The sequence below is a fragment of the Streptosporangium sp. NPDC049078 genome (genome assembly GCF_040648855.1).
In the GTDB taxonomy this organism is placed as follows: domain Bacteria; phylum Actinomycetota; class Actinomycetes; order Streptosporangiales; family Streptosporangiaceae; genus Streptosporangium.
This window is the reverse complement of the sequence record NZ_JBEZEL010000005.1, coordinates 349,009-462,487: the sequence shown is the minus strand read 5'-3', so window position 1 is coordinate 462,487 and position 113,479 is coordinate 349,009. Positions and strand designations below refer to the sequence as shown.

The following is a 113,479-nucleotide window of genomic DNA, read 5'->3' as shown; positions in this document are numbered from 1 at the left end:
GCGCGCGGAGCCGTCAGGGGTGCGAGGGGTTCTGGGGCGAGACGACGGGGAAGACCGGAGGTTCGAAGCCGGCCCCGGTGAGCGGATCCCCGGTCGACTGGGTCAGCAGCAGGCGCGTGGTCTCCAGCAGATGATCGTGCATGGCCTGTGCGGCCCCCTGGTTGTCACGGGCCTGAATGCGCTCCAGGATGCGCTCGTGAACTCGCCAGATGTCGGCGAGCGTCCTGGTCTGGGTCGTGGACAGACCTCGGGCGGACATCTGGGCGCGTGTCGTCGCGACGCTCTGGGTCACCCGCTCGTTGCCCGCTCCTTCCAGGATCAGCTGATGGAACTTCACATCCTCCTCCTGGAAGAGGCGCTCGTCCCCGATCTCGACCGCCTTGCCCATCTTCTCCAGTGCCTCCGAGACCGATGCGATCTGGTCGTCGTTCATCGTGGTCGCGGCGCGATAGACCGAGGGGACCTCGAGCAGGAAACGGATCGAGTAGATCTCCTCGATGTCACGCGTCGTCATCTGGAGGATCCTGACACCGCGGCTGCGTTCGAAACTGACGACCCCATGGGTGGCGAGCTGGAGGAGAGCCTCCCGGACCGGCGTCCGGGACACTCCCAACTGGGCGGCGATCCCCACCACGGAGTGCAACGTGCCAGGTGCCAGCTCGCCCGTGAGGATGGCCCGGCGGATGACTTCGAACGTCTGAGTCGTCAGCGTTGTCTTATCCGTCGAAATCTGTTCCATCCGGCATGGCTCCTGGTGTTTTTGATCTACAGCGTCTGACGTGACGCTCAATGATGCCCCTGCTGATTCAGGGACGCATCCAGAGAGCGACATGCGGCGTGTGGCATGGCAACCGTTTCAGAGAAATGATAGATCGGCTCCCTCGGTGGCCGGGAGCACCGTCTGCGCGTACAGTCGCCGCCAGCCGCGTGCCGGCAGCTCGGGCGGGACGAAGTCCGCACGGCGCCGCTCCAGTTCGTCCTCGTCCACGAGCAGGTCGAGTCGCCGGGCCGCGACGTCCAGTCTGATGAGATCACCGTCACGGACCAGCGCGATCGGTCCCCCTGCCGCGCCCTCCGGGGTGCAGTGCAGCACCACGGTGCCGTAGGAGGTGCCGCTCATCCGCGCGTCGGAGACCCTGACCATGTCCCGGATCCCGGCGCGGGCCAGCTTGGCCGGGATGGGCAGGGCACCGGCCTCCGGCATCCCCGCGGCGACGGGTCCCGCGTTGCGCAGCACCAGCACGTGATCCGGCGTGACGTCCAGATCCGGGTCGTCCAGGATCCGGGCCGCGTCCTCCGCCGAGTCGACGACCAGCGCGGGTCCGGTGTGGTCCATCAGGTGAGGGCTCGCGGCGGCGGTCTTGATGACCGCGCCGCCCGGGGCCAGCGTGCCGTGCAGCACCGCCAGACTCCCCGCCGCTCCCAGGGGGTCCTTCAGCGGGCGGATCGTGGTCTGCCAGTCCTGCCGGGCGGGGGTCCGCTCGATCAGCGATCCCAGGGTGTTCCCCGAGACCCCGACCGTCTCCGGTTCGAGCATGGGCTCCAGGACCTTCAGCAGCGCCGGCAGTCCTCCGGAACGGTGGAAGTCCTCCAGGTAACCCGATCCGGCGGGCTTGCAGTCGACCAGGAGCGGCACCTCGGCGCCGATCGCGTCGAAGTCCCCGAGGTCGAGCGGCACCCCGGCCCTTCGTGCCACGGCGGTCAGGTGGATCAGCGCGTTCGTCGATCCGCTCAACGCCGAGAGCACGCGGATGGCGTTGCGGAACGCCGCGGGGGTCATGATCTCCCTCGGCAGCGGACCTCCCGACCGGCCGAGTTCGACGGCGCGGCGGCCGGTCTCGACACCGTGCCGGAGGCGGGCGCCGGTGGCGGCGGGCGGCGTCGCGCCTCCCGGCAGCATCATGCCGAGGGTCTCGGTGAGGCAGGCCATGGTGGAGGCGGTTCCCATGACCGCGCATGTTCCCGCGGTCGACACCAGTTCGTCGCGGACACCGGTGATCTCCGCCTCGTCGAGTTCACCACCGCGGTGCCTGCCCCAGAAACGCCGGCAGTCGGTACAGGCCCCGAGCCGCTCGCCCTGCCAGCTGCCCGTCATCATCGGCCCGACGACCTCGAGGAGCACCGGCTTGTCCGACGAGGCCGCGGCCATCAGCTGGGCCGGCACGGTCTTGTCGCATCCGCCGAGCAGGACCGCGGCGTCCATCGGAAGCGCGCGGATCATCTCCTCGGTGTCCATCGCGAGCAGGTTGCGGAACAGCATCGTCGTCGGGGAGGTCAGGATCTCCCCGAGCGAGATGGTGGGGAACTCCATGGGAAGGCCGCCGGCCTCCAGGACCCCGCGCCTGACCGCCGCCAGCAGGGCGGGCATGTCGCGGTGGCAGGTGTTGTAGTCGGACTTCGTCACCGCGATCCCGACGATCGGCCGGTCCAGCGCCACGTCGTCGTACCCGCTGGAGGCCAGGAAGGCACGCCGGAGGTACTTGCTGAAACCGTCGTCACCGTATGACGTGCGAGCCCGGTCGATGACCGATTCGGTCGGGGGCGTCGTATTCATGGTGGGTGGACCTCCGGGGGTCAAACCGATCGGGGGGAAGGAAAAAGGGGGCGTCAGTGTCGGAGAGGCATGGCGAGCGGACGTGTGGGAGCACCGGTCGCGCCACGGAGCTTCAGGGAGGCGGCGACGAAGGCGAATTCGTGGAGCCCGTCCGCCGAGAGCCGCTCGCAGTCGACCACCTCCATGATGGGGACGCCCGCCTCTCCCATGAGATAGGTGTGGACGACCTGCCAGTTCTCCTCGTCCGCGGCCGGCATCTGCTCCAGGGCGAGGGTGTCGCCGCCGATGACCGAGGCGCCGAGCCGGGCGAGGAACCGGGCCCCCTCCAGGTTCAGGCCGGGACTGTTGTCGATGTAGGCGTCGATCTTCGGCCAGGCACGCATCCGGCCCGTGCGCACCAGCGCCACGTCACCGGGCCGGAACTCGACGTTCTGACGTCGCAGCGCCTGGCGGAGGTCCTCCTCGCCGATCCCGTGGTTGTCGGGAAGCATGTCGACGTCGTACAGCGCGGCGACGTCGAAGAGCACGCCGCGGGCGATGATGGGAGGGATCTTGTCCGCACCACACCTGGTCCAGTGCCGGGAGCTGATGTGGTCCTGCGCGGAGAAGCCGTTCCAGATCCGGCCGTTGTACCCGAAGTGGTTCAACGTGTCGATGTGGGTTCCGCAGTGCGTGTACATCGAGATGGCGTCGCCGGAGTAGGAGACCAGTTCGTTCTGCTCGCGCCCCATTCCGGTGATGTCGTCCAGGACCGTACCGGCCGGGGTGTGCGTCATCCACTGCTGGAAGCCGGGGTCGCCCGCCTTCGTCCACGAGGGCATTCCGACGAAGTAGTCCACCGACAGGTCGATGGCACCGCCGCCGTCCGCCCGTCGCAGCACCTCGCGCGAGGCCTCGGGGGTGAGCAGGTTCAGCATGCCGATCTCGTCGTCGGGGCCGAATGGGCTACGGGTGACCTCTCGGAACGTGGCACAGTACGCCGCGATCTTGTCCCTGGTCGCCTCACTGATGAGCGCGGGCCCGCACATGGTGGTGTCCGCCTTCCTGTTCGCTTCGCTTACCGGCCCGGGGGCACCGGGCGGGTGATCTCGCCGTACATCTCGGGGCGGCGTCCGGAGAACACCGGGAGTTCGAACCGGCCGGGCTCGATGATCAGTCTCTTCGTCCGGGCGTCCCGCACGTCGATCTCCGCTCCGAACAACCCCTCCTCCTGCCCGGCGTCCACCAGCACCGCTCCGGAGGGCGCGATGATCTGGCTCCTGCCGATGAAGGGGGTGCCGGCCTCGGAGTCGGGGCGGTCGGCCACCGCGAGATAGGTGAGGTTCTCCAGCGCGCGCACCCGTGTCACGTGGTCGGCGAGGAAGTCCGACCCCGCGGGCCAGTTGGTGGGCATCGCGATGACGTCGGCGCCCTGGAGCGCGAGCTCGCGAGCGGACTCGGGGAACCTCAGGTCGAAGCAGATCATCACACCGACCCTGCCGAAGGGGGTGTCGACCACCCGGGGCTCGGTGCCGTCGCCCTGTTCGACGAAACGGTCCGCACCGAGGTAGGGCAGGTGTTGTTTACGGTAACGGCCGATGATCCCGGAGGGCCCGATCACCAGGGCCGAGTTGTGGACCACCCCGTCCGTCTCCTCCAGGAGACCGACCACCGCGTGGATGGAGTTCGCGCGGCAGGCGTCCACCACGCGGCCGATCCGCGGATCCGCGACGTTGAGCGCGGCGGCGTAGGTGTCGGCACGGGAGTCGAACAGGTAGCCGGTGAGCACGCATTCGGGGAAGACCACCAGCCGGTGCCCGGCCGTGGCGCCTGCCCGCAGGATCTCAACGACTCGATCGACGTTCGCCGCCGCATCCGTTCGGTCGACGCTCATCTGAGCCACGCCGATCGGGATGCCGGACCCCGTATCCAAACCGGGCAATGTGCACCTCTGATGTCCATGAGGGAGTGAACACGGCTCAGAGTTGCATGCAGCATGCTGCACGTCAAGCGCAGCATTCACCATTGACATGCAAAGTGCTGCATGCAATGGTGGCCCGACCTGATTCGGACATTGCACCTGAGAGGTAACGGTCATGCCAGAAGTAGTTGTCCTCGCCGGTGCCGTGGGCGGGATCGGCGCCGCGACGGCCCGCGAATGCGCGGCGGCCGGCATGTCCGTCCTACTGACGGATCAACGGGCCGAGCTCGCGGAGCGGCTCGCCGCCGAACTCCGCTCGAACGGCGCGGACGCGGTGGCACACGGACTGGACGTCACCGACGAGGAGGCCGTCGCCGGGACCGTGCGGATCGCTCTCGACCGGTGGGGCCGGATCGACGGCCTGGTGAACTGCGCCGCCACCATCGTGGCGAAACCGCTGGTCGACACCACACTCGCCGACTGGGAGCGGGTCATCACGATCAACGCGACCGGCACCTTCCTGCTGAACAAGCACGTGGTGCGCGCGATGCTCGCCCAGGGGTCACCGGGCTCCATCGTCAACCTCTCCTCGATCTCGGGGACCGTCGGCCTGGCCAACCAGGCCGCGTACTGCGCCTCCAAGGGTGCGGTGACGCAGCTGTCCCGCCAGATCGCCGTCGACTACGCCGCCGCCGGGATCCGGTGCAACGTGGTCAGCCCCGGGTCCGTGGTCACCGAGCAGCTGGAGACCTACCTCGGCTCCCAGCCCGATCCCGAATCGGCTCGGCGGCGCCTCATCGAAGGCCATCCGATCGCGCGTCTCGCGGAACCGCGGGAGGTGGCCAAGGTGATCCTTTTTCTGCTGAGCCCCGCCGCCGGCTTCATGACCGGGGCGGACGTGGCCGTAGACGGCGGCTACACCGCCGTCTGAGAGCACCGGCGTACCTCCCCCATCCCCGGCTCGCGCAGTTTCCAGAAAGGGAATCGGAAATGTCCCGGCATACGACCTTGCCGCCGACGAGGCGCACCGCTCCCGGTGGACCGATCGACCCGCGCCGCCTCCTGACAGGCCGGTTCTCCTCGATCTGGCTGATCACGCTGCTGCTCTTCGCCGCCAGCCCGCTGATCTCCCCCGGCAGCCTGTCCGGCTCCGCCGTCCTGTCGATGCTCCCGTTCGCCGCCGTGATGGCGATCGCCGCGCTCGGCCAGACCCTCGTCGTCTCCCAGGGCGGCATCGATCTGTCGGTGCCGGGGGTGATGGCGCTGGCCGCGGTCCTGGCGACCAAACTGCCGACGGTCACGAGTGTGCCGGTCTGGGCGGCGGTCGCGATGGGGATCGCGGTGGGCGCGGTGAGCGGTCTGGTCATCGGCATCGCCGTGGTGCGGCTGTCCATCGCCGCGTTCGTCGCCTCCCTCGCGGTGAACTCCATCCTCATCGGCGTCGTCCTGCAGGTCTCCAAGGGGTTCCCCGCCTCCGCCGCACCCGGCCTGAGCGCCTTCGCCGTCGGATCCGTGTGGGGCGTCCCCAACCTGCTGCTGGTCGCCGTCGTGGTGGTCACCTTCGCGCACTGGGGGGTCCGGCACACGGTGCTCGGCCGTCGCTTCGTCGCGGTCGGCGCCGGGCGGCCCGCGGCGCGGCTGCTCGGTCTGCCCACCGGCTCCTACGAGGCGGGTGCCTACGTGACGGCGGGTATCTGCTACTCGCTGGCCGGCGTCCTGCTCGCGGGTTACCTGCGGACTCCGGACATCCTGCTCGGGAACACCTACCTGCTCCCCACGATCGCGGCCGTCGTCCTGGGCGGAAGCCTGCTGTCCGGCGGCATCACCAGCCTGGCCGCCACCGCCGTCGCCGCCCTGTTCCTCACCCAGCTGGACCAGGTGGTCCTCGCCGCCGGCGCCTCCACCGCCACCCAGCTGCTCGTCCAGGCAGGCGTGCTCGCGCTGAGCGTGGTGTTCCGCGGAGTGCCCTGGGGCACCGTCCGCACGCGGCTGAGAACCCGTTCCCCCGCTACCCGATCCATGCCGTCATCACCGTGAACGGCGAGCTTCCTCCCTCCCCAAGAAGTGTCACCCCCGACAGGAGATCGCAATGCCTCCCACCAAACCTCGATTCCGGGCCCGCCACTCGGCCGCCGTTCTGGCACTCGCGATCCTCGGCGCGGCGGGCTGCGCCGGCGGCCCGGGCGAGACGAAGGCCGCCGGCGGTGTCCAGGACGTCTACAGCGACGTGGCCCGGACCGGAGACGTCTCCCAGCTCCGCCCCATGACGGACTTCTGCGGCACCAAACCGGTGAAGGTCGCGCTCGCCGACGGTACCGGCGACAACGCCTTCAGGAAGACGGCCCGCGCCGAGTTCGAGGACGAGGCGAGCAAGTGTCCCAACATCACCGTGCTGCCGTACGCCGACGGTCAGAACAACCCGCAGAAGGCGATCAGTGACATCAAGGCCCTGGTCGCCCAGGGTGTCGAGGCCCTGGTCGTCTTCCCCGACGCGGGCGAGGCACTGCTGCCGACCCTGCGCGAGGCCTACAAGGCGGGCGTGCAGGTGGTGCCGTGGACGGCGAACCCGGGAGGCAAACCGGGCCAGGACTACACCACGTTCGTCGGCCACAACACGGTCAACGACGGCGTGACGTGGACGCGCTGGATGTGCGAGAACCTCGGGAGCAAGGGCGGAAACGTCGTCTTCCTCGGCGGTACCCCGGGCAACACCCAGAGCATCACCGAGATGGTCGGCATCGAGAAGGAACTCAAGGAGAACACCGCCTGCGCGAGCGTCAAGCTGCTGAACGAGCCCGGCAAGCCGATCGACACGAACTGGAACCCGGCCCAGCTGCAGAAGGTCGTGTCCGGACTGCTCACCAAGTACCCGACGATCGACGGTGTGATCACCGACTCCGGTGACGCGTCGCTGGGTGGCATCCGCGCCTTCCTCCAGGCCGGTCGGCCCCTGCCGTTGTGGACCGCCAACGACCTCAACGGCTTCGCCTGCGCCTGGAAGGAGAACTCGGCCAAGCAACCGACCTTCCAGACCGTGACCGTGTCCTCGCGTACCTGGATCATCCGCCTCGCACTGCGCAAGGCCGTCGCCGCTCACCAGGGCATCAAGAACGACGAGCCCGAGATCATCAACATCCCGATCTTCGAGAACACCCTGGACGAGACGAAGCCCCCCAAGTGCGACCCCGATCTTCCCGCCAGCGCGATCCTGTCCTCCGAGCTCACGCCGGAGCAGCTCAAGCAGGCCTACAACTGATCACTCGTTGTGTTCCGCCGGGCGCGCGCCCGGCGGAGCGCATTGAGCCTGAGTGAGGAGTGATCCTTCGCATGGCCGATTCGAACGCGGGACTGGTTCTCCGCGGGGTGACCAAACGCTTCCCCGGCGTCGTCGCGCTCGACGGCGTCGAGTTCCAGGCCCGTCCGGGCGAGGTGCACGCCCTGGTCGGAGGGAACGGCGCCGGGAAGTCCACGCTCATGGCCGTGGCCTCCGGCGCACTGGCACCCGACGCGGGCACCGTCGAGATCGCGGGCTCGCCGATGCGGCAGCGGTCCCCGATCGCCGCCCGGGAGCAGGGCCTGGCCATCGCCTTCCAGCATCCGGCGCTTCTCCCCGACCTCACGGTCACCGAGAACCTCCTGCTGAGCGTGCCGAAGCGGCTGCGGCCGTCGTTCGGCGACGCCCAGGACTGGGCTCGGAAACAGCTGCTCGTCATGGGGATGGACATCGACCCGGCCGTCGCGGCCGGGCGGTTGACCCTGGCCGAGAAGCAGGCGGTCGAGATCTGCGGTGCCTTCGCCTGCGAGCCCGGCGTCCTGATTCTCGACGAACCGACCGAGCCCTTCATGGCGGCCGAGATCGAGAGACTCTTCGAGCAGGTCAGGCTCGCCGCGGCCCGCGGCATGACGGTGATCTACATCAGTCATCGGCTGCCCGACGTGATGGCACTGTCCGACCGGCTCACGGTACTGCGCGACGGGCAGGTGCGCGGAACCTTCCTCTCCTCCGAGGTGTCCGAGCAGGAGGTCATCACCCGCATCGCGGGACGCGAGATCGAGGCGCTGTTCCCACCGCGCCCCTCGTCCGTCGGCGACGTCGTGATGGAGGTCAGGGACCTGCGCTCGGACCGGCTCCGGGGGATCAGCACCACGCTGGCCCGCAACGAGGTTCTCGGCCTCGCCGGCGTGGAGGGCAACGGACAGCGCGACTTCATCCGGTCACTCGGCGGCGCCGACCCGGTGACCGGCGGCGACGTCATCGTCTCCGGTCGCCGGGTCGATCTCGGCAGCCCACGTCGTGCCCGGCGTGCCGGCGTCGTGCTCATGCCCCAGGAACGGCACGTCGAGGGCGTCGCGACCGTACTGTCGGTCAAGGAGAACCTGGGCGTCGCCGCCACGGGTGAGACGGCGGTCGCCGGTGTGGTGCGAGGCTCGGCGGAGAACTCGATCGTGGCCGAGGAGATCAGCCGGCTCGGCATCAAGGTGGCCTCGCCCGACTCCGCCGTGGAGCACCTGTCTGGAGGAAACCAGCAGAAGGTCGTGCTCGGCCGGGCCCTGCTCTCCGCGCCCAAGGTGCTGCTCTGCGACGAGCCCACCCAGGGCATCGACGTCGGTGTCCGCTCCGACATCTACCACCGGCTCCGCTCCACCGCCGAGTCTGGAACACCCGTCGTGGTGCTCAGCTCGGACAACGTCGAACTGGCCGGGTTGTGCGACCGGGTACTGGTCTTCTCCCAGGGGCGGGTCGTCCGCGAACTGACCGGCGACGAGATCTCCGACCACTCCCTCACCGAGGCGTCCCTGACGGCCGCGACCTCGGCGCGGACGGCGGAGTCCTCGGTACGGACACGAGGCACGGGCCTGTTCGGCGGAGTGCGGCGCCTGCTCTCCAGCGAGCAGGCACCCAGCGCGTTCCTCGCGATCGCGATCGTGCTGCTCGCCGCGGTGAGCGCGACCCGTAGCGACCGCTTCCTGTCCGAGTTCAACATCGCGAGCATGCTGGGACTGCTGGCACCGGTACTCTTCCTCGCCGCCGGCCAGCTCGTCGTCATCCTCACCGGGGGGATCGACCTCTCCGTCGGCCCCCTGAGCGGGGCCCTCGTGGTCATCGCGTCGTTCTACGTCCTCGACGGGTACGGGGCAGGCTGGTGGATCCTGGGCTTCCTGCTGATGATCCTCATGGCGACCGGTGTGGGTCTGGCCAACGGAGCGATGGTCAGATTCGCCAGGGTGACACCGGTGGTCGCCACTTTGGTCACCTACACCGCGCTCCAGGGATTCTCCCTGTTCATGCGGGACTCGCCCGGAGGCTCCATCGCCACCTCCGTCACCGAGGCGCTCAGCGCGCGCATCGGCCCGATTCCCTGGGCTGTGATCGTCGGTGCCGCTCTCCTCGTCCTGCTGGAAGTGATGTCCAGGCGCTCCATGACGGGGCTCAGGTTGCGGGGGACCGGCTCGTCGGAACACGCGGCACGGAACCGGGGCATCCCGGTGGAACGCGTTCACCTGGTCGTCTATCTGGCCAGCGCGCTCTTCACCGTGTGCGGTGCCCTGCTGCTGATGGCGCAGATCGGCGTGGGCGACCCGACGGCGGGGATCAGTTACACGATGGCCGCCATCACCGCGGTCGTCCTCGGTGGGGCCTCGATCTTCGGGGGCAGGGGCAGCTTCGTCGGCGTCCTGTTCGGAGTCGTGCTCCTGCAGCTCATCCAGAACACCACGGTGTTCCTCGGTCTGTCGCAGTCGTGGCAGTACTGGATGCTGGGTCTCATGGCACTGGGCGCGACGGCGATCTACTCACAGGTCCGCACCGCGCGAGCGTGACAGGCGGACGGCCACGCGCCTCCCGGCGGGCAGCCCGGATCACGGGTGCCCGACATCGCGACCGGCTGCCACCGGGACCACCGGGGCCCTCTTCGGCTTCCGGTCACGCTGTCGGGCACACCTTGACCGTTCAGAACGGACGTGTCATCAGACCGTTCTCTCCCTCACCCCCGGCTACACACGATCCCGTTGATCTGGAAGGCCGCCGGGGTGGGGTTGGCTCCGCCATGGGTTCCCTGGAAGCCGATGAGCCGGGACTGCCCGGGAGACAGGTCCTTGTTCCAGGCCAGGCTCTTGGCCGTCACCGCGGTCCCGGTCTGCGACCAGGTGGCCTCCCAGCCCGAGGTCACCCGCTGACCTGAGTCGGCGAAGGTGAACGTGAGCCGCCAGTCGGTGAGGGGGGTGGAGCCGGTGTTGGAGATCTTGATGTGCGTGCTCATTCCGGTGCTCCACGGCCAGGAGGTGTACTCCACCTCGCAGCTGCCGGTCGGCGTCGGCGTGGGGGGCATGGGGAGGTCGTTGTAGATCTTGACGGCCACCGTTCCGGACGGAGGGCTCACCTCGTTCAGGGGGTCGACGGCCACGACGTACAGGTGGTACGTCACCGACTCGACGCCGCGCGGGGGAAACGGAAGGTAGACCGTCCCCTCGGTCGCCGCGGACTGGAAGGTGGCCACCCTGACGGCCGTGCCGTTCCTGTCCTCGTACACGTAGTAGCAGGCGATGCCCTGCGGGTCGCTGGAGGCGGCCCAGCTCAGGCGTGCCGAGTTGAGCACGACGCTCAGGACCGTCGGCGTTCCCGGCGCGGTCGGCGGGCTGCTGGAGGGCGCCGGGGTCACCGGGCCCGTATGGCACGGAGGGGCACCGGACGGAGCGGGCGACGGCGCCGGTGCCGGTGCGGCCGTGGCGCTCCCTGCCGCCATGAGGACGAGAGCCGCGGCCGTCAATCCTCCGGTGACCCAACCGGCCAACCATGTCCTTACTCGCATCGACCTACCTCCCCGTACCGATCAGTCTTTTCCACGAAAATCACCCTCAGGATGGGAATGGTCAACGCCGCGCGACCACCACGCCCGGCTGTCCCTGATGAACGAGGTCGGCCGATGAAACGTTCAGCGAAGACGGGTGCCGACGGAGAGCCGGAGAAGGTCCTCGGCCCGCGGTGAGGACACGGGAGCTACCAGGGCAAGGCCACCACTCCGGGTGGACCGCTCTTCCGAAAGACCCCGGGTGGTTCCTGCGGGTGATGCCGGGATCTCGCCCCACGGTGGCCGAGTGGCTCCTGCGGGTGATGCCGAGGTCTCACCCCACGGTGGGACGCGGAGTGGGCCCCACCCTGCCTAGGCTGTTCCGGTGATCTCCAGCTCCGCCCGGCGGTTCCTCTCGCGACGTACGTGGCGGGTGCGGGAGATCGCCGTACCGCTGGTCCGGCCGCTCACCGAGGCGCTGGTGACCGGGGTGTCCGACCCGGCCCGTCCTCGGTCGCGCCGCCTCGCTCCCCGGATGCCGGGAGTGCTGGGACTGCTGCCCTTCCGCAGGGTGGACCTGGTCCTGCTGGGTGACCTGCTGCTCGCCTTCCTGTTGTTCAATCTGGCCCTGTCCGACCTCCAGGACCGGGTGGTCGCGACGCGCTCTCCCCTCGATCCCCAGGGGATCGTGTTCGCGGCCCTCGCCTTCTCCCTGCCGCTCGCGCTGCGCGACCGGTGGCCGCTGGCGGCCTGGAGGTCGGCCTTCCTTCTCATCCCGCTGGGAACGGTCGTCTCGCGGCAACTCCTCATCGGCATCCCCTACACCACGTCCACCACGTTCATGTACACGCTCGTGGTCTACGCGGTCGCGGTCCGCTGCGAGCGGCACATCACCATCGGTGTGTGGATCGCCTCGGTCCTGGGCTCCTGGATGATCCATCCCGACTCGGTGACCGTCATCACCGGCATGGTCACGGTGACCGTCCTGTTCGGCCACAACGTGCGCGCCCGGCGGCTGGCCGCCGGACTGCTGGCCAGGGAGGAACGACGCAGCGAGCGCGCCCTCGCGGCCCAGGCCGCCCTTGAGGAACGGGCCAGGATCGCCAGGGAGCTCCACGACGTCGTCGCCCACCACATGTCGGTGATCGCCATCCAGGCCGAGGCCGTCCCGATGCAGGCTGCCGGGGACGCGCGGCGCCTGGAGGACGGGCTGAGGGAGATCCGGGCGCTGTCCCTCTCGGCGATGACCGAGATGCGCCGCGTGCTCGGCGTCCTACGGGAGGGGGACGAGCACGCCGACACCGCGCCGCAGCCGGGCCTCGGCCGCCTGGAGGAACTCGTCGACACCGCGCGCTCCGCCGGGCTCGACGTGACGCTCAAACTGGCCGGCAACCTGATCGAGCTGCCCACGGCGGTGAGTCTGTCCGCCTACCGGATCGCCCAGGAGTCTCTCAGCAACGCCATGCGGCACGCCCCCGGCTCCGCCGTCTCGCTGCGCATCGCCCGATACCGTTCCGAGCTGCACATCCACGTGACGAACAACACCGGATACCGCTCCCCCAGGCAGCGAGGGGCCAAGGGGCATATGGGACACGGCCTGATCGGGATGCGCGAACGGGTGTCCATGCTCGGCGGGAAACTCTGGGCCGGTCCGACCGGGACGGGCTTCGCGGTCACCGCCATACTGCCGATCACCGAGGACGTATGAACCCTTCCCTCAAAGGCTCCCCGCTCAAGGAGATGCGATGACGATCCGGGTGCTCATCGCCGACGACCAGGGCATGGTGCGGACCGGTTTCACGGTGTTCCTGAGCTCGCAGCCCGACATCGAGGTCGTCGGCGAGGCCGCCAACGGCGCCGAGGCCGTGGCACGGGTGGCCGAGTTGCGGCCCGACGTGGTGCTGATGGACGTGCGGATGCCGGTGATGGACGGCCTGACCGCCACCCGCCACATCCTCACCCCCGGAACCTCTTCTCCTCCCGCCCCTTCCTTACGGGCGAGCTCCGGGCTCGCCGCACCCACGCACTCCTCCGTACGGCCGGACTCCCCCGCCTCCCCCGGCCCGCCCGACGATCCCGGCGCGCGTCCTTCCCTGCCGAAGGTGCTGATCCTGACCACGTTCGACCTCGACGACTACGTGTACGAGGCGCTGCGCGCGGGGGCGAGTGGCTTCCTGCTCAAGGACGCCTCCGCGCAACAACTCGCCGAGGCGGTCCGGGTGGTGGCGGCCGGGGAGGCGCTGCTGGCACCTTCGGTGACCCGGCGGCTGATCGCGGAGTTCGCCCGCGTCGGCCCGAGCCGCCCGCGCGGGCGACTGGACGACATCACCGAGCGGGAAACGGAGGTGCTCGCGCTCATCGCGCGCGGCAGGTCCAACCAGGAGATCGCCGAGCAGCTCATGCTCTCGGAACAGACGGTCAAGACCCACGTGGGCCGGATCCTCGCGAAGCTGAACCTGCGCGACCGCGCCCAGGCGATCGTCCACGCCTACGAGACAGGCCTGGTCCGCCCCGGCGAGTGACCCCGGGATCGGTCCCTTCGTGCCCGAGGGGGACGGGGAAGGTGACCGCCTCGGGGTGACGCGGGTTAGGGGCTGTGATTCCTAGCGTTCTGTCTGGTTCTTCAGACCGGACAGGAGGCTCGCATGTTCCGCCGTACGCTCGCCGTGGTCGCCGCCGCGGCGTTCGCCTACGTGACGGTTCCGCCGCCGGCGGGCGACCGGGTGGTGCGGGTCTACGGCGACCTCGGCACGGCCGAGCTCGTCGCGGTCATCGTTCCCGGCACCGACACCACGGCCGCCACCTTCGACGGCGGCCGGGCGAGGCCGTACAGCACGCCGGGGGGCGGGGCGCGGGCGTTGCTGGCCGAGGCGCGGGCGCTGGATCCGGGGGCGCGGCTCGCGGTGGTCGCCTGGCTCGGCTACGACAGCCCGGCGATGCTCAGCCTGCGCGCGGTGACCGGCGAGGCCGCGGAGCGGGGCGCGGTGGAGTTGCGGCGGTACGTCACCGGGGCACTCGGCGGGAAACGGGTCAGCCTGCTGTGTCACAGTTACGGATCGGTGGTGTGCGCCGGGGCCGTGCCCGGTTCCGGGGTCGCGGACACGGTCGTGTTCGGCAGCCCTGGGCTGGGCGTCTCGTCGGCCGCCGAGCTGGGCGGCACCCGGTTGTGGGCGGGCAGCGGCACCCGCGACTGGATACGTGAGGCGCCCAAGCTCAGGATCGGGCCGCTCGGATTCGGCCCCGACCCCGCCGGCCCGGCCTTCGGCGCCCGCCTGTTCGGTACCGGTTCCGCAGATCACAGCGAGTATCTCCGGCCGGGTGGCGAGTCTCTGCGCAACCTGGCCCTGATCGCGCTCGGCCGGGTCGGCGAGGTGTCCCGTGGCTAGCCTCGCGGCCCGGATCGGGGCGACCACCCCCGAGGGCAGGGATCGTGGGGTGGACGCGCTTCGGGCGCTCGCGATCGTGGGTGTGGTGCTGGGGCACTGGCTGGTGACGGCGTGGGATCGGGGCGCGGCGGGGGCCGTTCACCTGTCCAGTCCGCTCGCCCACCTGCCGGAGTTCACGCCGATGTCCTGGGTGTTGCAGACGCTGGCGGTGTTCTTCCTCGTCGGCGGCTACGCGGCGGCCCGCGGCCTCCGCTCGGCGGCCCGCGTCCCGGGGAGCCGCCCCCGAAAGGTGCATGGACCGGTGCCCCACGAACCGGAGATCCACAGACCGGAGACCCGCGGACCGGACTCCCCGTCGCACGCTGCGGGTCCCGTGGCGGCGCGCGGTCCGCGTCGGGGGACGGCGAGCGGTGCGTACCCGTCGGGGAGCTGGGTGCGGGCCAGGATGGGGAGACTGCTGGGGCCGGTGGTGCCGCTGGTCCTGGTCTGGGCGGGGATCTCGGTGGGGATGGCGCTGCGCGGGTCCTCGGCGGGAACGATCAGGGTGATGGTGCTCCCGGCGATCGGGCCGCTGTGGTTCCTCGCCGTCTTCGCCCTGCTGACCGCGGCCACCCCGCTTCTCCTGCGCGCGCATCCGGTCTTCGTCGCCGCCGTGGCGTTCGCGGTCGTGCTCGGGGTGGACCTGGCCAGGTTCCGGTTCGGCGCCCCGGCCTGGACGGGATGGGCGAACCTGACGGCCGGGTGGCTGGTGCCGTACGCGCTGGGGATCGCCTGGGCGGGCGGGCGGCTCGCCTCGCGGCGGGTGGCCGCGGCGCTGCTGATCGGCGGCGTGGCCGGGGCCGCGCTGCTGGTCGGCGCGTTCGGGTATCCGGCGAGCATGGTGGGCGTGACCGGGGACGCGGCCTCCAACCTCAGCCCGCCCAGCCTGGCCGTGGTCTGCTTCGGACTCGCCCAGGTGGGGGTGGCGCTGCTCGTACGCGCGCCGCTGGCCCGGTTGATGCGGCGCCCCCGGTTGTGGGCGGTGGTCGCGCTGGCGAACCTGTCGGCGATGACGCTCTTCCTGTGGCATCAGAGCGCGGTGAGCGCGATCGCCGTCGCCGCCCTGCGTTTCGGCGACGTACCCGGCCTGCTGGCCACACCCGACGAGCCTGTCTGGTTGCTGCACCGGCTGGCCTGGATACCGGTGTTCGCGGCCGTTCTCGCGCTCGCCTGCCTTCCCGGATCAACTCGGGGGCGATTTAATGACAGGGTGTCGTCATCGGCTTGACGATGTGGCGCGATTTTTGTGACACTGTGTCATGAAAGTGTCCCTCGTCGCGGAGTGATCATGAGCGATTCGCCCTTCTCCGAAGTCCTCAGGAACGCCACCTGGGGTGACCACGAATCCGCCGAGGACGAGAGCTACCTCAAGGCCCTGATGGCGGGCCGCCTCAGCCCCGAGGCGTACGGCGAGATGGTCGCCCAGCACTACTTCGCCTACGTCGCCCTGGACGGCGCCTCGCGTTCGCTCGCCGAGGACCCCGTCGCGGCACCGTTCGTCCTCCCCGAGCTCTACCGGGAGGAGGCCCTGGTCCGCGATCTGGAGACGATCTACGGCTCCGGCTGGCGCTCCAGGATCGAGCCCTCCAAGCCGACCCTTACCCTGGTCGCCCGGATCAACCAGGTCGCCACCTGGCCCGCCGGCTACATCGCCCACCACTACACCCGCTACATGGGCGACCTGTCCGGCGGCCAGTTCATCCGGATGGAGCTGCAGAAGATCTACGGCTACCAGCCGGGGGGCGGCGTCGACTTCTACCTGTTCGACGAGATCGGCAGCCTGCCCCGGTTCAAGAACGAGTATCGGGCCCGGCTGGACGCGCTGCCCCTGGACGAGGCGGAGAAGCAGCGCCTGATCCGCGAGACCAAGCTCGCCTACCTGCTCAACACCGAGGTCCTGGGCGAGCTCGGCCGGGTGGCGAGGGCCGAGGTCGCCGCCTGAACCCGGCCCCTCCACGCCATCGGTGGACGCTCCGGCACGCATGTACCCGTGCCGGAGCGTTTCGCGGGTCGATGACCGGCTGATACCCGCTCTTGCTGGAGTACGGATGTCCCCGCGCCGGAGCGTTCACCCGTCCGGCGTCAATCCTCCGGTCCCGGAGAAAGTCCCGAGAGGCGTACGGCACTCAGAAGGCGTACGGCCCGAAACGCCCCCAGGCCACGAAGGCGGCCAGCAGGAGAAGGATCACGTTCATCACAAGCGCCGAATACTCGTTGCGCCTGACGTGCACGACGATGGCACCGATCATCGTGATCACCAGGCCGGCGGCGGCGAGCGGGGTCAGCACGGGCAGGATGCCGGAGACGGCGGGCAGAACCAGCCCGATCCCGGCCAGCACCTCAAGCACACCGATGCCCTTGATCTGAGCGGCGGAGAAATCCTCCACCCATCCCCCCAGTTTGGGGATGAGCTCCTCGCGCGGCTGGGTGGCCTTGGTGAGACCCGCGATGAGAAACATCCCGGCGAGCAGGATCTGCACGGCCCAGAGGGCAATATTCATCAGGAACTCCGAAAACAGGTAAAGGCACGGCTTCGTTCGCCGCCACCGTAGCGCGGGCGCTGAAGGCGCCCGACCGGGGATCGGCCCAACCCTCGACGCCCGCCGCGCCTACCACGCCGGACCCACGTTCCCGCCCACTCCCGCCCTGCTCCACGGGGTTCCGATTCCGCCCCTGCCAGAAGGCGGGGTCTCCTCGGAGATATTCGATGACCCGCGTCTCGCCATGGACCCGGGCAACGCCCGACCCCGAAACGACCTGACAGCCGGGGACGGCATTGTGCGACCATGGGGCCATGCCCCGGATTTCGGCCGCGACCATCGGCGAGCACCGCGCCCAGACTCAGGATCGCATCCTGCGGGCCGTCTCGCGTCTCTCGCGTGACCAGGGCATCGACGCCATCTCCATGACCGACGTGGCGAGCGAGGCCGAGATCACCCGCACCGTGCTGTACAACTACTTCCCGGACAAGGCCGCGCTACTGCTCGCCTTCACCGAGCGGGTGACGCACTACTTCATAGACAGCTACGAGCGGGAGCTGCCCGACCGGGCATCGCCCGCCGAGCGCCTGCGGGTCTTCGTCAGGCTCCAGCTCGACGGGTTGCTCGCCCACCCGCACCCCGGCCCCGCCGACCTGTCCGCGGCGCTCGGCCCCGACGCCTACCAGCGCCTGGCCGACCACGTCGAGCCGATGCAGCGCATCCTGACGGGCATCATCGAGAGCGGTGTGTCATCGGGTGACTTCCAGACCCCCGACGTGGCCGCCGCCGCCCGGATCATCCTCGCCGTCATCGGCGCCGAACGGGTCCCGCTGCTCAGCGGTGAGGTGACGCCCGAGGAGGCCGAGAGGATCGTCTCGGGTTTCGTGCTCCGCGGCCTCGGTTGCCCGAGCGCCCCCGCCCCCGCCCCCGCCCCCGAGCCCGAGCCCGAGGACGGTATCTGAGCCGCAGAGTCCTCGTATCTCTCCGGGCTCTCCGGGCTCCCCGGGCTCCCCGGGCTCCCCGGGCTCCCCGGGCTCCCCGGAACGGTATCCGACCTTCCCGGAGACCGCCGGACCCTCCGCTCAGCCCGGCGGCAGGAGGGCGGGAATGCGCTCAAGGACTCCCCCGGCGAAGACGTCGTACAGGCCGGTCGTCTCCAGGTGCACGTAGCCGATGTGGCAGTCGCACACCGCCACCGGGCACGCCGCGGCCCTCGGGGCGAACGTGCCGTCGTAGAGGTTGCCGAGCACGGCCGGGACGAAGTGGCAGCGCCGCACGGTGCCGTCGCCGTCGACGGAGATCACGCTGTCTCCGGTACGGCAGGGCAGGCCAGCGCTCCGGTGCGGGGTCCTGCTGTGCTGGAACAGCGGGTCGATCTCCGTCCAGGCGTCCACCTCGTCGTCGGTGTAGACGGTGCCCTCCGCGGCGTTCACCCAGAGGTACACCTCCGGCGGCAGGTCGGCCCGGAGACGGCGAGCCTGGCCGAGGTGCTCGGGCAGGCCGACGACGCCGACGCTGAAGCGGACCCCCCGCTCGAGGAGGTCACGGCAGCGGCCGAGGAAACGCTGGTAGGTGACCTGTCCGGGGTGGTAGGTGACCCAGAGGGCGAGCGTGTCCAGGTCGGCCTCGGCCAGCCAGCCGGACCGGCAGCTGAAGTTGGTCTGGATGGCGACCCGCCGCACGTGGGGCAGGTGGCTCAGCTCGACCATCGCCCGGCGGTACCACGAGCGGACCAGGCCCTCGCCCCAGGGGGTGAACAGCACCGAGACCGGATGGTCTCGCCCGGCCACCCACGCGGTGAAGCGCTCCAGCGCCACCCGGTCCCGGCTCAGCTGCTCCGGGTTGTCACGCCGCTTGGCGAACGGGCAGTAGGGGCAGTCGTAGTCGCAACTCGCCAGCGGCCCCCGGTAGAGGATCGTCAACTCACCGTGCTCCCTGCCGGGCATCGCCGGACGGTCGCGCTCCCGGTCGAGGATCGTCAGATGATCGCGCTTCCGGCCGCCGGTGCGTGTCTCCCCCGCGCCTTCCCCATGCGGTGCGCTCGGTCCGCCCGGCTGTGTCCTCATCAGTCATCACCGATTCTCGTATCGGGCCATCAGCGCGCGGACCCTGCCGGAGAACAGGGCGGGGCCGATCGCGTCGGAGTGGGCCAGGCCCTCCGCGGTGAGCCGGAGCCATCCGGGCCCGGCACCCCCGGGCGGCGGGGCGTCGCGCTCCAGCAGGCCCCGCTCCGCCAGACGCTCCAACTCCTCGCCGAAGTGGGTCTCCACCTCGGCACCGAAGCGGTCTCGGTAGACGGCGCGATCGAGACCCTCCGCCTGGAGGAGCGACTGGATGAGGTGGCGGCGACGGCGATCGTCGTCGTCCAGCCGGAATCCCACGTTGGCGACCGCGAACTCCTCCGGGGCGAGACGCACGTAGTCGTCGATGATCGCACGCACCTGACCGGCGCCGACCGCGTACTCGTAGGAGTAGTGCAGGCCGGAGGTGTAGGAGCGGGCGCCGCAGCCGAGGCCGACCATGCCGTCGCTCTGGCAGGTGTATTCGGCCGGGCCGGCTCGTCCCGGCAGCCGGAACATCCGCATCGAGACCTGCTCGTACCCGGCGGCGAGCAGATGGTCGCGGCCCTGGCGGTAGAGGGTGAGGCGGTGGTCGTCCCAGTCGCGGGCGCGGCGCCCGAGGCCGGTGAGCGGGCGGACGTACAGGGGGTAGAGGTAGATCTCCTCCGGCTTCCAGGCGAGCGCGGCGTCCAGCGAGTAACGCCAGGACTCCTCCGTCTGCCCGTCGATGCCGTAGATCAGGTCGATGTTGAGCGCCTCGAACCCGGCCTCGCGGATCCGGCCGAGCGCCGTCTCGACCTCCCGCCGCCGCTGCGGCCGCACCGCCGCGCGCGCCTCGGCGTCGATGAAGCTCTGCACGCCGATCGAGACGCGGGTCGCACCCCGCTCGGCGAGGACGGCGAGCCGCTCGGCCGTCGCGGTCGCCGGGGAGGTCTCCACCGACATCGGGACGGCCCGCAGGTCGGCGCCCATGATCCGCTCGGTGAGGTCGAACATCCGGGTGAGCTCGGCGGCGCTCAGGTAGGTCGGTGTCCCGCCGCCGACGGCGGCCGCCGTGAAGCGGGGATCGTCCAGCGCGTCCCGTACGGCGCCCGCCTGGCGTTCCAGCGCGTCGAGGTAGGCGGCGACGAGCTCCTCGGGGGCGCCGGTCCTGGTGAACAGGTTGCAGAATCCGCAACGCATCTCGCAGAACGGGATGTGCAGGTAGAGGAAGAGGCGCCCGGTGGGCTCACCCGCCCACACCTCCGCCAGCGACGGCCGCGGGTCCAGCGGCCGGTAGGCCGTCTTGTGCGGGTACGCGTAGACGTAGCCCTGGTACGGTCCCGCGCCGGTGGACGGGGACGAGGGCCGGGACGACGCCGAGGGCACGGGAAGCAAAGGGAGCAGGGGGAGCGCGGGAAGCGCAACCCGTCCGCCGTCCGCCGTCTCCGGCACCCGGCCGGAATCCGGAGTCACCGCCATCGCCCCCGCTCCATCGTGAACTCCCCGTAGGGCACGGTCCAGACGACCTCGTGGCCGATCCTGTGCCCGATGTATCCGTCTTCACCGTAAGCGGTGCCGTGATCGGAACAGACGATCGCGAACCCCGGCCGCCGCTCGCTCATCAGCGCGAACAGCCTGCCGATGTGCCGGTCGACGTATTCGAGGGCGGCGGCGTGGCTTTCGCGGCTGTCGCCGTGCTCGCGGGTGCCTTCCGGCAGGTGGAACCAGTTGGGCTGGTGCAGCGCCGAGACGTTGACGAACAGGAAGACCGGCCGGTCGGCTCCCGCCACCGCCCGCTCCGCGCGGGCGATCTGCGCCTCGAACGAGGCGGGCGCGGTGACCCCGAACCCCGGCTCCCAGTGGCTCTCGGCGAACATCCCCGGCAGCGCGGACCCGAGCGGGGTCAGCTTGTTGAAGAACCCGACTCCCCCGACGCAGACCGTGTGGTAACCCGCCTTCGCCAGTCCCGAGGGCAGGTCGGGGGCGTCGAACACCCAGGTGCCGGGGGCCGTGGTCTCGCTGCCGGGGAACGCGGCGGCGAACGGGCGCGGATGCGGTCCCGGCTCGGCGGGGGTCGGCAGGAAACCGGCGAGGATCGCGGCGTGCGCGGCGTAGGTGAAGCTGCCGGGGCTGTGCCGGCGCTCCCAGCGCCCGCCGGGAAGCGCCCGCGCCAGGGTGGGCAGCCGCCCGGCCGCCATCAGCTCCTCCGCCACGTCGTATCGGAGGGTGTCGAGCGTGACCAGCAGCAGGTCGTGGCTGCCCACGATCTCGTTCATGTCACGCACCGGCTCTCCTCCCTCCGCTCCCCCTTCGAGGTTTCCGCTCTCCGGCCGAGACTCCGCGCTCCCGTCGAGACCTCTGTCCTCCCGCCCAGGGCGTGACGGGCGAGAATCGCGCGGACCTGGGCGCCGTAGGTGTCGAGCCCCTCGGCTCCGCCACCCGGCAGCCCCTCCAGCCCGGGAAGCAGGTCTCCAAACGCGTTCACCTCGGCCACCGCGAACTCCCGCCAGTCGACCCCGATCATCAGGTCGACCCCGACGGCGAGGCTCCCGGGGAAACGGGCCGCCGTCCGCGCGCATATCTCCAGGACCGTCTCCCACCCCCGAGGGCCGAGAGCGGCCTCGACGGCACCCAGATCACCCCGTACGCCACCGAGGTGGAGGTTCGTCATCGGGCTACGGCTCGCGCGGACGACCGCGTGGGTGGGCGTGCCGTCCACGACGACCACCCTCAGGTCGATCGCGCACCCTTCGAGGCTAGCCTTGGGGAACCAACGCTCGACGTGCAGGCCGTCCGCGGCCAGCAGGTCGACGATCGCCGCCACCTCGGTCTCGTCCTCGTAACACCTGACCCGCAGCGAGTTACGCAGCCCGCCGGAGACCCGCTCCGCCGAGGTCACCGCCCTCACCCGGCGCCCCCACGCGTGCAGGGCGACGACGCCGGAGGCCGACGAGCCGTGGGCCGGTTTGACGAACACCCGGCCCCAGCGGGCCTCACCCATCCGCTCGCGCAACTCGGCGTAGCCACCGATGGGCCCGGCGAGTGCCGGAGGCACCGGCACCCCGGCCGCCGACAGCCTGGCGTGACAGCGCCGCTTGTCGAACATCACCGAGACGTCCTCGACGTCGGCGAGCAGCGCGGCCCCCGGCGTCGCGGCCGCCGCCCGAAGGACCCTGGTGATCCCGGCGACGAACCCGGCGTACCAGCGGGCGCCCCCGCCGACCCTGGACGGCTCGCCGGGGCCGCGCAGCAGTGCGTCCGCCTCGGCGTCCTCCCCCGGCGAGTCGATCCTCACGAGCGTCCCCGGCGCGATCCGGATCTCCCCGCCGCGCAGCACGGACGTCCACGGCACGACGACGGGCTCGTCCAGCCCCTGCCGGACGCAGGCGTCGGCGAACATGGTCACCCGCCGGTCGCCCGGCGTGCCGACGACGGCGAGCGCCCTCACTCGGCGACCGCGACGTAGCGCCACTCGTCGTCGGGCTCCTGCTGGTCGGACACGTCGAGCCAGATGCCGGAGAACGTCGCGGTGAGGCGCTCGACCATGGCGTCGGTGAGGTAGTGGTGGTGCAGGTCCAGGCGCTTGAGATGGGTGAGGGACACCCCGGAGAGCAGGGCCTCGGCCCCCTCGTCGGTGAGCACCCCCATCGACAGGGAGAGCGACTCCAGCCGGGCCACGACGGGGGCGGAGGCGACGAGAGCCGCGACCTGATCCTGGATCTCGCTGTCCTGCAGCCCCAGGTGCCTGAGGGCGGGCAGCCGCTCACCGGACAGGATGTTCTCCAGGTCGGCCCCGGTGGTCTCACCGCCGTACTCACTCGTGCCGAGCCAGAGCTCCAGGTATTCGAGCGCGGGGAACTCGCTCATGCCGACCGCCCTGACCACGGAGGCGGGCAGCCCGCCCGTCTCGAAGCGCAGTATCCTGAGGTGCTCGTGCCTGACCGGCCGCAACTCCAGCCCCGTCCCGCCCCGGACCTCCAGCCGCTCCAGCAGCGGGAAGGACTCCAGCAGCGGGGTGACGTCGCTCTGCTGGATCCAGGAGATCTCGCACTCCTCCTGCGGCATCGCGGCGAAGAAGAGCGAGCGCAGGGCGGGGAAACGCTCCGCGTTCTCCGCCAGCAGCCGGATGGGCCCCGAGGCGTCCTTGTCGTAGGCGTCGGCCCAGCCACCGATGATGAGCGCCCTCACCTCGGTGGTGTCGACGGTCTCGGTGAAGCGCGCGAAGTGCTCCTCGAAGGTCTCCTTGGCGTCGTAGACGCGGACCGAGACACGCCACGCGGCCTCCCCCGCGCCGGGCATGGGGGCGCCCGGGGGGCGCAGGCCCACGATGGGCAGGCCCGCGTATTCTCCTCGGTAAAGACCGTCGACGTCGTCGTTGAACTCGCTGTAGTCCATCGGAGGCTCCCCGTCAGGCTCGACTGTGACAAGGACCGTCCTATCAGAGGCACGCGACACTTCGGGCCCCGCTCCCGGGGTCGCGGACGCGGTCGGACAGGTGCGGGAGGTCGGCGATGATGAGCGGCATGGACAACGGTCACATTCGCTTCACCTCAGCGACGGGTCGCTGGGTCCTCCTGACCACCGTACTCGGCTCCGGCATGGCCATGCTGGACGGCACGGTCGTCAACGTGGCCCTGCCCGCCCTCGGCGCCGATCTCGGCGCCGACATGGCGGGCCTGCAGTGGACGGTCAACGCCTACACCCTCACACTGGCGGGCCTGATCCTGCTGGGCGGATCGCTCGGCGACCGGTACGGCAGGCGCAAGGTCTTCCTGATCGGCGTCGTCTGGTTCGCCCTCGCCTCCGCCCTGTGCGGCCTCGCGCCCAACGTGGAGACGCTGATCGCCGCCCGTGCCCTGCAGGGCGCCGGCGGGGCGCTGCTCACCCCGGGATCCCTCGCCATCATCCAGGCGTCCTTCGACCGCGACGACCGGCCCAGGGCGATCGGGGCGTGGTCGGGCCTGGGCGGGGTGGCCGCGGCCATCGGCCCGCTGCTGGGCGGCTGGCTGGTGGAGACGGCCGGGTGGCGCTGGGTGTTCCTGATCAACCTGCCGCTCGCGGTCCTCGTCGTGGCGGTCGCCCTACGGCACGTCCCCGAGAGCAGGAACCCCTCTGCCACCGGAAGGTTCGACGTCCTGGGCGCGGCGCTCGCGGCGTTCGCGCTCGCCGGGATCACCTACGGCCTGATCGACCTCGCGATCGTCCCGATCGCGGTGGGCGTGCTGCTGGGCGCGGCGTTCGTCTGGCTGGAGATCAGGCGCTCGCCCGAGGCGCTCGTACCGGTCGAGGTCTTCTCATCGAGGGTGTTCAGCGCGGTCAACGTCGTCACCTTCATCATGTACGCCGCGATGGGCGTGGTGTTCTTCCTCCTCGTCGTCCAGTTGCAGGTCTCTGCGGGCTTCTCCCCGCTGGTGGCCGGGACCGCGATGATCCCGGTGACGATCCTGATGCTGCTGCTGTCGGCGCGGGCGGGTGAGCTGGCCAGGCGCCTGGGGCCCCGGCTGCCGATGACGGCCGGCATCCTGGTCTGCGCCGGCGCCCTGCTGCTGATGTCGCGGATCGGCCCCGGCTCGTCGTACGTGGTGGACGTGCTGCTTCCGGCGACCCTGTTCGGGCTGGGCCTGTCGGCCGCGGTCGCGCCGCTCACCGCGACGGTGCTCGCCACCGCCGCCGAACGCCACGCGGGGGTGGCGAGCGGGGTGAACAACGCCGTCGCCAGGACCGGCGGGCTGCTCGCGGTGGCCGCGATCCCCCCGCTCGCCGGGCTGACCGGCGACGCCTTCGCCTCCCCCGTGATCTTCACCGCGGGATTCCACACCACGATGCTGGTGAGCGCGGTGATGATGGGATTCGCGGCGCTGATCACCTTCCTCACCATCAGGGAGAACGTCCTCGTCCCGGACGAGCCGAAGCTGAGCTGCCCGGTGACGACTCCCCAGCCCGGCAAGTGACCGTGGCTCAGGAGCGCCTCAGAAGGTGAACGCCTGGCTGCGGACGCTGTTGTCGAAGTTGGACACCAGCAGCTCGGGCTCGCCGACCGAGCGGATCTCCGGCAGCCGGGTGAACAGCTCGCGGAACATCGCCCTGATCTCCTGCCTGGCGAGGTTCGCGCCCAGGCAGAAGTGCGGCCCCGGACCGCCGAAGCCCACGTGGGGCTTGGTGTCACGGGTGATGTCGAACCGGCCGGCGTCGGGGAAGACCGTCTCGTCGCGGTTCGCCGAACCGTAGAAGAGCACGACCTTGTCACCGGCCTTCAGGTGCAGGCCGCGCAGGTCGTAGTCCTCGGTGACGGTGCGGCGGAACTGCATGATGGGTGAGACGTAACGGACCATCTCCTCGATCGCGCCGCCGATGTGGGCGTCGAAGTCGTCCGCCAGCAGGCGTCGCTGCTCGGGATTGTCGGTCAGCAGCTTGATGCCGTGCGCCATGGTGTTGCGGGCCGTCTCGTTGCCCGCCACGAGCAGCAGCGTGAAGAACGATCCCAGCTCACGGTCGGTCAGTCTCTCGCCGTCGACGTTCGCGGTGACGAGCGCCGAGACGAGGTCGCCGCGCGGCGCCTGGGCACGTTCCTTGCCCAGGTTGATCACCAGCCGCTGCAGGGCGAGCAGCGCGAGCGTGTTCTGGGCGGCCATCCTCACGGTGTGCGCCAGGCTGGGCCGCACGCCGGAGTAGGCGGTGGAGATGTCGACGTGCTGGTGGACCTTGGCCCGCACGTCGTCGGGGACGCCCATCATGTCGCAGATGACGTGGATGGGAAGCTTGGCGGCCACCTGGCCGACGAAGTCACCGGGTCCTGCGGCCGTCACGTCGTCGACGATGCGCGCGCACGCGGCGTCGATGTCGCCCTGCAGACCGGCCAGCATCTTCGGGCTGAACGCGCGGGAGACGATGCGGCGCAGCCTGGCGTGCCGGGGGTCGTCCATGTTGACCATGGACTCGCCGAACACGTGCTTGACCCAGCCGGGCGGCTCGGGGCTGGTCACGCCGGGCTCGCTGGAGAACACCTTGGCGTTGCGGCTCGCCTCCACCACGTCGGCGTGGCGGACCAGTGCGTAGAAACCCTTGCCCGAGCGGAGCAGCGGGACCCGCTTCTCCTCGAAGAACACCGGCTTGTCGAGATCCCGAAGCCGCGCGAACGCCTCATGCCGCTCCTTGAGCGGCCGCCGCCAGAATCCCAGGTCGGCCAGGTCGATTTCCATGGCGTCAATCCTGGCATGTTCTTTACGCGTACCGGCCACGTGAATTTCATGTCCCGGTGGGCCGCGTGTCCGAATCACCGGAAACCATCACAGGTATGAGAGCCGCGCTCCTCACCTCCGCAGTCCTCACCTCCCTGCTGGTCCCCCTGTTGGTCTCCGCCTCCCCTCCCGCCGTCCACGCCTCGGCCGCCGCCTGCTCCGGCGTACCCTCCGACTTCGACGGCGACGGACGGGCCGATCTCGCGGTCGCCGCGCCCTACACCCGCTCCGGCGGCCACGCCCGCGCGGGATCGGTCACCGTCCTGTACGACCTGCGCGACCCCGTGGAACTCACCCAGGACACGCCCGGGGTGCCCGGCGAGAGCGAGACCGGGGACTCGTTCGGCTCGGCGCTCGCGACCGGTGACTTCGACGGCGACGGCTGCGCCGACCTCGCCGTGGGCGTCTCCGAGAAGAACCGTTCCCGGCCGGGAGAGGACGGCCACGGTGTCGTGCAACTGTTCCACGGCTCGCCTGACGGCCTGCGGCCCGGCAAGGCGATCGACGCCGGGGATCTGGGCCGCGAAGGTGATCCCGGCCGGTTCGGTGCCGCGCTCGCGGCGGGGGACCTGGACGGCGACGGCGACGACGAACTGGTGATCGGCGCCCCCGGGCTGGGCGGCGGCGCGGTCGGGGTGTACGGCCTCAAGGGCCGCAAACCGTACATGATCACGCAGGAGACCCGCTGGGTGGGGCAGCGCGAGCGGGAGACCGACCAGTTCGGCGCGGCGCTCGCCACCGGCGACTTCGACGGCGACGGCCGGGCCGAGATCGCCGTGGGCGCGCCCGCGGACACGGTGCTGAAGAACGGCCAGGGCTCGGTCACCGTCCTCGACGTCCGGCGCCGGAAGGCGACCATGCTCACCCAGGACAGTCCCTGGATCAGCGGCCTCGCCGAGGCCTGGGACTTCTTCGGCAGCGCCCTCGCCGCCGGTGACTTCAACGCCGACGGACGCGACGACCTGGCGATCGGGGTGCCCGGCGAGGGACTGAGTGAGAACCAGCGGGCGATGGACTACGGCGACGGCACCGTCCACGTCGTCTACGGCTCCCGTTCAGGACTGCGGACGGCGGTCTCCGAGGCCTGGTCGCAGCGCTCCCTGAAGGGCGAGCCGCGCTACTTCGACCGCTTCGGCGCCGCCCTCGCCGCCGGGGACCTCAACGGCGACGGCGACGACGAGCTGGTGATCGGGGCGCCGGGTGAGAACGCCGTCCACGTGCTCGCGGGAACCCGTTCAGGCGGCCTCACCAGAAACCACAACCTGCTGATCACCGGCGCGGGCGGCGACTTCGGCGCGGCCCTCGCCACGGTCGCCGGGCGCCGCCTCGTCGTCGCCGCCCCGGGCAGCGGCAGGCTCACCCTGCTGCGCGGAAGCGTGCGGAAGGGCTCCTACCCGGGCATCCGCCCGTCGACGGCGAAACCCCTCGTCGGCGCTCCCAAGGACACCCTGTTCGGCTACACCTTCGCGAGCCCGTCCTCCCCGCGGTAGCGGCCTGCGAGGGAGCGGGCCGCACCGGTGGTGGCGGGCCCCCGATCGTCGGCGAGGTCGTCACCCACCTGGGTGGCGGACCGGCCGGTCTGACGGCCGGGACCGATCGTGGGGCCGAAAGGGGTCCGCGCGCGTCTTCTGCGCCGGACCGGGGGTGCCCCCGCGCCCGGCGCCGGAAAGAGGACGCGGGTTCAGCGGATGCGCGTGCTGGCCTTGATCTTGCGGCCGATCTCCTTGCGGAGCTTGCGGATGTCGGCGTCCGCGTTGGATGTGGCGATCACGCCGAACGCGGCGGTGGCGACGCCCCGGCGTGAGCCGGCCCAGGCGCGGATCCGCACGGTCGTCGAGTCGCCCTTGTCCAGGGAGGTGATCCAGCACGACAGGCTACGGCCCTTGACGGAGCATTTGACGCTGCGCGGTTTGGAGGCCACCCGGATCTTGCGGAAACGTTTGGAGAAGTCTCCGGTGAGTGCCACGTAGTGCTGGCCCTTGGCCTTCCTGTTGCGGACCTTGACGGAGTAGACGAGGGATCCGCCCCGTTTGACGTGCTTGGGGAAGGTGATCACGTACCCGAAGGCGGAGGGCGCCGCGGCGGCGGGCGCGACCGCGGGAGCGGCCGGTAACGCGGGTAACGCTGACAGGGCTGATGAGGCTGTGGCGGGGGTCGGGGACAGGAGGGCGCCGCCCACCGCTGCGGCGAGAGCCGCGGCGGTGAGCCTCGTGGTGAGGGGACTCATAAGCGGCATCATCCAATAAATCAGTCCGAATTCCTCTCACGTTTCAGGTTAGTGCCGACTGTCCTGACGGCACGGTGAACCGTGCGCCGGTCTTCGCGGGGGCGCCACGCCTGCTGATGTAGTCGAGCGTGCGGAAGTCCGCCTGCAGCTCCTCCGGGGTGAGTCGGCAGACGATGTAGCCGCGCCGCTGGTCAAGGTAGGAGATATGCGGATTCTCCGCGATCGTCCCGGAGATCCGGCCCTCGTCGCGGTAGCCGTCGCCGTCACTCGCGATCGAGGAGGTGACGAGCTCCACCGCCACCCGGGGAGAGTCGGGGTCGTCGAAGTCGAGCTTCAGGTCCGCCGCGTGGTGCATGTGCGCGTCGCCGGTCAGCACGACCGGGTTGGACGCGCCCGAGTCGCGGAAACCGGTGAGCAGGCGGGTGCGCTCTGCGGCGTAGCCGTCCCAGGAGTCCATGTTGACCTCGACTCCCGGCCCGACCTTGGAGTCGCGCTGGGCCATCAGGATCTGCTGGCCGACCAGGTTCCAGCGGGCGCCGGAACTCGCGAGACCGTCCAGCAGCCAGCGCCGCTGGTCCTCGCCGAGCAGGGTGCGTCCGGTCGCGAGCCGCTCGTCGCAGCCGGACCTGAGCCCGTCCTCGCACGCCTGGTCGTCGCGGAACTGCCGGGTGTCGAGCAGGTGGAAACGGGCGAGCGGCCCCCAGTCCACCCGGCGGTGGACCCGCATCGACGCGCCTCCCGGCACGCTCGTCCTGCGCAGCGGCATGTTCTCGTAGTACGCCTGGAAGGCGTTCGCCCTGCGCCGGGCGAAGGCCGGGGCGCCGGTGCTGGAGACGTCCCCCGCCCAGTTGTTCTCGATCTCGTGATCGTCGAAGGCGACCAGCCACGGCGCGACCGCGTGCGCCGCCTGCAGGTCGGTGTCGCTCTTGTACTGCGCGTGGCGCATCCGGTAGTCGGCCAGCGTGGCGCACTTGCCCCAGGTGTGCTGCCGGACGCTCCCGCCCAGCGCCGTGTACCCCCGGGGGGCGTACTCGTACATGTAGTCGCCCAGATGCACGACCAGCTCGGGGTCCTGCTCGGCCAGCCTTCTGTACGCCGTGTAGAAGCCGTGCTCGTAGTGGGCGCAGGCGGCGACGGCGAAGGTGAGCGGGGACGACGAGGACGACGAGGGCACCGCGGACGGTGCCGTACGGGTGCGGCCGGTCGGCGACAGGTGGCCCTCGGCGCGGAAGCGGTAGAAATACTCCCGCCCCGGCTCCAGGCCGTCGACCTCGACGTGGACGCTGTGCGCCTGCTTCCAGCGCGCGGTCTCGGTGCCCTCGCGGACCACCTTGGAGAACCGCTCGTCGGTGGCGAGCTGCCATTCGACGTCCACGTCCCTCACCGGCATGCCGCCCCGGCCGTTCAGGCCGAGCGGGTCGAGGGCGAGCCTGGTCCACAGCACGATCCCGTCCTTGGACGGGTCGCCGGAGGCGATGCCGAGGGTGAAGGGATCACCGGCGAGGGTCCGGGAGGGGCCGAGCCCCGCCCCGGTCAGCAACAGGCCGCCCGCACCCGCGGCGGCGAAGGAAAGGAACACTCTGCGTGACGGCTTCTGCTCCACCCCATCAGTGCAGCCTTTTCAGCTTTCCCTGCCGTGACCTGCGAATCAAGGCGAGATGAACAGCCGTCGCACAGACAGGCGCCTTACCCACCGTGATTGAACGACGGCCGACCTTGCGACGACATCACGGCGAAGGGCCGGCCTCGCGCCGGTGGCCGCGCGGCACGGACGGCGACGACGGCCCGTGACCGCGAAGGATCGGAACCCACGGTGACCGACACGTCCGGTGGGCGCGGGCGAACGCCTTCAGGACGGAGCCGACAGATCCCGTCAAAGACACCGCGGCCGGTCAGAGCGGGGGTGCCCGCCGTCAGCGCAGGTAGGGCTTGAGATGGGGGGTGAGGGCACCGCAGCCCAGGTATTTCTCCACGGTGTGGAAGTCGATCCAGTCGAGGTTGACGATGACCTCCTGGTCGACCCCGGTGAAGCAGGTCCGCAGCGCCGGAGGGATCGCCGCGATGTCGTCCTTGTCGGCGATGTTGACCCACCGCTTGACCTTGCGGGGTCGCTCGCCCCAGTTGTTGACCGGGGCGGGCACCAGGCGCTCGAAGATCACGTTGCGCATGCCGAGCGGGCTGCCGAGGGTGATGAGCAGGTCGACCTCCAGGTCGGGGTTGGCCCAGAGCGTCTCGTACGTCACCACGCTGCCCAGCGAGTGGGCGATCACCACCTTGGGGCGGTTGCGCCTGATCACCTCGGCCACGGCCGCCCGGGCCTTCGCCCTGGCCTCGCCCCCGGCGGCCATGTAGGCGGCGACCTCGGGGCAGAACAGCCTGGCGAACTCGGCGGCGTTGACCTCCAGCCGGTCCAGCAGCCAGCCGGTCATCCGGTACAGGGCGCCGGTCAGCCCCTCCCCCACCGCGTCGATCTGCCTGGCCCAGGCGACGAAGACCTCCTGGGCACCGACGTCCATGGTCCGCACCGCGCGTACGGACTCGTCCTTGCTCTCGCCCAGCAGGTGGGCATAGTAGGCGATCTCGGTGACGTAGCGCTCCTTGGCGTGCGGCTTGCCGCCGGTGAGGCCCTTGTGCAGGTAGCGGTCCCACTTGTCGCGCATCGCGACGGCCGCGCCGCTGACCGAGTTACCCGCGTCACGGTAGTAGCGGTACTTGCCGATACCGTGCACGCCGACGATCGTGTCCATGCTCCCCGCCCTCTGAAGCCCTGTTTCCCGGGTGTCGTACGCCCCCGGGCAACTGTGGCGGAAGCGAACACCGCGCCACAAGGCCGCGGCGGCACCCGCCGGAGGAGGCCGTGATCGCTCGCGTCGCCCCGGGGAGAGAGGGAGCGCATGCTAGCATCAAAGCTTGCGTACAGACGGTGATGATCTCTTCGACGTGCAGCCGCAGAGCCTGCTGATGACGACTTTCGGGGCCTTCCTGGAGCCCCGCACGGCGCCGGTGTGGTCGGGCGGCCTGGTCACTTTGCTCGACTATTTCGGGATCACCACCGCGGCGGCCCGCATCGCGTTGGCGCGCCTCGTCCAGCGCGAGCTCGCCGAGCGGCACCGTAAGGGGCGGCACGTCTACTACACGCTGACCAGGCGGAGCGTGCATCTGCTGGAGGACGGCGACGAGCGGATCTCCTCGCTCGGTAAGCGCCCCGGCGCGGCCTCGACCTGGACGCTCGTCTGGCACACGCTGCCCGACAGCCGCAAGGCCGAGCGGTCCAACTTCGTGCGCCAGCTCCGCTTCCACGGTTTCGGGCTTCTGCAGGACGGTATGTGGGTCTCGCCACGCGACTACGTGGCGGAGGTGACCGACCTGGTCGACAAGCTCGGCATCGCCGACGCCGTCACGATCTTCCGGGCCTCGCCCTCGGGAGACGTCGCCTCGGGGCCGCTGCTCGGGCATCTGTGGCAGCTCGACCAGGTCGCCGAGCGCTATCGCCACTTCGCCTCCAGATACGCCCCGCTGACCCGGCCGCCGCGGATGTCGCCGCAGGAGGCGTTCGTCACCTGCACCGAGATGATGCAGTCCTTCCGCTCGTTCGCCGACATCGATCCCGAGCTGCCCGAGGAGTGGGCGACCCACGCGGGGGCGCGCGAGGAGGCGATCGCGGTCTACTGGGAGGCGCTGGGCCGACTCAGGGAGCCGGCCGCGACCCACTTTCGCGAGCTGACCCGCACCTGAGGCGGGCGGACCGGGCGTGTCCGCTCAGGCGGGCTCGCCGGACGCCAGCCGGTGGTAGCGGCTGTTGAAGAACAGCAGCGGCGTGTCGTGCTCGTGGTGGGTGCGCACGACCTGGCCGATGACGATCACATGGTCGCCCTTGCGCTGGGTGGACTCGACCTCGCACAGCATGCCCGCGAGCGCGCCGCGGATCACGGGCAGGCCGTCCACCAGCTCGAAGGCGGGGTCGTCCATGGTCGGCTGCGATCCGGCGAACCGCCGGGAGTGCTCCTCGTGCTGCTCGGCGAGCACGCACACGCTGAACCGGCCGTTGCGCTCGATGGCCGCGCAGGTGTTCGAGCCGATCTTGAGACAGACGAGGATCAGTGGCGGTTCCAGCGACACCGACGTCAGCGAGTTGACCGACGCGGCATAGGGCCGCTCCTGGTCCACCGTGGCCACGATCGCCACACCGGTGGCGAAGCGGCGCATCACCTCGCGCAGCAGGGCCGAATCGACGGGGACGGAGCCGAGCCCGGGGGGCGGCATGCCCATCCGCGCCTCCTTTCGCAGTGGCCCCTCGGGGGGCGCGTCAATAGATTACAAGTCAGCATTGTGCACTGTCTACCATCGTGGCTAGGCTGCGGAATGTGTCAAATCCCCGCATCGCCTCGCTACGACGGCTGCTCGCGGCGTACTACCGGCCGGAAGGACTCCGCCTGGGCATCGTGCTGTCGAGCGGGTGCGCCGACGAGGACGTCACCGCCGCCGCCGACACCCTCGCCGCACACGGCCAGCCACCCCCGCGCCGGCTCGCGCGGTTGCACCCGCGCCCGGGAGAGCCCGACACCCGCCCGGCCGACGTCGCGGACTTCCTGCGCAGGTACGGCCACGAGTACGCCACCGTGTGGCTGCCCGCGCCCGCCGACGAGGCCGACCTCGCCTCCGTCACGGTCGCGGCCAGGGGCGCCGGCTGCGCGATCGGCTGGGACCTGACAGGCGGCGCGCATCCCGGCCCCGGCCTCGCGGACGGCGAGGCCCGGCTGCGCGCGTGGGGGGTGGACTTCGCGCTCTGGTCGGCTCCGGCAGACCCGGCGGGCGAGATACGCGTCTACACCCGCGGGCCCTCCGCGTGGCTCAGCCGGTGAACTCGCCGCCGGTCATCCAGACCGTCTGCCCGGTGACCTGGTCGAACTCCGGTGAGACCAGCGCCACGACGGTACGCGCGACCTCACGCGGCGCCGGAAAGCGCGGCAGCGCCATCCGCCGGCGCAACGCCTCCGACAGCTCCCGCAGCGCGGGATCGTCCGGTTCCCCTGCGTCCGGCTCGGCCACCCGGCCCGGGGCCACCACGTTGGCCGTGATCCCGTACCCTCCCTCCTCGGCGGCGACGTAACGCGTCAGTACCGACGCCGCCGCCTTCGCCGCCGCGTACGCCCCCATGCCCGGCATGGGGCGGGCCATCAGTGCCCCGGAGACGAACACGATGCGGCCGAAACCCGCCGCCCGCATACCGGGCAGGACCCGCCGGCACAGTTCGTGGTGGGCGCGCACGCCGTCGAGATGACGTTCCAGCGTGCCCGGCTCGATGTCGGCCACCGCCGCGACGCCCGCCGCTCCGGCCGGTTCCGCGGCGTTGACGAGGATCGTCACCGGTCCCAGTTCGGCCTCCACGGTGGACACAAGCCGGTCGGCGGATCGCGGCCCCGGCAGTGCCGCGCACACGGCCAGGCCACCGCCGCACTCCCGCACGATCTCGGCGGCCCGGCCCGCGGAGCGGTGGCAGTGCACGGCCACCGCCGCGCCCGCCGCGGCGAGCCCGGTGGCGACGTGTCTCCCGATCGCGCCGGTCCCTCCCGCGACGAGCGCCACCCGTCCCGCCAGCGGCCCCGCGGTCATCCCGCCCCCCGGGCGCGCAGGGTGGGCAGCACACTCTCACCGAAGATCCGCATCGCGTGGGTGAGGTCGGGGCCGAGCGGCGGCCCGAAGGAGATGTGCCGGGCTCCCGCGGCGAGCAGCGCCTCGCACTGCTCCAGCACGTCACGGGCCCCGCCGACGATGCCCAGGCTGAGCATCGACGACGAGGAGAGCACCGCCCCGGTCGCCTCGTCCAGGCGCCCGTCGTCCACGAGCGCCTGGGTCCGGGCGAACTCCTCGGGGTCCAGACCGTGGGCGGCGAGCGCGTCGGCCGACAGCGAGCCGCTGTAGCGGGCGATGAACCTGGCCAGGGCGTGGCGGGCCTGTTCACGATCCTCGTCGAGCGAGCACCAGACACACGCGGCGATGTCCAGTGCGGCCACATCGCGGCCCTGCGCCTGTGCCCCGCGTCCGATCTGCTCCATCGCGTCGAGGACCTGGCCCGGCGGCAGGCACAGCGGCAGCGCGCCGTCCGCGTGCCGCCCGGCCAGCTCCAGCATCTTCGGCCCCATCGCGCCGATGTAGATCGGCACCGGTCGCGGCGACTCGATGCGGGCCTGCTCGTGCCAGCCCTCGCCCGCGTCCGGCAGTCCGGCGGGGCTGTGGCCCTCGGTGAGCGCGCGGATCGCCACGATCGCCGTACGGGTACGCGGCACCGGACGCGGCGCCACGATTCCGGCGCGGCGGAAGAAGACGTCGGAGCCGGCGCCCAGGCCGAGGATGAACCGGCCACCCGACAGCTCCTGATAGCCGGAGGCGAGCTGGGCGAGCTGGACGGGATGGATCGACACCGGGTCGAGCACCGCGGAGCCGACCTTGATCCGGTTCGTCGCCCCGAGCATCGCGGCCAGAGTCGCGATCCCCGGTCCGCCGAACAGATCGTTGCCGGTCCACACCTGGTCGAAGCCCATCGCCTCGGCGCGCACCGCGTGCTCGGTGATCTCCGCGATGCCACCCCCGCCGACCCGTACGCTGAAGATCGGTCCCTCATGCTCGGTCATCGTCGTCCACCTTCTCCAGACGCATGATCAGGTTCTCCGGCGGGTCGGGGCACGCGGCGAGCGGGCGCCCGGCCAGCCAGGCGTCCCCGCCCGGCGCGGCGAGCCGCCCGTTGAGCAGTGAGGTGGCCGAGGCGATGGCGTAGAAGCAGAAGTGCCCGCCCGGCAGCAGCGACACCCCCTCGGGGCCGACCTCGAAGTAGTCGCCGACGCGCAGCCCGCACGCCGAGTAGTTCATGAACTCAACGGTGCAGCGCACCCCGCGGCCCGCGCTCACTGTGCTCCTTCCGTCCCCGCCGCCCGGTCCACCCGCTCCAGACGCATGACGACGGCGTCGGCCGGGTCGGGACAGCAGATGAAGGGCTTGCGCTCCAGCCAGTGGTCGGCGGGCAGGTCCGACAGCCGGGACTCCAGGATCGGGAAGACCGCGGCCATGGCCTGCAGGCAGAAGGGCCTGCCCTGGGGCAGGGTCAGCGCGGTGCCCTCGACCTCGAAGTGATCACCGATGGCCAGGCCGCACCGCGGAGAGTCCGCCCGCTCGACCACGACCCGCACCCGCGGCGGCGCGGTCACGGCGCGGCGCCGAACAGGGTCGGCCCGCCGGCCGGGTCGTGCAGCACCTTCTCCGCCAGGGAGCCCCAGTGCACGCGCTTGGCCCCGACGTGCGCGAGCGCGCTCCAGGCGTCGCGCAGCACGCGCTGCATGGGATCGTCGTCGAAGAGATAGTGCGATCCGTACAGCTCCAGGCACAGATCGAGCACGCGGCGCAATGTCTCGGCGGCCATGGTGTTGGTCGCGATCAGCCGGTGCTCCTGCGTCGGGGTGAGCACCCTGCCGGGGGTGAAGACGATCTCGTCGGTGCGCTTGGCGATGTCGGTGATCCCGGCGAGCAGCATGTCCACCTCGGCGCACGCCTGGCCGAGCACCCGCCTGGTCGTCACGTCGGCCACGCCCGCGGGCCCGAGCCTGCGGCGTACGGCCGTCAGCGCCAGGTCCAGCGCGTGCTGCGCCACACCGACGCAGACCCCGGTCAGGCCGAAGAACGCGAGCGTGACGTGCTTGTTGAGCGGGTCGGCGTCCGGGTTGGCGAGCGCCTCCCTGTCGAAGGAGTACCGCTCGGGGACGAACACCGGCTCGGTGATCGAGTAGGACGAGCTCCCCGAGCCGCGCACGCCGAGCGTGTGCCAGTTGTGGGCGTGCACCACCGCCTCGCGCGGCAGCCACAGGCCGAGGGTGAGCTGCTTGCCGTTCGGCCCGATCACCGGCTCGTCGCCGTCGAAGACCAGGCAGCCGCCGATGATGTGCTCGGCGACGTAGCTGCCGCTGCCCCAGTCCCACCGCCCGGTGACCAGGTAGCCGCCTTCGGTCACCTGCGCCCGGCCCTTGGGATGGAACGCGCCACTGGTGGGCATGTCGCGGGTCGGGTACAGCTCGTGGTACGCCTCGTCGCCGAGCCGCCCGGCGTAGAAACCGGTGGCGTTGAGCACCGCGACGTTCCAGGCCGTGCCCGCGTCCACCCTGGCGATTTTGGCGACGACGGCCACCTGGTCGGCGAGGGGCACCTCCATTCCGCCGAGGCGCGCGGGAAAGCCCATCTCGAACAGGCCCGCCCGGCGCAGCGCCAGCGCCGCCCGCTCGCTGAGCCGCCCCTTGGCGTCGCCGTCGGCGGCCTCCTCCGCGACGAGGTCGAGCACCGCGTCCGCGTTGGCCGGCACCGCCTCCGCGGCCACCGGCGTACGCGACACACTCCCGGCGGGCAGTTCGTTGGTGGTGGTCATGATTCTCCTATCGGCCCCATCGGCCTTCTTCTTCGGTTCTCGGCGGTCAGGACGCGCGGTCATCGCAGCACGGCCGACAGGAACGCGCGGCTGCGTTCGTGCCGGGGGTTGCGCAGCACCTCGTGCGGCGGGCCCTGCTCGACGATCCGGCCGCCGTCCATGAACACCACGCGGCTCGCGACCTCGCGGGCGAAACCCATCTCGTGCGTCACGACGATCATCGTCATCCCGCGCGTCGCGAGATCGCGCATCACGTTGAGCACCTCGCCGACCAGTTCCGGATCGAGCGCGCTGGTCGGCTCGTCGAACAGCATCACCTTCGGGCGCATCGCCAGCGCCCGCGCGATGGCCACGCGCTGCTGCTGACCGCCGGACAGGCGCGAGGGATGCTCGCCGGCCTTGTCGGCCAGTCCGACGCTCTCCAGCAGCTCCAGCGCGTGGGTACGGGCGGCGGCCTTGTCCTCGCCGCGTACCCGCACGGGCGCGAAGGCGACGTTCTCCAGAGCGGTGAGGTGCGGGAACAGGTTGAAGTGCTGGAACACCATGCCGACCTGCGTACGCTGGCGGCAGGCCGCGTTCTCCCGCAGCTCGCGCAGCCTGCCGCGGTGCACGCGGTAGCCGACGAGCGAGCCGTCCACCAGCACCAGGCCGCGGTCGATGTCCTCCAGGTTGTTGACGCAGCGCAGCAGGGTGCTCTTGCCGCATCCCGAGGGCCCGATCAGGCACACCGTCTCGCCCGCGGCGACGGTGAGGTCGATGTCGAAGAGGACCTGGCGGTGCCCGTACGACTTGCTGATGTTCTCGATCGAGACCATCGGCCGCGCGTCGCGCGGCTCCGGTTCTGCGGTCATCGTTCCGCGATCCTTCGTTCGAGGATGTACTGACCGGCCGTGAGCAGGGCGATCACGGCGAAGTACCAGACGGTCGCGACCAGCAACATCTCGATCGTGCGGTAGTTGGAGCCGGAGATGGCCTGCGCGACGGTGAGCAGGTCGCCGCCGCCGATCACCGACACGATCGCGGTCGCCTTGAGCATGCTGATCAGCTCGTTTCCCATCGGGGGCACGATCACCCGCAGCGCCTGCGGCAGGACGATGAAGCGGGTGGTCCTCAGCGAGTTGAGCCCGAGCGCCTTGGCGGCCTCGCGCTGGCCTCGGCCGATCGCGAGCAGGCCGCCGCGTACGATCTCGGCCATGTAGCCGGAACCCGCGAGCGTCAGCCCGATGACCGAGGCCGCGAACGGCGTCAGCACCTCCTGCACCGGACGGCTGAACACCTGCAGGTCGGTGAACGGGATACCGACGGTGATCCGGTCCACGAACAGTCCGAGGTTGCCGACGAAGATGAGCAGCAGGATCAGCGGGATACCGCGGAAGACGAAGATGTACGCCGCCGCGGTCGCGCTGATGATCCTGCTCGGTGACATCCGCATCAGCGCGACCACCACCGCACCGATCACGGAGAACGCCATGCCCATCGCGGTCATCAGCAGCGTGCGCGTCAGGCCGGCCATGATGTCGGGGTGGAAGAGGTACTCGCCGACGACCGGCCACTCGATCTTGGGGTTCGCGGCGAAGGCGTAGGCCGTCATCGCGACGACCGCCACCACCAGCACGGCGACCGCGCCGCGCCCGTAGTGCCGCACCGGCACGGCGTCCTGGCGGGCGAGCGGCGAGACGCCGTCCGCGAGGCCGGGAGCCCGGGATGCCTGCTCTGTCATCACGACCGCTCAGGACGCGGGGGTGGCCGAGGCACCCTGCCCGGCGGGCAGGCCGGTGTAGCTGTTCACCTTGATGTCCTCGGCGGGCAGCGCGGCGTCACCGGAGTCCCACCTGTCCATCACCTTGCGGTACTCCCCTGATCGCGCGAGTTCGCCGAGCGCTCCGGCCAGCGCGTTCGACAACCCGGGGTTCTCCTTGGAGATCGCGATCGCCACGTCGCGCTCCATGTACGGGTCGATCTGGTCGTCCGGCAGGGACACGTTCTCGAAGGCGGTGCCCGACTCCTTGGCGATGACCCGGACGGAGACCGTCACATCCATCCAGGCGTCCACGGTGCCACCCTTGATCGCGACGATCGCGCCCTGCGCGCCCGGGTAGCCGATCGGTGTGATCGCGGGCTTGCCCTGCCCGACGCAGAACTTCTCACTGTTGCCCTTGACCACGGCCTCCTGCTGGCTGCCGCTCGGCACGCCGATCTTCAGGCCGCAGGCGTCCGAGAGGCTCTTGATCCCGTGCGGGTTGCCCTCCTTGACGAGCACGGACATCGGGGAGCGGTAGAAACCGACGAGGTCGATCACCTGCTCGCGTTCCTTGCCGTCGCTGACCTGCCCGAACAGGGCGTCGACGTTGCCGCTCTGCAGTCCGGGCAGCTGCGCTGGCCACTGCAGGTTCTTCCACACCGGCGTCACGCCCAGGATCTCGCCGAGCGCGACCGCGAGGTCCGGGGTGATCCCGACCGGCTTGGAGGTGTCACCGGGCTCGATCCCGATGATCGGCGGCGTCTCCCACAGCGCGCCGAACACGATCTGCTTGCTCTGCTTGATCCGGTCGGGCAACTGATCGTGCAGCGCCTGGTCGAACGCCGAGGCCGCGGACGACTCCGGGGTCGTGGACGACGCCGAGGCCTGTGCCGGTCCGCCCTCGGATGAGTCGCTCCCGCAACCCCCGACGCCCACTGCCAGGGCGACGGTGGCGGAACACGCCACCAGGGCGCGCACCGAACCACGTTTTGCGATTTGCACTGTTTTAGCGACCGGCACGGCTCACTCCTTCCTAAAGGTGACCTTTCGGGCACCGAGAGCTGAGACATTACATAGGAGTCAGCTGCACTGACAAGCATTTGCGACGGAACGTTCCCGGCGAAAAAGAACGGCCGCTCGTACCACGTCGCCCTCACATTCGAAGCAGGCCGGTGTGAGGGCGGCCAGGGCGATGCCGGACGAGAATCTTCAGGCCACGGTCATCGACGTCCGCGCCCACCTGCGCCTTCCCCGTCCGAAAATCCTCGTCCCGGCAGCGGCGAGCCGAGCCGGGCCAGGACGAAGGACCGGAAGATCACCGGCCGCAGGGACCGTGCACCGCTTCACGACTCATCGACCATCGAGGAACGGGGCATAAAAGCAGTTGATCCATGCTTGTCACTCCTCGGTACCCTGAGATCACGCCCCACCATGAGAAGGAAGTCACCGTCATGCCCGGTCCGCTCCAGATCAGCGGCTCGGTCTCGGTCCCCGAGGCCGAGCTCGGCTGGCGGTTCTCCCGTTCCTCCGGCCCCGGCGGCCAGGGGGTCAACACCACCGACAGCCGGGTCGAGCTCAGCTTCGACCTCGCCGCCACCGAGGCGCTGGGGCCCGTCTTCAAGGCCCGCGCCCTCGAACGCCTCGCTCCCCGCCTGGTGAACGGGGTGATCACCGTCGCCGCCTCGGAGTTCCGCTCCCAGCTGCGCAACCGCGAGGCCGCCGAGATGCGCCTGGCCCAGATCCTGCGCGAGGCGATCGCCCCGCCGCCCAAGAAGCGCCGCCCGACCAAGCCGAGCAGGGGCGCGATCGAGCGGCGGATCACCGCCAAGAAGCAACGTTCCGACCTCAAGCGCCTGCGTGGGGACCGCTACTGACCCGCTCTTCGCACACGCCGCGGGCGGCCATGTCCGATCCGACGCGGTGAGCGATCGCCCCAGGCAGGTCGGGGGCGGGTACGGAACACAGGATCGGCCGACCCCGTTTTCGGGAGGTGGTCGGCCACCCGGGTCGTGAAGAAATCCCACCTCCCCCGGCTCGGATGCGGACCGTGTCGCCGGGGCGGTGACAGAATGGCCGCATGTCCGTCGTGCCGAGCGTCCGCGCCGTACTTCTCGACGAGGACCGTCTGGTGGTGTTCCGGCGCACGGTTCCCGGCAGGGAGCCGTACTGGTCCGTTCCGGGCGGCCACGTCGAGCCCGAGGACGCCTCCCTTGAGCACACCCTGCACCGCGAGGTCATGGAGGAGCTGGGCGCCGTGGTCTCCGCTGTCACCCCGCTCACGACCCTGGAGTGCCTTCGCGACGGGGGAATCAAGACCCAGCATGTCTACGGCTGCCGCCTCGTCTCCATGGACCCCGCGCTGCGCTGCGGCCCGGAGTTCGACGACCCCGCCCGCGGCGAGTACGAGGTGGTGCGGCTCCCGCTGGATCCGGCCGAGATCTCCGCCATCAATCTCGTCCCCCCGGAGCTCGGCGTCTACCTCACCGGCACCGTCACCCACCTGCCCGCCCTGATCGCCTGACCTTCCGCGTCTTCCGCACACGAGGGCCTCACGCGCTTTCGCCGGGCTCGCGTGGTCAGCGCCGTTCGCGGACGTACAGGGCGAACCAGGAATACCCGAAGTCGTCGGTGGACTTCAGGGTGAAGTCGCGGTCGGCCATGAGGGCCAGATAGCGCTCGTCGTCCTCCACGAAGGATCTGTCCTTGCGCTTCCTGCCGCCGCTGACCAGCCAGACACGCTCGACCCCCTCCAGCGCGGCCGTGAACTGCGCGGCGGTCCTGGGCTCGCGTCGGCCGGGAGCGTAGGTGAGGTCGCGCAGGTCACGGTAGGCGTCCTCGTAGACGGCGACGAACAGGCGCCTGTTCTTCGTCACGTAGAGCACGGCGTCGCCGGGACGCTGCCTGGCCAGCAGCGTGGCCGCCATGTCACGCAGATCGTCCGGCCGCGTGTCCGGCTCGCGGATCGTGAGGTGCGTCGGAACGGTCAGCGCCGCGACCAGGAGCACTCCGATCCAGCCCAGCGCCCGGGGCCGCAGGGCGTTCAGACCGGCCCCGGCGAGCAGCGCCGTCGCGGGGACGGCGAAAAGCACGTATCTGGGCTGGAAGACCGGGTAGACCACGGAGATCGCCATGGACACGAACGGCAGCAGCGCCCAGGGCAGCGCGACCGCCGTCAGCCGCCCACCGGAGAACGCGCCGATGAGCATGAGGGCGACCAGGAGCAGCGCGACCCATCCGGCGCCCGCCACCTCCTCTCCGAACCAGACGACGTCGGTGAGCTTCGACGGCTTCAACCACGACAGCTGAGCCTCGCGCTGACCTGCCGCCAGGAGCGCGAGCGGGACGATCCCGGCCGCGGCCACGACGAGCGCACCGGCGAACCTCGCGATCTCGGACCGGGACACCGGCACCGACGCGGACTCCGGCGCGGACGGGGACGGGGACGGGGAGGAGGGCGCCGACCGGGGCGCTTGACGCCACCACAGCACCGTCACCGCGTGCGCGACGACCAGGAGGAGGGCGTAGACGTGAAACCAGCCGAGCAACACCAGGCAGGCCCCGTAGGCCGCGTACCATCGGCGGCTCGACCGCCTCGCCGCCTCGATGAGCACCCAGGTGGCCAGGACGGCGACCGCCGTCACGATCGCGTAGCTGCGCGCCTCCTGGGCGTACCGGCTCACCATCGGCAGCACGGCGTAGAGCGATCCCGCGAGAAGACCGGCCCCCGGGGTGGCGAGCCTCCTGCCCAGGACCGCGATGCCGTACGCGGCGGCGGCCGTGGCGATGGCCGAGGGCAGGCGCATGGCCAGCTCGCCGGTCGAGAACGCGGCGAACGGCCGGAGCAGGAGATAGTAGAGCGCGTGCACCCGGTCGATGCTGCCGAGCAGGTGCCACAGGTCGTCGATGGGCATCGAGGCGGCCAGGACGCTGACCGACTCGTCGCGCCAGAACGAGGGCGTGGTGATGCCCCACAGCCCGATCAGCATCGCCGCCACCGCGGGGATCGCCTCCGGCAGACGACGCCGGACCCTGCCCTTCTCCGCAACACCCATCACATCGCGCTATTTCACACCATGAAGGCGATCAACGCGACGGTACGGCCGGGCCCGGCCGCGGGTGGGGGCACCAAACCTAACGACGATCCCCCTTATACCGATATTTCCGGCATTGCGGATGAGGTGGGCACTGCCGTGTCGGCCCGGCGGCGCCCGGTCGATCCCTAGTCGATCAGGTCGATCAGGTCGGCGACCGAGTCGACCACCATGGACGGACGGAACGGGTAACGATCGATCTGGTCCCTGCTGACGACCCCGCTGAGCACCAGGATCGTGTGCAGCCCCGCCTCCATGCCGGAGACGATGTCGGTGTCCATCCGATCGCCGATCATGGCAGTGCTCTCGCTGTGGCCGTCGATGGCCCGCAGCGCGCTGCGCATCATCATCGGGTTGGGCTTGCCCACGAAGTAGGGCTCCACCCCCGTCGCCTTGGTGATCATCGCGGCGACCGCGCCGCACGCGGGCAGCGACCCCTCGTTCGAGGGACCGACCGGGTCGGGGTTGGTGGCGATGAACCGGGCACCGCCCTCGATGAGGCGGATCGCCCGGGTGATCTGGGTGAAGCTGTACGTGCGGGTCTCGCCGAGGACCACGTAGTCGGGGGCGATGTCGGTCAGGACGTAGCCGACCTCGTGCAGGGCGGTGGTCAGCCCCGCCTCCCCCACCACGTACGCCGAGCCGCCGGGACGCTGGCCGTCCAGGAACCTCGCCGTGGCCAGCGCGGAGGTCCAGATCGACTCCGGCGGGATCTCCAGACCGGCCGCGCGCAGCCGTACGGCCAGGTCGCGCGGGGTGTATATCGAGTTGTTGGTCAGCACGAGAAACCGCTTGCCCGACTCGCGCAGGCGTCGGATGAACTCGTCGGCGCCGGGCACCGGATGTCCCTCGTGGACAAGGACCCCGTCCATGTCCGACAGCCAGCACTCGATCTGCTTGCGCTCGTCCACCGTTCTCCTCTGTTCCCGTGTTCCCGCCGGGTACGTATCGGAACCAAGGATGACAGGACCGGGCCGATCCCGCGTCACCAGACCCGTACATCCGGGCATCTCGGAGGTGAAAAGACCGGCCACGCGAGACCTCCGGCCGCCACGCGGCCCACCGCGGCCGTCGCCACCCGGCTCCCCGTACACGAGACCGGACTCCCATACGCGGGACCGGACTCCCGCTCAGGGCGCGAGTGCCTCCAGTGCCTCCAGCGCCCTGCGCATCGACTCCTCGGGGTCGGCGTCGGGCGATCCGATCTCCGGATCGAAGTTGAGATCGTGGAAGACCTCGGTGACCCCCTTGGCCTCGAGTTCCTCGACGTCCCGCCTGATCTCCTCGAACGAGCCGGTCAGCGCCTCACGGCCGGACGCTCCCGCGGGACGGACCCGGGTGACGCCCCGGGTGACGAAGCGCAGCGCCTCGGGATCGCGCCCGGCGGCACGCGCCGCCTCCTTGACGACGGCGATCCTCTCCCCGATGCCGCCGAGGTCCTCGCGGCTCGAACTGATCCAGCCGTCCGCCAGCCGCCCCGCGCGCCTCAGCGCCACCTCCGCGGAACCGCCCAGCAGGATCGGCGGCACCACGGGCGGTTTCGGATCCTGGTGCGCCGGGGGCACCTCGTAGAACTCGCCCCTGTGCGCCACGGTCTCCTCCGTCCACAGGCGCCGCAGCAGCGGGACGTACTCCTCCGCGCGCCGGCCGCGCCGCTCCATCGACACCCCCGAGGCGGCGAACTCCTCGGGCAGCCACCCCAGGCCGAACCCCGCGTCCAGCCGCCCGCCGGAGACCGCCTGCAGGCTCGCCAGCTGCTTCGCCATCAGCGCGGGCGAGGCGAACGGCAGGTTGAGCACCGCCACCCCCAGCCGGACGCGGCTCGTCAGGCCCGCCAGGTAGGCGAGTGTGACCACCGGGTCGTGCACGCTGCGATAGGTCGGGCCCATGGTGTGACCCCGCGGGTAGAGCAGGCGCTGGAAGGTCCACAGCTCGTGATAGCCGAGCCTCTCGGCCTCCCCGGCGACCCGCGCCATGTTGTCCGGCGTCGCCCAGGATCCCGAGACCGGCACCGCGAAACCAATCCTCATGCCTCGCACTTTATTCCGCCGGTGCGCGGGGCCGTTGACCGGTGGTTCACTTGCCGGGTGGACAGCGAGGATCCGATCGACGAACTACTCGGGATCGCCGCCGGATACGGCGGTGTGCCCGGCACGGTCCTGCCGACCAGACCGGACGTGGTCATCGTGCGGGCCGGTTCCGTCGTGGTCAAGGCGCACGCGCCGGGCGCGGAGCGGGAACCGCTGGTGGAACGGATGCGGGCCACCGCGCACCCGGCACTGCGCGGGATCGTCCTCCAACCGGTGACCGAGGAGGTCATGACCGCCGGGGACCGGCTGGTCACCGTCTGGCCGGCCGGTACGCCGGTGGACCACGCGGATCCGGACGCGGCCCCCTGGGAGGCCGCCGCCCGGCTGCTGGCGCGGCTGCACGCCGTACCGGCGCGGGCGCTGCCCCCGCTGCGGGCCGCGGGCGGACCGGCGCGGGTGGCCTCGACCGTCGCCCGACTGGGCGATCGCTCGGCCGCCGAGCTGGCGGTGCGCCGCGCCTTCACCTGCCTGCCCTCTCTCCCCTCACCCGGCGCGTACCTCCCCGATACGACGGCTCCCGGTCTGACCCACGGCGACTGGCACATGGGCCAGATGGTCCGCGCGCCGGACGAGTGGATCCTCATCGACATCGACGACCTCGGCCTCGGTGACCAGGCCTGGGATCTGTCCAGGCCCGCCGCCTGGTTCGCGGCCGGACTGCTGGAGCCCGACGTGTGGCATCGCTTCCTCTGGGCCTACCGCGCCGCGGGCGGGGTCGCCGCCGGACCGGACGGCGACCCGTGGGAACGGCTGGAGACACCGGCGCAGGCGATGACCGTGCAACTCGCGGCCACCGCGGTGGCCGCCGCGGCGCGGGCGGGGCGTCCGCTGGACGAGGTGGAGGAGGTGCTCGTCGAGTCCTGCCTGAGGATTGTCCGGCATCGGAGCGCCTGCAATAGTGTGCCGCAGTAGGTTGTGGTTACTCGTTACCACGCCAGAACAAGGAGACCAGCCAGATGCAGTGCCCCAAGTGTCGGGGCGCCATGCGCACCTATGAGCGCAACGGCGTCCACATCGACCAGTGTGAGAGCTGTCGCGGAATCTTCCTGGACTACGGCGAGCTCGAGACGCTGACCCGGATGGAAAGCCAGTGGTCGCAGTCCCACGCGGCTCCGCCGCCGCCCCCGCCGCCTCCCATGCACGGTGCTCCCCCCGGCTACGGCGCTCCCGCCTGGGGCGCACAGCGTCACGGCCACTACGGCCACCACCGCCAGCGCAGCTGGGTCGGGATGCTCTTCTCGACCTGATCCGCCGAGGCGACACCGCGACCTCGTCACGAGGTCGCGGTCTTCACGACTCCGGGCTCTCGGTTCCCCGCACCCTCGCGTCCCGTGGAGAAGGACGCCGCCGGCCGCCGAGGCAAGACGTGTCAGGGCGGTGAGGGGAAGCGCGTCAGGAGGGGAAGTCGCCCGGCTTGACCTTCTTGGGCTTCACGGTGCCCCCGGTCACGGCGTGCAGGGTGATCGTCCAGTTGGTCCAGCGGATCTGGGTCCCGGTGTTGACGGTCCTGAACCGCACGGACTTGCCGAACTGCTCGAAGTCGCACGACCGGGTGAAGGTCTTGGCCTTCGCGTCCCAGTCCTCACCAAGGGTGTAGTAGATCTTGTAGCTGCCGTCCCGCACACCCTGGATCTTGAAGTTGGACTTCCTGCGGACGTACACGGTGACGGCCTTCTTCTTCCCGCGTACCAGGACGACGACGGCGTCCTGCCTGGTGCCGTTGCGCAGTTCGAGGTAGGCGCGGCCGGGACGTCCCTCTGAGGCGATGAACCTGCCGTTGGACAGCCGGCGGTTACGCTTCTTGGCCGCCTTGACCGGGATGACGCTCGCCGGATACCCGCTCAGCTCCTTGGCGACGTCTTCCACGTCGGACAGCTGGTTCGCCTGGGCCATGCCGGTCAGCACGGCAGGGCCTGTGCACACCCGCTGGTCCTCCGCGTCCTGGCGGGCGGTGTCGAAGGAGGCGCGCAGCCGGCCCAGGGCTTCGACATAGCTGTCGTGCTGGGCCTTCACCTCGACGGGAGGGGCGAGGGTGGAGAGCCGGGTCACCGCGGCCTCCACCGCTCCGGAGGTCTTCTGCAACTGCTTGCCGAGGGTCTTCAGCCCGCCGGTCGCGGCGAGCTTCTTCACCGCGTCACGCACCGGGCCGCGCGCCAGCTCCAGCTCGGCCCGGTATTCGTCGGGCGTGAGCGTCACGGCGGCGGGCGGGGAGATCTGGCCGCCGGCTCCCTGTCCCGTTTCCGCCGTTCCCGCTCCCACGGTGCCACCCGCGGTGGCCGGGCCGACCACGGGATCGTCCGAGGGCGAGGTGCAGGCGGTGAGGGTCAGCACGGTGACCACGGCACAGGCGAGCAAACGGGGGGAAGTCACCCGCACAACTATTGCCGGATCGATCACTGTGCGTCAAACGGTGTCCGGGAATCGGCGATCCCCGACGGGGTCACCTCCCGGTTCGCCATCGGCCATCGGCTGACGAGGGTCGATCCCGGCGACGACGGATCACGGCCGAGCCCGTCCCGCCCCGAGCCGGTACGTCACGGAGATCAGCCGGACGGCCGGATCACGAGCAGCGACCGCGGGCGCTTGGTGAACTCCACCTCGCCCGTGACCGTGAACGTCTCGCCGTCGCACGCCAGCGGCAGCCGTCCGGAGGGCGCGGAGACGCGCAGCGTGTCGGCCTGCCACTGCTGGTAGTGGCGTGACAGCTTCACCCGTCCCGCCAGCAGGCTGAGGAACACCCGCAGCCTGGGCAGCCGGTCGGCGGCGGCGAGCACGCGGATGTCCAGCAGGCCGTCCTCCAGACGCTGCCGTCTGGAGGGGGCTCCGCCGCGCTCCTCGTAGCGGCAGTTGCCCACGAACACCATCCAGACGCGCCGGGGCACCCCGTCCACGACGAGTTCGACGGGGCGCGCGCCGCCCGGCCCGAGTGCCTCGGCCATCGCCCAGAACAGCGCGGGCCACTTACCGATCCGGCTCTGCCTTCGCTCCCCGCGCTCCACCAGCGCCGGGTAGACGCCCACGCTCGCGGTGTTGACGAACGTCCGGCCCGCGACCTCGCCGACGTCGACGGCGACGAGGTCGCCGCTGTGGTAGGCCGTCACGGCCTCCTGTGAACTCTCCACCCCGAGCGCGCGGGCGAAGTGACCGTGCGCGCTCGCGGGGACGACCAGCAGCGGGGTCGCCCCGCCCACCGCCTCCTGGGCCGCCAGGTTGACCACGCTGTCTCCCCCGGCCACCGCGAGCACCTTGGCCCGCGAGGCGGCGTCCCGCACGGCGGCCCCGAGGTCGTCACCCGGCGCCACCTCGACGACCTCGGCCCGGGGGAAGGCCACGCGCAACGCCTCGGCCGTTCCCGCGACGGCGTCGGCGGAGCCGTCGACCACGGCGATCGCCCCCTCACCGTCGGGGTCGAGTCGCGCGGACGGCGCCGTGAGGGCGGCGCGCGCCTGCCCCGCCTCACCGGCGTCGGGCCAGATGCGGCGGGTGAGCAGCCCCGCCGCCACGCCGATCCCGGCTCCGGCGAGCACGTCGCCGGGGTAGTGCACTCCGGTGTAGACGCGGGAGAAGCAGACGGCCGCCGCGAGGAGCGCGACGGGGACCGCGACCACGCGGGGTGCCTCCAGCGCCACGGCCGCGGCGAAGGCGCCGGCCGTGGCGGAGTGACCCGAGGGGAACGACGCCGACGCGGGCATCTTGATCAGCCGGGCGAGCGGGAGCCCTTCCGCCGACGGCCGGTTCCTGCCGAAGGCCTGCTTGCCGACCAGGTTGACCAACGGACTGGCGAGGCTGACCGCGAGCAGTCCCCTGGTCGCGGCCCGGCGCAGTGGCCGTCGCCCGCTGACCGCCAGCGCACCTGCCACGCCGGCCCACAGGAGCGAGTTGTCGGCCGCGCGCGACAACGCGGGGACGACGCGTTCGAGACCGGGCAACCTCGCGCCCGCCACCATGGCGAACACCCGCCGGTCCAGCCTGCTCAGCCGCGACCCCAACCGCATGCGCCGCCCCCTCCTGCGATGACGAAAACCATGACGAACCGCCACGACCCACCCGTCACGACGAACCGCTCACGACGAGCGGCGATGACGAACGAGCGGACGGCCATTCGATTCTGCCCGGTGTCCGGGGTCCGGGGCGTCTTCGCCGCTCCCGTACTTCTCACCCGTCATTCGTCCGCGGCGGCCCCCACCTCGGAGGAGATCACCGGCTCGTGGCCTCTGGCGGCGAGTTCGGCCTCGATCGCGGCGCAGACGGTCTCCACGACCGTGACGCGGGCCAGGCGCTTGTCGTCGCCGGGGACCACGTGCCACGGCGCCTTGGGGTGGTCGGTGCGGGCGAGCATCTCCTCCACCGCGGCCTCGTACTGCGGGCGCTTCTCGCGGTTGCGCCAGTCCTCGTCGGTGAGTTTCCACGCCCGCAACGGGTCGCCGGCCCGGTCCTGGAAACGCCTGAGCTGCTCCTCCTCGGAGACGTGCATCCAGAACTTGACCATGATCATGCCTTCGGCGGCGAGGGTCCGCTCGAACTCCACGATCTCCCCGTACGCGCGGGACCACTGCTCCTCGGTCGCGAAACCCTCGACGCGTTCCACCAGCACCCGGCCGTACCAGGAGCGGTCGAGCACCGCCATCCCGCCCCAGCCGGGCAGGACCGGCCAGAACCGCCACAAGAAGTGGTGGCGCTTCTCGTCGTACGTCGGCGCGGCGAACTGGGCGACGCGGACGTGGCGCGGGTCGAGCGGGCGCACCAGCCGTTTGATCGCCCCTCCCTTGCCCGAGGCGTCCCACCCCTCGAAGACCACGCACAGCGGCGGGCCGATGCGCTGTTCGCCGACCTGGCCGCCGAGTATGAGGCGCAGACGGAGCAGGTGGTCCAGAGCGGCGTCGAGGCGCTCGGAGGCGTCCTTCTTGGAGAGCTTCTGGGACAGGTCGACCTGGGAGAGGCGGTTCATGCCGACAAGCCTCGCATGTTCCCGCCGGCCCACGATCCCGGGAGTCCTCCCGGGTCCCGCCGCCTGTCGTCAGGCCAGGCGGTCCCCGGAAGGATCCGCCGCTGTCAGCGGGCCGCTGCCTGACCCGTGGCGGGTTCGGCGTCCGCCGGTGAGGAGACCGCGCCCAGCCGCATCCGCATCGCGTGCTCGACAAGGGTGATGAGCACTTTCTTGCCCGACTCGCGCTGCCTGGCGTCGCACAGCACGATCGGGATGTCCTGGTGGAGGGTGAGCCCGAGCCTGACCTCGTCGAGCTCGTACTTGCGGGCCCCGTCGAAGCAGTTGACCGCGACGATGAAGGGCGTCTCGCGCCGCTCGAAGTAGTCGAGCGAGGGAAAGCAGTCGGCGAGCCTGCGGGTGTCGGCGAGCACCACCGCGCCCAGCGCGCCCAGCGCGAGCTCGTCCCAGAGGAACCAGAAACGCTCCTGGCCGGGCGTGCCGAACAGGTAGAGGCGGTAGTCGTCACCGATGGTGATGCGGCCGAAGTCCATCGCGACCGTGGTGGTCTGCTTGGCCTCCACTCCCAGCAGGTCGTCGACGCCGATACCCCGGTTGCTCAGGGTCTCCTCGGTGCGCAGCGGCTCTATCTCGGAGACCGCGCCGACCAGCGTCGTCTTGCCGGCGCCGAATCCACCGGCGACCAGGATCTTGATCGCCTTGGGCAGCTTCACGCGCCCGGCGTCACGGCTAGAGCGCACGGAGTCCATCGAGCACCGCCCTGTACAGCCTCTCGTCGTGCATGTCCGTCTCCGAATGCGGTTCTTGCATGGCGATGAATCCCTGATCGAGCAGGTCGCTGAGCAGGACACGGACCGTGCCTGCCGGAAGGTTCATATGGGCCGCGATCTCCGCGACCGACTGGGCCTGCAGGCAGAGCCGGACGATGGCCTGACTTTCCGGTTCCAGGCCCGGCTCCCTCGACGAGACCTGCCGAATGGTCACCACCAGGGTGATGAGGTCGAACCTGCCGCGACTCGGTTCGGTCCTGCCGCGCGTCAGGACGTACGGCCTGACGATCGGCCCCGCCTCGTCGCCGACCCACTGGGACTCTGGCTGCTCGTCGAAGATGCTCATCGTAGGCCGTCGCCTCTGAAGGAGTCGGCCCTGGAGGAGTCGGCCGTTCTGGTCGGCGAGGTGAGGTACTGGCCGACGCGGGTGACGAGCATGGCCATCTCGTAGGCCACCAGGCCGACGTCGGCCTCGGCGCTGCAGAACACCGCGAGGCAGGCTCCCTGCCCCGCGGCGGTGACGATCAGGTACGCCGTCCGCATCTCGATGATGGTCTGGCGCATCGGCCCGCCACCGACCCGGTCGCTGACTCCCCTGCCCAGGCTCTGGATCGCCGATCCGACGGCGGCCAGATGCTCGGCGTCGGCCGGGGAGAAGCCCGCCGAGGCGGCCAGCAGCAGGCCGTCGGTGGAGAACACGATGCCGTGCTGAGCTTCCTCCACCCGCGAGACCAGGTCGTCCAGCAACCAGGCCAGGTCCGTGAAAGACCCTGTTCCCTGCACCACTTCGTTGTCCTCTCCTTCCGCCCGCCGGCGTTCCCTCGCCGGTTCGGGGCAGCTCATCGGCGCCTGCCCGGCACCCGCGACCTGATGATCGTTCACTGGGGTCACACGGCGGACCCGCCTTCGCCCACGGGATCGCCTTCGCGATCGAGCAGATGGGCGGCGTCGTCGCGGCCTCGTCGCGTACCCGCCTGGAAGGACGACATGGCCGCGCGGATCATCTCCGGCGAGCGCTCGTCGTCGGCCTCGTCGGCCGGAGACGGCGGGACCACGGGCTCGTCCTCCTGCAGGGGTGCGGCGAGGTGGGTCTGGGGAACGCGCCTCGGGAGACCGCCCGGCGTGTGGCTGCTGTCGGGCGGGGGCAGCACGGGGGGCAGCGGAGTCCCGGAGCCGCCGGGACGCGCGTGGGCGCCGGAGTCGTCGGGGCCTTCGCCCGTGGAGGCGCCCTGCGAGACCGGAGTTCCGGGGTCGGCGAAGTCGGGCAGACGCCCGGGCGTTCCGGTCTCCGGCGCCCGCCTCAGTGCCGAGGGATCGGCGAAGCGACCGGGAAACGTCGGGTCGGCGAGGTCCTCCCCGGGCGTGGGCCCCGCGGAATGCCGTCCGGAAGGCGCCTGGTCGGCCTGCGCGGGGACTCCGGCGATGCCCAGGGGGTCGCCCACCCGGCCGCGGACCGCGGCGACCGCGGAGGTGGTGCCGTTCATCTCGGCGCTGCTCGCCGGGCGCGCCTGCGGCACGCCGACGCCGACGGAGGTCCCCTGGTCCTCCTCGTTGATCAGGTCCTGCGGGATGAGGACGACGACGGTGGTGCCGCCGTACGGGGAGGACTTGAAGGTCACCCGGATGTCGTGCCGTTCGGCCAGGCGGCTGACGACGTACAGGCCCAGGCGGGCGTTGCCGGAGAGCTTGAGCTCCGGCGGGTTCGCGATCCGCTCGTTCGCCTCCGCGATGTCCGCGGCGCTCATGCCCAGGCCCCGGTCCTCGATCTCCAGCGCGTAGCCGTGGGCGACGAGGTATCCGCCGACCTGCACCGTCGTGTAGGGCGGGGAGAAGGAGGCGGCGTTCTCGACGAGCTCGGCGATCAGGTGGATGACGTCGCTCACGGCCCTGCCGTCCAGCGAGACCTCGCCCAGGGGCATCACGTCGACCCGGGTGTAGTCCTCGATCTCGGCGAGGGAGCCGCGGACCACGTCGATCATCGGGACCGCGTCGCGCCAGGCACGGCCCGGAGCCGCGCCGGAGAGCACGAGGAGGTTCTCCGCGTAGCGCCGCATCCGGGTCGCCAGGTGGTCGAGCCTGAACAGGTCGCGCAGTTCCTGAGGATCGTTCTCGCGCCGTTCCATCACGTCGAGCACGCTCAGCTGACGGTGCACCAGCGACTGGGTGCGGCGGGCGAGGTTGCGCAGGATGTCGGCGATGTCGCGGCGCAGCTGGGCCTGCTCCGCGGCGACCTTGATGGCGGTCCGCTGCACGGCGTTGAACGCCTGGCCGACCTGCCCGATCTGGTCGTCTCCGAACTTGAGGGGGGGCGCCTCCGCCGCGACGTCCACCATCTGGCCGTGGCCGATCCGCTCGACCACGGCGGGCAGCCGCTCGTTGGCGAGTTCCCAGGCGGCGGCCCGCAGCTTCTCCAGCTGCTGTACCAGGGCGCGGGCCGTGGTGATCGCCAGGACGACCGAGGCGATGACCGCCACCAGGCCCAGGCCGCCGGCGAGCGCGAGCCGCACGATGACGCCGACGGCGACCGGCCCCGACCGCTCGACCACTCCGCTGCCGGCCGTGAGCACGGCCTGCGTGAACTTGACCTGTGCGGGCTGGGCGTCGGAGCTCCACCGCGTGACGTCGATCACTCCGGCCGCCACCACGTTCGGGTCCTCGATCAGCTGGTTCTCCATGGCGCGCAGCCGGACGAACTGCTCGCCGGAGACCATCCGCTTGTGGGCCTCCTGGTCGGCCGGGGGCAGCTCGGCCACCGCCTGGTCGGTGAGGAAGCGCCGCGTGCCGACCAGCTGCGTGAACCTGACCTGCTCCCCTTCGGAGAACCTGCCCCCGGTCAGGGCGCCCATCACCAGGGCGTCCTCCTGGGAGAGCAGGTCCCTGGCCCGGTTCATCGCGATGAGCGTGCGGGTGTCGTTGGCGAGTTCCTCGTCGTCCAGCGTGGCCAGCGAGTCGTAGACACGGAAGATCGAGTCGATGATGCCGGTGATCTCCGCGGCCGCCCAGGTCCGGTTGACCCGGCCGGCGTCGATCGCCTTGCGCGCGGCGGGCAACCCGTCCAGCAACCGCTGGGTCTCGCCGATGCGTCGGTGCAGGGCGGGACTTCCCAGCAGTTCCACTCCGCTGCCGCCGGTGAGTTGCCGGAAGTTCGCGTCGGCGGCGTCGGTGCGCTTTCGCTGGGCGGCCATCGCCTCGCGCCGTTGGCGTTCCGCGCTGACCGAGCCCAGGGTGATCGCGATCAGCCGCCGCTCGGCCTGCAGTTCGACGATGAGCCGCTCACTCGGGTCGGCCACCTCGGTGTTGAGGGTCGCCACGCCCAGCATGTTCAAACCGTCACGGACCGTCACCCATGCCGTGAACGCCCAGAGCGCGGTGAGCGACACCAGAAGTGCCGTGACCTTGGTCCGCAAGCTCGCGTTACGCAAGCGCATGGTATCCACCCCGGGAAACAGAAAAAATAGACGGCATTTTTCGTGGCAGTTGACACATCCTGGTCAAACAGGTCAAACGGTCGCCACATCGCTGGGATCAGCGGGGCATCCCGCATCACACCCGCCGAACCTTAGCAATGTCCCTAAAAACCCTCAAGACGGACAGAGTGGATGCGCCCTCGTGTCCTGTTTTGAATTCACGGTCAATTCTCAATACGAGTCGTCCTCGGGAATGGCGAGCGCACGTCGCGCCAGGTGAAGCGCGCCCAGAACTGCCGCCCTGACGATCGCCACCGGCAGATACAGGTCCTTGTCGACCCAGAGCGACGGCGCCTCGCCGCCACGGGCGGCCAGCAGGTGCCGGTATCCACGTTCCACGGCCTGTCTCCACCGCCCGTCCCGCGCGGCGTCGGTCAGCAGCAGGATCTGCAGCGCGTAGGCGGTCTCCTCCGCGGTGCCCTCCCATCGGCCCCACGACCCGTCCCCGCGCTGGGTGGCGAGCACCCAGTCCACGGCACCGCCCACCGCGCCCGCCGACTCCCCGCCGCCGAACTCGCGCAGCGCGATCGCGCAGCAGGCCGTGGCGTAGTACGGAGAGACGTGCCAGCGGTCCGTCCAGCTGCCGTCCGCCTCCTGGCGGTCACGCAGCCATGCCGACAGCTTCGCGACGACGGCCGCGTGGCGGGGCTCTCCCCCACGGCGGCGCAGGTATTCACCGAAGGCGTCGAGCACATGCGCGTTGGTCGTCGGGGACATCCCCTCCTCCCCCCGCCAGGTGCAGAAGTGGGTCTCCAGCTCGAACGGCCACAGCCCCTCCGGCTCGCGCGGCTCGTCGAGCAGCGCGAGCGCGTACAGGGCGACGGAGGTGGTGTCGGCGTCCGCGGGCAGACCGGGCCCCGTGGCGATCCCTTCGGGGCCGAGGCCGTCCCGCAGGCTCGCGACCAGTCGCGGCGGCACGTCCAGCGGGATCCCCGCACGCCGCAGCCAGCTCAGCGTCCAGCCACGCTCGAACACGGCGATGGGGAGGGTGCACGGCATGGGACCGCCGGAGGAGGCCACGACGGCCTCCAGATACCGCCGGACGGCCGTCTCGTCACGCGTCCTGCGTGCGGCGCGATCCTCGGCTCCGGGTCCGGCCTCGGGCGGCGAGGCCAGCCAGGCCGCGCTCGCCCCGGGCGAGGCTCCCACGGCCGCCATCCCGCCGGGCATCGGCGTGGGGAGGATTCCCGAGGCGGCTATCGCCTCCGGGCCCGCGACCTCGAGGGCATGGACCAGTTTCTGCGGGATCGGCGCGCCCGACATCAGCCACGCCCTGACGGCCGTCAGTTTGGCGCCGCCCGTGCCCAGGGGCGGTTGCGGCCCCTCCCCGTCGAGGTGACCGTCGATCAGGGCGAACAGGGCGGCGACGATGAGTTCGACCGCGGGCGTGTCCGGTGGCCAGCCGGCCTGGAAGGACCGGTTCCCGATGGCCTCCAGCCCGCGTTCCACGGCCTTGGCGAGGAGGGCGCGGTCGGAGGGGCCTTCGCGCCCGAGTTCGACCAGGAGCGCCTCGACCGCGCTCAGCGTGGGGACGAGGGCGTGGTCGCCGGAACACCCCCAGCCACCGTCCGGCCGCTGGGTGTCGAGCAGGAACTCGACCCGTGCGGTGTGCCCTGCCAGCCACGGCGCCAGGCTCACCACCCGGCCGGTCTCGTACGGGGAGGCGGACACCTGCCCCCAGGGCTCGGCCGACAGTCCGGCGACCAGCTCGCGTGCCTCGGCGACCACGTCGATCCCGGCGTGATCCTCCGTACGGATCCCGGCGCCCGCCTCCGTGCCTGGTTCCGTGCCCGATTCCGTGATGGTCAGCAGGCCGTCCACGCTCACAACGTCCCCCAGTAGTCGCCGACCTGGTAGAAACCCGCGCAGAAGTCCATCTGGCGTTCCATGTAGCCCGCCAGCTCCGGATGGGCGGTCCGTAGCGGGGCGATGAGCTCCCGGCTCCGGGCGGCGAGCCCGGCGATCCGCTGTTCCACCTCGGCGCGGCCGACACCGAGCAGCAGGACGTTGAGATCTCCCCAGGCGACGTCCCGCTCGTAGGTGCCCAGGTCGTTGAGAAGGCGGATGACCCGTTGCACCGCCCAGCCCGCCTCGCGCAGCGCGTCGACGTCCGCGACCGCTCCGGGGCCCGTGACGTGGATCCAGTGGGCCGCGAACGCGTAGGAGAAGCCGAGGTTGTCGGCGTTGCCGAGGTACTCCTCGTAGGTCGGCGTGACCTTGTCGGTCTTCCAGCGCCACTCCGTGAGCATCCCGCCCAGCATGCGCTCCAGCTCGTCGCGCCAGACCGGCCCGAGTTCGGGGAACGCGGGCGAGGCCGCGAGCTCGTCGCGGATGTCGCCGAGCATGCGGGTCAGGTCGTCGTCGGGGACCGGCGAGGCCCCGTCCGCCACGTCCAGGCACCTCCTGGCGATGGCCCGCACCTCGGGCAGCGAGGTGGCGACGTAGTCGACGAGCCAGTCCAGGCCGAACGCCCAGAGGGAGACCTTGTTCGCCATCCGCAACTGCTCGGCGCCGAACCAGGGGCCGCCGAACGCCATGGCCAGTGAGAGCGTGCTGTACAGGGCCGCGTCGAACGGCTTGGCGGAGAACAGGCCGGGATAGGTCTCCGCCCACTCGCGCATGTCCCGCTGCGACCGCCCGGCGCGGGCGCAGATCGCCCCCGCCTCCCTGGCGTCCCCCAGGACACCGGAATCGGGCCGTGCATCGGGGGCGGGCCGGACGTCCGGATCGGAGCGGAGCCCGGAATCGGGCCGGACAGCCGGATCGGGCGGGAGCGTCATCGCAGGGCCCCGCTCCGGTCACGTCCGTTGAAGGACACGCCCAGCGAGACCTTCTGCCGGGGACGCAGCGAGGCGGCCCAGCCGGTGTCGAACGGGCCCGGGGTGCGCACCGACATGCGGAACCGGCTGAGGATGCTCGCGACGAGGAGCGGTGCCTCGACGTAGAACAGGGGCTCGCCCAGGCACCTGTGCGGTCCGCCACCGAAGGGGAAGTAGGAGTATCTGTGCCTGCGCTCCTCGCCCCCGGACCTGCTGGGCGCGAACCGCTCGGGGTCGAACTCGTCCGGGCGCTCCCAGAACTCCTCCAGTCGCTGCGTGGCGTACGGGGTGACCAGCACCGACGATCCGGCCTTGATCCGGATGCCGCCGATCTCCGTGTCCTCCATGACCCTGCGGGGGAGAAACCAGCCCGCCGGGTACAGGCGGAGTGTCTCCTGCAGGACCATGCGCGTGTAGACGAGACGGGGGATGTCCTCGGGAACGGCCGGTCCCTCGCCCACCACCTCGTCGATCTCCGCCCGGAGCCTGGCCTCCACGTCCGGGTGCTCCTCGAGGAGGAGCCACAGCCAGGTGAGGACCATCGCGGTGGTCTCCGACGAGGCGGCGTACACGCTGACCAGCGCGTCGCGGATCTGCTTCTCGGTGAGTCTGTCACCGTTCTCGTCGACGGACCGGCAGAGCACGGAGATGACGTCGACGCTGTCGTCGGGTCGGGCCATCGCCTTTCTCACCACGGGAAACACCACGTCGTCGATCGACTGGACGGCCCGCAGAAAGGTCCTGTCGCCGGGGATCCGCATGAAATACGGCATGAAAGGCATGAGAATCCGGTAGACGAGCGAATAGGACGCCTGTTCGAAAGCGGGGATGATGCGTTCCCCGTCCTCCCGGTTCAGCTTGTCCCCGAACAGCACCCGGTTGACGATGTAGCTGAGGATGCTGGACATCTCCGTGGCCGCGTCGAAGTCCTGCCCCGACCGCACGTACTCGTCCCATTCCTCGACGCGCCCCGCGACGCGCCTGGACACCTCATCGGCGATCGTGGCGATGTACCGCGTGGTGAACAGGGGTTGCAGGACCTTCCTGCTGTTCTGCCAGTGTTCGCCGTCGCTCATGATGCTGTGCCCGAAAAGCCGCTCCAGAGGGCGCCAGAACATTCCCAGGCGCTGGTGCTTCGTCCATTCGACGCGCATCACCTGCTGGACGTGGTCGGGGTGCGTGATCAGATAGGGGCGAAAGGGCCCCAGCTCCAGCCGGACGATCTCACCTCGCGCCTCCCGTGCGAACCCGGCGAGCGCCCCCGCCGGTTCGCGGAGAAGCTTGGGCAGGGCTCGGCGCATCGGAACGGATCTCGCCCGGCGACCGGCACGGACGTGCACGTCCATGGACATAGGCAAACATCTCCCACCTCGCGTGACGTGAATTCGCGCAGCACGAGACAACCGCCCGCGCGGGTGAGCGCGGCGGTGTTCGAAAACGGGGACACCCCACGTGTCCCGTTCCCACCCGGGGCGCGAATCAGGACTGGTCAGCCAACGGAACAGGACCGCTCGGCCGACAATCCACCTGGGACGCTCCGAGCCTCCTCGCCTGTCTCATTCTGTGTTTTACACGCTAAAGCGCATCACATCACAACATTAGTTAATCTTCGCACAAAGTATCACATGACTCACCAGAAGTGATCAAGGGTGTATAGCATATAAAGCCCACCACTTTCCGGCATGATCCTCGTTAACATGCGCCGTTAACGCGCGCTTAACATGAGCGCCTTAATTAGTGGATCAGCCGCCAATCATGCGATGACCTGGCATTACCCAGTGTGACCGCGGGTCCTCAACCCCGAGCTGTCAGGCTTCCCGAGCGCTCAGGCGCCCTTGGCGAAGGCCGCGAGGATGCGGTCGGCGGCCAGCGACGGGGTGAGGGCACCCTCCTGGACGTCGCGCTCCACCTGGCCGACGATCGCCGCGACCTCGGGGTGCTCGCGGAGCCGGGTGAGCAACCTGTCGGTGATCAGTGCCCAGGTCCAGCGGACCTGCTGGCGGCGACGGCGCTCGGCGAGCTCCCCAGAGGCCTCCAGGGCGTCGCGATGGTGGACGACCTGCCGCCACAGCTCGTCCAGCCCCTTGCCGGTCAGCCCGCTGCAGGTGAGCACCGGGGGCGTCCGCCCGGCGCCCAGCAGGCGGAGCGCTCCCGCGAGCTCTCTGGCGGCCTTGCGCGCGTCCAGCTCGTGGGAGCTGCCCTCGGTGCCGTCGGCCTTGTTGATCGCGATCACGTCGGCCAGCTCCAGCACCCCCTTCTTGATGCCCTGGAGCTGGTCGCCCGTCCTGGCCAGGGTGAGCAGCAGGAAGGTGTCGACCATGTCGGCCACGGCGGTCTCCGACTGGCCGACGCCGACGGTCTCCACGAGAACGATGTCGTATCCGGCGGCCTCGACCACGACCATCGCCTCGCGGGTCGCCCTGGTGACCCCGCCCAGGGTGCCCGAGGTGGGCGAGGGGCGGATGAAGGCGGCCGGGTCGACCGCCAGGCGGGACATCCTTGTCTTGTCGCCCAGGATGCTCCCGCCCGTACGCGTCGAGGACGGGTCGACGGCGAGCACCGCCACCCGATGCCCCTCCCCGGTCAGCCGGGTGCCGAGTGCGTCGATGAACGTGGACTTGCCGACACCGGGCACGCCGGTGATGCCGACCCTGCGCGCGGCGCCGGAGAGCGGCGTCAGCTCGGCGAGCAGCCGCTGGGCCAGGTCCCTGTGATCGGCCCTGGAGGACTCCACCAGCGTGATCGCCCGCGCGATCCAGGCCCTGGACCCCTCCTTCACTCCCTGAACGTAGTCGTCAAGCGTCCGCGTCATGGCCCAGCCGGGTGAGCAGGTCCGCCAGCAGTCCCCGGGCGGCGTCGGCGATCACGGTGCCGGGCGGGAAGATCGCGCTCGCCCCCGCCGCGCGCAGCGCGTCGAAGTCACCGGGCGGGATGACCCCGCCGACCACGATCATGACGTCCTCCGCGCCCAGCGCGGCCAGCGCCTCGCGGAGTGCGGGCACGAGCGTGAGGTGCCCGGCGGCGAGCGAGTTCACGCCGACCACGTGCACGTCGGCCTCGACCGCCTGACGGGCGACCTCGTCGGGCGTCTGGAACAGCGGGCCGACGTCCACGTCGAAGCCGAGGTCGGCGAAGGCCGTCGCGATCACCTTCTGGCCCCGGTCGTGACCGTCCTGGCCCATCTTCGCCACCAGGATGCGGGGGCGGCGGCCCTCCAGCCGCTCGAACTCGGCGCAGGCCGCGCGAACTCCGTCCACGCCGGATCCCACCTCCTCGCGATAGACCCCGGTGATCGTACGGATCTGCGCCGCGTGCCGCCCGAAGACCCGCTCCAGCGCGTCGGAGATCTCCCCGACCGTGGCCATGGCGCGGGCCGCCTCGATCGACAGCGCGAGGAGGTTCCCGTCGCTCGCCGCGCCCTTGGTCAGCGCGGTGAGAGCCTCCTCCACCCGGATGGGATCGCGCTCCTCGCGCAGGCGGCGCAGCTTCTCCAGCTGCTGGGCGCGTACCGAGGTGTTGTCGACCTTGAGCACCTCGATGGGCTCGTCGGCGTCCGGCCGGTACTTGTTCACGCCGATGACCGGCTGGCGCCCGGAGTCGATGCGCGCCTGGGTGCGGGCGGCGGCCTCCTCGATGCGCAGCTTCGGCAGACCCTGGTCGATCGCCCTCGCCATGCCCCCGGCGGCCTCGACCTCCTCGATGTGGCCCCACGCCCTGGCGGCCAGCTCGTGGGTGAGCCGCTCGACGTAGTAGGAGCCGCCCCAGGGGTCGATCACCCGGCAGGTGCCCGACTCCTGCTGGAGCAGCAGCTGGGTGTTGCGGGCGATCCTGGCGGAGAAGTCGGTGGGCAGGGCGAGCGCCTCGTCGAGGGCGTTGGTGTGCAGCGACTGGGTGTGCCCCTGGGTGGCGGCCATCGCCTCCACGCAGGTGCGGACGACGTTGTTGTAGACGTCCTGGGCGGTGAGCGACCAGCCGGAGGTCTGCGAGTGGGTCCGCAGCGAGAGCGACCTGGGATTCTTCGCCCCGAACCCGGACACCAGCCGCGCCCAGAGCAGCCGCGCCGCCCGCAGCTTGGCGACCTCCATGAAGAAGTTCATGCCGATGCACCAGAAGAACGAGAGGCGCGGCGCGAACCTGTCGATGTCCAGGCCCGCCTCGACGCCGGCCCGGAGATACTCCACCCCGTCGGCGAGGGTGTAGGCGAGCTCCAGGTCACACGTGGCCCCGGCCTCCTGGATGTGGTATCCGGAGATCGAGATCGAGTTGAACTTCGGCATCTTCTCGCTGGTGTACGCGAAGATGTCGGAGATGATCCGCATCGAGGGGCCCGGCGGGTAGATGTAGGTGTTGCGGACCATGAACTCCTTGAGGATGTCGTTCTGGATGGTCCCCGCGAGCTGCTCGGGGGCCACCCCCTGCTCCTCGGCGGCCACGACGTAGAGCGCGAGCACGGGGAGCACCGCGCCGTTCATGGTCATCGACACGCTCATCCTGTCGAGGGGGATCCCGTCGAACAGCTGCCGCATGTCGTAGATGGAGTCGATGGCCACGCCCGCCATGCCGACGTCCCCCGCCACCCGGGGGTGGTCGGAGTCGTAGCCCCGGTGGGTGGCCAGGTCGAAGGCGACCGACAGGCCCTTCTGCCCGGCGGCCAGGTTGCGCCGGTAGAAGGCGTTGGACTCGGCCGCGGTGGAGAATCCGGCGTACTGGCGGATGGTCCACGGCTGGTTGACGTACATGGTCGGGTACGGGCCGCGCAGGTAGGGGACCGCGCCGGGGTAGGTCTCCAGGAAGTCGAGCCCGGCCAGGTCGGCGGCGGTGTAGAGGGGCTTGACGCCGATGCCCTCCGGCGTCTCCCACAGCAGGTCCCCCGGATCGCTCCCGGTGGCCTCCCGAACGGATCGCGCCCAGTCCTCCAGGCCGGGATCAGGAGCCGCGGGGTCCGCCGGGTGCTCGCCGGGGGCCGCCGGTCGCGCACCGAGCTCAATGCCGGAGAAGTCGGGAATCATCGAGCCACCCCCAGATCGTCGAAGGTCGTCCGGAGCACGCCGAGCGCGTCACATCCCGCGTAGAGACAGCCGTCCACACCCTCGTAATCTCCCTTCCCCGCCAGCCACACCTTTACCGCCCCCGCGCCCCTCAGCGCGGCGGCCACCGCCTCGGCGTGCCCGGCGTACAGCCGGTCACTGGAGCACAGGCAGGCGATCCTCGCCCCGGAGGCGGCGAACGCGGCGGCGATCTCGCCGGGATCCGTGACGGCGCCGCCGGTCACGGTGGCGATGCCGCCCGCCTGGAAGAGGTTGGCCGCGAACGACGCCCTCGCGGTGTGCGAGGCCACCGGACCGATGGTCGCCAGGAAGACCTTGGGCCGGGTCTCCTGGGCGTCCGCCAGGTCGCGCAGCGCCTCGAACTCCTGCGCGTAGTGCACCCCGGTGCTTCCGCCGGGCCTGGCCTGCCTGCTGAGAGGCCGCTCGGCCAGGTCGGGGAACTCGCTGACGCCGGTGATCGGGTCGCGGCGCCTCGCGATTCCGGCCGCGCGCCGCTCCCAGGTGGCCGCGAGCCGTCCCGCGACGAACCCGGAGGCGAGCGCGTCGGCCATCCCCCCGGCGCGCTCGATCTCCTGGAACCACTCCCAGGCCCTGACCGCGAGGTCCTCGGTGAGCCGCTCGACGTACCAGGAGCCCCCGGCCGGGTCGATCACCCGGGCCACCCCGGCCTCCTCCACGAGCAGCGACTGGGTGTTGCGCGCGATGCGGCGGGCGAAGGCGTCCGGCAGGCCGAGGCGGGCGTCGAAGGGCTGCACCGTCACCGCGTCGGCCCCGCCGGTACCGGCCGCGAAGCAGGCGAGCGTGGTGCGGAGCATGTTCACCCACGGGTCGCGGGCGGTCATCATCGCCGAACCGGTCACCGCGTGCTGCCGCTGCGCCGCGCCGGAGACACCGGAGACGCCGGAGACACCGGAGACGCCGCACACCTCGGCGACGCGCGCCCAGAGCCTGCGGGCGGCCCTGAGCTTGGCGATGGTGAGGAACTGGTCGGCGGTGGCGGCGTAGCGGAACTCCAGTTGCCCGAACGCCTGCTCCATCGTCAGACCCGCGCCGGTCAGGGCACGCAGCGCGGCGACCCCCGCCGCGACGGAGCAGCCGAGCTCCTCCGCGTCACCGCCCCCCGCGTCGTGGTACGGCGTGGCGTCCACGACCACCGCCCGAAGGCCCGGATGGTCCGCGACGCAGCGGCGGGCCAGCTCGATCGCCGTGTCCGCGTCGGTGAGGACGTCGGCGCCCAGGTTCCCGGTGAGCCTCCCCGGTCCGTCATCGGCCGCGCGGCCGGTGGCACCGGAGGCAACACCCGGTCCGTCGCCGGACACCGGCGTTCCCGGCCCGCCGCCGGGCGACGCGGCCGCGTCGCCGCGCGGTGCCGAGGCCTCCCGCTCCCCGGCCAGCGCGAAAAGCGCCGCTGCCGCCTCGCGGGTCCGCTTGCCCGCGTCGAGCGTGACCGAGATCAGGTTCAGGTGGACCCGCTCCAGCGCGCGTGGCAGATCCTCCGGGTCGAGGGCGAGCCACAGCGAGTCGACGCCGTTCTCCAGGTCCGCGAGGATCGCCTCGGGATCGGGCACCTCGTGGCGTTGCCGTACCTCCCAGCCGCCCTCGGGACGGGAGCCGCGGACGTAGGGCGCGGCTCCGGGAAGGCCGGGATCACCTGGCAGGTCGGACGCGTCGTAGATCGGCGCGATCGTCACGCCGTCGTAGGTGGTGAAGGCCAGCGCCTCCTCCGGGGAGTCGGTCTCGACCCCGGACTTGCGCAGCACCCCGAGCGCGAGCTCCCGCCACCGGTCACGGGTGACCGGTGGGAACTCGGCGGCCGATCGAGACTCCTCAGGCGGCACGGTCATGCACCGGATCCTAAGCGTCGCGCCACCGGGAACTTCCCCCGCCCCCCGGACGAATACCAACACTGGGGTCAACAGGGGGTGCGGGCAGGGGTTCGGCGTGACTCGTGACCGGCGTGATCCGCGCCGGTGTGGCGTCGACAGGGGGCGCGGGCAAGGAGGCCGATCTCGGGATCCGCCCCCGGTGGCGACGGCGAGGCGCGCCACCGGGGAGCCGGTCACGCGACGGTCAGGTGACGGGCTCCTGCCAGGCGGCGTCCCAGGTGGTCCGGTCGACGGCGCCGGTGACGGCGAGGCCCTTCTCCTTCTGGAACTTCCTGCAGACCTCACTGGAGGCGGGGCCGTACAGGCCGTCGACGTCGATCGCCCAGCCCCGGTCGCGCATCCGCCGCTGCCAGGTGCGGACGTCCTCCCCCTGCATGACCGGCGGCTGCTTGAGTATGCGGCCGGGGAAGGAGGGGTGGGGTCCGGGCGGGTTGGGAGCCCCGCCGGGGCGTGGGGCGCCGCGCTTGACCCACGCGTACAGGGGCTCGCCGGGGCAACTGGTCGAGTAGCCGTCGCGGTGCCCCTTGATCTCCCTGCCCGCCCCGCCCTTGTCCCTGAGGTATTCGATGGCGTCGAGGATGCCGTGCAGGATGTTGTCGGTCGGCTTGGTGAACCCCGAGGAGCCGACCAAGCCGAGCACCGCGTAGTGGTCGCTGTTGAGCCCGGCGCCGTTGGCGGCCGGGACGTTGCGCACGCCGCGCCCCTCGAAGACCTTCCGATGCGGACAGACCAGCATGGAGTATCCGACATCGATCCAGCCGTTGCCGTCCATGTGGTGGCTCTGGATGGACTTCACCAACGCGACACACTTGGCGTGGTCGTTCACGATGTCCGGGCTGACCTGGCCACCCGTGTAATGGACCTTCACTCCCTTGGTGGAGTTGAGCTTGCTGTAGGAACCGCGCGGCTGGCGGGCGCCCCACTCACGGCGAGTAACGAGATCGATGGCCACGAAACGTCTCCACTGTCTGAGTGATATTGCCCTACCGGAGCGTAATGGCTGACACGGCACCAATGAGGCCGTTAAACCAATTGATCCCTTGTCGCGGTGTGATGGGGGAAGCACTCCGGATGGTCGTCGGGTAGCGAAACAGCCGTTCTCCTAACCCCTGCCGGGCCCTCTAAACCGCACCCTCCCCCGGCCCAGCGAGGCTCGGCGAGCCCCGTCGAGGTGGGAGCGCGCTTCCCTTCTCCAGGTTCCTCTCCCCTCGGCGCGAACGCCGTGGGGCACCGGCGAGCCAGGCATCCGGCACGCCGCCCCGAACCGGGCGGTTCCCCTTTCTCCTCCGTGTCCCCCGTTCACCCATCACACTTCACATCACCGACAAGACGGATAGCCTTCCCCCATGGTCGTGACCCCCCTCACCCCTGACGACCCGGTTCGGCTCGGCGCGTTCCAGCTTGCCGGGAGAGTCGGTGAGGGCGGCCAGGGCGTCGTCTACCTCGCGCACGCTCCCAGCGGTGAGCGGGTGGCGGTGAAGGTGCTGTTCCGCGGCGACACCGCGTCGCGGGCGCGGCTCGCCCGCGAACTGTCCGCCCTGGAGAGCGTCGCGCCCTTCTGCACGGCGCGCGTGCTGACCGCCTCCGTGGACGGCCCCCTCCCGTACGTGGTCAGCGAGTTCGTCGACGGCCCCTCGCTGGAGGAGAGGATCCGCGAGCGGGGCCCGCTGCGGGGCGGCGAACTGGAACGCCTGATGGTCGGTACGGCGACCGCGCTGACGGCCATCCACGCCGCCGGGGTGGTGCACCGCGACTTCAAGCCCGCCAACGTGCTGCTCGGCCCCGACGGCCCCAGGGTGGTCGACTTCGGCATCGCGAGGGCGGAGGGCGCGGCCACGACCGCCTCCGGCCTGATCGGCACCCCCGCCTACCTGTCCCCCGAGCAGATCGGCGGGGCTCCCGCCTCACCCGCCTCCGACGTGTTCGGCTGGGCGGCCACCATGCTCTGCGCGGCGAGCGGCAGCCCTCCCTTCGGCGCCGACACCGTGCCGGCCGTGCTGAACCGGATCCTCAACCACCACCCGGACCTGTCGCCCCTGCCCCCCGCCTTCGCCGGGTTGATCGCCTCCTGCCTGGACAAGGATCCCGCCCGCCGTCCGACGGCCCGCGCGCTGATGGTCGGCCTCGTCGACCCGGTCGCCGCCGGCCCCTCCGCCGAGTCCACCGAGGACCTGGCCAGGATCGGCAGCCGGATCGCCGCCCCTCCGGGACGGTCGGCGCTCACGACCCGGGAATCCCGCCGTGGCCGGCGGGGCGCCGTCACCGGCGCGGCCCTCGTCACGGTGTCGCTGCTGATCGCCGCGGGGGTCGCCGCCTGGCTCATTCCGGGCATCCCCGAGACCGGCGTCAACGGTTCCGGCCGGGCGACACCGTCCACCCCGCCGTCGCCGTCGTCGCCGTCCGGAGGCGAGGCCCCGTCCACTCCGGAACCCTCCGGCACCGAGAGGCCGGCCCCGCCGGGGAACGGGGTCGAGATCCCCGCCTCCTTCGCCGGAGCGTGGGCCGGTGACGGCGTCACCTCCACCAACCCGTTCTCCCCCGGCGAGAAGCGGATCGAGGTCACGCTCAGAAAGGGCGACGACGGAGCCGAATGGGCGGAACCGGTCAACGGCTGCAAGGGGCGGATCACCCTGGCCAAGGTCACCGCCGAGGAGTTGACCTTCACCCTCGGCTCCGGCACCGGCTGCATCCCCGGCACCGTGTGGCTCAGGCGCAAAGGTGACGCCCTGACCTACACCTGGAAGGACGTTCCCGGCCCCGAACTGGTCACCGAGACCGGCGACCTGACCAGGAACCGATGAGGCCCTGACCGGCCATGATGCCGATGACGACGATCACCGCGCCGAGCGGCTGGTTCCACGTCAGCGTCTCACCCAGGACGAGCACCCCGAGGACGACCCCCACCAGCGGGGTCAGGTACGTCACCGTCGAGGCGGCCGTCGCCCCCCAACGGGCGATGACCGTGGTGTTCCAGATGTAGGCGAGCCCCGTACCCAGGACGCCCAGGGCGGCCATGCTCGCCACGACGGGCAGGTCCAGGCGCACCGGACCGCCTGCCAGCAGCGGGCTCAGCGCGAGCATGATCAGGGCCGCCACGCTGATCTGGGCGGCGGCGATCGTGGGGGCGTCGTAGCCGTAGGAGACCACGAAGCGCCGCGTGTAGGCGAAGGCCAGGCCGTAGCAGAACGTCGCCCCCAGGCAGGCCGCCTGCGCCCATCCGGGGCCGGCCTCGCTCAGGTTCCACGGGGCGAGGACGACGACGACACCCGCCGCACCCAGCAGCAGGCCGAGCACCCCCGCCGCGTCCAGGCGTTCCTGGCGGAGCGCGGCCAGGGTCACGAACATCGTCATCAGCGGCGTCGTGGCGTTGTAGATGCTGGAGAGCCCCGAGGGGATGTGCTGCCCGGCCCAGGCGAACAGCAGGAACGGCACCACGCACAGCAGCAGCGCGACCACCCCCAGGTGCGCCCAGAGTCTCGGCTGCCTCGGCCATCTCCGGCGGGTGACCAGCATGATCGCGTTGAGGGTGAGCGCTCCCAGCGTGAGACGGCCCAGCACCGTCTGGACGGGAGACAGGCCGGTGAGAGCGACCTTGATGAACAGGAAGCTCGCCCCCCAGGTCAGGGCGAGCGCGAGATATCGGGCGAGCACCGACCTGCTCGCCGGGAGCGGCGCGGCGTCGGCCGCCCGCACCCGCGGAGCTGCCGGGAAGGTTCTTTCACGGGTCACCGGAGCAGTCTCATCAGGCGCTGAGCATGTGTCCAATGAGTTGCCCCGGCGGTGTGATGAGATGTCCTCATGAGGGCCACGGTCGCGCAACTCCGAGTCTTCGCCGCCGTGATCGCGAACGGCGGCTTCGGCGCGGCCGCCGAGGAGCTGGGCATGTCCCAGTCGGCGGTCTCCCACGCGCTCGCCGCACTTGAGCGCGCTCTCGGCGCACCGCTGGTGCTGCGGCACGGAGGCGTGGGACCCACCGCCCTGGGGACGACGATCCTGCCGCACGCCCAGGCGGCGCTCGCCTCGGTGTCCGCCATCGACGAGGCCGTCTCCGCACACCTGGGACAGCACACCGGAGTCGTCCGCGTCGCCGCCCCGCCCACGGTCTGCTGCGGGCTGCTCCCCCAGCTCATGCGGACGTGGCGCGCGGAACTCCCCGGTGTCGAGGTGCAGGTCTTCGAGGGTGACGACGACGAGCTGTCTCCCTGGCTGGAGACCGGAGTCGTCGACGCCGCCGTCCTCGTCGATCCGCTGCCCCCTCCTCCCGCGCATGTGGTGGTGGGCCGCGACGCCTTCCACGCCGTGGTCCGCACCGATCACCCCCTCGCCGGTCAGGAACACATCACGATGGCCGAGCTGACGGAGGATCCGCTGCTCGTCTCCAAGGGGGGCTGCGAGCCGCAGACCCGACTGCTGTGCTCCATGGCGGGTGTCCCCTACGCCCCTGCCCAGCATGTGCGCGAGCTCGGCACACTCATCGGAATGATCGCCGCCGGTATCGGCGTCTCGACGGTTCCCGACCTCGGCCGCGGCCTCCTCACCCCCGGGCTCGTCATGATCCCGCTGAAGCCGTCCCTGACCCGTGCCCTCGTCCTCACCGGTCCGCTCACCCGCCCGCCGAGCCCTCTGGTCGACGCCCTGCTCCGCACCGCCCCCGAGGCCCCCGCTTCCTCGGCGGCCTCCTGAGTCCGGCGCGAAAACCCTTCGACCGCAGAGCGTCCCGCGAGGATCATTGGCGCCATGTCCGTACTCAAGGAGGTCGACTTCCAGCCGGAGCCGCGCCCGGTCGAGCTGCCGATGAAGATCTGGCTCGACGACGGCGACGCGGCGGTGGACGTGATCGACGCCCTCGCGTTGTCCCCCTTCGCGACCGGGGCCCAGCCCTGGTCGCGCACCGCGAACCTGGAGCGGGTCCGTCCCGACGCCTCTCTCGCCCCCGCCTCGGGAAGGCTCGTCAGGGCGGCCTCGGAGAAGGACGGCCGCGACTCGCGGCTGCTGTGCGGAGAGGGCTGGACCCTGCGCGTGATCCGCTACCGCAACCGCGCCGCCACGGTCAGCGTGACCGCGGTCGACGAGGGACTGGCCCGCTCGGTGATCGAGGAGATCACGAGGGACGCCGAGGAGCCCGCCCCCGAGAGCGACCACGTCACGATGGGCTTCTGGTGGCAGGGTCCCCGGGGCAGCCGCCGCTCGGAGAAGCCGATCACCGCCGCTCCCTGGGCGGAGGTCGCCGGCAACTACGCCAGGTCCGTGAGCGAACCGCTGTCGCGGCTGATGTCCGTCACCCCCTCGGAGGCACACGGCCGGCTGATCCTGCTGCACGGGCCGCCGGGCACCGGCAAGACGACGCTGCTGCGCACGCTCGCCCACGAGTGGCGGTCGTGGTGCCAGGTCGACTGCGTGCTGGACCCCGAGCAGCTGTTCCACTCCCCCGGATACCTCATGGAGGTCGCCGTCGGCTCCGACGACCATGACCACGACGACGGAGGCGACAGCGGAGATCGGTGGCGGCTCCTGGTGCTGGAGGACTGTGACGAACTGATCAGGTCCGGCGCCAAGGAGGCCACCGGACAGGGCCTGTCACGCCTTCTCAACCTGACCGACGGGCTCCTCGGCCAGGGCCGCGACGTCCTGGTGGCCATCACCACCAACGAGGACCTCGCCCACCTCCACCCTGCCGTCACCCGTCCCGGCCGCTGCCTCGCCCAGATCGAGGTCGGCGCCTTCCCCCACGACGAGGCCGCCCGCTGGCTCGGCACCGCCGAAGGGCTCTCCGCCTCCGGCGCGACCCTCGCCGAACTCTTCGCCCTCCGCGACGGCGTCATCAACCGCGCACCGGCCCCCCAGGAGAACACCGGCCTCTACCTCTGACGGGCACTCGACGGACACGGCGGGCCGAGCGCCGCCGATCGGCCGGAGGGAGACCGGGGGAGGCGGGGGGAGGGCGACGCGGGCGTCCGGTCCGCGCCGCTCTCCGCCTCCGGGCGGCGCGGACAGGGTGGCGACCGCGGGCGTATGGGCCGGGATCCGGCGGGGTACCAGCAGCCCATGCCCGATCTTCTACCGGAGGAGACCCTCCGGCGGCTCGTCGACCTGCTGGTACGCCTCGTCGAGGCGGCCGGGGCGGCCGTCATCTTCGTCGGCGCCGCGATCGCGTTCGTGCGGTTCGTGCTGGTGGCCGTACGGCGGCACGAGGACGGGTTCATCGCGGTGCGGCTGTTCCTGGGACGCTTCCTCGCGCTCGGCCTGGAGTTCCAGCTGGCGAGCGACGTGCTGCGCACGGCGATCGCGCCGAGTTTCCCGCAGATCGGGCAGCTCGCGGCGATCGCGGCCATCCGCACCGCCCTGAACTTCTTCCTGAACAGGGAGATCCAGCGGGAGGGACGCACGATGAGCGAGGCACGCGGGGGCGCCTCGCAGGCCGTCCCCGGCGGGCGGGATTCGCCGGACGACCCCGGCGGGCGCGTCCCGCCCGGTGCGGGGAATGACTGACCTCGCCCGCACGCTCGTCCCCCTCATCGTCGTCATGGGACTGGCCGCGGCGCTCGCCGTCCTCCTCTCCGGCGCCGCCGCCGGCACCGCCCTGGGAGTGCTGCTCGACTTCCTCCTCGCGGCCGGGCTCCTGCGCCTCTCCCAGGCCCAGACCTGGGCGGCGATCATCACCGCGGCGCTCACGGTGCTGATCCGCAAGCTCGTCGCCACGGCGTTCTCGGCGTTCTCCGCACACGCGACGGGACGGCGTCCGCCCGGCCACCGTTCCGCCACCCCCGCCCCGAGCGGACGGGCTCAGGACCGTACGAGATAGTCGTGCAGGCGGCGGCACTGGCGGCCGAACCCCGACGAGGAACGGCGTGACGACGGGGCGAGCCCGGTGATCTCTCCTCGCGCCCCGGCCCGGCCTGCCACCTCCACGCCCAGGGCGACGAGCTCGGTCGCGCCCGAGCGCGGCCGCTCCCCCTCCCCCGGCAACACGTGCGGCAGTGCCGCCCGGATCACCTGCCAGACCTCTCGGTGGGCTCCCTGCCCGGCCGCCCGCCCAAGCCCGGCCACCGCGTGCGGCAGCTTCACCCAGGTCCGCTCCGTGAGCAGGGCGAGCTGCCTGCCGAGCGCGTCCGCGGGCAGGTCCCCCCTCGCCGCCATCCGCAGTACCAGCCGCACGCCACGGTCCGGATCCCGTTGGGCGAGGAAGAAGGCGAGCAGCAGCGCGATCGGCTCACCGGCCGGCCCCTCACCGGCGGTGAGCGCCTCGACGTCTTCCGACTGGACCCCGGGCCGGTACCAGGAGTGGAGCAGATGAGGGAGATAGCCGGCGGCGACCACGTCGCGGTGCGAGGGCAGGACGGCGGGCCACCAGCCCAGGCACTGGCCGTGCATCTCCCCGTGGCTGCTCGGCACCTCGCCGAGCAGCTCGTCGACGAAGGGCAGGCCGGTCGTTTCGGCCCGCACCCGGGGGACCGGATTCAGGCGGGCGCCCGGAGGCGGCTCGTGTTCGTCGGTGTGGCGAAGGTCCCCGTTCTCGCTGAACGTCCAGCGGACGCGCGTCTCCACCTCGACCGGCCCCTCCGCCAGCCATCGCGCCGCCCGGCGCCCGGCCTCGGAGGTGAGCCCTCCGGCCCGGACGACCGCCTCGGGCTCCACCGTCGCCGGCAACCGCAGCAGCGCCTGCTGGAAGTCGGCGGGCAGCGGCTCGGCCCCGGTGGCCTCGACCGCCTCCAGCCGGGTGAGGAAGACGGCGGGATCGAGGTGACCGGTGGCGGCGGTCGGGGTCGCGAGCAGGACCGGCGGCAGCGTTCCCGCCCTGAGCGCGGCGAGCACCTCCGCGCACCGCCGGAGCACGAACCGGTGCGGCGCGGAGACGTCGTACTCACCGGGGAGCCGGTCGGGCCTGAGCACCCGGGCGGCGCCGTACGCCTCCCCCGGCCCTGTCGCCCCGCCGCCCTCGCCGACTCCGGCGAGGACCCGCATGATCTGGTCGCGCGCTCCGGCGAGAAAATCACCGAGGAACATCTCCCAGCCGCCCAGGCTCCCCGAACCGGTCGTGACGTTCCCGAAGGTCCACCCCTCGGAAACCTCGGGATCCTCCCGAACCGCCGGTCCGGGGTCGGCGCCGGGGGTGACGAGTTCGGCGGCGATCGCGGTGAACCAGTCGTGCGGCGCGTACCAGTCCTCCCTCCGGTAGAGCTCGTGAATCCGGTCGACGCTCCCGCTGAGCGCGGCGCGCAGCGCCTCGCGGTCCTCCATCGCGAGCAGGACGAAGCCCGCGAGCCACCGCTCGGCCTCCTGCCAGTCGCGAGAGGAGCCCGCGCGGACCAGTTCGGCGACCGTACCCGGCGGGTCGGGGAAGGCTCCTACCGGATCGGGTGGGATGAGCGGCGGCGGGACGAGGACCTCCGGCTCGGCCTCGGGCTCCGGCTCTCCCCCGACCGTCTCGGCGAGGAGCCGTCTCAGGTCGGGCGGGAGCGCGTCCAGCGCCGAGCGCAGCGTCTCCGCGCCGAGCGGGGTGAGGTGTGCCGCGTGCTTGGCCGCGAGGCGCGTGGCACGTTCCTGTACGGCGTACGCCTCGTGTCCGAACGCGGACGCCAGAGCCGGGGCCAGCTCGTCGGCCCGTTCCGGCGACCGCCGCAGGGTCTGGTCGAGCCAGGTCAGCCCGGTGCGTACCAGCCCGCTCTCGGCGCGGAACAGCACGCCCTCCAGTGCCTCGGTCACGTCGGCCGGGTCGAGGTGGTCGAGGCGGCGCAGGTGCCTGAGCGCGAGTTCCGCGACCGGCCCCGGCGCGGCCGGCAGCAGGCGCAGGTAGTCGCGGGCGCGGGCCTCCACCTCCGCGTACGTGGGGTCGAGCAGCTCGTGGAGGCGGACGAAGAACCGCAGGTCGACGGCGTCCCCTCCGCGCAGGAACCGGCTCACGCAGCCGTTCACGAGCATCTCGCGGCTCGCCCGCCCCTCGCCGCCCAGCATGGCCAGGGCACCGAGCCAGGAGTCGGAGCGCAGCGGGGTGCTTCGCTCCTCGCGCAGGGCACGGCCCACACCCTGTGCCTCGAAGATCCTCGGCAGCAGGGTGTCGAAGAGCGGATCCCTGCGGAGCCTGCTCGCACCGGGCGGCGTGGCGAGCCAGCCGAGCACGAGCGGGTCGTGCTCGGGCGGGGTCACGCCGGTACGGCGGAGCAGGTTCAGCGCCAGCGGCACCCCCGGTGAGGTCCGGTCGCGGATCCGGAGCGTGAGCCGGGTGACCAGATCGGCCTGCCACTCGGGCTCCCGCGCGGAGATCACCGTCATGAGGGCGTCGGTGTCGCCCGGCCTCTCCCAGCTGAAGAACGCGAATTCGCGGCGGTTCAGCCAGGTGGCCACGGCCGCCGCGCCACCGAGCGAGCCCGCGCCCGCCACCCGCAGGCGTTCTCTCCGCGCGCCCCGGCTTTCCCACCGCTCGAAGTCGTCCGTCCCGAGACGCACCGACCTGAGGTGTCCCGGCAGTTCCTTCGCGACCTCCTTGCGCCCGGCGGCGTCGAGCCCCGCCATCCGGGCCGCGAGTTCGTCGAGGCCACCGTTGTCGATGAGGTCGCGGACCTCGTCCCAGACCGTCATCGGGAGTCCTCCCCGACGTGGGAGAGCGGCGCCGCCGGGGAGGCGTCCGGGGTGCCGGCGGCCATCCGGGCGGCGAGCACGTGCTTGCAGGGGCCTCGCGAGCCCCGGTGGTCGTACCACCACGGGCAGGTGCACGACCCCTCCGCCGTCCGCACCAGGCGGACGCCGCCTCCGGTGGTCACCTCGGCCGAATCGGCACCGGTGAGGCGGACGGCGCCGGAGGCCAGCAGGGCGCGGGCGGAGCCGAGCCTGGGGTTCAGCGCCGCGACGTGGTCGCGGTCGTAGGGCAGCTCGCGGTGGAAGTGCGCGGCCTCGAAGAGGTCGTAGCCGACCCGGCCCGCCGTGCCGAGCTGGGTGAGCGCGGCCCGGACCCGCTCCGGCGCGAGCCCGGAGCGTTCGGCGAGCAGGCCGAGTTCCAGGGTGGGCTCGAAGTCGAGCAGGACGCCGACCAGGTCGGCGTCGCCGGCCACCACGTCCGAGGAAAGATCGTCCAGGACGGCTCCCTCCCCGGAGAAACCGCGCCAAGCCTGCGGAGAAAGCACCAGTGTGTACCGCATACCGGGCAGTTCCAGCTCCCAGGCGCTCGCCCCCGAGCCGTCCGCCGGCCCGTACACCCGCAGAGCCTTGGCGAAGCGCAACGACGGCATCATCGTCGCCAGCCTGCCGGCCCCGGCCAGATGGACCCCACCGGGTAGGGCCCGCTCCGAAAGTCTCAGTTCCCTGCCCGCGGGGACCGCCCACACCTCGGCCGTCGCCCGCTTCGGCAGGCCGCGCAGGAACCTGACGGCCTGCGGCCCGGCGAGTTCGGCACGCAGGTCGAATCCGGAGGCGATCACCTGGACCTCCGCGAAACCGCGCAGCCACCGGTCGGGCAGCGGCACCTTCTTCTCCACGACCGCGCCGTCCAGGGTGGTCACGGTGAGCTCGTCGGGGCCGACCCCGACGTGCAGCGGGTCACGGGCGCCGACCCTGGCCAGTGCCTCACGCAGCGGGTTGTTGACGTCCACGTTGGTGGTGCCCCGGTCGAAGATCTCACCGTCGAGGGCGGGGCCGAGCACGTCCAGCCGGGCGTAGACGCCACCGCAGGCGGAGAAGGACTCGAATCGAAGACGGTCGCCACCACAGGTCACGACCGGATCGCGGGTGAATCCCGGCTGCGGCCGGTGGTAGCGGGCCAATGCCACGTCGGCGACCGCGAGCAGGCCGGTCGCGGCCGGTGCGGCCTGGGTGAGCACTCCGCTGAAGAAGCGGGGATGGTCGAGAAACCCCGACGTGGTCCGGCCACCGGATGTCGACAGGCCCAGATGTCCGTCGGCGAGTGTGGAGGGGCCGGCATAGGCGTAGGCCTGCACTGCGTTCGTCATGAGCCGGACGGTAGAGATCGCTACCGACAAATCCGATCTCGTCCGCACGGCAGGCGTCGGCCACCGACGCCGAGGACTCCTGCCGAAGCCGCCGGGACTGTTCGGGCTCCTGGGGCTCCCGGGACTCCGGGGCGAAGGGCCGAGGGTTCGGGAGCCCGTCCGAGGCCCGGGACCGGCGGACCTCCCGGCCGCCGGGCGGGCCGGAGGGGAGTCCCCGGTGAGCACGTCCGGGCGATCCGGTGATCGGGCCGGACGGCCGGGCGCCGGGCCCCGGGGTCCGGCCGAACCGGGAACGCCGGGATCAGGTCAATACGCCTATCCGATCTCCGATCGGTTCGCGAACAATTCGGGGAAGGCCGCGCGATTGATCCGGGTGATGGAACGGGCCAATGTCGGCCAAGGAGCAAACGACCACCGCCGTCCCCCCTCTCCCGCAATGCGAGACGCCCGGAATCATACGGTCCGCAAGGCGAGTCTTGCCTTACCGGAGAGTGTCGAGATCACACCTCAATGTGATCGGCAACGTACCGGCGGCGCCTTCGAAGGCGCCCGATACCGGACACCTGAAACCCGTGCACGGGCGGCGCGCATTCCGGGGGCGGGGAAGCCATTTGTCCTCCGGAATCCCGGAACGCGCTCGGTTACGAACTTCCGGCGTGCGCGAATTGTCCGCCGAGCGTCCGGCGCGAACCGCGCGAAGCCTCTCCTTCCACCTCTCCCGGCCTGGCCCACCCCTCGTCCCTTCCGTCGCTCTCGGTGTGACAAGTACCGTGAGCAGCGAAAATGGAACGAAAGAACCTGTCTGCCGGCCGAGAGGACCGCCGCGGCAGGCCGGCGCCTCCGGCGCCGCGGAGCGCGGGAAACGAACCGCGGCCGAACGATGCACCGGAGTGCCCCGAAGTGGTGGAAGTCGATTTTTTTCCGGGCGGCCAGGATGGAAACCACCCGGAGGTCACGAAACTCCAAAGCGCCCCGGCACCCCTTCGGTAAAGCCCGCCGGGGCGGCCGACAGAGCCCGGCATACAAGCCGCCAAGGGGTCCCGGTGTCGTCGTCGTTTTTAATGCCCCGCGAACGGGAAGCATTTACCAATGACGTGGAGACGCCGGAGTTCGACCTCGAGTAATTAACCTGAGGGAGTGGATCTCCGGCGAACAGGGGTTTCCTGGGCGCGACAACGAAAGGAGGGACTAGAGTTTTACGCGCGGGGAAGAGACGCGGGACCATCGTCGGCCGGGTTCACGGCCGCACGCTCCGGCGCCAAGATTAAGGAGTCACACAATGGCACGTCAGCAAGTCGTCACGTTCACCGATGACATCACCGGTAAGAAGGCCGACGAGACCGTCTCGTTCGGCCTCGACGGCACCGCCTACGAGATCGACCTGAGCTCGAAGAACGCCACGAAACTTCGCGAGGCCCTCAGACCGTTCCAGTCCGCCGCCCGCAAGGCGAGCACCTCCATGGGCCGCAAGGGCAGGGCGAAGGGTTCCGGCGGCAACCGTGAGCGGAGCGCCGAGATCCGGGCGTGGGCGAAGTCCCACGGGATCGAGGTGAGCGAGCGCGGACGCATCGGAGGAAAGGTCGCCGAGGCGTTCGCCGCGGGCGACCCCAGCGTGGCGAAGGGCTCGACCAAAAAAACCCCGCAGACCGCGCACAGCGAGTGAGGCCGGGCTCCCGGACCCTGTAGGGGTGGCGGCGTCATAGCCGACCGGGAGTGCTCGAAACGACCACATAATGACCACATGGGGTGCTACTTCCAACCCGGAGGGGTATGCACCTTTTGATGAAAAGCTTTGGGAATCTGGCTCCGGGGGCGTTCTTTGATGAGCGAGGTCGCACAGATCTGTTCGGATCTGATCAGATTCGACACCACCAACCCCGGCACCGGTGAACGTCCGGCGGCCGAGCACGTCGCCACCCTGCTGTCCGACGCCGGGATCGAGCCCGTGGTGTTCGAGTCGGCCAGCCGCAGGACCAGCGTGATCGCCAGGATCCCCGGCGACTCGCCCGAGGCCCTGCTGATCCACGGCCACCTCGACGTGGTCCCCGCGAGGCCGTCCGACTGGCGGATCCCCCCTTCTCCGGCGAGGTCTTCGGCGGATGCGTCTGGGGCCGGGGCGCGATCGACATGAAGGGCACCCTCGCCATGACGCTCACCCTGGTCCGCGACTGGGCCCGGCGCGGGGTGCGGCCGGATCGGGACATCGTCCTCGCCTTCCTCGCCGACGAGGAGGCCACCGGCGAGTACGGAGCGCGTTACGCGGTACGGCGCCACCGCGAGCTGTTCGACGGCTGCACCGACGCGATCAGCGAGTCCGGCGGCTACAGCGTCGAGGCCGGGGGCGCGCGGATCTACCCCGTCGCGGTGGGCGAGCGCGGTACCGCCTGGATGCGGCTCACCGCGACCGGCGTCGCGGGCCACGGCTCCCGCCCGCCGGTGGACAACGCGGTGGCCGAACTCTGCCACGCCATGTCCAGGATCGCCTCCCACCGCTGGCCGGTGCGGCTGACGCCCGGAGTGGCGGCGCTGATCGATGAGCTGTCGGCCGTTCTCGGCGAGCGCATCGATCTCGACCGGCTGGAGGAGGAGGCTCGGCGGCTCGGCAGGATCGGCGACCTGTTCGGGGCGCAGATCCGCAACTCGGCGAACCCGACGATGCTCCAGGCGGGCTACAAGGTCAACGTGGTCCCCGGCACCGCCGAGGGACACGTGGACGGGCGGTTCCTGCCAGGGCATCGGGAGGAGTTCCTGGAGACGATCGACCGTCTGCTCGGCCCCCGGGTGACCCGGGAGTTCGTCAACATCGAGGACGCCCCCTCCGCCCCGCTGGACTCGCCGTTCTTCGACCGGCTCCGCGCCGCCCTGGTGGCCGAGGACCCGTCGGCGCGACCGGTGCCGTACGTGATGTCGGGCGGCACCGACGCGAAGTCCTTCGCCGGGCTCGGCATCAGGGGCTATGGCTTCGCCCCGCTGATGCTCACCCCGGACCTCGACTACTTCGGCATGTTCCACGGGGTGGACGAGCGTGTCCCCGTCGAGGGTCTGGAGTTCGGCGTCCGCGTCCTGGACCGCCTCCTCACCTCCCGCTGAGGTGATCTCAGCCACTCCCGCTCATCCCAATCCCGACGAAAACGGGGCAGCCTTTATCACAATCAAGCCCTGCCTGGGACTTCCGTATACATGCCGGACACGGCCCGCCGGAAACTGGGGCATCATGACTCACGTGCCGATTCTCATGTACCCCTCGGTGACCGGCAGGTCTCGCGACGAGACGCGAAGGCCGGTGACGAGCCCTTCCGACACCGTCGACGAGACCACCGCCCCACCCCGCCCGAGCGATCCGCGGCGCTCCCGCGCCGCCTTCGGGGACGGCGCGGATCGGAGAGACCGGCGTGAGTGAGCACGGCACCGGCCGGCACGCCGGGCCGGGGAGCGGCGCCCCCACGCCGGGCAGCGGGCCGGACATTCTCCGCCCCGGCGCGAACACGGCCTCCGGTCTCCGTACAGCCGACGGCAAGGTCGATGCAAGCGGTCCGGCCGACGATGGCGGCGTGACGCGCGACGGAGGCGAGCGGGCGACGGGCGGGACGGCCACCGAGGCACGCGGGACCGGCCTGATGGACCGCCTCCGCAAGGACCTCAGGAACCCACTGTTCCTGCAGGGCTACGCGCTGATGATCAACACGGGGATCACCGCCGTACTGGGGCTCGGCTACTGGTTCCTCGCCACGCACCTGTACAGCGCCACCGCGTTCGGTGAGGGGCAGGCCCAGATCAGCGCGATGCGGCTGTTCTCCTCCCTGACCGGGCTCGCCTTCGCGGGCGCCATGGCCAGGTTCATCCCGGTGGCCGGGCGCCGCACCGCCGAGTTCATCCTGCGCGGCTACGCGGTCGCCGGAGCCACCGGCCTGGTGGCGGCGCTGGGGTTCCTGCTGACCTTACCGCTGTGGGGATCGGTCTACGCCGACCTCGGCGGGCTCGGTCCCGGCCTGTTCTTCCTCGCCTCGGTGCTCGTGTGGACGATCTTCACCCTCCAGGACGTGACGCTGGCCGGGCTGCGCAACGCCGTCTGGGTGCCGGTCAACAGCCTGGCGTTCGGCCTGGTCAAGATGGGCCTGCTCATCGCGCTGGCGCACGCGCTGCCGCAGGGCGGCGTCTTCGGCGGCATCTTCGTCTCGTGGATCGTGCCGACGGCCATAGCGCTGATCCCGATCAGCTGGCTCATCTTCGGGGTCATCATCCCCAAGCACGTCAAGAACACCGAGGTGACCGCGGCGAACCCGCCGCGCCTGCGCGAGGTGGGGCGTTTCCTCGCCGGAGACTTCCCCGGCGCGTTCTCCATCCTGCTGATCCTCTATCTCGTCCCGGTCATCGTCGCGGGCTGGCTCGACGACGCCCCGACGTTCGGCTATTTCTCGATAGCGCACACCCTGGGCTCCATGGTCGGGCTGCTCGCGGCCAACATGGCGGTCTCGCTCACCGTCGAGGGCTCCTTCAACGCCGCCCAGCTGGGACAGAGCGTGCGCAACGCGCTGCGGCGCACCTTCCTGATCGTCGGGCCGGTCGTCGCGGTGGTCGTGCTCGGCGCGCCGCTGATCCTGGGCGTGTTCGGCCCGGGGTTCGCCGAGGCGGGCACGCCGCTGCTGCGCCTGATGGCGATCGCCGTGCTCCCCCAGACGGTGATCGAGATCTGCCTCAGCATGCTGCGCGCCCAGAGCGAGGCACGCAAGCTCGCCCTCGTCCAGATCGGGATGGCCGTCCTGGTCCTCACCTCGATAGCGGTGCTCTTCCCCCACTTCGGAATCGCCGCGGTGGGCTACGCCATGCTCGGCAGCCAGCTCCTGGTCGCGCTGCTGATCTTCCCAAACATGCGCAGAGTGATGAAACATGGCAAAACATCCCAGGTGGCGACCGGTTAGGGCGACACGGCCCTTCCGGTTTGCGGTCGCGATGTCGTACGTGATATCTGGTCTCCGGTGACTCCTGAGCACATAGTGGCGAAGCGGACTCATCGCCTCTGTCTTCCGCTGCCTTCCAACCGCCTTGGCCTGTATCTGGCCCTGCGGCACTGGTGCAGCCCCGGTCAGCGGCTGCTGATGTCACCGCTGTCGGCGGACGAGATCCTCTTCCTCGTGCTCGCGGCCGGGCTGCGCCCGGTCATCGCCCCCCTCTCCCTCGACGACGGCAACATCGACGTCGACGCCGTCGACCTCGACACGGTCGACGCGGTGCTCACCACCAACCTGTACGGCCTGCCGGACCGGGTGGCCGCGTTCGGCGGCAAGATCCTGATCGAGGACGTCGCGCACGCGATCGAGACGAGCGTGAACGGCAGGCCGATCGGCACCTTCGGGGTGGCCGGCGTGTTCAGCCTGTCCAAGCACGCGGGAGCGGGCTCCGGCGGAGTGATCGCGGTCGAGCACCTCTCGGATCTGCGCGCCCTGGAGCGTGACCGCGACCGGCTGCTGCAGCCCGGTGTCTTCAAGAAAGAGATCCACAGTGTGCTGACCTCCGCGGGCCGGCACGCCGCGCTGCGCCTGAACATGGTCCGCCCGGCGCTGAAGGCGATGCGCGCCCTCGGCATGGAGGAGGAGCGCGAGGGATACCGCATCGCGCCACGCCCCGAGGATCTGCTCAAGGCGATGGAGTACGCACCCCAGCAGTTGCCGGCGTTCGACTCCTGGGTCCGGGCCGACCTGCACGACTACCGGGCCAGGCGGGGCCACCTTTCTCGCTGGTACCAGTCGAGGCGCCTGCACGCGCTGCCCCGCCAGCGGTCGCGGCGGATCGCCGGTGTCTCGACACTGGCCGCGCTGCCCACCGTCGCCCCGGCCGTACGCCGCCACCTGGACCAGCCGCTTTTCCGGGTTCCGCTGCTGGTCTACGGCCGCGACGCGGCCATCGCCGAGCTGGAGCGGCACGGGGTCGCCACCGGATACCTCTACGACCCGCCGTACGACGGTTACCTGCCCGAGTTCACCGACCCCTCACCCGAGCCCGAGGTGGCGCGCTGGTGGGCCCGGCACGTGCTGCCGATCGACCCGCTGTACGCCCATCGCGCCCTGCCGGTCATCGAGCGGCTCATCCCCGCGGTCCCTCCGCTGCCGCCCAGGACGCCCTCGGGACCGGCCTCCTTCGACGTCGCGTAGCGAGCCTGTCGTATTACCAAGCGAACTATCTCGTTACTAAGCGAATAGGGCGATATCCCGATAGATTCAGCGCATCGGGTGGCGATTCGAGGGAAGAGCGGATCGGGGGATTCGCCACTCGGGAAGTCGGGGGATCGGCGGTTCGTGATCGGGGGATCAGCCGCCGCCTGGTTCTGGGACGGTTTCCACGTGCCGTGACGCACGTCCCCATGCGCGCCGTCCGGACCTCCCCTGCTCCAACGACGTCCGATTGCCTGGTCCCAGGCTTCGAGAAAGGACCATCGGCCTCGTGAACGGTAGGTTCGCGCACACCGCCGGTCGCCCCGGCGCGACGGGGGACGGCGCATGAGAATCAGCGTCATCCGGCCCGCGGAGTTGGGCCCGGCCGAGATCTCGGCATGGCGCGGAATGCAATGTTCCACCTCACACCTGGACAATCCCTTCCTCAGCCCGGACTTCACGATCGCGATGGGCGAGGTTCGCCCGGAAGCGCGGGTAGCGGTGATCAGCGAGTCCGGCGGGCCCGTGGGGTTCTTCCCCTTCGAACTGCACGGCGGCGGGGTGAGTGCCGCTCTGGGCGGGTGGGTGTCGCTCTCCCAGGGGGTCGTCCACCGGCCGGGCGCCGAGTTCGACTCCGACGCCCTGCTTCGGGCGTGCGGGCTGAGCGTGTGGGAGTTCGGCTGTCTGGTCGACCACCAGCCGTGGTTCGAGCCGTTCGAGACGCTCAGACAGGAGGCCGTGGTTCTCGACTTCGCCGACGGCTACCACGCCTTCCTCGACGAGCTGCGCGGACGCTCCCCGAAGTTCCTCAAGTCCACCCTGTACAAGGAGCGGAAGCTGAGCCGCGACGTGGGCGAGGTCACCGCCGAGTTCGCGGTGGACGACCCCGAGAGCTTCCGGCTGCTGCGCCGGTGGAAGTCCGCCCAGTACCAGAGGATGGGCCGCGCCGACCGCTTCGGCAAGGCGTGGGTCGTGGAGCTGGTCGAACGCCTGCACGCCGTCGACACCGACGACTTCGCGGGGCCGCTGTCGATGCTGTACGCCGACGGCAGGCCCGTCGCGGGTCATTTCGGGCTGCGCACCGGCACGACGATGATCGGCTGGTTCCCCGCGTACGATCCCGAGTACGCCAGATACTCCCCCGGCCTGATCCAGCACCTGCGCATGGTCGAGTCCGCCGCGAAGCTCGGGATCACCTCGCTGGACCTGGGCATCAGCAACGGCTCGGAGTACAAGGACGCGCTGTGCAGCAGGACCGTCCCGGTCACCGAGGGCATCGTGCGCCGCCGGTCGATGGGCGCGGCGGCGCACTGGCTGCGTACCGAGCCGGTCCGCCGGGTGCGGCGGTTCATCCTCGACAGCCCGGTCCTGTACGGCGCCGCCGACCGGGCCATGAAGCGATACGGTCGGCTGCGCACCGGCAGGAAGAGTCGATGAGCCCTCGGAAGGAGGCCCGATGAGCGCCCGCCTTGCCACCTCCGGCCCCGCGGACGGCCGCCGCGCGCTTGAGGCGGTCATGCGTGACCGGATCGGCCAGGAGTGCCTCCACGTGCCGTCCGCCAGGTTCGGCCTGCTCCTCGCGCTGCGCCACTGGTTCAAGCGCGGCGACAGGGTGCTGATCTCGCCGACCAACTGTGAGACGGTGCTGTTCGTCGTGCTGGCCGCCGGACTCGAGCCGGTGATGGCGCCGGTCTCCTGGCGCGACGGCAACATCGACGTCCCCGCCGTCGACTGGACCGGACTCGCCGGTGTCGTCACCACCCACCTGTACGGTCAGCCCGACCGGGTGACCGAGCTGCGCGCAGAGTGCGACCGGCGCGGCGTGATCCTCCTCGACGACGCGGCGCACGCCATGCAGACGACCGTGGAGGGCCGCCCCGCGGGCACGTTCGGTACGGCCGGGGTGTTCAGCCTCGCCAAGCACGGGCGGGCGATGTCCGGCGGGTTCCTCACCGCGGAGGACCCGGCCGTGCTGCCCGAGCTGGCGCGTGCCAGGGACGAGCTGCTGCTCCCCGGAGGGGCGCGCGCCCAGTTGCTCGGCACGCTGCGGCCCGTGCTGCGCGAGACGATCTACCGCACCGGGCTGGTCAGGCCGATGTGGCACGCCCTCAAGGCGCTGGGTCTCGTGCGCTGGACCGGCCACCGCTGCCCGCCCCGCGAGGAGGAGTTGCGCGCGGTCGTCGCCGCCGACCCGGTCGACCCGCGCGCCATGGACCACTGGCTGCGGATCGACCTCGACGACTGGCGGATGCGCCAGGGGGCGCTGCTCCGCGGATACCACCGCTCCCGGTTCCGGGTGATCGACCGCGAACGGGAGCGCCGGGTGGCCGGGGTCGAGCTGCTCCGCGCCCTGCCCTGGGCGGCCGACGGCGTCCGCGAGGCGGCGCCGCTGCCGCTGCTGCGGGTGCCCCTGCTGGTCGAGAACCGCGACGAGGTCGTCGCCCGGCTGGAGAGCCGCGGCGTGGTGCCCGGTTTCATCTACGACCCGCCGCTGGACGACTATCTGGACCGGGTTCCCTCGGGGCCGACCCCGGACATCGCCCGCTGGTGGACCGGTCACGTCCTGCCCGTCGACCCGCTCCGCGCCGCCCGCATCGCCGGGCTGCTGGCCGACCTGGACGTCCGCCCGGCCACGCGGCCCTTCACGACGCCGCGACGGCCCGGCTGAGCGAGGAGGCGCTCCCGCCCGGTACGCGCCGGGTCTACCGGGCGGCGGCGAGGTCGCCCGTGCGCAGGTCGGCCGTCTCCAGCTCGAACCAGACCCTGTTGGAGCCCGCCTCCCTGACCATGCCCCAGCGGTGGGCCAGCGTCTCCAGCATGGGCAGGCCCCGGCCCCCTGTCGCGTCGGCCGAGGCCCGGCTCGCGGTGGGGGCCTGGCAGGAGCCTTCGTCCTGGACCGAGACGCGCACTCCCGCCGGTGAGTGGACCACCGTGACGGTGAACGCCCCGCCGTTCCCCGACCTGGAGTGGATCACCGCGTTGGTGGCGATCTCACTCGTCAGCAGGACGCAGTCGTCGTGCAGGGGGTGGTCTCGCCCCAGAATCACCGAGACCAGGCGGCGCGCTCTCGCCACCTGGTCCGGGGACCCCGCCAGGCGGAGAACCCATTCACTGCCGTCGTACTCCGACGAGTCCATACCGCCCCCTCCGATGACGTTTCACTTCTGGGAAGACGCGGAGGTCGGCGGGGAAGATGTCGCGGAAAAGTAGGAATGTGATCACTTACCGGATAGCCAGGTGAGGCTTGCCAAAGCGGCTTTCACCTGCGTGTCCGCACCTGGCGTACCGTGCGGTTCCATCCGTCACAGACGGCGCCAGCGAGCCTCGAAGAAACAGTAGGCCGCGAACAGCAGCAGACCGATCGCGATGAGACCGAGCAGCCACGGACCGACAGGGGTGTCGGCGAGCGAGCGCAGCGTGGAGTCGACGCCCTTGGCCTTGTCGGGGTCGTAGGTGATCGCGGCCTGGATGATGAAGACACCTGCGGCCACGGCGATCGCGCCTCGGGCGATGAAACCGGCCATGCCGAACTTCTCGGCGAGGTTCCGCGCCTTCGCGGGCATCTCTCCGGTGCGCAGGTCCTCAAGGAACTTCTTCTTCCAGCCCTTGTGGATCCAGTAGCCTCCCAGAGCGATCAGCCCCAGCCCCATCAGGCCCACCAGGAACTGCCCGGCGGGCAGGTCCATCAGCATCGCCGTGATGTCCTTCGACTGGCTGTCCGACGAGGAGCCCGAGTCCCCGCGCAGCAGCACGTTGAGCAGCGTCGCCACCACCAGCGAGTAGACGACCACCCGTGCGGCGGCCTCCACCCTGTCCTTGGTCCGGCCGCGGCCGATGACGGCCTCCGACAGCTGCCAGGCGACCAGCGCGACGAACCCGATCACCATGAGCCAGAGCAGGAACGTCCCGAACGGCTGCTCGGCCACCGTCTCGATCGCGCCGCTGTTGTCGGCTTCCTTGCCTCCGCTGCCACCGCCGAAGGCGATCTGCAGGGCGAGGAAACCGATCAAGCCGTAGAGGACACCGCGGCCCGCTATGCCGACGCGTGCCAGCCTGTCCAGTGTCTGACTGTTGGCCGCTTTACGAGCGGCACCTTCCACATGAGCCTGAGGGGTGTTCATAACCACCCGCTCTTACCTGTGAGCGCCCCGGCAAACCTTACCGTTCGGGCATCGCGTCCAACCGCCGCAGGATCACTCCCTCGCGCAGCGCCCAGGGGCACACCTCCAGCTGGCTCACCCCGAACAGGTCCATCGCGGCGTCGGCGACGATCGCCCCGGCCGGCAGTTGCGGCGCCCGCGCCTCGGAGACCCCGGGCAGCTCGGCACGCTGCCCGGTGGTCATCTTGACGAGCCGGTCGGTCCACCCGACGAGGTCGGTGTGCCTGAGCACCCGGCGCACGGACGGCCCCTCGTTCGAGGGCGCGGCCCCGGCGATCCTGGCGAGCTGTCTGAACGTCTTGGACGTCGCCACCGCGTGGTCGGCCTGACCGTATCGGGACACGTTGCCCACCGTGCGGGCGATCTCGGCCCGTACGTGCCTGCGTAGCGCCCGCACCTCCTCGGCGGGTGGCGGATCGGCGGTGAAGCAGTTACGGGTGAGCCGGCCCGCCCCCAGCGGGAGCGACACCGCGACATCGGGCTGTTCGTCGATGCCCGAGGCGATCTCCAGTGATCCCCCGCCGATGTCCAGCACCAGCAGCCGCCCGGACGACCACCCGAACCAGCGGCGCACGGCCAGGAACGTCAGCCTCGCCTCGTCCTGGCCGGACAGCACCTCGATGTCGACCTGCGTGTCGGCCTTGATCCTGGCGAGGACCTCCTCGCCGTTCACCGACTCCCTGACCGCGGAGGTCGCGAAGGCCATGAGGTCCTCGACCCCCTTGTCCTCGGCGAGCCGCAGCGCCTCCTCGACGAACCCCTGAAGCCGCGCGGCGCCTCGCGCGGACATGCGGTCGCCGTCCTCCATGTGCTCGGCGAGCCTCAGGTCCACCTTGTGGGAGTACGCCGGCAGCGGCCGGGCCCCCCGGTGCGCGTCCATCACCAGCAGATGGACCGTGTTGGAACCGATGTCGAGAACGCCCAGTCGCATGGGACGAAGTTACTACTCCCGCGGGCCCCGCCGGCCCGGGGTGCGCGTGTGAACGCTCACCGCGTATCCGCCGCCGTCGTAGGGCGCGCCCTCCCACGTGGCGAGGCGCCTCAGCGGGGAGAGCCCCACCTCCCGGCACCAGCCGTCGTAGTCGGCCAGGGTGACCGTCGCCGAGGCGAGCGGGAGGTGGGCGGCGTCCAGCCCGAACCCGCTCACCAGCAGCCCGCCGGGCCGCAGCAGCGCCGCGAGGCCCGCGACGGTCCGCGCCTCGGTCCCGGGGGCGAGCAGGGGGATGACGTTGCCCGCGGCGACGACCATGTCGAAGCTCCCGCCCTTCTCGCCGCTCTGAGGGGAATTACCCCGTTCATCCTGTACGATCCGGTTCTCCTGATCCGTGCGGTCCGCGAGCGCCACGGGATCGCCGAGGCCGGCGAGGTCGCCGAGGTCGGCCAGTATCCAGGGCAGGCGCGGCGCGACCCTCCGGGCGACGGCGAGCATGGACGCGTCGAGATCGACGCCCACGCAGTCGTATCCCAGCTCGGCGAGCCGGATCGCCACCCGCCCGGTGCCGCACCCGGCGTCCAGCACCCGGGCCGGCGGCGGCAGCAGCTCCGCGCACAGCCGCGCCTCACCGTGCATGTCCGCCCCCGACTCGGCCAGCCGGGCGAACCTCTCCGCGTACCGCTCCCCGGCGTCGCCCCCGGCGATGTCCGTCCAGCGACTCCTCGGTTCTCTCATCGCACCAGGGTCTCACCCGCGGGGGGAGCCCGCCGCGGCGGCCGGACGCGGAAGGCAGCGCGGCTCTCCACGCTCCCCCGTCACGCGTACGAGACCCCGAGGCGAGCCGATGCGGCACGTCAGCGGCTCCCGGCGCGGATCGCGGACGGGCCGGTCTCAGCGAGACCACCACGCGGCACCTGTCCATAGGACTGTCCGGATCAGGCCACGATAAGAAATACTTCTTGTCAATATGGGCGATTACTGCGAATACTTGCAATTTGTTCTTATTCGCGAGGAAGGCTCGTAATGAAGCGTGTCATTGTTCACAAGCCTGGCACCATCGCACTCAGCGGTACCGCCAGCCCTAAACACATCGGCTGAGGCGGAATCGCAGAACCGGCGTCCAGCGATGGGCGCCGGCTCCCGGTAGAGTCATATCGCCAAATATCAACTAATCGCGTTAAAGGAGTCCGGTGAGTCGGGGACAGCAACCGCAAGGAGACCCGCCGCCCCCCACCGTGGCCACGGTGGACACGGTGGACGCGGATCGGCGCCTGCGCGGGCCGTACACCGCCGGGAGCGCGATCGTCTCCGCCCTGCTACCCACCGCCCGGCCCGAACTCGTCTCCCGCTACGACATCGAGTTACGCGCCGTCGCGCCCGACCTGCGCGATCGGATCCCCGCCCGGCGCCGGTCGGTGGCCGCGAGCCTGCCGGCCGCGGAACGGATCCTGGTGCACGCCCCGCGCCGCACGCTGCGCCTGGCCAACGGCCTGGCCGAGTTCGTCCGTGAGCACCTGTCGGAAACCGGTGCCCGCACGTTCGTCGTCGAGAACGCCGACCTGGCCGACCCCACCGACCTTGAGCTCCTGACGGTGCTGCGGCGCCGTGTCCCCGGGAAACTGCTCACCGTGCTGACCCGAGAACGTGCCGTTCCCGAGGAGAGCCTCGACGCGGAACGGCACGACGCCCTCGCCGACGAGCTGGAGAGGGAGGGGACACTCGGCGCTCGACTCGGAGCGATCCCGTACCACCGCGAGCGCGGCGGTGACCCGTCGAAGGCGGTGGAGGCGTTCCTGTTCGCGGTGCAGTGGTGTCTGGACGAGGGTTACCACGACGCCGTGGTGGATCTCGGCGAGCGTGCCCTACGCCTCGCCCACCCCGACGACGACCCCGCGACGTGGTGGCGGCTCCTGCACAGCACCGCGACCGCGCTGGCCGCGCTCGGCCGCGAGGACGACTCGGAGGCCCTGTTCGACCTGGCCAGGCGTGAAAGCCTCTCCCCCGTCGTCCACGCCTCCGCCGCCTACGCCACCGGGATGCTGAAGGTCCGCCGTCGCGACCCGGCACGGCGCGACCCCGACGCCGCGCTGGCGTTGGTGAACCAGGCGATCGCCATCTCCTCGCTGCTGCCCGACCCTCGCGAGCGGGCGTTCAAACTGGGGTTCGACCTCAACGGCCGGGCGCTGGTGGAGGTGCGGCGCGGCCGTCCCGCCAAGGCCCTGGAGCTGGTCCAGGAGGCCGTCGCCCTGGCCGATCGCGACCTGCTGCCCGGCGAGCACCCGATACACCGGCTGGTGCTGCTGGCCAACAGGGCGCAACTCGCCGTGATGCTGGGCCGTCCCGAGGACGCGCTCGGCGACCTGAACGCGGTGATCGCGGCCGACCCCGGCTATCCCGACTACTACATCGACCGGGGCAACCTGCTGCACCGCCTGGGCCGGATGGACGAGGCGGTCGCCGACTACGAGACGGCGATGCGGGTCGGCCCTCCCTTCCCCGAGCCCTACTACAACCGGGCCGAGATCCGCTTCTCCGCGGGTGACCATCGAGGCTCGCTCGCCGACCTGAACCACGCGCTGGAACTGGACCCGGAGTTCGTGGACGGCCTGGCCAACCGGGCGGGGCTGCTGGCCGCGCTCGGCGAGTACACCGCGGCCAGGGCAGACACCGAGACCGGGCTCGCCATCGATCCCGCCAACCCGTACCTGTTGTGCGCGCTGGGCCAGGTGGAGACCGCCGAGGGCCGCTACGACAGGGCACGCACCGCCTTCGACCGCGCCCTGGAACTCGCCCCCTCGCTCGCCGCCGCCTGGGCGAACCGAGGACTGCTGGCGTTCGAGACCGGCGATCCCGAGGGGGCCGTCGCGGACTTCACCCGGGCGCTCGACGCCGGGGACGATCCCGCCCTGCTGTTCAACCGGGCGATGGCGCTGCGCGCCGCCGGACGCGACCAGGAGGCGCGTGCCGATCTCACCCGCGCGCTGGAACTCGCCCCGGACGACGAGGACATCAGGCGCGAACTGAAGTCCTGACCCCGGACGTCCCCTGACCGAGGCACGGCGAAGGCCCCGGAAAACATTCCGGATTCGGAGACTGGAAGCAGAAAGTCACGGTCGGTAAGGTGCCGTGCCCGTACGGGAGAATCCCGCTATCCGAATATCCATCGCACACACAGTGATGTGCGTGTGCCGTCTCGTATTCGCCTCCGGATATTCCCGGGATCGGCGGCGGGTAGGGGCGATTTCCCGATTCCGGACGCGGTCACCGTGCGCCACGCCGCCGGACACCCCGTGCGCGAGTGCCGCGTCCGCGAGGGACGGGTGATGACGGATTCGAGGGCCGGACGAGCGCGGGCGGTGGACGACGAGCGGACCGGGCGACCGGGGGTCGTGTCAGGTGACACGAGAGTGTCAGCGGGCCGCAAACCGGACGACGCAGCCCAAGTCCTACGCAGCGAGCATGTCAGCAGGGCTGGGGGGCGGGCAGGCGGCCCTCGAAGAAGGCGCCAGGGGTGACGCCCATCAGCGTACGGAACTCGGCTGTCATGTGGGACTGGTCGTAGTAGCCGGCGGCCACGGCCAGGTCGGCCCAGCGGGGGCCGTCGGCACGAGCGAGAGCGAGGATCTCGCGGACGCGTTCGATGCGCTCGAAGCGTTTGGGCGGCAGGCCGACGGCCTCGGCGAACACGGCGCGCAGGTGGCGTTCGCTGACGGCGAGGTGGCGGGCGATGGCGGGCAGCGGTTTGCGCCGCTTTCCCGTGCGACCGCCCAGCGCCTGGACGGCGGCCTGGACCAGTTCGCCTCGCGCCCCGTCCGATGACGACCTGGCCGACAGCGCCGCCTCCAGATGTTCGAGTATCAGGCCGTCGTCCCCGCCCGCCTGCCTCAGCATGGCTTTCAGCCGGTCGTAGGAGGAGCCCCACAGTTCCTCGAGGCGGACCACCCGGTCGGTGAGCTCGCTCACCGGGACGCCGAGCAACGGCCGGGCGGCGCCGGGACGCAACCGCAGCCGCAGGCAGAGCGGGATGGCCTTGCCGACGTGGTACGAGGCGCGCGTGCGCGGGCCGATCACCAGCAGATCGCTCTGCCCCGCAGCGGTCGTACGGAAGACGAGGGACGTGTCGGCGTCGGGGACGTGCACGAGCGGCTGCCGCTCACCCGTTGCGGGATCGTCCGCCCTGAGCACGCTCACCGCCTTGATCAGCGGCCGCAGGCCGTCCGGCACGGCCATCGGGACCTCGATGCTCATGACCACAACGTTAGCCGGGCCGCAGGCTGCGCATGCGTGCCGAAAATTCCTATAAGGGCTGGTGGGCGGGCTGACAGGGTGAGCGCATGATTCTGGTCACGGGTGCCACGGGCACGGTCGGCGGTGAGGTGGTCCGGTTACTGGCGGGCCGGGGTGAGCATGTCAGGGCGATGACCCGGGAACCGCCGAAGGGCGCGACGTCGCCGGGTGTGGAAGTCGTACGGGGGGATTTCGACGATCCAGGGTCGTTGGCCGAGGCGGCCCGCGGTGTCGACGCCCTGTTCCTGCTGAGTGCCCCGGGCCCGTGGCTCGCCCGGCACGACGAGGCGATGATCACAACGGCGCGGGCCGCGGGAGTGCGGAAGGTGGTGAAGGTCTCGGCGATCGGCACGGGGGAGGATCACGAGGACGCCGAGGTCGGGGACTGGCATCTGGCCGGAGAGCGGGCGCTGAGCTCGAGTGAGATGGAATGGACGGTTTTGCGACCGTCCAGTTTCGCCTCCAACACCTTGAGGTGGGCTCCCCAGGTTCGGCAGGGGCGACCGGTGCCGAACACGACGGGCAACGGCAGGCAGGGGGTCGTCGATCCGCGTGACGTGGCCGAGGTGGCGGTGACGGCGCTGACGTCCGGCGAGCACGTACGAACCGTCCTCACACTGACCGGACCCGAGCTGCTCAGCGTCCCGGACATGGCGAAGGCGCTGGGCGAGACGCTCGGGCGGGCCGTCGAGACGGTGGACGTGCCGCTGGAGGTCCACCACGAGCGGATGATCGCCGCCGGGGTGGATCCCGAGTTCGCCGCCTTCGCGGTCGACGGCTCCCGGAAGGTGGCGCGGGACGGCAACGCGCGGCTCACCCGGGACGTCGAGCGGGTGCTGGGGCGTACTCCCCGTACGTTCCTCACCTGGGCGGCCGATCACAGCGCCGCTTTCGTCTCGGGCTGAAACCGGCACCTGGACCTCAGACCGGGCGGCGACACGGGTCAGATGCCGCCCGGTCGATTCCCGGCCTGGACTCCGCCGGGCAGGGCGGCTTCGCGCCGGGCTTCCGGCGTCATCGACGTCTCATGACGCACGTACCGACACCCTCGCGTCGCCCGGCGAGTCGCACAGCCGACGGGCAGCCGACGGGCAGCCGACGGGCAGCCGACAAGCAGGGTCAGCGGAGCGAGCCTCCGAGATGGCGCTCCGCCATCTCGCAGGTGCCCTCGGTGTAGCCGGAGCCGAGTTCCGCGGCGATGTCGGCACCGGTGTGGGTGCCGATCCAGGCGACGAGCAGCAGGCGGCGGAACATCACGAACGTCCAGATCTCGGCCTCGTCCTCGGCCGGGAGGTCCAGGACGGTCCGGTAGCCCCGCACCCACGCGTCGATCAGCTCGGGAACCTCGGGGCGGTGCTCGACGAAGCTGACCGCGGCGGCCAGGTCGTAGAGATACCAGCCGAAGCCGCAGTCGTCGAAGTCGATGACGCCGGGCGGGTTCTCACCCTCCACGAGCAGGTTGGCGGCGCGCAGGTCGGCGTGAATCAGGCCGTAGCGTCCGGGGCCGCGGCCGAAGCGGTGGAGCCGCTCGCGCAACTCCTTGTCCAACCGCCCCAGCACGGCCCGCGCCTCGGTGTCCATCCCCAGGCCGTCCTGCCAGCGGCCCCACCGCGACTCGGCGCCGAGGGCGGCCTCGTAGTCCCAGTGGAAACGGGTGAACCCCTCGGGCGGGGACCACCCGCGCGCGTGCCGGTGCATTCGCGCCGTGAGGGCGCCGAGCCGCTCGAAGCCGGGCAGTGGATCGTCCTGGGACGGCTCTGTGCCGGGCAGGAACTCGAACATCACGCAGTCGCGCGGCTCGGGGCCCGGGACGGTCAGCACCCTGGAACCGTCGGGAGCCGGGATCACCCGGGGGGTGCGGATCCCCGCCTGCTCACGAAGCGCCTCCAGCCAGGACAGCTCCGACAGGATCGCCGGGGTGGAGTGATAGCCGAGCCGGTGCACCCGCAGGATGGAACGCGTGCCCGAGACCGGATCGTCCACCCGGTAGGTGGCGTTCTCCGACACGTTGACCAGGGTGACCTCGGCGTCGGGCAGGCCGTGGATCCGCGTCGCCGCGCGGGCCACATCGTGCACGCGGGCCAGCACGTCACCCCCGGCGGACAGGTCGTGGACCCGCATCGGCTCCTCCATCGTCGGTCGGGTCGGGCGCGCGAGACGCCAGATCCTATCCGAGATTCCGGTGTCGCCCCGCGGTGCCGTTTCCCTTACGGGACGACGGTCCCGGCCCGCTCCGGTCCTCCGAAAGGCCCTCGCGGGCGTCGCATCGTTATGACACCTCACATCACCAGAACGGCGGCGCACGCGCACCCGGCCGTCCACGCCGACGACCTTCGAGACGGTTTGGAGACGGTGGGGAGACCGGTGAACCTGGAACTCGCACTGCGCATGTGTGAGGCCGCGGTGCGGCAGGCCGCGCGGGAGGGGGCGCTCGTCTCGGTCGCCGTGGTGGACGCGGGCGGGGACCTGGTCGCGTTCCAGCGGATGGACGGCGCGCGGATCACCGGATCCGTCCTCGCCCCCGGCAAGGCGTACACCGCTCTCGCCCACCGCATGCCGACCGCCGACCTCGCGCCGCTGGTCCTGCCGGGAGGCGAGTTGTACGGTCTGGCGGGTGATCGGTACGTGTGCTTCGGCGGGGGTGTGCCGCTCGGAGGGTCAGGCGACGGGTACGGGGCGGGCCGGGCGAGCCGGGTGGTGGGCGCGGTCGGCGTGAGTGGCGGCACCGTTGCCCAGGACATCGTCTGCGCCGAGACCGCCGCAGCCCTCTGGGAAAGCGCATAAACGGATATATGAACAAAAAAGGGGCGGCGGAAATCGTCATTCCGGTGAAACAGAAGCGCGGTGTGTTACCTCCGCCGACCGCGGGGCAGTGAGGGCTTGCCCCGGACGATGATCGTCTGGGATGACCCTTTGGAGGATTCTCGTGGACGTTCTCGTGCTGCTCGCCCTGGTCTGTTTCCTGGCCGCCACGATCTGGTCCGCCATCAGCCGCTCCTGGCCGATCGCGCTGCTCGCCGCGGGGGCGTTCCTGCTCACGCTGTCAGAGACCTCCCTCATCAGCGGCTAGGCTCCCGTCGATCTCGGCGCGGGTGGGCATCGAGGTGCTGGCACCCGCGCGCTGGACGGACAGGCCCGCGGCCGCGGTGGCGAAGCGGACGGCCCGCTCGACGGGCTGCCGCTCGACGCGAGCCGCGGCGAGGGCTCCCACGAAGGTGTCGCCCGCGGCCGTGGTGTCCACCACGGCCACCGTGGGGGCCTCGACGCGCACCGCGGGCCCGTCGCCCGAGGCGGTGAGCGCGCCGCGCGCCCCCAGGGTGATGATCACCCATCCGACCTCGCCCCTCAGTTTCTCCAGGGCCCCCTCGTGGCCGGCCAGGCCGGTGATCGCCGAGGCCTCGTGCTCGTTCGCCACCAGGATGTCCACGGCCTCCAGCAGCTCCGCGGGGAGCGGCTGGACGGGCGCGGGGGTGAGGACGACGGTGGTCCCGGCCGCGCGGGCGGCTCTGGCGGCCGCGGTGACGGCCTCGATGGGGAGCTCCAGCTGCAGAAGCAGCATGTCGGAGCGGGAGATGACCTCGATCTCGGCCTCCGAGGGAGCGGTCACGGTCCCGTTGGCGCCGGGGACCACGATGATCGAGTTACCGCCGTCGCCGTCCACCACGATCTGGGCGATGCCGGAGGGGCCGGGGACCGTGCGCAGGTGGGTCGCGTCGACCCCCGCCTCGGTGAGCGTACGCCGCATCTCGGTCCCGAAGGCGTCGTCGCCCACCGCGCCGAGAAAGGCGACCGCGGCTCCCGCCCGCGCGGCGGCGACGGCCTGGTTGGCGCCCTTGCCACCGGGCACCGTGCGGAAGGCACGGCCGGTCACGGTCTCGCCGAGCGCGGGGGCGACGTCGACGTAGGCCACGAGATCCATGTTGGCACTGCCGAAGACCGAGATCACTGTTCCTCCTCGCGGTCGGGAGCACGGGTGCGGGAACGTGTGTCAGGAACGCAGGTAGGCCAGGACCGCGAGGACACGGCGGTGCTGGTCACCGTCCTCGGCGTACAGGCCGAGCTTCGCGAAGATGCTGCGGATGTGCTTCTCCACGGCCCCGTCGCTGACCACCAGCTGACGGCCGATGGCCGGGTTGGACCTGCCCTCGGCCATCAGGCCGAGCACCTCGCGCTCTCGCGGGGTGAGCTGGGCGAGAGGATCGTCGCGGCGGCGTCGCACCATCAGCTGTGCCACCACCTGGGGGTCGAAGACCGTACCTCCGGCCGCGACCGTGCGCAGCCCTCCCATGAAGTCGTCCACGTCCACGACGCGGTCCTTGAGCAGGTATCCCACCGCGCCCCTGGCGTCGGCGAGCAGATCGTCGGCATAGGACACCTCCACGTACTGGGACAGGATCAGCACCGGCGCGCCGGGAACCCTCCGGCGCGCCTCCACCGCCGCCCGCAGCCCCTCGTCGGTGAAGCCGGGCGGCATTCGTACGTCCACCACCGAGACGTCCGGCCGGTGCTCCGCGACGGCCTCCACCAGGCGGTCGCCGTCGCCCACCGCCGCGACCACCTGGCAGCCGAACTCCTCCAGGAGCCTGATCAGGCCTTCCCTGATGAGCACCGCGTCATCGGCCACAACTACCCGCACGGAACCTCCGCCACTATGACCGTCGGCCCTCCGACGGGTGAGTCGACCGCCAGTTCGCCGTCCACCGCCTTCAGGCGGTCCCCGAGCCCCGACAGGCCATGTCCCTTGGCGACATGGGCGCCGCCGACCCCATCATCCCCGATTGTCAGCATGAGGAAGTCCCCCGTCCTGCTCAGCGTCACGGTACAGATCGTGGCCTGGCTGTGCTTGGCGACGTTGGTGAGGGACTCGGCGACGACGAAGTAGACGGTGTTCTCCACGGCCGCGGGGAAGCGCCCCACGACCTGGACGTCCAGCTCGACGGGGACGGTGCACCGGCCGGCGAGCGCGGCGAGCGCCGGGGCCAGGCCGCGGTCGCTGAGGATCGGCGGGGCGATGCCGCGCGACAGGGCGCGTAGCTCGTCCAGGGTGTCGCGGGTGGAGGTGATGGCCTCGCCGAGCATCCGTTCGACGGCCCCCGGGTCGCGCCTGAGCTGGCGCTGGGCCCGCGACAGGTCCATCGCCAGGGAGACCAGGCGCTGCTGCGGCCCGTCGTGGATGTCGCGCTCCAGCCGGCGCAGCGCGTTGGCCTCGGCCGACACCGCGGCGGCCCGGCCCTCGGCCAGGTCGTCGATGCGCTCGTGCAGCTCGGCCACCCCGGTCAGCATCGCCCTGCCGAGCCCGGCCTGGACGAGCGCGGCGCCCCGCACGATCGCCGGGAGGGTGAGGGCGAAGAGCACGCCGATGGTGGTGTTGATGATCACATCGACCCACAGGCTGTCACCCAGCCCGAGGAGCCTGCCCAGTCCCCCGTCGTTGCCGGGGATGGCGTAGATGATCCACCCGTAGAGCGGGTAGGCGAGACCGGCGATCGTCCCTGCCCACCAGACCGTCGCCAGCACGAAGGTGACGATGGAGATCGGGAAGACCACGACGCCGTAGAGCAGGTCGAGCCACGACTGGCCGTTGGTGAGCGGGTTGATCATCCTGCGGAACCATCCGGCGCTCTCCGGCGCGGGCAGATATCTCGGCCGGGCCACGGGACGGCCGAGCACCTCGGGCAGCCAGCGCCGCTCGACGTCGGCGAACCCCCTGGCCACCAGGAGGGTCGTCGCGAGGATGGGCAACCCCACGAACACGACGGTCGTGCCGATCCCCGCGGCGAAGCCGGCCACCATCAGGACGAACCAGATGACGGAGAGCGGGAAACCCACGATCAGGTAGCGGGTGTCGGTGCCGATGCGGCCGAGAAGGGTTCTCATGGCGCCAACGCTACGAGGGCCGGCCCCGTCGATCGACCCTGTGTGCCCGCGTACCGGGGTGGGGCCAGCACTACCCGGGACGGTGGGGAGATCGGGCGAGAAGACTGCTGCGCGCGTCACTGTGCCGCCGGGCTCCTGGCGGGAGGCTTTTCCCATCGTCACACCCGCTCGTCACACCCGCGATTTTCGCCCTCCCTCCCCGAGATCCTCCTTTCGGAGATCTTCCTCCCTGAGAATCGAGATCCCCTTGACCGCCGTGATCCCTGGTTCGGCAGCGCCTCCCGCAGCGCCTACGTCGGTGTCTCCGACGGCGCCGCGACCCGTGACCGCGGCGGCGACCGCGGCGTCGGCTCCCGCGAACTCGGTGGCGACCGCGCCCGTGACAGCCGTCCCGCTCCCCCGTACGGCGCCTCGCCCGGCCTCCGCGCGCGCCGCGCGTGACCCGTTCATCGACGTGCTCCGCGTGTTCGGCATGGTCCTGGTGGTGCTTCAGCACTGGAGCATGCCGCTGCTCTCCTTCGCCGACGGCCGGATCTCCACCGGTAACGCGCTGGCCGTGGGGAACGGATGGATGATCACGTGGTTCAGCCAGGTGATGCCGCTGGTGTTCTTCGCGGGGGGCGCGGCCAACGCGATCAGCCGGCGGAGCGCGGCGAGGCGCGGCGAGGCGACCCCCGCGTGGCTGGCGGGACGCCTGCGCCGCCTGGCCTGGCCGGTGGTCCCGCTGGCGGCGGTCTGGCTGCCGTTGCCTCACCTGCTCCTCGCGCTCGGCGTTCCCGAGCAGCCGGTCATGACGGCCTCACGGCTGGCCGGGCAGCTGCTCTGGTTCCTCGCGATCTATCTCGTCGCGGTGGCGGCGACGACGCCGATGCTCAGGCTCAACATGGTGTACGGCTGGCGGGTGCCGGTCGCGCTGGCGGCGGGGGCCGTGGCGGTGGACGTCCTGCGCTTCACCGGCGGCCTGGACATCGCCGGTCTCCCCAACATCGTGCTGGTCTGGCTGGCGGTGCACCAGCTCGGCTTCCTCTATGTCGACGGCCGGCTGCGCCGTCCCTGGGTCCTGGCCCTGGCCGGGTACGGTCTGGGCGCGGTGCTCACGGCCTTCGGCCCCTACCCGCTCAGCATGATCGGGATGCCGGGGGCCTCCGTCTCCAACATGGCGCCCCCCACGGTCGCGCTGCTCTCGGTCGGGGTGGGCCAGATCGGGCTCGCGTTGGCGCTGCGCCGGTGGATCGTCTCCTTCGCGGAGTGGCCGGGGGTCTCGCGGGCTCTGGACTGGGCCGGCTGCCGGATGATGACCCTCTACCTGTGGCACATGAGCGCGCTGTTCGTCATCGTCTCGGTGGTCGTGGTGGGTCTGGGCATCTCCACTCCCGAGCCGGGGACGTCGGCCTGGCTGTCCGGCTGGCCCCACTGGCTGCTCATGCTGGCCCTGGCGATGTGGCCGCTGCTCCGGGGGTTCGCCAGGTTCGAGACGCCTCCCGCGACGGGGCCGTACACCGGCGGGACGGTCAGGATCCTGCTGGCCACCGCGCTGGTGGGACTGGGCCTGCTCACGTTCACGGTGAACGGTTTCGTGCCGGGGACGGCGTCCCTGCTCGGGGCGGGCGCGATCGTGGCGGGTCTGGCGCTCACCGGCTCCTCCCGCCGCGCCCTCCCCTCTCGTGGGCGCCGGGGCGTACCGAGTGTGCCGGGCCGACGAGCCGACGGCGTGGTCATCTAATTTGATCAGCATCCATGCCGAAAAAAGCAGCCATAACTACACAAAGTTACGCACTTTACCTGGAATGTAAGGTGATCCGCGACCGCCTCCGGTCCGACCACCTCAAGTTCTTCGGCAGTATTGAACCGTGAGCCTTGTAGACCGCCTGCCAGAAGAGATCGACGCCGACCCCGACACCATCTTCGACGCCTTCGTCGAATGGAACTCCGAGCGAGGGCTGACCCTCTACCCGGCGCAGGAGGAGGCTCTTATCGAGGTGGTGTCGGGAAACAACCTGATCCTGGCCACCCCGACCGGCTCGGGCAAGAGCCTGGTCGCCGCCGGAGCCCATTTCACCGCGCTCACCAGGGACGTGCGCACCTTCTACACCGCGCCGATCAAGGCGCTGGTGTCGGAGAAGTTCTTCGACCTGTGCGCGGTGTTCGGCACCGAGAACGTCGGGATGATGACCGGCGACGCGAGCGTGAACCCCGGGGCGCCGATCATCTGCTGCACCGCGGAGATCCTCGCCAACGTCGCGCTGCGCGACGGCGCCGCGGCCGACATCGGCCAGGTGGTGATGGACGAGTTCCACTTCTACTCCGAGCCGGACCGCGGCTGGGCCTGGCAGGTGCCGCTCCTGGAGTTGCCGAACGTCCAGTTCATTCTGATGTCGGCGACCCTCGGAGACGTCACCAGGTTCGAGGAGGACCTGACCCGGCGCACCGGCAGGCCCACCGCGGTGGTGAAGAACGCCGAGCGCCCGGTCCCGCTCGTCTACTCCTACCGGCTCACCCCTCTCCACGAGACGCTGGAGGAGATGCTCACCACCAACCAATATCCCGTCTACGTCGTCCACTTCACCCAGGCCGCGGCCATGGAGCGGGCGCAGGCGCTGATGAGCATCAACATGTCGACCAAGGCCGAGAAGGAGGCGATCGCCTCCATGATCGGCCACTTCCGGTTCACCACCCGGTTCGGCAAGGCGCTCTCCCGGCTGGTGCGGCACGGCATCGGCGTGCACCACGCCGGGATGCTCCCGAAGTACCGCCGCCTGGTGGAACGCCTCGCCCAGGCGGGCCTGCTCAAGGTCATCTGCGGCACCGACACGCTCGGCGTCGGCGTCAACGTCCCGATCAGGACCGTACTGTTCACCGCGCTGTCGAAGTACGACGGCACCAAGGTGCGGCGACTGCGCGCCCGCGAGTTCCACCAGATCGCCGGGCGGGCCGGGCGCGCCGGATTCGACACCATCGGCTACGTCGTCTGCCAGGCCCCCGACCACGTCGTGGAGAACGAGAAGGCCCTGGCCAAGATCGGCGACGATCCCAAACGGCGGCGCGGTTTCGCCCGCAAGAAGCCGCCGGAGGGCTTCGTCGGCTGGAGCGAGGAGACCTTCGAGAAGCTGCAGGCCGCCGAGCCCGAGCCGCTGAACTCCCGGTTCAAGGTCAGCAACGCCATGCTCCTCGCGGTGATCAACCGGCCGGGCGACTGCTACGCGGCCATGCGCCACCTGCTCACCGACAACCACGAGGACCGCAAGTGGCAGCGGCGGCACATCAGCCAGGCCATCGCGATCTACCGGTCGCTGCTGGCCGGAGGCGTGGTGGAGCAGCTGAGCGAGCCCGACGAGCACGGCCGGATGGCCCGTCTCACCGTCGACCTGCAGGAGGACTTCGCGCTGAACCAGGCGCTGTCCACCTTCGCGCTCGCCACCCTCGAACTCCTCGACATGGAGTCGCCGAACTACGCCCTGGACATGGTCTCGATCATCGAGTCCATCCTCGACGACCCCCGCCAGATCCTGTCCGCGCAGCTCAACAAGGCGCGCGGCGAGGCGGTGGCGCTGATGAAGGCCGACGGCATCGAGTACGAGGAGCGGATGGAGCGCCTGGCCGAGGTCACCTATCCGATGCCGCTCGCCGACCTGCTGCTCGGCGCGTACGAGACCTACCGGCGCGGCCACCCCTGGGTGGGCGACTACACGGTGAGCCCCAAGGGCGTCGTCCGCGACATGTACGAGCGGGCGATGACCTTCGCCGACTACGTGCAGTTCTACGAGCTGACGCGCTCGGAGGGCACCGTGCTTCGCTATCTCGCCGACGCCTACCGCACCCTGTCGCGGACCATCCCCGAGCACCTCAAGACCGAGGACCTGGTCGACCTCATCGAGTGGCTCGGCGAGCTGGTCCGCCAGGTCGACTCCAGCCTCCTGGACGAGTGGGAGCAGTTGCAGAACCCGACCGGGGAGGTGGAGGCGCCCTCGCTGGAGGAGAGCACCAAGCCCGTCACCGCCAACACCCGCGCGTTCCGCGTGCTGGTCCGCAACGCGATGTTCCGCCTCATCGAGCTCGCCTCCCTGGAGAACGAGGAGGAGCTGGAGCGGCTGGCACCCGACGTCGACTGGGGCGCCGCGCTCGACGCCTACTACGACGACCACGAGGAGATCGGCACCGGCCCGGACGCCCGCGGCCCCGGCCTGCTCCGCATCGAGGAGGAGAAGGAGTTCTGGCGTGTCCGCCAGGTCGTCTCCGACCCCGCGGGCGACGGCGACTGGGGCATCGACGCGCAGGTGGACCTCGCCGCCTCCGACGAGGAGGGCCGCGCGGTGGTCCACGTCATCGGCCTGAACCGCCTCTGAACCGTCCCTCGCCACGTCCCTGCCGGCGCAGGCAGGGGCGCTCGGCGGAGGAAGACCGTCCGTGCGCGCAGAAATATCAGGCGGGACCGAGAAGAATGACCGGATGAGCGACGAAGCGATCAGGCAGGTGCTGGGCCTGCTGTACCAGGAAGACACGTTGAAGGTGCTGGCCGCCCTGGCGCTGGGCGGCAAGCCGGAGGAGGAGTCCGGACTCGACAGGGAGGCGGTCAGGCGCGCACTGGACCGCCTGGAACGCGGCGGGCTGGCCGTACGGGGAGAGGACGGCGAGTGGGAGGTACGGCGCGAGCGCTTCCGTGAGCTGCTGCACGCCACGGCGAGACCCGCCACCCCGGCCTCCCCGGAGGAGAGGGTCCTGCAGTCCTTCCTCGTCGAGGGACGACTGCGGGCGATCCCCACCAAGCGCGACAAGCAACTGGTCGTGCTCGACTACGTGGTCCAGGTCTTCGAGCCGGGCGTCCGCTACCCGGAGAAGGAGGTCAACGTCGCGCTGCGCGCCTTCCACGACGACTACGCGGCCCTGCGCCGCTACCTGGTCGACGAGGGCATGCTCAGCAGGGAGAGCAACGTCTACTGGCGCAGCGGCGGCTCCGTCGAGGCCTGAAGGCGGGCGGCCAGCGTCCGGATGTGGTCGATCAGCTCCGGCGGCTCCCGTACGGTGAAGTCCAGGCCGAGCTGCCCGACGGTGAGCGCCAGCCACTCCAGCGAGTCGCCGCCGGTGCGCAGCAGGCAGCTGTGCTCGTCCAGTTCCTCCAGCACCCAGCCGGGTCCGGAGAAGCGCTCGGCGACCACGGCCGCCGGTGCGTGCACGACGACCACCGCCCGGTGGCGGCTGATGGGGGCGACGATCGACTCCTCGACATAGCCGGGGGGCGGCTCGCGCGGCGGGAAGCGCACGCCGGTGCCCAGCGGTGAGGTGAGCCGGTCCACCCGGTAGGTCCGCCAGTCCTGTCTGCCGATGTCCCACGCCACGAGATACCAGCGCCGCCCGGTGGAGGCGAGCCGGTACGGGTCGGCGATCCGGCCGCCCTGCTGCCCGTCGCGGCGGCGGTAGCCGAAGCGGATCCGCTCCCGGTCCCGGCAGGTCCTGGCCAGCAGCGCGAGGGTCTCCGCCTCCACCGTGGGCACCGCCCAGATCGGCGCGACCGGATGCGTCTGCGTCTGCAGCGTGTGCACGCGCAGGCGCAGCCGGGAGGGCAGGACCTGTTCCAGCTTGGCCAGGGCGCGGGCCGAGGTCTCCCCGATCCCGGCGACCGTGCCGCTCGCCGCCGTACGCAGGCCCACCGCGATCGCGACGGCCTCCTCGTCGTCGAGAAGCAGCGGCGGCATGGCGGTGCCCGCCTCCAGCCGGTATCCCCCCGCGGGACCGGTGGTCGCGTGCACCGGATAGCCCAGCTCGCGCAGGCGGTCGATGTCGCGTCTGAGCGTGCGCGGGCTGACCTCCAGCCGCTCGGCCAGTTCGGGGCCCGGCCACTCCCGGTGCGCCTGCAGCAGCGAGAGCAGTCTCAGCACCCGTCCCGTGGTGTCCGCCATGTCGTTCACGATGCCACCGATCGCGGCCAGGATCTGACCTAAACCGTGGATAGCGTGCCGGAAATGAGCCACATCGAGATAACCGGAGCCCGGGAGAACAACCTCAAGAACGTCTCCTTGAAGATCCCCAAGAAGCGGATCACGGTCTTCACCGGTGTGTCGGGGTCGGGCAAGTCCTCCATCGTCTTCGACACGATCGCCGCTGAGTCGCAGCGCCAGCTCAACGAGACCTTCACCTCCTTCGCCCGCAACCGCCTGCCCCACCACGGCCAACCGGACGCCGACGCCATCGGCAACCTCTCGGCCGCCGTCGTCGTCGGCCAGCGGCGACTGGGCGGCAACTCCCGCTCCACCGTCGGCACCGTCACCGACATCCACCCGCTGCTGAGGCTGCTCTACTCGCGCGCCGGCACGCCGTTCACCGGTTACTCCAACGCGTTCTCCTTCAACGACCCGGCCGGGATGTGCCCGGAGTGCGAAGGCGTGGGCCGGAAGATCGCCCTGGACGTGGACCTCGCCTTCGACCGGACGAAGTCGCTCAACGAGGGAGCGATCCTGCTGCCGGGCTTCCGGGCCGGCAACTGGCAGTGGAAGATCTACGCCCACTCGGGGCTGTTCGACAACGACAGGCCGCTGGCGGACTACACCGAGGGCGAGTGGGACACGCTGCTGCACGGGAGCGAGGCCGACGTCACCTTCGAGGAGCGGGGCGGTACGGCCCCGCAGAGATACGAGGGCGTGGTCGAGAGGTTCGACCGGCTCCACGTCAGGCGCGACGTCGAGGGCACCGCGAGCCGGGACGCGATGGCGGCGTTCACCTCGGTGCGCCCCTGCCCGCTGTGCGCGGGAGCCAGGCTCAACCAGGCCGCGCTCGCCTGCAGGATCGGCGGGCGCAACATCGCCGAACTGGCCGCGATGGAGGTCCGGCACCTGGTCGGCGTGATCGCGGAGATCGACGCCCCGGTCGCGGCGACGATGGTCCCGGCGATCCTGAAGCGGCTGCGGCACCTGGTCACCATCGGCCTGGGCTACCTCAGCCTGGACCGGCCGACGCCCACCCTCTCCGGCGGGGAGTCGCAACGGATCAAGATGGTCAGGCACCTGGGCAGCAGCCTGACCGACATGACGTACATCTTCGACGAGCCGACCATCGGACTGCACCCGCGCGACGTGACGCGCATGAACGAGTTGCTGCGCGAGCTGCGGGACAAGGGCAACACCGTGCTCGTCGTCGAGCACGACCGCGACGTGATCGAGGTCGCCGACCACGTGGTGGACGTCGGGCCACGCGCCGGGACGCACGGCGGTGAGATCGTCTACCAGGGCGGCGTCGAGGGCCTGCGGCGGGCCCGCACCCTCACCGGGCGGCATCTGCGCCGCAATCCGCCGCTCAAGGCCTCGTTCAGGGAGCCGACCGGCGCGCTCACCGTCACCGGGGCCACCGCGCGCAACCTCAAAGACGTCACGGTGTCCTTTCCCACCGGGGTGCTCACCGTGGTCACCGGGGTCGCGGGATCGGGCAAGAGCACCCTGGTCAACGAGGTGTTCCTCGGCGAGCATCCGAAGGCGGTGGTGATCGACCAGGCCGCGGTCGGCACCTCGATCCGCTCCAACCCGGCCACCTACACCGGGCTGATGGACGAGATCCGCGGGCTCTTCGCCGCCGCGGGCGGAGTCAGCCCCGCGCTGTTCAGCTTCAACTCCAAGGGCGCCTGCCCCGAATGCCAGGGGCTCGGGGTCATCCACACCGACCTGGCGTTCATGGACGCGATCACGTCCGTGTGCGAGGTGTGCCGGGGACGACGGTTCCGGCCCGAGATCCTGAGGCACACGCTGCGCGGCAGGTCCGTCTCCGACGTGCTGGAGATGACGATCGGCGAGGCCGCGGAATTCTTCACCGAGCCGAGACCACTGCGCGTCCTGGAAACGCTGAACGAGGTGGGCCTGGGCTACCTCAGGCTCGGTCAGCCGCTCAGCAGCCTGTCGGGGGGCGAGTGCCAGCGGATCAAGCTGGCGGGGGAACTCCACAAGAAGGGCAGCGTGTACGTGATGGACGAGCCGACGACCGGGCTGCACATGTCGGACGTCGAGCACCTGATCAAAATCATGGACAGCCTGGTGGACGGCGGCAACACGGTCATCGTCATCGAGCACAACCTCGACGTGATCAAGCAGGCGGACTGGGTCGTCGACCTCGGCCCCGACGGCGGCGACCAGGGCGGCACCGTGATCTTCGAGGGCACGCCGTCCCGTCTCCTCGACGAGCCCGGCTCCTTCACCGCCGAACACCTCCGCCGCGACCTGGCCCGCCCTTGACACACGCCGCCCGATCGCCCGGGGCCGATCATCGGCCGCGTTCGCCCGCGGCGACGCGGCCCGTGCGGCCCGACACATCCCCGCGCGTCCCCGCGTGTCCCCTCAGGGAGCGCAGGTGACGCGGACGCGGGACCAGGAGGTGTTGGCGTACCCCTTGGGATTCCACACGTGCCGGGGCGATTCCGGCTGGGTGGCACCGGCGCTGTCCCACGCGCGGGCGACGATCACGGTCTCGCCCTCCCCCAGTTCGGCGACGGTGTGCCAGTGCCGCCACGCCCAGGGCCCCACCTGCTCGCCGAGGTCCGCCTGGATCCAGGTCTCGCCCTCGTCGAGGGAGACGTCGACGCGGGCGACGGTACGGCCGTCCCCCGCGTAGGCGTAGCCGGTGATCCGGGTGAGACCCGGCCGCGTGCGGTCGCCGTCGCCGGGGCTCAGGATCGCGGTGTTGAGGACGACGGGCCCCAGGGAGATACCGTCACCGGGCCCCGCCTTCGCGGGATCGGCCCCGGAGGGCAGCAGGCGATAGGCGACGGCCTGGAAGTAGTTGTCGGAGGGCTCCTCCCGCGCGGTGACACGCTGGAGCCACTTGACGCTGCGGGCGCCGATCCAGCCCGGGACCACGACGCGGAGCGGGGCGCCGTGGGCCCTGGGCAGCGGCCGGTCGTTCATCGCCCAGGCCAGCAGGACGTCTCCGCCGACGGCCTTGGCCACCGGGATGGAGGCGCCGTAGGGCTGGGCGGGATCGGCGAGCTCGGAGACGTCGGGGGCGGCGAAGGCGATGTGCGCGGCCCCGGGAAGCAGCCCGGCGCGGGCGAGGACCTCGGCCAGGCCGACACCGCTCCAGCGCGCGGTCGAGGTGGCTCCGGGCCCCCACGGATCCTCACCGGGAATGTCGCGGACCTCGACCAGACCGGCACGGCGGTTGCCCGCGCACTGCAGGGTCGCCACCAGCGTGACCTCGGAGAACTCGGAACGCAGCTCCTCCAGTGACAGCGTCAGCGGGCGCTCGACCAGACCGTCCACGGTGAGGCGCCAGGAGGTCGGATCCAGGTCGGGGACGGGGCCGTGGTTGCGGCTGTAGAAGGTGTCGAGCGGGGTGAGGATGTGATCGGCGAGGGCGCCCGGCGGAGCCTCGGCGTTGTACGGCTCGCTGCCGTGGACCACCATGTCATCTCTTTTGCCCCACACGTTCACACGACTCGGAGTACCCGGGAACGAGGGCGTGACACGGCTCGCGGCCCAAGCGGAAGGAGACCATGGATCTCCCGATGCCGTCCGAGCGCCGCCCCGCCGCCCCGACGCCCCCGAGCACGGCCCCGTGACGACCGGAGTTCCGCCCCGGCCCCCGGTGTGACGGGCCGAGCCGACACCGAGGAGCACCGAGGGCCACCGAGGACCGCGTAGGACCGCACAGGATCGCAGAGGACCGCAGATGACTCCGTCGGAGACCCGGCTCGCCGTCGGCGTCAGCCGCCCGAGGTGTCGCTCTCGGCGTCGGCGCTGGGAACCGCGAGATCATAGGGGTCGTCCAGCCACCCGGCGGGCAGCTGGACGCGGTCGCGCGGGTTGGTCTTGCCCCGGGGGGTGTCCACGCCGTCGGGCCACGGCTGGGCGGCGTCGAGTTCGGCGAGCCCCTCGCGCAGGTCCGACAGGCTCTCCGAGGTGGCCAGGCGGCGGCGGAGGGCGGCACCGACGGTGAAGCCCTTGAGATACCAGCCGACGTGCTTGCGGAAGTCGACCACCGCGTGCCGCTCGCTCTCGAAGCAGTCGACCATCAGGGTCGCGTGCCGGTCCATCGTCGCGGCGACCTCGCCCAGCAGGGGCCTGCGCCGCTCCTCCCCGCCCTCGCACATGGTCGCCAGGTCCGCGAACAGCCACGGGCGGCCCAGGCAGCCCCGGCCCACGACGACGCCGTCACAGCCGGTCTCGTCCATCATGCGGCGCGCGTCGGCGGCGCTCCAGATGTCGCCGTTTCCGAGCACGGGGATCTCCGTCACGCTCTCCTTGAGCCGCGCGATCGCCTCCCAGTCGGCGGTGCCGCCGTAGTGCTGGATCGCGGTGCGGCCGTGCAGCGCGATCGCGGAGACGCCCTCCTCGACGGCGATCCGCCCGGCGTCCAGGTAGGTCAGATGGTCGTCGTCGATGCCCTTGCGCATCTTCACGGTCACCGGCAGCGTCCCCGCGTTGCCCACGGCCTCGCGCAGAATCGACCGGAACAGGTTCCGCTTGTACGGCAGCGCGGAGCCGCCGCCCTTGCGGGTCACCTTGGGCACCGGGCAGCCGAAGTTGAGGTCGACGTGATCGGCGAGGTCCTCCTGCACGATCATGCGGACGGCCCTGCCGACGGTCACCGGGTCGATCCCGTACAGCTGGAGGCTGCGAGGGCTCTCCTCGGGCTCGAACCGGATCATCTTCAAGGTCTTGGGGTTGCGTTCCACCAGTGCCCGCGTCGTGATCATCTCGCAGACGAACAATCCGCCGCCCTGCTCCCGGCAGAGGGTACGGAAGGGCGCATTGGTGATCCCTGCCATCGGGGCGAGGACGACCGGCGGCCACACCTCCAGTGATCCCAGCTTCAACGACTCCACCTGGCTTTTCTACCGCACCGCGACGAGCGGGACGAATCGTCGCTGGGTATTGTGTCCCTGCGTGGATCAACGTGACATGGGAGGCCGCGGATGCTGCTGCGACTGCGGATCGCGCTGCCCGACCAGCCGGGCTCGCTGGGGAAGGTGACCCGCGTCCTCGGTGTCGCGGGCGCCGACATCACCCAGGTGGTCGTCCTCGACCGGGGCGAGGGCCAGGCGCTGGACGACATCACCGTCTACTGGCCCGACTCAGCCCCCAGGGAAAGCCTGGTCGAAGGGCTGGAGAGCGTTCCGGGAGTGAGGATCGAGGGCATCTGGGGCACGCGCGAGGCGCCGGGGACCTATCCGGAGCTGGAGATCCTCAAATACATCACCACCGCGGGCGACCGCGCCCTCGCCACCCTGATCGACTCCATGCCCGTGCTGTTCAGCGCCGACTGGGCGGCCGCGGCGACCGAGAAGAGCCCGCGCACGGTCGTCCACTCCAGCTGGCGCGCCCCCGAGCAGGTGCCCTTCCCCGACGAGACCCCCGCCCGTCCGAGGGCCTTCACCCTCGACTCCGGCCTGCACGTGATCGCCGCCCCGCTGCCCCCGCTCGCCCTCACCTTCCTGCTGGCCCGCGCCGACGGTCCCGCCTTCCACCGCATCGAGGTGCACCGTCTCACCCGCATCCTGGAGATCTTCCTCACCCTGCCCGCCGTGGAGCGCGTGGTCACGCGCCAGCTGCGCCGCCCGGCCGAGCAGGACGGCTGAGCAGAACGGCTGAGCAGGACGGCTGAACGAGAGGGCTGAACGCCCACCTGGCCGGATGCCCGCCTGGACCCGCACCGTGTGGGAGTCCGCGGACGGGTGCCGCCGCCCGGGTGCCGGTCGGCGGATTCGCGCGACGGCCACGGGGCCGGCGGCTGAACGCGCGGTTACACAACCGCCGGGAAAACCCGCTAGAGTTCTCTCGTCGCCACCGGGTACGAAACCCGGAGGAAACACGCGGAAGTGGCTCAGTGGTAGAGCATCACCTTGCCAAGGTGAGGGTCGCGGGTTCGAATCCCGTCTTCCGCTCGAAGGGTCTTCGGGCTCTCACTCCGGTGGAGTGGCCGAGAGGCGAGGCAACGGCCTGCAAAGCCGTCTACACGGGTTCAAATCCCGTCTCCACCTCTGGTCCTTTCCATGCGGACGATTAGCTCAGCGGGAGAGCGCTTCCCTGACACGGAAGAGGTCACAGGTTCAATCCCTGTATCGTCCACCACCGCCCATGACATCTATGGGCCGATCACGGCAAACGGCCGCCAAAGTCCCAGCTCGGGAGCCTTGGCGGCCTTCCGGCTTCTCGGGCCGACATTCGGTGTTCCGGCCCTCACATCGACTTCTCGGCGACGACGATGACGTAGTCCAAGCCGGCGAACTTCTGCCGCATACGCGTGTCGTCGGCCAGCTCGCGATGCAACCAGCGGCGGTAGACCCAGGTGACCTTCTGCTGAAATGCCTGGTCGTCCAGCTTCCGTTCCGCCCATTTGCACCACGGTTCGTAAACGTGGTCACGGATGGAGGTCAACTGGACATGGGCGAATCCGGCGGCCCGGAGGCGGGCGACATACTCGTTGCCGTCGTACAGGTTTTCTTCGGGGACCGAAGTGGAGAAAAGCTCTCGGCGGCCGCCGTTGTCGACGTTCAACGGCACGACATCCGCCGTCGCGAGCACCCCGCCCGGTCGAAGGACGTGGTGAGCCTGGCGGAAGAATTCGTCCCTGGTCCGGAAATGCAGGGCCGACTCCAGGGCGACCACCCGGTCGAAGCTACCGGGCTCGAACGTCATCGCGGTCGCCGACCCCTCCTGGAAGATCAGCCGATCATCCAGACCGCGGGCGCGGGCCTTCTCCTGAGCGATCCGCACATGCGTCGGCGTCACGTTCAATCCGACGATCTTCGCTGGATCGTGCCGCTCCAACCACATGAAGTCCTGGTCGCCGTATCCGAACCCGGCATCGAGAATGCGATCGCCCTCCCGAAAGCCCGCGGCGTCCCCCAGCTTCTCCGCCAGCGCCTCGCACGCGTCGTCGAGCGTGTCGGGCCCATCACGCCAGTAGCCGAAATTGAGGTACGAACTGTGCTCGTTCAGCGCGGTCCAGGTGCTCGGCGGAAAGATCTCGTAGGCACGTTTGGCACGGGTCTCCGGCGACGCCATGCTGAGCCTGATGCTTCGGCTAACGGCGAGCACGTCATGCCAGAGTGAGATCCGCTGCGGGGTGGTCATGGGGGACCTCCTGGGTGTGCTCATGCTTCAGGTACGACAGGGCGACAGCCTTGATACTGGGTACACCGGCGCTAAGGATTTCCACAGATATCGAGTTGTCCCGCACACCATTGGGCTGATTTACCGGCCTTTATCCGGCAGTGCGGCTTTATCCGGCGGTGCGGCGAGGCCAGGAAGTTCGCGGTGCACCGGGGAGCTCACGGACGATCCCTCGGTCACCAACTCGCCATGGGGAGCGCCGAGCCGTCCATCGGCCCCTGCGGGCTGTAGACCACGCACATGACGTCGCGGTCGCCGCCTGCCCAGGTCTTCCTGGTCGGCATGACCGGGTAGAAGTCCAGACCCGAGGCCGACGCGCCGCTCCAGTTGCCGTCGAACCCCCGCCGGCAACTCTCCCTGGCGAACACGGTCAGCGCGGCCGGATCCCATTCACCGTCGGGGGCGTGCACGAAGCCGTACGACTGGTTGGCCGCCCGCTCCTTGCAGGGCGTGTAGAGGACGACGACCTCGCCCGCCTCCGGGGAGTAGGCCGGGTCGGTGAAACACTCCCCCGCCTCGATGTGCAGAAGCCCGCCGGTCTCCGCGGTGACGAAGGTCTCGTCCTTGATCGTCGGTCCCGTCGAACCCGCCGTGGACGACGGCAGGAAGAGCGCGCCGAGCACCACGAGGCCGGGGAGCAATGTCCGGCGGGCTGACCGCCGGTCACCCGCCTGCCGGGGGCCGATCATCGAGCACCTCTCGTTCGGGAACGTCGGTCTCGCCCGCTCCGGGGAAACGGGGCACGACGCCGCGTACCGGACCCGTCGAAACCCGGGCGAGGCCACCTGCCGTGTGACGCGGGTCGTGAAGCGGGCGCACGCGTTCCGCCTCAGCCGAGCCCGCTCGCCCGAGGTTAGGGGTGTTCCAGCGAACGCGAGGGCAACGGAAGGCGTCGAGCGCATGACCTTCTGGCGACATCAATGGGGCTTTTGGGGCTAGAGATACATAAGAGGAGGTGTTCATCCTGATGTAACCCCCTATATGAGCTTTTGTCCTTCTTTTTTGGATCAATACCGACGTCCACCACACTCCCTCGGTGGAATGCGATCCCTCCCTGGAGAAGAGCTCATGATGGGCGAAGCCAAACTGCCCCGATCCGCCGGATCCCGGCGTACCAGGCTGACGGCGGTGAGCGCGGGCGTGCTGATCGCCGGCGGCCTCGCGTTCAGCCCGGTGGCGTTCGGCGCGGCCGCGCCGCCGAAGTACCCCGCCGCCGATATCCACAAGCCCTCCCCCATGCCCGACCGGGTCATCCTCACCCCGACCACCACGCCGGCGGCCAGCCAGAAGGTCACCTGGCGGGCCGTGACCGACGCCGAGTCGGCTCAGGCCCAGATCCTCGAGGCCCCGCGCGCGCTCGGCGACGTCGCGCCGTCCGCGGGCGCGGTCGCCACCGTCAAGGCGCTCAGCACCACCCCGGTCAACACCACGCTGGGGTACGCCTCCGTCTACCACACCGTCGAGTTCACCGGCCTGAAGCCGAACACCCGCTACAGCTACCGGGTCGGCGACGGCACCAACTGGAACGAGTGGAGCGACTTCACCACCGCGGCGGCCGACCTCCAGCCGTTCTCGTTCATCTACTACGGCGACGCGCAGAACTACATCGACTCCGCGGTGCCGCGCGTCTTCCGCCAGGCGTTCGCCGACCGCCCGCAGGCGAAGGTGATCGTCAACGCCGGTGACCTCATCGACAACGCGAACAACGAGGAGCAGTGGGGCCAGTGGTACAAGGCCGCCGGCTTCATCGACAGCCAGGTCAACAACATCTCGATCCCCGGAAACCACGAGTACAGCGGCGGCCTGTCCACCTTCTGGCGTCCGCAGTTCCCCTATCCGGACAACGGACCGGGTAACCCTGAGCTGAAGCAGACCGCCTACACCGTCGACTACCAGGGCGTGCGCTTCATCGGCCTGGACACCAACGTGCAGAGCAACGCCACGCTGATGGCCGCGCAGACCACCTGGCTGGAGGGTCTGCTCAAGGACAACCCGAACAAGTGGACCGTGGTGACCTTCCACCACCCCGTCTACTCCACCACCGGCACCCGCAACAACCCCGCCGTACGCGGCCAGTGGGGCCCGCTGTTCGAGAAGTACGGCGTGGACCTGGTCCTCCAGGGCCACGACCACTCCTACGGCCGAGGCAACGTGGCGACCGCCCGCAAGTCCGTCACCGTCAACAACGGTGTCGCCTACGTCGTGTCCGTCTCCGGCGGCAAGATGTACGCGCTCAACAACGGCGAGAACTGGACCGGCAACGGCGCCGAGGTCGTCAGCAAGAGCCAGAACACCCAGCTCTACCAGCTGATCGACATCGAGGCCGACAAGATCACGTTCGAGGCCCGTTACGCCAACGGCGAGCACCACGACGGCTTCGTCGTCCGGAAGAACGCCAAGGGCGAGCGCACCGTCAACGAGGTCCGCACCGCGGAGAACACCGTCGGCGAGCAGGTCGCCGTCGACAAGACCGCCGTCGAGCACCGCGGCGAGCTCACGATCTCCGCGTACGGCTACGACCCCGCCGAGCGGGTGTCCGTCGTCATGAGGAAGGCGGGCGACGACAAGCGCGGAAAGGGGCACGACACCGTCCCCGTCGGCACGCGGGAGGCCGATGAGCTGGGTCGTCTCACCTACACCTTCAAGGTGCCGAGCAGCCTGAAGAAGGGCGAGTCCTACGTGGTCCACCTGGACAGCGCGAACCAGGAGATCACCAGCCCGGCCGTCACGGTCAACAAGAAGTAGCCCTTCCCGGGGACGGGGACGCCGCCGCGGCGGCCCCGTCCCTCGGACGTACCGGAGCCCCGTCGGACAGGAAACGCATTGAAAATCCACGCCCGTACGCTGGCGGGCGCGCTGCTCGTCGGCGCCCTGGTCGGCTGGGCCACCCCAGCCTCCGCCCATCCCTTCGGACCGCCGTCCACCGCACGGATCGGGGCCGACGGCTCGCAGGTGACCATCTCGTGGCTCCCCGCCGAGGATGACTGGGTCGCGCTCGGCCAGTCGCTCGGCGCGTTCGAGGACCCCTCCACCGGCACGGTCTCGACGGAACTGACCGGTGAGCAGAAACTGGAGCGCTCAACGGCCCTCCGCGACTACCTGCTGGAGAAGATCACCGTCGCCCAGGCAGGCCGGCCGTGCCGGAGCCGGCTGGAGGAACTGCGGGCGCTGCTCGTCGACGGCGCCCGGTTCGTCTTCGAGTGCCGGAGTCCGGTGACCGAGGTGGAGGTGACCGTCGCCGCCCTCACCGATCTCAACACGGCGTACCGGACGGTGCTCATCGCGGACACACCCGCCACCCCCGAACGGATCCTCTTCACCGAGGCGGCCGGCACCCAGCGCCTGATCTTCTCCGGCACGGCGGCGGCCGGCACGTCCTGGCAGACGACGGGCGTCGCCGTCGGCGCCGCGGTGCTGCTGGCCGGATCGGGCGCGTTCACCATGCTGCGGACCCGGCGCAGGACGGGCACGACGAGTACGGCAGGTAGGCGACCATGACGGAGCTCAGCGGCTTCGAGAGCCGGTTCATCTCGCTCTTCGACAACAGGGGCGTCTTCTGGGCGGTCCTCGCCGTCGCCCTCGTCGCCGGAGCGATGCACGCGGTCGCCCCCGGGCACGGCAAGAGCGTCACCGCGGCCTACCTGGTCGGCACCCGGGGCACCTACCGTGACGCGCTGCGCCTGGGAGTCATCGTCGCCCTGATGCACACCTTCTCGGTGCTGGTGCTGGCGTTCGCCTGGGTGGGGCTGAGCAGCGCCGCGAGTTTCGGCACGAAGAGCGTCACCGCCTGGATGCAGGTGCTGGCCGGCGTGATCACGATCTGCGTCGGTATCCACCTGACCTACCGCCACCTGCGAGGGCGTCGGCTTCGGGCGCAGGCCCAGCACGGCCACGGGCACGGGCACGGGCACGGCCACGGGCACGGCCACGGCCACGGCCACGGGCACGGGCACGGGCACGGGCATCAGTTCGAGGACGGGCCGGATCCCTGGTCGCGGCGTGGCCTCGTCGCCCTCGCCCTCTCCGGTGGGCTGCTGCCCTCGCCGTCGGCGTTCGTCGTCCTGATGAGCGGGCTGCTCACCGGCCGGGCCTTCGACGCCGTCACCCTCGTCGCCGCCTTCGGCGT

99 protein-coding genes, 3 tRNA genes and 2 pseudogenes (1 of these 104 cut by a window edge) are annotated in these 113,479 nt (G+C 70.9%); 45 read left to right on the top strand and 59 right to left on the bottom strand.

Annotation, left to right across the window (positions count from 1 at the left end; translation table 11 throughout):
- Nucleotides 1–13: 13 nt before the first annotated feature.
- The 5 genes and pseudogenes from AB0B90_RS11200 to AB0B90_RS11180 all read right to left on the bottom strand — a co-directional run bounded on the left by AB0B90_RS11200 (nt 14) and on the right by AB0B90_RS11180 (nt 4,559).
- Complete coding sequence (locus AB0B90_RS11200; protein WP_350944236.1) at nt 14–514, bottom strand: FCD domain-containing protein; 501 nt, start codon at nt 512–514, stop codon at nt 14–16.
- Between the two features lie 18 nt (nt 515–532).
- Nucleotides 533–739: pseudogene (locus tag AB0B90_RS11195) on the bottom strand (GntR family transcriptional regulator); the annotation flags it as partial.
- A gap of 117 nt (nt 740–856) precedes the next feature.
- A complete protein-coding gene (locus AB0B90_RS11190) occupies nt 857–2,554 on the bottom strand; it encodes a dihydroxy-acid dehydratase (RefSeq protein ID WP_350943667.1) in 1,698 nt (565 codons plus the stop codon).
- A gap of 53 nt (nt 2,555–2,607) precedes the next feature.
- Nucleotides 2,608–3,582 carry a cyclase family protein gene (locus AB0B90_RS11185; RefSeq protein WP_350943668.1) on the bottom strand — a complete coding sequence of 325 codons (975 nt, stop codon included), beginning with the start codon at nt 3,580–3,582 and terminating at the stop codon, nt 2,608–2,610.
- Nucleotides 3,583–3,611: 29 nt separating this feature from the next.
- A complete protein-coding gene (locus AB0B90_RS11180) occupies nt 3,612–4,559 on the bottom strand; it encodes a carbon-nitrogen hydrolase family protein (protein WP_362922205.1) in 948 nt (315 codons plus the stop codon).
- Between the two features lie 70 nt (nt 4,560–4,629).
- Between AB0B90_RS11180 and AB0B90_RS11175 the strand changes: the two genes are divergently transcribed.
- The 4 genes from AB0B90_RS11175 to AB0B90_RS11160 all read left to right on the top strand — a co-directional run bounded on the left by AB0B90_RS11175 (nt 4,630) and on the right by AB0B90_RS11160 (nt 10,274).
- Entirely contained in the window at nt 4,630–5,385 is a 756-nt protein-coding gene (locus AB0B90_RS11175) for an SDR family oxidoreductase (protein ID WP_350943671.1), read from the top strand.
- 59 nt (nt 5,386–5,444) lie between these two features.
- Nucleotides 5,445–6,491: an ABC transporter permease gene (locus AB0B90_RS11170; protein WP_350943672.1), complete on the top strand. Its 1,047-nt coding sequence runs from the start codon at nt 5,445–5,447 to the stop codon at nt 6,489–6,491.
- A gap of 52 nt (nt 6,492–6,543) precedes the next feature.
- Entirely contained in the window at nt 6,544–7,710 is a 1,167-nt protein-coding gene (locus AB0B90_RS11165; RefSeq protein WP_362922202.1) for a substrate-binding domain-containing protein, read from the top strand.
- Between the two features lie 71 nt (nt 7,711–7,781).
- Entirely contained in the window at nt 7,782–10,274 is a 2,493-nt protein-coding gene (locus AB0B90_RS11160) for an ATP-binding cassette domain-containing protein (protein ID WP_362922200.1), read from the top strand.
- Nucleotides 10,275–10,438: 164 nt separating this feature from the next.
- On the opposite strand, the gene AB0B90_RS11155 is transcribed toward AB0B90_RS11160, so the two are convergent.
- Nucleotides 10,439–11,113: a cellulose-binding domain-containing protein gene (locus AB0B90_RS11155; protein WP_350943675.1), complete on the bottom strand. Its 675-nt coding sequence runs from the start codon at nt 11,111–11,113 to the stop codon at nt 10,439–10,441.
- A gap of 514 nt (nt 11,114–11,627) precedes the next feature.
- On the opposite strand from AB0B90_RS11155, the gene AB0B90_RS11150 reads away from it, so the two are divergent.
- From AB0B90_RS11150 to AB0B90_RS11130, 5 genes are all read left to right on the top strand, one after another.
- A complete protein-coding gene (locus AB0B90_RS11150; RefSeq protein ID WP_362922198.1) occupies nt 11,628–12,950 on the top strand; it encodes a histidine kinase in 1,323 nt (440 codons plus the stop codon).
- Nucleotides 12,951–12,987: 37 nt separating this feature from the next.
- Nucleotides 12,988–13,764: a response regulator transcription factor gene (locus AB0B90_RS11145; protein WP_350943678.1), complete on the top strand. Its 777-nt coding sequence runs from the start codon at nt 12,988–12,990 to the stop codon at nt 13,762–13,764.
- A gap of 123 nt (nt 13,765–13,887) precedes the next feature.
- On the top strand, nt 13,888–14,628 hold the full coding sequence (locus AB0B90_RS11140) for an alpha/beta hydrolase (RefSeq protein WP_362922196.1): 741 nt from the start codon (nt 13,888–13,890) through the stop codon (nt 14,626–14,628).
- The gene (locus AB0B90_RS11135) at nt 14,621–15,895 is read left to right on the top strand and encodes an acyltransferase family protein (RefSeq protein WP_362922194.1); all 1,275 of its coding nucleotides are present in this window, start codon (nt 14,621–14,623) and stop codon (nt 15,893–15,895) included. Before AB0B90_RS11140 ends, AB0B90_RS11135 begins: the two co-directional genes overlap by 8 nt.
- 60 nt (nt 15,896–15,955) lie before the next feature.
- Nucleotides 15,956–16,609 carry a biliverdin-producing heme oxygenase gene (locus AB0B90_RS11130; RefSeq protein WP_350943681.1) on the top strand — a complete coding sequence of 218 codons (654 nt, stop codon included), beginning with the start codon at nt 15,956–15,958 and terminating at the stop codon, nt 16,607–16,609.
- Between the two features lie 184 nt (nt 16,610–16,793).
- Here AB0B90_RS11130 and AB0B90_RS11125 read toward each other — a convergent pair whose 3' ends face one another.
- Nucleotides 16,794–17,168, bottom strand: a complete 375-nt coding sequence (locus tag AB0B90_RS11125) for a DoxX family protein (RefSeq protein WP_350943682.1) — start codon at nt 17,166–17,168, stop codon at nt 16,794–16,796.
- 293 nt (nt 17,169–17,461) lie between these two features.
- Between AB0B90_RS11125 and AB0B90_RS11120 the strand changes: the two genes are divergently transcribed.
- Entirely contained in the window at nt 17,462–18,109 is a 648-nt protein-coding gene (locus tag AB0B90_RS11120) for a TetR/AcrR family transcriptional regulator (protein ID WP_362922191.1), read from the top strand.
- 120 nt (nt 18,110–18,229) lie between these two features.
- Here the strand turns inward: AB0B90_RS11120 and AB0B90_RS11115 are convergent, their stop codons facing one another.
- From AB0B90_RS11115 to AB0B90_RS11095, 5 genes are all read right to left on the bottom strand, one after another.
- Nucleotides 18,230–19,093, bottom strand: coding sequence for an STM4011 family radical SAM protein (locus AB0B90_RS11115; protein ID WP_362922227.1), 864 nt, complete (start codon nt 19,091–19,093; stop codon nt 18,230–18,232).
- A 126-nt stretch (nt 19,094–19,219) separates the two neighbouring features.
- A complete protein-coding gene (locus AB0B90_RS11110; RefSeq protein WP_362922189.1) occupies nt 19,220–20,668 on the bottom strand; it encodes an STM4012 family radical SAM protein in 1,449 nt (482 codons plus the stop codon).
- On the bottom strand, nt 20,659–21,465 hold the full coding sequence (locus AB0B90_RS11105) for an STM4013/SEN3800 family hydrolase (RefSeq protein WP_362922225.1): 807 nt from the start codon (nt 21,463–21,465) through the stop codon (nt 20,659–20,661). Before AB0B90_RS11105 ends, AB0B90_RS11110 begins: the two co-directional genes overlap by 10 nt.
- Nucleotides 21,462–22,661, bottom strand: coding sequence for an STM4014 family protein (locus AB0B90_RS11100; protein ID WP_350943687.1), 1,200 nt, complete (start codon nt 22,659–22,661; stop codon nt 21,462–21,464). The genes AB0B90_RS11105 and AB0B90_RS11100 overlap by 4 nt, the downstream gene beginning before the upstream one ends.
- A complete protein-coding gene (locus tag AB0B90_RS11095; RefSeq protein WP_350943688.1) occupies nt 22,634–23,584 on the bottom strand; it encodes an STM4015 family protein in 951 nt (316 codons plus the stop codon). Before AB0B90_RS11095 ends, AB0B90_RS11100 begins: the two co-directional genes overlap by 28 nt.
- Before the next feature lie 128 nt (nt 23,585–23,712).
- Here AB0B90_RS11095 and AB0B90_RS11090 point away from each other — a divergent pair, with 128 nt between their 5' ends.
- On the top strand, nt 23,713–25,140 hold the full coding sequence (locus AB0B90_RS11090; RefSeq protein ID WP_350943690.1) for an MFS transporter: 1,428 nt from the start codon (nt 23,713–23,715) through the stop codon (nt 25,138–25,140).
- Between the two features lie 18 nt (nt 25,141–25,158).
- Here the strand turns inward: AB0B90_RS11090 and AB0B90_RS11085 are convergent, their stop codons facing one another.
- Nucleotides 25,159–26,388, bottom strand: coding sequence for a cytochrome P450 (locus tag AB0B90_RS11085; protein ID WP_350943692.1), 1,230 nt, complete (start codon nt 26,386–26,388; stop codon nt 25,159–25,161).
- Between the two features lie 95 nt (nt 26,389–26,483).
- Here AB0B90_RS11085 and AB0B90_RS11080 point away from each other — a divergent pair, with 95 nt between their 5' ends.
- The gene (locus AB0B90_RS11080; protein ID WP_362922185.1) at nt 26,484–27,917 is read left to right on the top strand and encodes an FG-GAP repeat protein; all 1,434 of its coding nucleotides are present in this window, start codon (nt 26,484–26,486) and stop codon (nt 27,915–27,917) included.
- 191 nt (nt 27,918–28,108) lie between these two features.
- On the opposite strand, the gene AB0B90_RS11075 is transcribed toward AB0B90_RS11080, so the two are convergent.
- The 3 genes from AB0B90_RS11075 to AB0B90_RS11065 all read right to left on the bottom strand — a co-directional run bounded on the left by AB0B90_RS11075 (nt 28,109) and on the right by AB0B90_RS11065 (nt 31,401).
- Nucleotides 28,109–28,654: a hypothetical protein gene (locus AB0B90_RS11075; protein ID WP_362922183.1), complete on the bottom strand. Its 546-nt coding sequence runs from the start codon at nt 28,652–28,654 to the stop codon at nt 28,109–28,111.
- Nucleotides 28,655–28,697: 43 nt separating this feature from the next.
- A complete protein-coding gene (locus tag AB0B90_RS11070) occupies nt 28,698–30,257 on the bottom strand; it encodes an alkaline phosphatase D family protein (protein ID WP_350943697.1) in 1,560 nt (519 codons plus the stop codon).
- Nucleotides 30,258–30,567: 310 nt separating this feature from the next.
- Nucleotides 30,568–31,401: a hypothetical protein gene (locus AB0B90_RS11065; protein ID WP_350943698.1), complete on the bottom strand. Its 834-nt coding sequence runs from the start codon at nt 31,399–31,401 to the stop codon at nt 30,568–30,570.
- A 163-nt stretch (nt 31,402–31,564) separates the two neighbouring features.
- Between AB0B90_RS11065 and AB0B90_RS11060 the strand changes: the two genes are divergently transcribed.
- Nucleotides 31,565–32,389, top strand: coding sequence for a PaaX family transcriptional regulator C-terminal domain-containing protein (locus AB0B90_RS11060; protein WP_362922180.1), 825 nt, complete (start codon nt 31,565–31,567; stop codon nt 32,387–32,389).
- Nucleotides 32,390–32,413: 24 nt separating this feature from the next.
- Here the strand turns inward: AB0B90_RS11060 and AB0B90_RS11055 are convergent, their stop codons facing one another.
- Complete coding sequence (locus AB0B90_RS11055; protein ID WP_362922178.1) at nt 32,414–32,923, bottom strand: flavin reductase family protein; 510 nt, start codon at nt 32,921–32,923, stop codon at nt 32,414–32,416.
- A 95-nt stretch (nt 32,924–33,018) separates the two neighbouring features.
- Here AB0B90_RS11055 and AB0B90_RS11050 point away from each other — a divergent pair, with 95 nt between their 5' ends.
- Nucleotides 33,019–33,516 (top strand): hypothetical protein, encoded by a 498-nt coding sequence (locus AB0B90_RS11050; protein ID WP_350943701.1) that lies wholly within the window; start codon nt 33,019–33,021, stop codon nt 33,514–33,516.
- On the opposite strand, the gene AB0B90_RS11045 is transcribed toward AB0B90_RS11050, so the two are convergent.
- From AB0B90_RS11045 to AB0B90_RS11010, 8 genes are read right to left on the bottom strand one after another with little or no spacing between them, the layout of a single operon-like run.
- Nucleotides 33,506–34,267 carry an SDR family oxidoreductase gene (locus AB0B90_RS11045; RefSeq protein WP_362922176.1) on the bottom strand — a complete coding sequence of 254 codons (762 nt, stop codon included), beginning with the start codon at nt 34,265–34,267 and terminating at the stop codon, nt 33,506–33,508. The genes AB0B90_RS11050 and AB0B90_RS11045 overlap by 11 nt on opposite strands.
- Entirely contained in the window at nt 34,264–35,286 is a 1,023-nt protein-coding gene (locus AB0B90_RS11040) for an LLM class flavin-dependent oxidoreductase (protein ID WP_362922174.1), read from the bottom strand. Before AB0B90_RS11040 ends, AB0B90_RS11045 begins: the two co-directional genes overlap by 4 nt.
- Entirely contained in the window at nt 35,273–35,560 is a 288-nt protein-coding gene (locus AB0B90_RS11035; RefSeq protein ID WP_362922172.1) for a TIGR04076 family protein, read from the bottom strand. The genes AB0B90_RS11040 and AB0B90_RS11035 overlap by 14 nt, the downstream gene beginning before the upstream one ends.
- A complete protein-coding gene (locus tag AB0B90_RS11030) occupies nt 35,557–35,856 on the bottom strand; it encodes a TIGR04076 family protein (RefSeq protein ID WP_350943705.1) in 300 nt (99 codons plus the stop codon). The genes AB0B90_RS11035 and AB0B90_RS11030 overlap by 4 nt, the downstream gene beginning before the upstream one ends.
- Nucleotides 35,853–37,061, bottom strand: coding sequence for an acyl-CoA dehydrogenase family protein (locus tag AB0B90_RS11025; protein WP_350943706.1), 1,209 nt, complete (start codon nt 37,059–37,061; stop codon nt 35,853–35,855). The genes AB0B90_RS11030 and AB0B90_RS11025 overlap by 4 nt, the downstream gene beginning before the upstream one ends.
- Before the next feature lie 59 nt (nt 37,062–37,120).
- On the bottom strand, nt 37,121–37,912 hold the full coding sequence (locus AB0B90_RS11020) for an amino acid ABC transporter ATP-binding protein (RefSeq protein ID WP_350943707.1): 792 nt from the start codon (nt 37,910–37,912) through the stop codon (nt 37,121–37,123).
- Nucleotides 37,909–38,781 (bottom strand): amino acid ABC transporter permease, encoded by an 873-nt coding sequence (locus tag AB0B90_RS11015; RefSeq protein WP_350943708.1) that lies wholly within the window; start codon nt 38,779–38,781, stop codon nt 37,909–37,911. Before AB0B90_RS11015 ends, AB0B90_RS11020 begins: the two co-directional genes overlap by 4 nt.
- A 9-nt stretch (nt 38,782–38,790) precedes the next feature.
- Entirely contained in the window at nt 38,791–39,780 is a 990-nt protein-coding gene (locus AB0B90_RS11010) for a transporter substrate-binding domain-containing protein (protein WP_362922169.1), read from the bottom strand.
- 473 nt (nt 39,781–40,253) lie between these two features.
- Here AB0B90_RS11010 and arfB point away from each other — a divergent pair, with 473 nt between their 5' ends.
- Both arfB and AB0B90_RS11000 read left to right on the top strand, forming a co-directional pair.
- Nucleotides 40,254–40,676 carry an alternative ribosome rescue aminoacyl-tRNA hydrolase ArfB gene (arfB, locus tag AB0B90_RS11005; RefSeq protein WP_350943712.1) on the top strand — a complete coding sequence of 141 codons (423 nt, stop codon included), beginning with the start codon at nt 40,254–40,256 and terminating at the stop codon, nt 40,674–40,676.
- Nucleotides 40,677–40,879: 203 nt separating this feature from the next.
- On the top strand, nt 40,880–41,323 hold the full coding sequence (locus AB0B90_RS11000) for an NUDIX hydrolase (RefSeq protein WP_350943714.1): 444 nt from the start codon (nt 40,880–40,882) through the stop codon (nt 41,321–41,323).
- 55 nt (nt 41,324–41,378) lie between these two features.
- Here the strand turns inward: AB0B90_RS11000 and AB0B90_RS10995 are convergent, their stop codons facing one another.
- The 3 genes from AB0B90_RS10995 to AB0B90_RS10985 all read right to left on the bottom strand — a co-directional run bounded on the left by AB0B90_RS10995 (nt 41,379) and on the right by AB0B90_RS10985 (nt 44,923).
- On the bottom strand, nt 41,379–42,854 hold the full coding sequence (locus tag AB0B90_RS10995; RefSeq protein ID WP_362922167.1) for a glycosyltransferase family 39 protein: 1,476 nt from the start codon (nt 42,852–42,854) through the stop codon (nt 41,379–41,381).
- 167 nt (nt 42,855–43,021) lie between these two features.
- A complete protein-coding gene (locus tag AB0B90_RS10990) occupies nt 43,022–43,765 on the bottom strand; it encodes an HAD-IIA family hydrolase (RefSeq protein WP_350944241.1) in 744 nt (247 codons plus the stop codon).
- Nucleotides 43,766–44,023: 258 nt separating this feature from the next.
- Nucleotides 44,024–44,923: a TIGR03619 family F420-dependent LLM class oxidoreductase gene (locus AB0B90_RS10985; RefSeq protein WP_350943717.1), complete on the bottom strand. Its 900-nt coding sequence runs from the start codon at nt 44,921–44,923 to the stop codon at nt 44,024–44,026.
- A 57-nt stretch (nt 44,924–44,980) separates the two neighbouring features.
- Between AB0B90_RS10985 and AB0B90_RS10980 the strand changes: the two genes are divergently transcribed.
- Both AB0B90_RS10980 and AB0B90_RS10975 read left to right on the top strand, forming a co-directional pair.
- Nucleotides 44,981–45,895, top strand: coding sequence for an aminoglycoside phosphotransferase family protein (locus AB0B90_RS10980; protein WP_362922165.1), 915 nt, complete (start codon nt 44,981–44,983; stop codon nt 45,893–45,895).
- 44 nt (nt 45,896–45,939) lie between these two features.
- Nucleotides 45,940–46,230 carry a zf-TFIIB domain-containing protein gene (locus tag AB0B90_RS10975; protein WP_350943721.1) on the top strand — a complete coding sequence of 97 codons (291 nt, stop codon included), beginning with the start codon at nt 45,940–45,942 and terminating at the stop codon, nt 46,228–46,230.
- A gap of 145 nt (nt 46,231–46,375) precedes the next feature.
- Here the strand turns inward: AB0B90_RS10975 and AB0B90_RS10970 are convergent, their stop codons facing one another.
- The 14 genes from AB0B90_RS10970 to AB0B90_RS10905 all read right to left on the bottom strand — a co-directional run bounded on the left by AB0B90_RS10970 (nt 46,376) and on the right by AB0B90_RS10905 (nt 64,870).
- The gene (locus AB0B90_RS10970; protein WP_350943723.1) at nt 46,376–47,353 is read right to left on the bottom strand and encodes a hypothetical protein; all 978 of its coding nucleotides are present in this window, start codon (nt 47,351–47,353) and stop codon (nt 46,376–46,378) included.
- A gap of 173 nt (nt 47,354–47,526) precedes the next feature.
- Nucleotides 47,527–48,978, bottom strand: a complete 1,452-nt coding sequence (locus AB0B90_RS10965; RefSeq protein ID WP_362922163.1) for a phosphatase PAP2 family protein — start codon at nt 48,976–48,978, stop codon at nt 47,527–47,529.
- Between the two features lie 167 nt (nt 48,979–49,145).
- On the bottom strand, nt 49,146–49,931 hold the full coding sequence (locus AB0B90_RS10960; protein WP_350943726.1) for a UDP-galactose-lipid carrier transferase: 786 nt from the start codon (nt 49,929–49,931) through the stop codon (nt 49,146–49,148).
- Nucleotides 49,932–50,035: 104 nt separating this feature from the next.
- Nucleotides 50,036–50,677, bottom strand: coding sequence for an ATP/GTP-binding protein (locus AB0B90_RS10955; protein ID WP_350943728.1), 642 nt, complete (start codon nt 50,675–50,677; stop codon nt 50,036–50,038).
- On the bottom strand, nt 50,658–51,044 hold the full coding sequence (locus AB0B90_RS10950; RefSeq protein ID WP_350943730.1) for a DUF742 domain-containing protein: 387 nt from the start codon (nt 51,042–51,044) through the stop codon (nt 50,658–50,660). The genes AB0B90_RS10955 and AB0B90_RS10950 overlap by 20 nt, the downstream gene beginning before the upstream one ends.
- A complete protein-coding gene (locus AB0B90_RS10945) occupies nt 51,041–51,484 on the bottom strand; it encodes a roadblock/LC7 domain-containing protein (RefSeq protein WP_350943732.1) in 444 nt (147 codons plus the stop codon). Before AB0B90_RS10945 ends, AB0B90_RS10950 begins: the two co-directional genes overlap by 4 nt.
- A gap of 101 nt (nt 51,485–51,585) precedes the next feature.
- A complete protein-coding gene (locus tag AB0B90_RS10940; protein WP_350943733.1) occupies nt 51,586–54,126 on the bottom strand; it encodes a nitrate- and nitrite sensing domain-containing protein in 2,541 nt (846 codons plus the stop codon).
- Nucleotides 54,127–54,336: 210 nt separating this feature from the next.
- Nucleotides 54,337–55,986 (bottom strand): prenyltransferase/squalene oxidase repeat-containing protein, encoded by a 1,650-nt coding sequence (locus AB0B90_RS10935; RefSeq protein WP_350943734.1) that lies wholly within the window; start codon nt 55,984–55,986, stop codon nt 54,337–54,339.
- A 2-nt stretch (nt 55,987–55,988) separates the two neighbouring features.
- Nucleotides 55,989–56,945 carry a terpene synthase family protein gene (locus AB0B90_RS10930; protein WP_350943735.1) on the bottom strand — a complete coding sequence of 319 codons (957 nt, stop codon included), beginning with the start codon at nt 56,943–56,945 and terminating at the stop codon, nt 55,989–55,991.
- On the bottom strand, nt 56,942–58,330 hold the full coding sequence (locus tag AB0B90_RS10925; RefSeq protein WP_350943736.1) for a cytochrome P450: 1,389 nt from the start codon (nt 58,328–58,330) through the stop codon (nt 56,942–56,944). Before AB0B90_RS10925 ends, AB0B90_RS10930 begins: the two co-directional genes overlap by 4 nt.
- 479 nt (nt 58,331–58,809) lie before the next feature.
- Nucleotides 58,810–59,796, bottom strand: a complete 987-nt coding sequence (meaB, locus tag AB0B90_RS10920) for a methylmalonyl Co-A mutase-associated GTPase MeaB (protein ID WP_350943737.1) — start codon at nt 59,794–59,796, stop codon at nt 58,810–58,812.
- Complete coding sequence (scpA, locus tag AB0B90_RS10915; protein WP_362922159.1) at nt 59,780–61,993, bottom strand: methylmalonyl-CoA mutase; 2,214 nt, start codon at nt 61,991–61,993, stop codon at nt 59,780–59,782. Before scpA ends, meaB begins: the two co-directional genes overlap by 17 nt.
- Nucleotides 61,990–63,876, bottom strand: a complete 1,887-nt coding sequence (locus tag AB0B90_RS10910) for a methylmalonyl-CoA mutase family protein (protein ID WP_362922157.1) — start codon at nt 63,874–63,876, stop codon at nt 61,990–61,992. The genes scpA and AB0B90_RS10910 overlap by 4 nt, the downstream gene beginning before the upstream one ends.
- A gap of 226 nt (nt 63,877–64,102) precedes the next feature.
- Nucleotides 64,103–64,870 carry an N-acetylmuramoyl-L-alanine amidase gene (locus AB0B90_RS10905; protein ID WP_350943741.1) on the bottom strand — a complete coding sequence of 256 codons (768 nt, stop codon included), beginning with the start codon at nt 64,868–64,870 and terminating at the stop codon, nt 64,103–64,105.
- Between the two features lie 394 nt (nt 64,871–65,264).
- Between AB0B90_RS10905 and AB0B90_RS10900 the strand changes: the two genes are divergently transcribed.
- The gene (locus AB0B90_RS10900; protein ID WP_362922155.1) at nt 65,265–66,719 is read left to right on the top strand and encodes a serine/threonine-protein kinase; all 1,455 of its coding nucleotides are present in this window, start codon (nt 65,265–65,267) and stop codon (nt 66,717–66,719) included.
- On the opposite strand, the gene AB0B90_RS10895 is transcribed toward AB0B90_RS10900, so the two are convergent.
- Nucleotides 66,685–67,647 (bottom strand): DMT family transporter, encoded by a 963-nt coding sequence (locus AB0B90_RS10895; RefSeq protein ID WP_350943745.1) that lies wholly within the window; start codon nt 67,645–67,647, stop codon nt 66,685–66,687. The genes AB0B90_RS10900 and AB0B90_RS10895 overlap by 35 nt on opposite strands.
- Nucleotides 67,648–67,716: 69 nt before the next feature.
- On the opposite strand from AB0B90_RS10895, the gene AB0B90_RS10890 reads away from it, so the two are divergent.
- The 4 genes from AB0B90_RS10890 (at nt 67,717) to AB0B90_RS10875 (ending at nt 70,720) form a co-directional block, all read left to right on the top strand.
- Nucleotides 67,717–68,601, top strand: coding sequence for a LysR family transcriptional regulator (locus tag AB0B90_RS10890; protein WP_350943746.1), 885 nt, complete (start codon nt 67,717–67,719; stop codon nt 68,599–68,601).
- A gap of 54 nt (nt 68,602–68,655) precedes the next feature.
- Nucleotides 68,656–69,786 (top strand): DUF5925 domain-containing protein, encoded by a 1,131-nt coding sequence (locus tag AB0B90_RS10885; RefSeq protein ID WP_362922152.1) that lies wholly within the window; start codon nt 68,656–68,658, stop codon nt 69,784–69,786.
- A 177-nt stretch (nt 69,787–69,963) separates the two neighbouring features.
- Nucleotides 69,964–70,407: a DUF1622 domain-containing protein gene (locus tag AB0B90_RS10880; protein WP_350943750.1), complete on the top strand. Its 444-nt coding sequence runs from the start codon at nt 69,964–69,966 to the stop codon at nt 70,405–70,407.
- Nucleotides 70,400–70,720, top strand: coding sequence for a hypothetical protein (locus AB0B90_RS10875; protein WP_362922149.1), 321 nt, complete (start codon nt 70,400–70,402; stop codon nt 70,718–70,720). Before AB0B90_RS10880 ends, AB0B90_RS10875 begins: the two co-directional genes overlap by 8 nt.
- On the opposite strand, the gene AB0B90_RS10870 is transcribed toward AB0B90_RS10875, so the two are convergent.
- Both AB0B90_RS10870 and AB0B90_RS10865 read right to left on the bottom strand, forming a co-directional pair.
- Complete coding sequence (locus AB0B90_RS10870) at nt 70,702–73,494, bottom strand: DUF6493 family protein (RefSeq protein WP_362922147.1); 2,793 nt, start codon at nt 73,492–73,494, stop codon at nt 70,702–70,704. The genes AB0B90_RS10875 and AB0B90_RS10870 overlap by 19 nt on opposite strands.
- Nucleotides 73,491–74,858, bottom strand: coding sequence for an SWIM zinc finger family protein (locus tag AB0B90_RS10865; RefSeq protein ID WP_362922145.1), 1,368 nt, complete (start codon nt 74,856–74,858; stop codon nt 73,491–73,493). The genes AB0B90_RS10870 and AB0B90_RS10865 overlap by 4 nt, the downstream gene beginning before the upstream one ends.
- Before the next feature lie 1,279 nt (nt 74,859–76,137).
- Between AB0B90_RS10865 and AB0B90_RS10860 the strand changes: the two genes are divergently transcribed.
- The 7 genes and pseudogenes from AB0B90_RS10860 to AB0B90_RS10830 all read left to right on the top strand — a co-directional run bounded on the left by AB0B90_RS10860 (nt 76,138) and on the right by AB0B90_RS10830 (nt 83,675).
- A complete protein-coding gene (locus AB0B90_RS10860; RefSeq protein WP_350943755.1) occupies nt 76,138–76,521 on the top strand; it encodes an Lsr2 family protein in 384 nt (127 codons plus the stop codon).
- A 159-nt stretch (nt 76,522–76,680) separates the two neighbouring features.
- Nucleotides 76,681–77,948 (top strand): annotated as a pseudogene (locus tag AB0B90_RS10855) (M20/M25/M40 family metallo-hydrolase).
- 133 nt (nt 77,949–78,081) lie between these two features.
- Nucleotides 78,082–78,258 (top strand): hypothetical protein, encoded by a 177-nt coding sequence (locus AB0B90_RS10850; RefSeq protein ID WP_350943757.1) that lies wholly within the window; start codon nt 78,082–78,084, stop codon nt 78,256–78,258.
- Between the two features lie 151 nt (nt 78,259–78,409).
- On the top strand, nt 78,410–79,777 hold the full coding sequence (locus AB0B90_RS10845; protein WP_362922142.1) for a hypothetical protein: 1,368 nt from the start codon (nt 78,410–78,412) through the stop codon (nt 79,775–79,777).
- A 75-nt stretch (nt 79,778–79,852) separates the two neighbouring features.
- Nucleotides 79,853–81,007 (top strand): DegT/DnrJ/EryC1/StrS family aminotransferase, encoded by a 1,155-nt coding sequence (locus AB0B90_RS10840; protein WP_362897072.1) that lies wholly within the window; start codon nt 79,853–79,855, stop codon nt 81,005–81,007.
- Between the two features lie 345 nt (nt 81,008–81,352).
- Nucleotides 81,353–82,444 carry a GNAT family N-acetyltransferase gene (locus AB0B90_RS10835; RefSeq protein WP_362922140.1) on the top strand — a complete coding sequence of 364 codons (1,092 nt, stop codon included), beginning with the start codon at nt 81,353–81,355 and terminating at the stop codon, nt 82,442–82,444.
- 19 nt (nt 82,445–82,463) lie between these two features.
- Entirely contained in the window at nt 82,464–83,675 is a 1,212-nt protein-coding gene (locus tag AB0B90_RS10830; RefSeq protein ID WP_350943763.1) for a DegT/DnrJ/EryC1/StrS family aminotransferase, read from the top strand.
- 34 nt (nt 83,676–83,709) lie between these two features.
- Here AB0B90_RS10830 and AB0B90_RS10825 read toward each other — a convergent pair whose 3' ends face one another.
- The 4 genes from AB0B90_RS10825 to AB0B90_RS10810 form a co-directional block, all read right to left on the bottom strand.
- Complete coding sequence (locus AB0B90_RS10825; RefSeq protein ID WP_350943765.1) at nt 83,710–84,144, bottom strand: ATP-binding protein; 435 nt, start codon at nt 84,142–84,144, stop codon at nt 83,710–83,712.
- A 165-nt stretch (nt 84,145–84,309) separates the two neighbouring features.
- The gene (locus AB0B90_RS10820; RefSeq protein WP_350943767.1) at nt 84,310–85,128 is read right to left on the bottom strand and encodes a DUF1206 domain-containing protein; all 819 of its coding nucleotides are present in this window, start codon (nt 85,126–85,128) and stop codon (nt 84,310–84,312) included.
- Nucleotides 85,129–85,165: 37 nt separating this feature from the next.
- Nucleotides 85,166–86,098 carry a Ppx/GppA phosphatase family protein gene (locus AB0B90_RS10815; RefSeq protein ID WP_350943769.1) on the bottom strand — a complete coding sequence of 311 codons (933 nt, stop codon included), beginning with the start codon at nt 86,096–86,098 and terminating at the stop codon, nt 85,166–85,168.
- 12 nt (nt 86,099–86,110) lie between these two features.
- On the bottom strand, nt 86,111–86,836 hold the full coding sequence (locus tag AB0B90_RS10810) for a class I SAM-dependent methyltransferase (protein ID WP_362922137.1): 726 nt from the start codon (nt 86,834–86,836) through the stop codon (nt 86,111–86,113).
- A 455-nt stretch (nt 86,837–87,291) separates the two neighbouring features.
- Here AB0B90_RS10810 and AB0B90_RS10805 point away from each other — a divergent pair, with 455 nt between their 5' ends.
- Nucleotides 87,292–89,133 carry a tetratricopeptide repeat protein gene (locus tag AB0B90_RS10805; protein WP_362922135.1) on the top strand — a complete coding sequence of 614 codons (1,842 nt, stop codon included), beginning with the start codon at nt 87,292–87,294 and terminating at the stop codon, nt 89,131–89,133.
- A gap of 430 nt (nt 89,134–89,563) precedes the next feature.
- On the opposite strand, the gene AB0B90_RS10800 is transcribed toward AB0B90_RS10805, so the two are convergent.
- Nucleotides 89,564–90,349: a helix-turn-helix transcriptional regulator gene (locus AB0B90_RS10800; protein ID WP_350943775.1), complete on the bottom strand. Its 786-nt coding sequence runs from the start codon at nt 90,347–90,349 to the stop codon at nt 89,564–89,566.
- Nucleotides 90,350–90,435: 86 nt separating this feature from the next.
- On the opposite strand from AB0B90_RS10800, the gene AB0B90_RS10795 reads away from it, so the two are divergent.
- Nucleotides 90,436–91,293, top strand: a complete 858-nt coding sequence (locus tag AB0B90_RS10795; RefSeq protein WP_350943776.1) for an NAD(P)H-binding protein — start codon at nt 90,436–90,438, stop codon at nt 91,291–91,293.
- A gap of 214 nt (nt 91,294–91,507) precedes the next feature.
- Here AB0B90_RS10795 and AB0B90_RS10790 read toward each other — a convergent pair whose 3' ends face one another.
- On the bottom strand, nt 91,508–92,509 hold the full coding sequence (locus AB0B90_RS10790; protein WP_362922132.1) for a phosphotransferase: 1,002 nt from the start codon (nt 92,507–92,509) through the stop codon (nt 91,508–91,510).
- A gap of 243 nt (nt 92,510–92,752) precedes the next feature.
- On the opposite strand from AB0B90_RS10790, the gene AB0B90_RS10785 reads away from it, so the two are divergent.
- Nucleotides 92,753–93,172 (top strand): heme-binding protein, encoded by a 420-nt coding sequence (locus tag AB0B90_RS10785; RefSeq protein WP_350943779.1) that lies wholly within the window; start codon nt 92,753–92,755, stop codon nt 93,170–93,172.
- Between the two features lie 142 nt (nt 93,173–93,314).
- Nucleotides 93,315–93,458, top strand: a complete 144-nt coding sequence (locus AB0B90_RS10780; protein ID WP_350943780.1) for a hypothetical protein — start codon at nt 93,315–93,317, stop codon at nt 93,456–93,458.
- Here the strand turns inward: AB0B90_RS10780 and AB0B90_RS10775 are convergent.
- The 3 genes from AB0B90_RS10775 to AB0B90_RS10765 are packed head-to-tail and all read right to left on the bottom strand — an operon-like array spanning nt 93,432 to nt 96,265.
- On the bottom strand, nt 93,432–94,334 hold the full coding sequence (locus AB0B90_RS10775) for a ribokinase (RefSeq protein ID WP_362922130.1): 903 nt from the start codon (nt 94,332–94,334) through the stop codon (nt 93,432–93,434). The two genes, AB0B90_RS10780 and AB0B90_RS10775, sit on opposite strands and share 27 nt — an antisense overlap.
- A gap of 42 nt (nt 94,335–94,376) precedes the next feature.
- A complete protein-coding gene (locus tag AB0B90_RS10770; RefSeq protein WP_350943783.1) occupies nt 94,377–95,024 on the bottom strand; it encodes a response regulator transcription factor in 648 nt (215 codons plus the stop codon).
- Nucleotides 95,015–96,265, bottom strand: a complete 1,251-nt coding sequence (locus tag AB0B90_RS10765; protein ID WP_350943784.1) for a sensor domain-containing protein — start codon at nt 96,263–96,265, stop codon at nt 95,015–95,017. The genes AB0B90_RS10770 and AB0B90_RS10765 overlap by 10 nt, the downstream gene beginning before the upstream one ends.
- A 322-nt stretch (nt 96,266–96,587) precedes the next feature.
- Here AB0B90_RS10765 and AB0B90_RS10760 point away from each other — a divergent pair, with 322 nt between their 5' ends.
- The 3 genes from AB0B90_RS10760 (at nt 96,588) to AB0B90_RS10750 (ending at nt 101,230) form a co-directional block, all read left to right on the top strand.
- Nucleotides 96,588–97,988: an acyltransferase family protein gene (locus tag AB0B90_RS10760; protein ID WP_362922128.1), complete on the top strand. Its 1,401-nt coding sequence runs from the start codon at nt 96,588–96,590 to the stop codon at nt 97,986–97,988.
- A gap of 127 nt (nt 97,989–98,115) precedes the next feature.
- Nucleotides 98,116–100,608: a DUF3516 domain-containing protein gene (locus tag AB0B90_RS10755; RefSeq protein ID WP_350943787.1), complete on the top strand. Its 2,493-nt coding sequence runs from the start codon at nt 98,116–98,118 to the stop codon at nt 100,606–100,608.
- Nucleotides 100,609–100,711: 103 nt separating this feature from the next.
- Nucleotides 100,712–101,230, top strand: coding sequence for a DUF2087 domain-containing protein (locus AB0B90_RS10750; RefSeq protein WP_350943789.1), 519 nt, complete (start codon nt 100,712–100,714; stop codon nt 101,228–101,230).
- On the opposite strand, the gene AB0B90_RS10745 is transcribed toward AB0B90_RS10750, so the two are convergent.
- Complete coding sequence (locus AB0B90_RS10745; protein WP_350943791.1) at nt 101,197–102,159, bottom strand: YafY family protein; 963 nt, start codon at nt 102,157–102,159, stop codon at nt 101,197–101,199. The two genes, AB0B90_RS10750 and AB0B90_RS10745, sit on opposite strands and share 34 nt — an antisense overlap.
- Before the next feature lie 63 nt (nt 102,160–102,222).
- On the opposite strand from AB0B90_RS10745, the gene AB0B90_RS10740 reads away from it, so the two are divergent.
- On the top strand, nt 102,223–104,475 hold the full coding sequence (locus tag AB0B90_RS10740) for an excinuclease ABC subunit UvrA (RefSeq protein WP_350943793.1): 2,253 nt from the start codon (nt 102,223–102,225) through the stop codon (nt 104,473–104,475).
- Nucleotides 104,476–104,577: 102 nt separating this feature from the next.
- Here the strand turns inward: AB0B90_RS10740 and AB0B90_RS10735 are convergent, their stop codons facing one another.
- Nucleotides 104,578–105,642: a sulfite oxidase gene (locus AB0B90_RS10735; protein WP_362922125.1), complete on the bottom strand. Its 1,065-nt coding sequence runs from the start codon at nt 105,640–105,642 to the stop codon at nt 104,578–104,580.
- A gap of 299 nt (nt 105,643–105,941) precedes the next feature.
- Nucleotides 105,942–107,063 carry a tRNA dihydrouridine synthase DusB gene (gene dusB, locus AB0B90_RS10730; protein WP_350943796.1) on the bottom strand — a complete coding sequence of 374 codons (1,122 nt, stop codon included), beginning with the start codon at nt 107,061–107,063 and terminating at the stop codon, nt 105,942–105,944.
- A gap of 90 nt (nt 107,064–107,153) precedes the next feature.
- Here dusB and AB0B90_RS10725 point away from each other — a divergent pair, with 90 nt between their 5' ends.
- The 4 genes from AB0B90_RS10725 (at nt 107,154) to AB0B90_RS10710 (ending at nt 108,309) form a co-directional block, all read left to right on the top strand.
- Nucleotides 107,154–107,816 (top strand): amino acid-binding protein, encoded by a 663-nt coding sequence (locus tag AB0B90_RS10725; RefSeq protein ID WP_350943798.1) that lies wholly within the window; start codon nt 107,154–107,156, stop codon nt 107,814–107,816.
- Nucleotides 107,817–108,050: 234 nt separating this feature from the next.
- Nucleotides 108,051–108,122: transfer RNA gene (locus AB0B90_RS10720), tRNA-Gly, on the top strand.
- 25 nt (nt 108,123–108,147) lie between these two features.
- A tRNA-Cys gene (locus tag AB0B90_RS10715) sits at nt 108,148–108,218 on the top strand.
- Nucleotides 108,219–108,234: 16 nt separating this feature from the next.
- Nucleotides 108,235–108,309: transfer RNA gene (locus AB0B90_RS10710), tRNA-Val, on the top strand.
- 108 nt (nt 108,310–108,417) lie between these two features.
- On the opposite strand, the gene AB0B90_RS10705 is transcribed toward AB0B90_RS10710, so the two are convergent.
- Nucleotides 108,418–109,314, bottom strand: coding sequence for a methyltransferase domain-containing protein (locus AB0B90_RS10705; protein WP_350943799.1), 897 nt, complete (start codon nt 109,312–109,314; stop codon nt 108,418–108,420).
- A gap of 215 nt (nt 109,315–109,529) precedes the next feature.
- The gene (locus AB0B90_RS10700; protein WP_362922122.1) at nt 109,530–110,042 is read right to left on the bottom strand and encodes a hypothetical protein; all 513 of its coding nucleotides are present in this window, start codon (nt 110,040–110,042) and stop codon (nt 109,530–109,532) included.
- Nucleotides 110,043–110,424: 382 nt separating this feature from the next.
- On the opposite strand from AB0B90_RS10700, the gene AB0B90_RS10695 reads away from it, so the two are divergent.
- The 3 genes from AB0B90_RS10695 to AB0B90_RS10685 all read left to right on the top strand — a co-directional run.
- Nucleotides 110,425–112,098: a metallophosphoesterase family protein gene (locus tag AB0B90_RS10695; RefSeq protein ID WP_362922120.1), complete on the top strand. Its 1,674-nt coding sequence runs from the start codon at nt 110,425–110,427 to the stop codon at nt 112,096–112,098.
- Between the two features lie 78 nt (nt 112,099–112,176).
- On the top strand, nt 112,177–112,851 hold the full coding sequence (locus AB0B90_RS10690; protein WP_350943803.1) for a hypothetical protein: 675 nt from the start codon (nt 112,177–112,179) through the stop codon (nt 112,849–112,851).
- On the top strand, nt 112,848–113,479 hold the 5' portion of the coding sequence (locus AB0B90_RS10685; protein ID WP_362922118.1) for a hypothetical protein. 190 nt of this gene lie beyond the right edge of the window; only the first 632 of its 822 coding nucleotides appear in the window; it begins with the start codon at nt 112,848–112,850; its stop codon lies off the right edge, out of view. The genes AB0B90_RS10690 and AB0B90_RS10685 overlap by 4 nt, the downstream gene beginning before the upstream one ends.

Bases quoted from the DNA above. Each gene is read 5' to 3' on its own strand.
- AB0B90_RS11200 (WP_350944236.1), bottom strand. From the start codon at position 514: ATGACGACGCGTGACATCGAGGAGATCTACTCGATCCGTTTCCTGCTC.
- AB0B90_RS11190 (WP_350943667.1), bottom strand. From the start codon at position 2,554: ATGAATACGACGCCCCCGACCGAATCGGTCATCGACCGGGCTCGCACG.
- AB0B90_RS11185 (WP_350943668.1), bottom strand. From the start codon at position 3,582: ATGTGCGGGCCCGCGCTCATCAGTGAGGCGACCAGGGACAAGATCGCG.
- AB0B90_RS11180 (WP_362922205.1), bottom strand. From the start codon at position 4,559: ATGGTGAATGCTGCGCTTGACGTGCAGCATGCTGCATGCAACTCTGAG.
- AB0B90_RS11175 (WP_350943671.1), top strand. From the start codon at position 4,630: ATGCCAGAAGTAGTTGTCCTCGCCGGTGCCGTGGGCGGGATCGGCGCC.
- AB0B90_RS11170 (WP_350943672.1), top strand. From the start codon at position 5,445: ATGTCCCGGCATACGACCTTGCCGCCGACGAGGCGCACCGCTCCCGGT.
- AB0B90_RS11165 (WP_362922202.1), top strand. From the start codon at position 6,544: ATGCCTCCCACCAAACCTCGATTCCGGGCCCGCCACTCGGCCGCCGTT.
- AB0B90_RS11160 (WP_362922200.1), top strand. From the start codon at position 7,782: ATGGCCGATTCGAACGCGGGACTGGTTCTCCGCGGGGTGACCAAACGC.
- AB0B90_RS11145 (WP_350943678.1), top strand. From the start codon at position 12,988: ATGACGATCCGGGTGCTCATCGCCGACGACCAGGGCATGGTGCGGACC.
- AB0B90_RS11140 (WP_362922196.1), top strand. From the start codon at position 13,888: ATGTTCCGCCGTACGCTCGCCGTGGTCGCCGCCGCGGCGTTCGCCTAC.
- AB0B90_RS11130 (WP_350943681.1), top strand. From the start codon at position 15,956: ATGAGCGATTCGCCCTTCTCCGAAGTCCTCAGGAACGCCACCTGGGGT.
- AB0B90_RS11125 (WP_350943682.1), bottom strand. From the start codon at position 17,168: ATGAATATTGCCCTCTGGGCCGTGCAGATCCTGCTCGCCGGGATGTTT.
- AB0B90_RS11120 (WP_362922191.1), top strand. From the start codon at position 17,462: ATGCCCCGGATTTCGGCCGCGACCATCGGCGAGCACCGCGCCCAGACT.
- AB0B90_RS11115 (WP_362922227.1), bottom strand. From the start codon at position 19,093: ATGCCCGGCAGGGAGCACGGTGAGTTGACGATCCTCTACCGGGGGCCG.
- AB0B90_RS11110 (WP_362922189.1), bottom strand. From the start codon at position 20,668: ATGGCGGTGACTCCGGATTCCGGCCGGGTGCCGGAGACGGCGGACGGC.
- AB0B90_RS11105 (WP_362922225.1), bottom strand. From the start codon at position 21,465: ATGAACGAGATCGTGGGCAGCCACGACCTGCTGCTGGTCACGCTCGAC.
- AB0B90_RS11095 (WP_350943688.1), bottom strand. From the start codon at position 23,584: ATGGACTACAGCGAGTTCAACGACGACGTCGACGGTCTTTACCGAGGA.
- AB0B90_RS11090 (WP_350943690.1), top strand. From the start codon at position 23,713: ATGGACAACGGTCACATTCGCTTCACCTCAGCGACGGGTCGCTGGGTC.
- AB0B90_RS11085 (WP_350943692.1), bottom strand. From the start codon at position 26,388: ATGGAAATCGACCTGGCCGACCTGGGATTCTGGCGGCGGCCGCTCAAG.
- AB0B90_RS11080 (WP_362922185.1), top strand. From the start codon at position 26,484: ATGAGAGCCGCGCTCCTCACCTCCGCAGTCCTCACCTCCCTGCTGGTC.
- AB0B90_RS11075 (WP_362922183.1), bottom strand. From the start codon at position 28,654: ATGAGTCCCCTCACCACGAGGCTCACCGCCGCGGCTCTCGCCGCAGCG.
- AB0B90_RS11065 (WP_350943698.1), bottom strand. From the start codon at position 31,401: ATGGACACGATCGTCGGCGTGCACGGTATCGGCAAGTACCGCTACTAC.
- AB0B90_RS11055 (WP_362922178.1), bottom strand. From the start codon at position 32,923: ATGGGCATGCCGCCCCCCGGGCTCGGCTCCGTCCCCGTCGATTCGGCC.
- AB0B90_RS11045 (WP_362922176.1), bottom strand. From the start codon at position 34,267: ATGACCGCGGGGCCGCTGGCGGGACGGGTGGCGCTCGTCGCGGGAGGG.
- AB0B90_RS11040 (WP_362922174.1), bottom strand. From the start codon at position 35,286: ATGACCGAGCATGAGGGACCGATCTTCAGCGTACGGGTCGGCGGGGGT.
- AB0B90_RS11025 (WP_350943706.1), bottom strand. From the start codon at position 37,061: ATGACCACCACCAACGAACTGCCCGCCGGGAGTGTGTCGCGTACGCCG.
- AB0B90_RS11020 (WP_350943707.1), bottom strand. From the start codon at position 37,912: ATGACCGCAGAACCGGAGCCGCGCGACGCGCGGCCGATGGTCTCGATC.
- AB0B90_RS11015 (WP_350943708.1), bottom strand. From the start codon at position 38,781: ATGACAGAGCAGGCATCCCGGGCTCCCGGCCTCGCGGACGGCGTCTCG.
- arfB (WP_350943712.1), top strand. From the start codon at position 40,254: ATGCCCGGTCCGCTCCAGATCAGCGGCTCGGTCTCGGTCCCCGAGGCC.
- AB0B90_RS11000 (WP_350943714.1), top strand. From the start codon at position 40,880: ATGTCCGTCGTGCCGAGCGTCCGCGCCGTACTTCTCGACGAGGACCGT.
- AB0B90_RS10995 (WP_362922167.1), bottom strand. From the start codon at position 42,854: ATGGGTGTTGCGGAGAAGGGCAGGGTCCGGCGTCGTCTGCCGGAGGCG.
- AB0B90_RS10990 (WP_350944241.1), bottom strand. From the start codon at position 43,765: ATGGACGGGGTCCTTGTCCACGAGGGACATCCGGTGCCCGGCGCCGAC.
- AB0B90_RS10985 (WP_350943717.1), bottom strand. From the start codon at position 44,923: ATGAGGATTGGTTTCGCGGTGCCGGTCTCGGGATCCTGGGCGACGCCG.
- AB0B90_RS10975 (WP_350943721.1), top strand. From the start codon at position 45,940: ATGCAGTGCCCCAAGTGTCGGGGCGCCATGCGCACCTATGAGCGCAAC.
- AB0B90_RS10965 (WP_362922163.1), bottom strand. From the start codon at position 48,978: ATGCGGTTGGGGTCGCGGCTGAGCAGGCTGGACCGGCGGGTGTTCGCC.
- AB0B90_RS10960 (WP_350943726.1), bottom strand. From the start codon at position 49,931: ATGAACCGCCTCTCCCAGGTCGACCTGTCCCAGAAGCTCTCCAAGAAG.
- AB0B90_RS10955 (WP_350943728.1), bottom strand. From the start codon at position 50,677: ATGGACTCCGTGCGCTCTAGCCGTGACGCCGGGCGCGTGAAGCTGCCC.
- AB0B90_RS10950 (WP_350943730.1), bottom strand. From the start codon at position 51,044: ATGAGCATCTTCGACGAGCAGCCAGAGTCCCAGTGGGTCGGCGACGAG.
- AB0B90_RS10940 (WP_350943733.1), bottom strand. From the start codon at position 54,126: ATGCGCTTGCGTAACGCGAGCTTGCGGACCAAGGTCACGGCACTTCTG.
- AB0B90_RS10930 (WP_350943735.1), bottom strand. From the start codon at position 56,945: ATGACGCTCCCGCCCGATCCGGCTGTCCGGCCCGATTCCGGGCTCCGC.
- AB0B90_RS10925 (WP_350943736.1), bottom strand. From the start codon at position 58,330: ATGGACGTGCACGTCCGTGCCGGTCGCCGGGCGAGATCCGTTCCGATG.
- meaB (WP_350943737.1), bottom strand. From the start codon at position 59,796: ATGACGCGGACGCTTGACGACTACGTTCAGGGAGTGAAGGAGGGGTCC.
- scpA (WP_362922159.1), bottom strand. From the start codon at position 61,993: ATGATTCCCGACTTCTCCGGCATTGAGCTCGGTGCGCGACCGGCGGCC.
- AB0B90_RS10910 (WP_362922157.1), bottom strand. From the start codon at position 63,876: ATGACCGTGCCGCCTGAGGAGTCTCGATCGGCCGCCGAGTTCCCACCG.
- AB0B90_RS10900 (WP_362922155.1), top strand. From the start codon at position 65,265: ATGGTCGTGACCCCCCTCACCCCTGACGACCCGGTTCGGCTCGGCGCG.
- AB0B90_RS10890 (WP_350943746.1), top strand. From the start codon at position 67,717: ATGAGGGCCACGGTCGCGCAACTCCGAGTCTTCGCCGCCGTGATCGCG.
- AB0B90_RS10885 (WP_362922152.1), top strand. From the start codon at position 68,656: ATGTCCGTACTCAAGGAGGTCGACTTCCAGCCGGAGCCGCGCCCGGTC.
- AB0B90_RS10880 (WP_350943750.1), top strand. From the start codon at position 69,964: ATGCCCGATCTTCTACCGGAGGAGACCCTCCGGCGGCTCGTCGACCTG.
- AB0B90_RS10875 (WP_362922149.1), top strand. From the start codon at position 70,400: ATGACTGACCTCGCCCGCACGCTCGTCCCCCTCATCGTCGTCATGGGA.
- AB0B90_RS10870 (WP_362922147.1), bottom strand. From the start codon at position 73,494: ATGACGGTCTGGGACGAGGTCCGCGACCTCATCGACAACGGTGGCCTC.
- AB0B90_RS10865 (WP_362922145.1), bottom strand. From the start codon at position 74,858: ATGACGAACGCAGTGCAGGCCTACGCCTATGCCGGCCCCTCCACACTC.
- AB0B90_RS10860 (WP_350943755.1), top strand. From the start codon at position 76,138: ATGGCACGTCAGCAAGTCGTCACGTTCACCGATGACATCACCGGTAAG.
- AB0B90_RS10835 (WP_362922140.1), top strand. From the start codon at position 81,353: ATGAGAATCAGCGTCATCCGGCCCGCGGAGTTGGGCCCGGCCGAGATC.
- AB0B90_RS10830 (WP_350943763.1), top strand. From the start codon at position 82,464: ATGAGCGCCCGCCTTGCCACCTCCGGCCCCGCGGACGGCCGCCGCGCG.
- AB0B90_RS10825 (WP_350943765.1), bottom strand. From the start codon at position 84,144: ATGGACTCGTCGGAGTACGACGGCAGTGAATGGGTTCTCCGCCTGGCG.
- AB0B90_RS10820 (WP_350943767.1), bottom strand. From the start codon at position 85,128: ATGAACACCCCTCAGGCTCATGTGGAAGGTGCCGCTCGTAAAGCGGCC.
- AB0B90_RS10815 (WP_350943769.1), bottom strand. From the start codon at position 86,098: ATGCGACTGGGCGTTCTCGACATCGGTTCCAACACGGTCCATCTGCTG.
- AB0B90_RS10810 (WP_362922137.1), bottom strand. From the start codon at position 86,836: ATGAGAGAACCGAGGAGTCGCTGGACGGACATCGCCGGGGGCGACGCC.
- AB0B90_RS10800 (WP_350943775.1), bottom strand. From the start codon at position 90,349: ATGAGCATCGAGGTCCCGATGGCCGTGCCGGACGGCCTGCGGCCGCTG.
- AB0B90_RS10795 (WP_350943776.1), top strand. From the start codon at position 90,436: ATGATTCTGGTCACGGGTGCCACGGGCACGGTCGGCGGTGAGGTGGTC.
- AB0B90_RS10790 (WP_362922132.1), bottom strand. From the start codon at position 92,509: ATGCGGGTCCACGACCTGTCCGCCGGGGGTGACGTGCTGGCCCGCGTG.
- AB0B90_RS10765 (WP_350943784.1), bottom strand. From the start codon at position 96,265: ATGAGAACCCTTCTCGGCCGCATCGGCACCGACACCCGCTACCTGATC.
- AB0B90_RS10750 (WP_350943789.1), top strand. From the start codon at position 100,712: ATGAGCGACGAAGCGATCAGGCAGGTGCTGGGCCTGCTGTACCAGGAA.
- AB0B90_RS10745 (WP_350943791.1), bottom strand. From the start codon at position 102,159: ATGGCGGACACCACGGGACGGGTGCTGAGACTGCTCTCGCTGCTGCAG.
- AB0B90_RS10740 (WP_350943793.1), top strand. From the start codon at position 102,223: ATGAGCCACATCGAGATAACCGGAGCCCGGGAGAACAACCTCAAGAAC.
- AB0B90_RS10735 (WP_362922125.1), bottom strand. From the start codon at position 105,642: ATGGTGGTCCACGGCAGCGAGCCGTACAACGCCGAGGCTCCGCCGGGC.
- AB0B90_RS10725 (WP_350943798.1), top strand. From the start codon at position 107,154: ATGCTGCTGCGACTGCGGATCGCGCTGCCCGACCAGCCGGGCTCGCTG.
- AB0B90_RS10705 (WP_350943799.1), bottom strand. From the start codon at position 109,314: ATGACCACCCCGCAGCGGATCTCACTCTGGCATGACGTGCTCGCCGTT.
- AB0B90_RS10700 (WP_362922122.1), bottom strand. From the start codon at position 110,042: ATGATCGGCCCCCGGCAGGCGGGTGACCGGCGGTCAGCCCGCCGGACA.
- AB0B90_RS10695 (WP_362922120.1), top strand. From the start codon at position 110,425: ATGGGCGAAGCCAAACTGCCCCGATCCGCCGGATCCCGGCGTACCAGG.